Genomic DNA, 114,067 nt, shown 5'->3' with positions numbered 1-114,067 from the left:
GGGTCATGGATCTGTCGGCGGCGGTGGCCAGTGCCGCGTTGAAGCGGATCGAGCAGCACCTGGGCGCGCGCTTGTTGGCCCGCTCCACCCGCAGCCTGCGCCTCACGGCCGAGGGTGAGGGCTTTCTCGAGTATGCCCGGGCCGCGCTGAGCAGTCTCGACGAAGGGCGGCGCTTGTTGACCAGCGGCCAGGATCAGGTCAGCGGGGTGTTGCAGTTGTCCGCCCCGTCGGACCTGGGGCGCAACCTTTTACTGCCCTGGCTGGACGCGTTCCAGCGCGAGCATCCGGGGCTGACGGTGCGGCTGCTGCTGGGCGATCGCATTGCCGACCTGTTCAAGCAGCCGGTGGACATTGCGTTGCGTTATGGCGAGCCGGAAGATTCGAGCCTGGTGGCCTTGCCTGTCGCGCCGGATAACCGCCGGGTGTTGTGTGCGTCGCCGGATTACCTGGCACACCACGGTGAGCCCCGGCAGTTGGAACAACTGGCCCAGCACAATTGCCTGTTGTACATGCTCGGTACCCGGGTGCATGACCGTTGGTGTTTTCATGATGGTAAACGGGAGGTGAGCCTCACTGTCAGCGGCGACCGCTTCAGCGATGACGCTGATGTAGTGCGGCGCTGGGCGGTGGCAGGTGCCGGAGTCGCTTATAAGTCGTGGCTGGATGTTTCCACCGATGTGCTGGCCGGGCGTTTGAAAATCCTCTTGCCACACCTGCAATGCGAACGTGCACCGCTCAATCTGCTGTGTGCTCATCGGGCGCAATTGAGCAAACCCATCAATCTGTTGCGCGAGATGCTCAAGCTCCGTTGTGGTCAATTGACGGCACAATTTCCACTCTCGATGGGGCTCGACCATTAGTCGCGCGCAAATAGAGAATTTTCCCTCACGAATAATCGCCTGCAAAGGTTTCTGGAGGACAGGAAAGCTTGTTCGCCCCGCTTATACTAGCGACCGCCTGAATCGGCGCGGCATCGAGCGCGGCGGCAAACCGTCTTGAAACCCTCCGGCCTGATGCATCGTCGGCGCGGGTGTGGCGTCGCGCGATTTGCGGCGCTCGAGCGGCCCCATTGCTGGTCAATATGCGCCAGAGCAGTAGACGAATGATTCAACAGGGAGTGAATACATGGAACATGCACCTTGCATCAGCCAGATCGCCACGCTGCTGGCCGACCCCAAGCGCAGCGCAATGATGTGGGCCTTGATGGACGGCACGGCCCGGCAAGCTGAAGAGTTGGCGTTGCTGGCCGGGCTGTCGCCGTCCTCGGCCAGTGCTCATCTGGGACGGCTGTCCGCCGGTGGCCTGTTGAAAGTCGAAGCCCGGGGGCGCAAACGGTTTTTCCGCCTGGCCGCGCCCGAGATCGGCGCTGCCGTCGAAGCGCTGGCCAGCGCGACCCTGGCCAGTACACCGCGACAGATTCCGGAAGTCTTCAAGCGCGGGGTCATGCCGAGCAAGGCGCCGTCGGCCCCAGCCTCATTATTGCGGGCCAGGCTTTGCGACGATCACCTGGGAGGCACCCTGGCGGCCGATCTGTACCAGCGCCTGCTGGACGCCGGATGGATCGAACAGTGCGACCAGCGGGTGATTGTCACCCACAAAGGCGCCAGTCAATTGGCCGGACACGGTCTGTTCATCCAGGCGCTGGCCTATCGCAACGGCCGCACCGCTTGCGCCTGCCCCGACTGGAGCGAGCGGCGTCCGCACCTGGGAGGGGCGCTGGGGGCGGCGTTGTTGCAACTGTTCATGCAGTCCGGCTGGCTGAGCCTGCCCAACGATTCGCGGGCCTTGCAGGTGACGGTGCTCGGCCAGCAGGAAATCCATCGGTTTGCCAGGCAGGATACTTTGGAGATGGCGTTCTAGGGCGTCGCTCAGAACTGTCAACAGGTCGTATTCAGCAATAACCACGAGCACGGTTCGCGCACACTCGGTCCGGGGATTATCGGATTGGGGGAAGCAGCATGGATACTCACGGTTACAGCGCGGCGGAACGCCTGGAGCGGTTGCCCATCAGCGGCTATCACCGGGTTATTTTCATTATTATTGCCTTGGCGTTTTTCTTCGACTCCATGGACCTGGCGATGATGACGTTCCTGCTGGGCTCGATCAAAACCGAGTTCGGCCTGAGCAGCGCCCAGGCGGGTCTGCTTGCCAGTTCCAGCTTCTTTGGGATGGTGCTGGGGGCGTCGCTGTCGGGCATGCTGGCCGACCGCTTCGGGCGCAAACCGGTGTTCCAGTGGAGCATCGTGTTGTGGGGCGTCGCCAGTTACTTGTGTTCTACGGCCCAGGACATCGAGGCACTGACACTGTTTCGCATTCTGCTGGGCGTCGGCATGGGCATGGAGTTTCCAATTGCCCAGTCGATGCTCTCGGAGCTGATCCCGGCTCGGCGTCGAGGCCGCTACGTTGCCTTGATGGACGGCTTCTGGCCGCTGGGTTTCGTGGCGGCGGGTGTGCTCTCGTATTTTTTGCTGCCGGTGATCGGCTGGCGCGACATCTTTTTGGTGCTGGCGGTGCCGGCGGTGTTTGTCCTGGTGATTCGCTTCTTCATTCCCGAGTCGCCGCGTTGGCTGGAGCAGGCCGGGCGAGGCGACGAGGCGGATGCGGTGCTCAATCGAATCGAGGACAAGGTCCGAGCTTCACTGGGGTGTCGGGATCTGCCGGAGCCGATTCGCCTGCCGAGGCTGGCGAATACGCCGGGCAGTTTCTTTTCGGCCCTGGCGCAGATCTGGTCACCGCTGTATCGCCAGCGCACGATGATGATCTGGAGCGTCTGGTTCTTTGCCTTGCTCGGTTTCTATGGCCTGACGTCCTGGCTCAGCGCGTTGTTGCAGCAGTCGGGGTTTGCCGTGACCCAGTCGGTGTATTACACCGTGCTGATTTCTTTAGGCGGGATTCCCGGTTTTCTGATGGCGGCCTGGTTGGTGGAGCGTTGGGGACGTAAACCGGTGTGCGTCATCACGTTGCTGGGCGGCGGGGTGATGGCGTTTCTTTACGGTCAGAGCGCGGTGTTTGGCGGCAACGTCAGCCTGTTGATCGGCACTGGGCTGCTGATGCAGTTTTTTCTGTTCGGCATGTGGGCCGTGCTCTACACCTACACCCCAGAGTTGTACCCCACCTCGGCACGGGCCACGGGTTCGGGGTTTGCCTCGGCTGTCGGTCGCGTCGGTTCGCTGCTCGGGCCGCTGGTGACCGGGTTGGTGTTCCCCATCACCGGACAGGGCGGCGTGTTCGCCTTGGGCGCGTTGTGCTTTGCGGTGGCGGCGGGCGTGGTCTGGGTGTTCGGAATGGAAACCCGGGGCAAGACGCTGGAGGCGTTGAGCGAGGCAGTGACTTGATATGAGCTGCCTCGCCACAGGTTGTTCATTGTCCCCTGTGGTGAGGGCAAGCTCATTCCATAAGGCTTAAGGTTTGATCAGCCGCGCATCCAGGCTGTTCTGCGCCAAGCGTTTGGCCTGGTCCTGGGTCATGCCCAGGTGGGTGTACAGCGCGTGGAAGTTTTCGGTGACGTAGCCGCCGAAATACGCCGGGTCATCGGAGTTCACCGTCACCTTCACACCGCGCTCGAGCATGTCGAGGATGTTGTGCTGCGACATGTCGTCGAACACGCACAGCTTGGTGTTGGACAACGGACATACCGTCAACGGAATCTGCTCGTCGATGATCCGCTGCATCAGCCGCTCATCTTCGATGGCCCGAACGCCATGGTCGATGCGCTGGATTTTCAGCAGGTCCAAGGCTTCCCAGATGTACTCGGGTGGGCCTTCTTCGCCGGCGTGGGCGACGGTCAGGAAGCCTTCGTTGCGAGCGCGGTCGAAGACCCGCTGGAACTTGCTCGGTGGATGACCCATTTCCGAACTGTCCAGGCCCACGGCCACGAAGGCATCGCGAAACGGCAGGGCCTGGTCGAGGGTTTTCTGCGCTTGTTCTTCGCTCAGGTGACGCAGGAAGCTCAGGATCAGGCCGCTGGTGATGCCCAGTTGCTGCTCACCGTCCTTGAGGGCGGCGGCGATGCCGTTGAGCACCACTTCGAATGGGACGCCACGGTCGGTGTGGGTCTGCGGGTCGAAGAACGGTTCGGTGTGGATCACGTTCTGCGCCTTGCAGCGCAAAAGGTAGGCCCAGGTCAGGTCGTAGAAATCCTGGGAGGTGCGCAGCACATCGGCGCCCTGGTAATACAGGTCGAGAAACTCCTGCAGATTGTTGAAGGCATACGCCTTGCGCAGGGTGTCGACGTCGCTCCATGGCAGGGCGATCTTGTTGCGCTCGGCGAGGGCGAACAGCAGCTCGGGCTCCAGCGAACCCTCCAGGTGCAGGTGCAATTCAGCCTTGGGCAGTGCGTTCAGCCAGTCGTACATGTTCTTTTCTCATCAGCGAATCGATGGCGGGCATTCTACAGGGGCTGGCCGCGATGTCTGGTAAAACCTGACCGGCTGATCCACTACACCGCGTCTTGCTCTCGCCGGTAAGCATAGGTGTCGGCGAAGCGCGACAGCAGAAATTGCGCGCAGGTGGTCGTTGAGTACTTCGGCGGATGGGCGTCATCCTGACAGCCGGGCAAACACTGGATCAGCGTGTCGGGGTGCGGCTCGGCAAAAAAAGGCATCGAATAGCGGTCTACGCCCAGCGGGCTGATCACCCGATGCGGTGTGGACAAGTAACGGTCGTTGCTCCAGCGCGCCATCATGTCGCCGAGGTTGACCACGAACGTGCCGTCGATGGGCGGCGCGTCGATCCATTGACCCTTGACGTTGCGCACTTGCAGGCCACCGGCGGCGTCCTGGTAGAGCAGGGTGATGCAACCGTAATCGGTATGGGCGCCGGCGCCTTGCTGCTCGGCGCAACTGGCGGTGTGACGCGGCGGATAGTGGATCAAGCGCAGTACACTCACCGGCTCGTTGAAGCGTGCGTCGAAAAAGTCCCGCGCGATGCCAAGGGCCAGCGTCATGGCCCGCAGCAGTGTTTGTGCAAGCGCCTGCATGTCGCGGTAATGCTGCTCCATCAAGGTTTGCCAGCCGCTCAGGTCCGGGTGCCGGTTGGGGCCACGCAGGGGTTTTGCCGCCAGCACTTCGGGGTGATCGGCCGGCAAGTGCAGGCCCATGTCGAAGGTTTCCTTCAGGTCGCTGGGTTTGGCCGGGTCCAGTTGTTCCGTGGCGACGGCACCGTAGCCGCGATGGTGGCGGGTTTGGGTGATGTCGATCTTGAGTTTCTCTTCGACGGGCAGGGCGAAGAATCGTTGGGCGCTGTCCAGTACCTGGGCAATGCGCGCCGGGCTGATGGGGTGACCCTTGATGTAGAAAAAGCCCCACTGGCGACAGGCTCGGTCGATCTGGTCGGCGACCGATTGCCAGGCGCCGGGGTCATCGCCGTAGAGAGGGCTGATGTCGATGATGGGCAGGCTGTTCATGCTGCTTTCCTGAATTTGAAAATGGAGACCTCTGTGGGAGCGTGCCTGCTCGCGATAGCGATCCATCAGTCGACATCAATGTTGAATGTCAGTCCGCTATCGCGAGCAGGGTTTTGTGTTGGTTCGCCAGTTACTTCGGAATCTCAGCCTTCATGCCTTCGACGTAATAATTCATCGACGCCAGTTCGGCATTGGTGGCGCTCACGCCGGCCGGTATTTTCTCGACGCCGGCCTGGTCCTTGATTGGCCCGGTGAACGGGTGGAAGGCGCCGCTCTCGATGTCGGCGATGATTTGCTCGGCTTCAGCCTTGACCGGCGCTGGCACCAGGTCACTGATCGGCAGCTTCACCGTGCCTTCTTTCAGGCCGCCCCAGTAGTCCTGGGATTTCCAGCTATGGTCGAGCACGCTCTGGGTCGCCTGGATGTAGTGCGGGCCCCAGTCATTGACGATGGAGGTCAGCACGGCTTTGGGGCCGAAGTGGGCCATGTCTGACGCGTAGCCGACCGCGTATACGCCGCGTCGCTCGGCAGCCTGGATCGGCGCCGGGCTGTCGGTGTGCTGGAACACCACATCCACGCCCTGGTCGATCAGCGCGTTGGCGGCGTCGGCTTCCTTGCCCGGGTCGAACCAGGAATTGACCCATACCACTTTGATTTCGGTGCCGGGGTTGTACTTGTTCAGGGCCAGTTGAATGGCGTTGATGTCGCGGATGACTTCTGGAATCGGGAAGGAGGCGACGTAGCCGATTTTTTTGGTCTTGGTCATTTTGGCCGCGAGAAAGCCGCCAACGTAGCGGCCTTCGTAGGTGCGGGCCAGGTAAGTGCCCAGGTTCTTGTCCTGCTTGTAGCCGGTGGCGTGTTCGAAGATCACCTTGGGGAATTGCTTGGCGACTTTCAGCGTCGGGTTCATGTAGCCGAAGGACGTGGTGAAGATCAGGTCGTACTTGTCCTTGGCCATGTTGCGGATCACCCGCTCGGCGTCGGCGCCTTCGGGAACGTTTTCCACATAGTTGCTGGTGATCTGGTCGCCGAATTTAGCCGCCAGTTCTTTGCGCCCTTGTTCATGCTGATAGGTCCAGCCGTGGTCGCCGATGGGGCCGATGTAGACGAAGCCGACCTTCAGCGGGTCGGCGGCACTGGCATTCAGGCCGGCGCTCAGACCGACGGCCGCGACGACGGCGCAAAGCAATTTCTTCAAGGGGCGTTTGTGCATGAACTCGAACTCCATTTTGTTGTGAGGTGGGCTGTACAACCTCAATGCAAAATGCTGACCAACAGGACAACAAAACCTCGATGCCTTGATGCAGCCATCGCGGGCAAGCCTTGCTCCCACAAGTGCGATGCAATACCGGTGGAAGCAAGGCTTGCCCGCGATGAGGCCCCTGGGATCGATAAAGGTGCGTCCAGCCAACCACTCGCCATCCACTGGTGCGTCACTTCGGACGAAACGTTCGCGGCCCCCCACAGTCTGTAGCTCATGAACCTGCCCACGGTTATAGGCCTGCAATGCTCAATTTGATCAAGCAAGAAAAGCTACTGTTGCTGGCGCTGATTGCCGCATTTGTCGCCTATCCGTTGGAACACTGGCTATTGGGCAGCGGGCAGAGGGTGGCGTTGATCGGCGGGTTGGTCCTGATCGGTTTCATCGTTGCGGCCTCCATGCGCGTGGCTCATCACGCCGAGTTGCTGGCGGAAAAGGTCGGTGATCCTTACGGCACCATGATTCTGACCCTGTCGGCGGTGCTGGTAGAGGTGGTGATCCTGGCGATCATGATGAGTAACGAAGCGTCGCCGACCCTGGTGCGGGATACGATCTATAGCGCAGTGATGCTCGACATCAACGGCATTCTCGGGCTCGCGGCCCTGATGGGGGGAATCAAGCATGGCGAGCAGGTGTACAACGACGATTCGGCGCGTACCTATAGCGTGATGATCCTCACCGCCATGGGCGTGTCGATGGTGGTGCCGGAGTTCATTCCCCAAGCGAGTTGGAAAACGTATTCGGCGTTCACCATCGGCGCGATGATCGTGCTGTACACCCTGTTCCTGCGCATGCAGGTAGGGCCCCACAGTTACTTTTTCAGTTACAGCTACCCGGAAAAACGTCGCAAGAAAGAGCCGGCGCAAAACGAGCCAAAACCCATCAGCCTGACGTTTTCCATCGGTGCACTGGTGTTCGGCGTGGTGGTGATCGGTGCGTTGGCCGAAGTCATGTCCAAGGCCATCGACCTGGGGCTGGAGGGTTCCGGCGCGCCGCCGGTGGTCACGGCGATTCTGGTGGCAGCCATCTCCGCCGCACCGGAAATCCTCACCGCCCTGCGCGCCGCCCTGGCGAACCGCATGCAGTCGGTGGTGAACATCGCGCTGGGGGCTTCGCTGTCCACCGTGATCCTGACGGTGCCGGTGATGGAAGCCATGGCGCTCTACACCGGCCAGCCTTTCCAGATGGCAATGACGCCGGTGCAGACCGTGATGATCTTCATCACCCTGATCGTCAGCGCCATCAACCTCAACGATGGTGAAACCAATGCCATCGAGGGCATGACCCATTTTGTGCTGTTTGCGACGTTTATCATGTTGTCGTTGCTGGGCCTCTAGAAGAGCATCGCGGGCAAGCCTTGCTCCCACAGTGAATGGTGGGTGTTTATGAAGGCAGCCTTGCCGCGAGACCTGTGGGAGCAAGGCTTGCCCGCGATGGCGTCCGGTCAGGCTCCGGCGATCAACTCGCGCGCCGCCTGGCTGTGATCGGCAATCAACCCCTTCAAGTCCAACCCCTCGACTTGCCCGTCGATCACCCGCCATTGACCACCGATCATCACCCGATCCGCCCGGTCTGCGCCGCACAGCAGCAGGGCCGAGACCGGGTCGTGACTGCCGGAGAAGCGCAGTTCGTCGAGTTTGAACAGCGCCAGGTCAGCCTGCTTGCCCACCGCCAGTTCGCCGATATCGCTGCGTCCCAGCAATTGCGCCGAGCCCCGGGTCGCCCAGCCCAGTACCCGCTGCGGCGTGATCGCTTGCGCGCCATAGCGCAGCCGCTGGATGTACAACGCCTGGCGGGTTTCAAGGATCATGTTCGAGGCATCGTTGGACGCCGAACCGTCCACCCCCAGGCCCAGCGGTGCACCGGCGGCGGTCAGGTCCAGGGTCGGGCAAATGCCTGAGGCCAGGCGCATGTTGGAACTGGGACAATGGCAGACGCCGGTGCCGGCGGCGCCGAGACGGGTGATTTCGTCAGGGTTGAAATGAATGCCGTGGGCCAGCCAGGTACGCGGGCCGAGCCAGCCGACGCTGTCCAGGTAATCCACGGTGCGCAGGCCGAAGCGTTGCAGGCAAAAGTCTTCTTCATCGAGGGTTTCGGCCAGGTGCGTGTGCAGGCGTACGTCGAGACTTTCCGCCAATTCGGCGCTGGCGCTCATGATCTCGGGCGTTACCGAAAACGGTGAGCAGGGTGCCAGGGCAATCTGGATCTGCGCACCGTCGCCGCGCTCATGGTAGTGGGCGATCAAGCGCTGGCTATCATCGAGAATCACCTGACCCTGCTGCACGGTCTGCTGCGGAGGTAAGCCACCATCGGCCTCGCCCAGGCTCATGGAGCCGCGCGTCAACATCGCGCGCATGCCCAGTTCACGGACACTTTGCACCTGCACGTCGATGGCATTTTCCAGGCCTTCGGGAAACAGGTAATGATGATCGGCCGCTGTGGTACAGCCCGAAAGCAGCAGCTCGGCCAGTGCCACTTTGCTCGCCAGGGCGAGTTTTTCCGGAGTCAGCCGCGCCCACACCGGGTAGAGGGTTTTCAGCCACGGGAATAACGGCTGGTTCACCACCGGCGCCCAGGCGCGAGTCAGTGTCTGGTAGAAGTGATGATGGGTGTTGATCAGCCCCGGCAGGATCACATGCTCGCGCGCGTCGAAGACAGTGTCACAAGGCTGTGCGGGTTGCTGGCCGGCGCTCAGCAGTTCGACGATCACACCGTCCTGCAGGACGAGACCGCCACGGGCATCGAGGCCATTGGCTGTGAAGATGGCGAGGGGATTTTTTAGCCAGGTACGGATCGCAGGCATGGTGGCCGGCTCCTCTGAAAGTGGGTTCAGGTTAGCCAGCTCAGTGATGCCCTGTCTGCTGATCCAGGGTCGCCGTGGGGGGCGAGGTTCGGAGTTTACTCAGGTTGCCTGGCACATTTCCAGCACCCGCCAAGAACCAAATGTGGGAGCGAGCCTGCTCGCGATAGCAGTGTGTCAGTCGACATCATGGTGAATGTTAGACCGCAATCGCGAGCAGGGGGTAGGCTGGGTTACCAGGGAATCGTCTCGCCCTTGTAGTTGACGAAGTGATGCCCACCCTTACCGGCAAAGGCATTGACCTGGTCGATCAATCCACGGGTACTGGTCTGGACATCAATCTGCGCCCCTTCACCGCCCATGTCCGTCTTTACCCAGCCCGGGTGCAGCGACAGCACCGTCAATGTCTGTTCGCCCAATTGGGTAACAAAACTGTTGGTCATGGAATTGAGCGCAGCTTTGCTCGCCTTGTACAGTGCCAGCTCCGGCGCATCGGGCATGGTCACGCTGCCCAGCACCGAACTCATGAACGCCAGCACACCGCTGCCGTCGCGGATCTGGCCGACGAAACGCTGGGCCAGGTTGATCGGCGCCACTGCGTTAGTGAAGAACAGCTTGCCGACTTCGGCCAGTGTCGCGCCGCCGGGGTTCTGGTTGTCCGGGCCTTTGACGCCGGCATTGACGAACAGCAGGTCGAAGGTTTCACCCTTGAGCTGCTGGCTCAGGGCAATCACGGCTTGCTGGTCGTCCATGTCGAGTTTTTCGATTCGCACCGGGCCCAGCGCTTTCAAAACCTCTGCGTTCTGTGGGTTGCGCACGGTAGCGGTCACGTTCCAGCCATCGCTCAGCAACGTCTTCACTAGACCGAGGCCCAAGCCCCGGGAGGCGCCGATGATCAATGCTTTTTTTGCCGAATTCATGAAGGCATCCTTGAAAGAAAAAGGTCACGGATTTAATGGACAACGTTGCCCGAGCCGTTGTTTCAGCTCGTGACGCAACGCGTCGAGTTCGCTCATGCGGGTTTCGATCAGGTTCAGTTTGTCTTGCAGCAATTGCGTCACGGCGCGGTCCGGGTCCGGTGCGTGCCACAGGGCGGCGACACTGTTGCCGATCTCGCCGAGGGTAAAGCCCAGACGCTGGGCCGTCTTGATATAGAGCACCAGTTGCACCATGTCGGCGGGGTAATCGCGATAGCCATTGGCACTGCGCCCCGCCGCGATCAAACCTCGCTGCTCGTAAAAACGCAGCGCGTCACGACTGACGGCGCAGGCCTGTGCCAGTTCACCAATGCGCATGGCGGGTCTCCGGGGGGCTTGACCTTGGAGCATACCCCAGGCTTTAGCCTCTTTGCTCCCCGATTATTTGGAGCAATGCCGATGTGGAGTTCAATGCAATACCGCCGACTGGTGCGTGGCAGTGCCTGGTACGACCTGATCGTGACAGCGGCGTTTGCCACGCCGTGGAGTTTTGCGACGGTGTACGGCTTGTTGGTCAGCATCACCCAAATGTTCGACCTGCCTGGCGAGCTGCCAGTGTTTGCGCCGATGCACCTGTTGATGGCGAATCTGCTGGGTTCGATTGTTTGCGTGTGGGCGGTGCTGCGGATTCGTGATCCGCAGCCGGTGTATGGGCGTTATGACGCGGCGGGGCGGTTTCTGTTTGCCGCCTGGCAGCTTTATGCACTGCTCCATGGCGCCAGTGCGGTGTTGTGGGTTTTCCTGTTCTTTGAATTGGCGTGGGGCTTGGTTCAGGTGTTGCCTGTTCAGGCCTCATCGCGGGCAAACCTTGCTCCCACAGATCACTGAAGGTCTGTGGGAGCTACCTCAATGCCCAGCCTGCCAAGGCTGCCCCAGCGACACCGGCGCATAAAGCCGCGTGCGCACCGCATCCCGGGACAACAAGACCAGCACCACAATGGTCGCGACATACGGCAGCATCGCCAGCAAACTCGATGGAATGGCCAGCCCCAAGCCTTGAGCCACCAGGTGCAAGATGCTGGCGAGGCCAAACAGGTAGGCGCCCAGGAGCAGGCGCCAAACCCGCCAACTGGCGAACACCACCAGCGCCAGAGCGATCCAGCCGCGCCCGGCGCTCATGTTCTCGGCCCACATCGGCGTGTAGGCCAACGACAGATAAGCGCCGGCCAACCCAGCCATGGCGCCGCCGAACAGCACTGCCAGGGTTCGCACCCGCAGCACTGGCAGGCCCATGGCGCTGGCGGCATCTGGATTCTCCCCGACCGCCTGGATGATCAGCCCGGCGCGACTTTTCACAATCACCCACGTCACCAGGGCAAACAGCGCGAAAGACAGGTACACCAGTAGATCCTGGGCAAACAGCATCCGTCCGATCAGCGGGATGTCACTCAAGTAAGGAATGGCCAGCGGCTCGAACCCCGCCAGCGGTTTGCCGACCCAGGCGGCCCCGACAAAACTCGACAGGCCCACGCCGAAAATCGTCAGCGCCAATCCAGTAGCCACCTGGTTGGCATTGAACACCAGCGCCACCAATGCAAACAGCGCCGACAACAGCATCCCGGCGGCCATCGCCAGCAGCACGCCCAGCCACAGGTTGCCGCTGTTGAACGCAACGATAAAACCGATCACCGCGCCGAACAGCATCATGCCTTCCTGACCCAGGTTCAGGACGCCGCTTTTTTCGCAGACCAATTCACCCAGGGCCACCAGCAGCAACGGCGTGCCGCAGCGGACCATGGCGTAGAAAATATTGCTCAACAGGTCGATATCCATCACAGCGCTCCTGCCTGTACGGCGGTGGTCCGGGTGCGCCGGGTCCAGCGCAGGTTCAGGCGTGGCCGGTACAGAATCAGTACGTCGCAGGCCAACAGGAAAAACAGCATCATCCCCTGGAAGAGTTGGGTGATCGCCTGGGGAAGGTTCAGCGACATTTGCGCGCTCTCGCCGCCGATGTACAGCAAGGCCATCAACAGGCTGGAAAACAGAATGCCGATGGGATTGAGACGACCCAGGAACGCCACGGTAATTGCCGCGTAGCCGTAGCCCGGCGATACCTGCGGCACCAGTTGGCCGATCGGCCCGGTCACTTCGCAGACGCCGGCCAACCCGGCCAGCGCACCGCTGATCAACAGCGCCAGCCATACCAGCGGCTTCTGGCGAAAACCGGCGAAACCGGCGGCGCGTGCGTCCAGGCCCAGCACTTTGATTTGAAACCCGATAAAACTTTTCTGCAGCAATACCCACACCGCCACCAGCGCCAGCAGGGCGAAATACAGCCCGGCATGGAGGCGGCCATCCTCCAGCAGCAACGGCAGGCGACTGGCGTCGCTGAACATCGCTGACTCTGGGAAGTTGAACCCGGCCGGGTCTTTCAGCGGCCCGTGGACGCAAAACAGCAACAGGTTCAGCGCGATGTAATTGAGCATGATGCTGGTCAGGATTTCGTTGGCATTAAAGTGCGTACGCAGCCACGCCGTGAGCCCGGCCCAGGCCGCACCGGCCAGGGTGCCGGTCAACAGAATCAGCACCAGTGCCCAGCGGCTTTGCATGTCGATGATGTTGACTGCCAAGGCACTGCCGGCCAGGGCGCCCAACAGCAGTTGACCTTCGGCGCCGATGTTCCAGATTCGTGCCTGATAGGCCACCGCCAGACCGAGGGCACACAGCAGGATCGGCAAGGTTTTGACCAGCCATTCGGATACGCCGTACAAATCGCTGATCGGGGCGATCAACAGGGTGTACAGCGTTTGCAGCGGGTCATGACCCAGGGCGACAAACAGCAGTGAGCCACAGCCCAGGGTCAACACGGCGGCCAGCAGCGGCGAGCACCAGAGCATCAGGCGCGATTGCTGGCCGCGAGGTTCGAGAGAAAGCAGCATGCAAAGCTCCGTTAAACCGGCACGGGGGCAGGGGATTGTGGGGTGTCGAACTGGCCGGCCATCCAGCCGCCGACGTCGCTGAGCCGGGTCTCGACGGTGGGCCTCAAGGCCGACAGACGCCCGCTGCACAAGGCACCGAGGCGGTCGCTGATCTGAAACAATTCGTCGAGGTCTTCGGAGATCACCAGGATGGCTGCGCCGGCATCGCGCAGGGCAATCAGGGCTCGATGAATGGTCGCCGCCGCGCCGACGTCTACGCCCCAGGTGGGGTGCGCCGCCACCAGCAGCTTTGGCTGCTGAAGGATTTCCCGGCCGAGAATGAATTTCTGCAAGTTGCCCCCCGAGAGGCTGCGTGCCGGGGTTTTGGTGTCGGGTGTCTTCACGCCAAAGCGCCGGATGATTTCTTCGGCCAGGTGCTCGACCTTGCTTCGCCGAATCAGCCCATGGCTGACCAGTCCCTGTTGGAAGGCACTGAGCAAGGCGTTATCCGCCAGGCTCAACTGCGGCACGGCGCCGTGGCCCAAGCGTTCGGCGGGAACAAACGCGAGCCCAAGGCGACGACGGGCGTCGGGGCGCAGATGAGCCACCGGTTGCCCGCCGAAACGAATCGTCTCGCCCTCATGGCGAGGCAGCTGTGTTTCGCCACTGAGCAACGCCAGCCATTCGTCCTGGCCATTGCCCGCCACCCCGGCGATACCGACGATTTCGCCGCTGCATACCTGCAGGTTTATCTCCCGCAATGAACAGCCAAACGGGTCCGGGTTGTGCCATGACAGCGCGCGAATTTGAAGGAACGCCTCGCTTGCGCTGACCTTGGGGTAGTCCGCGATCAGCCCCGCAGCTTCGCCAACCATCAACTGCGCCAGTTCGCGGTCCGAGCATTGTGCCGGGGTGCAGTGCCCCGACACCCGTCCGCCGCGCAGCACCGTAGCGCTGTGGCACAACGACCGCACTTCGCCCAGTTTGTGGCTGATAAACAAAATGCTGCAGCCCTCGCTCGCCAGGCGGCGAAGGGTCGTGAACAGTTCTTCGGCTTCTTGAGGGGTGAGCACCGAGGTGGGTTCATCGAGAATCAGCAGCCGAATGTCCTGCATCAGGCAGCGAATGATTTCTACCCGCTGGCGCTCGCCAATCGACAGACTGTGAACCAGTCGCTGCGGTTCCAGCGCCATGCCGTAGCGCCGGGAAACTTCGCGGATTCTGGGTTCCAGCTGTGCCGGCGTACCGGCTGACGCACCCATGGCCAGGGCAATGTTCTGCGCGACCGTGAGGGTTTCGAACAACGAGAAATGCTGGAACACCATACCGATCCCCAGGCCGCGAGCCTGGGCCGGGTTACGCAGGGTGACCCGCTCGCCCTGCCAGATCACTTCGCCCGAGTCGGCCTGGGTGACGCCGTAGATAATTTTCATCAGGGTGCTTTTGCCCGCACCGTTTTCGCCGAGCAGGGCGTGGATCTCACCGGGCTGGATGCTCAGGTCGATCGCATCGTTCGCCAGACAACCGGGGTAGCGTTTGCTGATCTTGCGCAATTGCAGGCGCGGGATGGAGTCGGGGTTGGACATGACAGGCTCGGGTCAATGGACATGAATGCCTGTGCAAAGCAATTTCCTGGCCAGTAGGTCAAGAAATTGCCCTGAACCCCAACCTGGAGGCTCTTGGCGGGTCATGCAGCCCATACCTCTGGCCATTGATCGGCACCGCAATGGGGCAAACGGTTTTATTCGGACACCTATTTTGCCCTGAAATAGGTGGTTAAAAAATGACCAAAAAGCTGCGAGCCATACCGTTCATGGGGCAGAGTGAGCCATGAACGGGTTATCCACAGGTTGTTCCACAGTTATTGTGCGCAAGCCGGAAGGTCGGGCATAAGCACCGCGCGACTTTCTTCTAAAGGTGATAAACCGGCGCAAGCGATTGTTTTTCTGATGGATTTGTATGAATACCGGCGCTTTGGACAAAAAATGAACAACGGCCGGAAACCCGCATGACAGAAGGGTTACAGAGGAATGTGCTCAGGTTATCCACAGCCGGGTGCACAGTGGATGTGGGCAAGTTGCACGTTTGCGCAGCGCCCTGAAAGGTCGCAAGCCTTCGATCTCATCGTGCTAACAGAATCCGTCCACGGCTCAGGTCGGCCAGTTGCTTGTGCAGCGTTTGGATCTGCGCCTCACCCACGGCCAACTGCAACTCCACACCATTTGCCGTAAAGCTTTCTTCACTCACCAGCGCGCCGCATTCGGCGACTCGCAATTTCACCAGGGCCAGTTCCGCGAACCCACAGGTACAGCGCAGCGCCACGCGGCTGATCAATTCAACCTTCCCGGCGTTCTGCAGGCATTTGTTTGCGCCGCCGCCATAAGCGCGGGCCAGCCCGCCCGTGCCCAACTGAATTCCTCCATACCAACGGATCACCAGCACCGCGACCTGATCGCACGCCTGGGCTTCGATGGCTGTCAGGATCGGCCGTCCGGCGGTGCCGCCCGGCTCGCCGTCGTCGTTGCTGCGATATTGATCGCCCAGCTTCCAGGCCCAGCAATTGTGCGAGGCGTTCAGGTCGCTGTGCTGTTGGATAAACGCCTGGGCGTCGGCGGGGCAGGTAATGGGGGCGGCGAAGGTGATGAAGCGGCTTTTGCGAATTTCTTCGCGGTATTCGCAAAAGCCGGCAAGGGTAAAAGGCATAGGATCTTAGAGGACGGGTGTCAGGCCGCAGCCCTTGAGAATGATGCGGATCAGGTTGTCGCCAGCATCGACCATGTCTTGCTTGGTCAACTTGCTGCGACCGGTCACGCGGCAGATCTGGGTGGCGAAGTCGGCGTAATGCTGGGTGCTGCCCCACAACAGGAAGATGAGGTTCACCGGGTCGACCGGGTCCATCTTGCCGGCATCGATCCAGGCCTGGAACACGGCCGCGCGGCCCTTGAACCAGGCGCGATAATCCTGGTTGAAATACTCGGTCAGGCACTCGCCACCGCTGATCACTTCCATGGCAAAGATTCGCGACGCCTGTGGCTGGCGGCGGGAGAACTCCATCTTGGCGCGGATGTAGCGGGTCAAGGCCTCGGCCGGGTCATCCTCGGCTGTGAGGGTATTAAAAGTGCTGTCCCACAATTCGATGATGTTGCTCAGTACCGCCACGTACAACCCGAGCTTGTTGGTGAAGTAATAGTGCAAGTTCGCCTTGGGCAGCCCGGCATTCAGCGCGATGGTGTTCATGCTGGTGCCTTTGAATCCGTGACGGGCGAATTCATCCTCGGCAGCCCTGAGGATGGTCTCTTCGTTCTTTTGACGAATGCGGCTGGCGGGCTTGCCACCGTGGGCAGGGACTTCAAAGGTCATGGACGTTTCCGGGCTGGGTCTGTGGGCAAGCAATGCGTTGATAACGCACCGGCGGCGATCCGACAAGTGCCACTGCTATAAAAGCCCACAACGGGCAAAGGCTTCAGCGGGTTGCCGCCAGGCTCTCAAGAAAACTTTCCAACACCAGATGAGGGCGGCGCCCCTTGCGCGTGACCGAGGCCAGGCTCAGATCATAGAAGCGTGCCGTGGGTTTCAGCGCACGCAACCGGCCCTGCTGGACCCAGAGACTGGCGTAGTGATCCGGCAAGTAACCGATGTAGCGCCCCGTGAGGATCAGGAACGCCATGCCTTCGCGGTCCGATGCACTGGCAGTGCAGTTGAGGGCCTGATAATGGGCCTGAATCTCGACCGGCAGGCGAAAGGTCGGAGCGATGGCGTCCTGGCTGTTGAGGCGGGCGTCTTCGAGTTTCTGGTCATCCACATAAAACAGCGGATGCCCGACCGCGCAATACAGCAGCGAGCGTTCGCTATAGAGCGGCTGATATTCCAGCCCGGAAAGGGCGCTGGCCTGGGGGACCACGCCGACATGCAGGCGACCGTCGAGTACGCCTTGCTCGACTTCGTTGGGGGCAATCATGCGAATCTGGATCTGTACATCAGGCCCGCGTTCCTTCAACTGAGCCAACGCGTGGGTGATGCGCATGTGGGGCAACGTGACGAGATTGTCGGTCAGGCCGATGGTCAGTTCCCCACGCAAATGCTGATGCAGGCCATTGACCTCGGTGCGAAAGCTTTCCAGCGCACTTAATAGCTGCAATGCCGATTGATAGACCTCGCGACCTTCCTCGGTCAGGGAAAACCCCGCGCGCCCGCGTTGGCACAGGCGCAGTCCCAGGCGTTGTTCAAGGTCACTCATCTGTTGGCTGATAGCCGAGCGGCCGATGCCCAGCACCGTCTCCGCCGCAGAGAACCCACCGCACTCCACCACACTGCGGAAAATGCGCAACAGGCGAATATCAAAGTCGCTGACTTGGGCCAGAGGATCGGGGCGGCGAATGCTCATAGTTTAGTGATCCACTGACTGAAGGTTAGAAAAGTTGGATTTCACCGACTTTATCGCCGTGGCAATTTAGCTGCAAGAACGCCTTTCGATCCCCTGTCGCTTATGTCCTGCGAGGTTTTGTCGATGAACATGCCCGAACACGCTGCCGGTTCCCTGGCCAGCCAGCTCAAGCTTGATGCCCACTGGATGCCTTACACCGCCAATCGCAATTTCCAGCGCGATCCACGCCTGATCGTCGCCGCCGAAGGCAGTTGGCTGGTCGATGACAAGGGGCGCAAGGTGTATGACTCGCTGTCGGGCCTATGGACCTGCGGCGCCGGGCACACTCGCAAGGAAATCCAGGAAGCGGTCGCGAAACAACTGGGTACCCTCGATTACTCGCCGGGGTTCCAGTACGGCCATCCTCTGTCGTTTCAACTGGCGGAAAAAATAACCAGCCTGACTCCGGGCAACCTCAATCATGTGTTCTTCACCGACTCCGGTTCCGAGTGCGCCGATACCGCAGTAAAAATGGTCCGCGCCTACTGGCGTCTCAAGGGCCAGGCGACCAAGACCAAGATGATCGGCCGTGCCCGTGGTTATCACGGTGTGAACATCGCCGGCACCAGCCTCGGCGGCGTGAACGGCAACCGCAAGTTGTTCGGTCAGGCGATGATGGACGTCGATCACTTGCCTCACACCTTGCTCGCCAGCAACGCCTATTCCCGTGGCATGCCGAAGGAGGGTGGCATTGCCTTGGCCGATGAGCTGTTGAAGCTGATCGAGCTGCACGATGCCTCCAACATCGCCGCGGTATTCGTTGAACCGATGGCCGGGTCCGCCGGCGTGCTGGTGCCGCCTGAGGGGTACCTCAAGCGCCTGCGGGACATCTGCGACCAGCACAGCATCCTGCTGGTGTTCGACGAAGTGATCACCGGTTTCGGCCGCACCGGTTCGATGTTCGGTGCCGATAGCTTTGGCGTGACCCCGGACCTGATGTGCATTGCCAAGCAAGTCACCAATGGTGCGATCCCCATGGGCGCGGTGATTGCCAGCTCCGAGATCTACCAGACCTTCATGAACCAGCCGACCCCCGAGTACGCGGTGGAATTTCCCCATGGCTACACCTACTCGGCGCACCCGGTGGCCTGCGCGGCTGGCCTGGCGGCATTGGACTTGCTGCAAAAGGAAAACCTGGTGCAGAGCGTGGCCGAGGTTGCCCCGCATTTCGAGAACGCATTGCATGGTTTGAAGGGGTCGAAGAACGTCATCGACATCCGTAACTATGGCCTGGCCGGGGCGATCCAGATCGCGCCGCGCGATGGCGATGCAATCGTGCGTCCGTTCGAGGCCGGCATGGCGTTGTGGAAAGCCGGGTTCTACGTGCGGTTCGGCGGTGACACCCTGCAGTTCGGGCCAACGTTCAACAGCAAGCCACAGGACCTGGATCGTCTGTTCGACGCGGTCGGTGAAGCGCTGAACAAACTCGACTGACGCGTCCTTCTATATAGCTATCAATAACGGGCGTCCGGCCACGGCCGCCTGTGGATAAATTCTGGAGTCCCCATGAGCCTCATCCCGCATTTGATCAATGGCGAACTGCTGAGCGACAACGCTCGTACGGCCGACGTGTTCAACCCGTCCACTGGCCAGGCGATCCATAAGGTGCCACTGGCCGATCGCGCGACTATCCAACAGGCCATCGACGCCGCCCGTGCTGCTTTCCCGGCCTGGCGCAACACGCCGGCGGCCAAGCGCGCGCAGGTGATGTTTCGTTTCAAGCAGTTGCTGGAGCAGAACGAGTCGCGTATCGCCCAGTTGATCAGCGAAGAACACGGCAAGACTCTGGAAGATGCGGCTGGTGAACTCAAGCGCGGTATTGAGAACGTCGAGTTCGCCTGCGCGGCGCCGGAGATTCTGAAGGGCGAATACAGCCGCAACGTAGGACCGAACATCGATGCCTGGTCAGACTTTCAGCCCCTGGGTGTAGTCGCGGGTATCACGCCCTTCAACTTCCCGGCGATGGTACCGCTGTGGATGTATCCGTTGGCGATCGTGTGCGGTAACTGCTTCATCCTTAAACCGTCCGAGCGCGACCCGAGTTCGACACTGCTGATCGCCCAGTTGCTGCTGGAGGCGGGTTTGCCTAAGGGTGTGTTGAGCGTGGTGCATGGCGACAAGGCCGCCGTGGATGCACTGATCGAAGCGCCGGAAGTGAAAGCGCTGAGTTTTGTCGGTTCGACGCCGATTGCCGAATACATCTATGCCGAGGGCACCCGACGCGGTAAACGTGTCCAGGCGCTGGGCGGGGCAAAGAACCATGCGGTGCTGATGCCGGACGCGGACCTGGACAACGCCGTCAGCGCACTGATGGGCGCGGCGTACGGTTCGTGCGGCGAGCGTTGCATGGCGATTTCGGTGGCGGTGTGTGTCGGCGATCAAGTGGCTGATGCGTTGGTGGCCAAGCTGGTACCGCAGATCAAGGCGCTGAAAATCGGCGCGGGCACCGCTTGTGGGCTGGACATGGGGCCGCTGGTGACCGGACAGCATCGCGACAAGGTCAGCGGCTATATAGAAGACGGTGTCTCGGCGGGTGCGTCGCTGGTCGTCGATGGCCGCGGCTTGAGTGTGGCGGGGCATGAAGAAGGCTTCTTCCTGGGGGGCTGCCTGTTTGATCGCGTGACGCCCGAGATGCGTATTTATAAGGAAGAGATTTTCGGGCCGGTACTGTGCATCGTCCGGGTCAACAGCCTGGAAGAGGCAATGCAACTGATCAACGATCACGAGTATGGCAACGGCACCTGTATCTTTACCCGTGATGGCGAGGCGGCGCGGTTGTTCTGCGATGAGATCGAAGTTGGCATGGTGGGCGTCAACGTACCGTTGCCAGTGCCCGTGGCCTATCACAGTTTTGGCGGCTGGAAGCGTTCACTGTTTGGCGACCTGCATGCCTACGGCCCGGACGGTGTGCGTTTCTATACCCGTCGTAAAGCCATTACCCAGCGCTGGCCGCAGCGCGCCAGCCATGAGGCTTCGCAATTCGCTTTCCCCAGCTTGTAATCGGTAAGTGAAGAGGCCGGTGTCTTTGGGCTCCGGCCTCTGTGTTTGCGGGGCTTTTTGGCTGATGTGACAGAAATGTGAAAATAGCTGTTGACGGCAGATTCTGGAAGTCTATAATTCGCCCCACTTCCGGCGCAGTCGAAACGGAAAACTATTTGAATTTCAATGAGTTACACGGTTTTCGACAGCGGCCCGCTTCAGTTCATCGAAGCCTGGAAGGGGTTGAAAAAGAGGTGTTGACAGCAGCGAGTAACGCTGTAGAATTCGCCTCCCGCTGATGAGAGATCAGAAGCGCAAGTGGTTGAAGTTGCAGAGGAAACTTTGAAAACTTCTTAAAATAACCGCTTGACAGCAACACCAGGCGCTGTAGAATGCGCGCCTCGGTTGAGACGAAAGACTCAACCCACCGCTCTTTAACAACTGAATCAAGCAATTCGTGTGGGTGCTTGTGGAGTCAGACTGCTAGTCAACAGATTATCAGCATCACAAGTTACTCCGCGAGAAATCAAAGATGTAACCAACGATTGCTGAGCCAAGTTTAGGGTTTTCTCAAAACCCAAAGATGTTTGAACTGAAGAGTTTGATCATGGCTCAGATTGAACGCTGGCGGCAGGCCTAACACATGCAAGTCGAGCGGTAGAGAGGTGCTTGCACCTCTTGAGAGCGGCGGACGGGTGAGTAATGCCTAGGAATCTGCCTGGTAGTGGGGGATAACGCTCGGAAACGGACGCTAATACCGCATACGTCCTACGGGAGAAAGCAGGGGACCTTCGGGCCTTGCGCTATCAGATGAGCCTAGGTCGGATTAGCTAGTTGGTGAGGTAATGGCTCACCAAGGCGACGATCCGTAACTGGTCTGAGAGGATGATCAGTCACACTGGAACTGAGACACGGTCCAGACTCCTACGGGAGGCAGCAGTGGGGAATATTGGACAATGGGCGAAAGCCTGATCCAGCCATGCCGCGTGTGTGAAGAAGGTCTTCGGATTGTAAAGCACTTTAAGTTGGGAGGAAGGGCATTAACCTAATACGTTGGTGTTTTGACGTTACCGACAGAATAAGCACCGGCTAACTCTGTGCCAGCAGCCGCGGTAATACAGAGGGTGCAAGCGTTAATCGGAATTACTGGGCGTAAAGCGCGCGTAGGTGGTTCGTTAAGTTGGATGTGAAATCCCCGGGCTCAACCTGGGAACTGCATTCAAAACTGTCGAGCTAGAGTATGGTAGAGGGTGGTGGAATTTCCTGTGTAGCGGTGAAATGCGTAGATATAGGAAGGAACACCAGTGGCGAAGGCGACCACCTGGACTGATACTGACACTGAGGTGCGAAAGCGTGGGGAGCAAACAGGATTAGATACCCTGGTAGTCCACGCCGTAAACGATGTCAACTAGCCGTTGGGAGCCTTGAGCTCTTAGTGGCGCAGCTAACGCATTAAGTTGACCGCCTGGGGAGTACGGCCGCAAGGTTAAAACTCAAATGAATTGACGGGGGCCCGCACAAGCGGTGGAGCATGTGGTTTAATTCGAAGCAACGCGAAGAACCTTACCAGGCCTTGACATCCAATGAACTTTCTAGAGATAGATTGGTGCCTTCGGGAACATTGAGACAGGTGCTGCATGGCTGTCGTCAGCTCGTGTCGTGAGATGTTGGGTTAAGTCCCGTAACGAGCGCAACCCTTGTCCTTAGTTACCAGCACGTAATGGTGGGCACTCTAAGGAGACTGCCGGTGACAAACCGGAGGAAGGTGGGGATGACGTCAAGTCATCATGGCCCTTACGGCCTGGGCTACACACGTGCTACAATGGTCGGTACAGAGGGTTGCCAAGCCGCGAGGTGGAGCTAATCCCACAAAACCGATCGTAGTCCGGATCGCAGTCTGCAACTCGACTGCGTGAAGTCGGAATCGCTAGTAATCGCGAATCAGAATGTCGCGGTGAATACGTTCCCGGGCCTTGTACACACCGCCCGTCACACCATGGGAGTGGGTTGCACCAGAAGTAGCTAGTCTAACCTTCGGGAGGACGGTTACCACGGTGTGATTCATGACTGGGGTGAAGTCGTAACAAGGTAGCCGTAGGGGAACCTGCGGCTGGATCACCTCCTTAATCGACGACCGCAGCTGCTCCATGAGCTCCCACACGAATTGCTTGATTCATTGAAGAAGACGATAGAAGCAGCCCTAAATTGGGTCTGTAGCTCAGTTGGTTAGAGCGCACCCCTGATAAGGGTGAGGTCGGCAGTTCGAATCTGCCCAGACCCACCAATTTTGTGTGGGAAACGCCTGTAGAAATACGGGGCCATAGCTCAGCTGGGAGAGCGCCTGCCTTGCACGCAGGAGGTCAGCGGTTCGATCCCGCTTGGCTCCACCACTACTGCTTCGATTGTATAAAGCTTAGAAATGAGCATTCCATCAAGGTGATGGTGAATGTTGATTTCTAGTCTTTGACTAGTTCGTTCTTTAAAAATTTGGGTATGTGATAGAAAGATAGACTGAACATCACTTTCACTGGTGATGGCTCAGGCTAAGGTAAAATTTGTGAGTTTAATCGCGAATTTTCGGCGAATGTCGTCTTCACAGTATAACCAGATTGCTTGGGGTTATATGGTCAAGTGAAGAAGCGCATACGGTGGATGCCTTGGCAGTCAGAGGCGATGAAAGACGTGGTAGCCTGCGAAAAGCTTCGGGGAGTCGGCAAACAGACTTTGATCCGGAGATGTCTGAATGGGGGAACCCAGCCATCATAAGATGGTTATCTTGTACTGAATACATAGGTGCAAGAGGCGAACCAGGGGAACTGAAACATCTAAGTACCCTGAGGAAAAGAAATCAACCGAGATTCCCTTAGTAGTGGCGAGCGAACGGGGACTAGCCCTTAAGCTTCTTTGATTTTAGCGGAACGCTCTGGAAAGGGCGGCCATAGTGGGTGATAGCCCTGTACGCGAAAGGATCTTAGAAGTGAAATCGAGTAGGACGGAGCACGAGAAACTTTGTCTGAATATGGGGGGACCATCCTCCAAGGCTAAATACTACTGACTGACCGATAGTGAACTAGTACCGTGAGGGAAAGGCGAAAAGAACCCCGGAGAGGGGAGTGAAATAGATCCTGAAACCGTATGCGTACAAGCAGTGGGAGCCCACTTTGTTGGGTGACTGCGTACCTTTTGTATAATGGGTCAGCGACTTATTTTCAGTGGCGAGCTTAACCGAATAGGGGAGGCGTAGCGAAAGCGAGTCTTAATAGGGCGTCTAGTCGCTGGGAATAGACCCGAAACCGGGCGATCTATCCATGGGCAGGTTGAAGGTTGGGTAACACTAACTGGAGGACCGAACCGACTACCGTTGAAAAGTTAGCGGATGACCTGTGGATCGGAGTGAAAGGCTAATCAAGCTCGGAGATAGCTGGTTCTCCTCGAAAGCTATTTAGGTAGCGCCTCATGTATCACTGTAGGGGGTAGAGCACTGTTTCGGCTAGGGGGTCATCCCGACTTACCAAACCGATGCAAACTCCGAATACCTACAAGTGCCGAGCATGGGAGACACACGGCGGGTGCTAACGTCCGTCGTGAAAAGGGAAACAACCCAGACCGTCAGCTAAGGTCCCAAAGTTATGGTTAAGTGGGAAACGATGTGGGAAGGCTTAGACAGCTAGGAGGTTGGCTTAGAAGCAGCCACCCTTTAAAGAAAGCGTAATAGCTCACTAGTCGAGTCGGCCTGCGCGGAAGATGTAACGGGGCTCAAACCATACACCGAAGCTACGGGTATCACGCAAGTGATGCGGTAGAGGAGCGTTCTGTAAGCCTGTGAAGGTGAGTTGAGAAGCTTGCTGGAGGTATCAGAAGTGCGAATGCTGACATGAGTAACGACAATGGGTGTGAAAAACACCCACGCCGAAAGACCAAGGTTTCCTGCGCAACGTTAATCGACGCAGGGTTAGTCGGTCCCTAAGGCGAGGCTGAAAAGCGTAGTCGATGGAAAACAGGTTAATATTCCTGTACTTCTGGTTATTGCGATGGAGGGACGGAGAAGGCTAGGCCAGCTTGGCGTTGGTTGTCCAAGTTTAAGGTGGTAGGCTGGAATCTTAGGTAAATCCGGGATTCTAAGGCCGAGAGCTGATGACGAGTTACCCTTTGGGTGACGAAGTGGTTGATGCCATGCTTCCAAGAAAAGCTTCTAAGCTTCAGGTAACCAGGAACCGTACCCCAAACCGACACAGGTGGTTGGGTAGAGAATACCAAGGCGCTTGAGAGAACTCGGGTGAAGGAACTAGGCAAAATGGCACCGTAACTTCGGGAGAAGGTGCGCCGGTGAGGGTGAAGCATTTACTGCGTAAGCCCACGCCGGTCGAAGATACCAGGCCGCTGCGACTGTTTATTAAAAACACAGCACTCTGCAAACACGAAAGTGGACGTATAGGGTGTGACGCCTGCCCGGTGCCGGAAGGTTAATTGATGGGGTTAGCTAACGCGAAGCTCTTGATCGAAGCCCCGGTAAACGGCGGCCGTAACTATAACGGTCCTAAGGTAGCGAAATTCCTTGTCGGGTAAGTTCCGACCTGCACGAATGGCGTAACGATGGCGGCGCTGTCTCCACCCGAGACTCAGTGAAATTGAAATCGCTGTGAAGATGCAGTGTATCCGCGGCTAGACGGAAAGACCCCGTGAACCTTTACTATAGCTTTGCACTGGACTTTGAATTTGCTTGTGTAGGATAGGTGGGAGGCTTTGAAGCGTGGACGCCAGTTCGCGTGGAGCCAACCTTGAAATACCACCCTGGCAACTTTGAGGTTCTAACTCAGGTCCGTTATCCGGATCGAGGACAGTGTATGGTGGGTAGTTTGACTGGGGCGGTCTCCTCCTAAAGAGTAACGGAGGAGTACGAAGGTGCGCTCAGACCGGTCGGAAATCGGTCGTAGAGTATAAAGGCAAAAGCGCGCTTGACTGCGAGACAGACACGTCGAGCAGGTACGAAAGTAGGTCTTAGTGATCCGGTGGTTCTGTATGGAAGGGCCATCGCTCAACGGATAAAAGGTACTCCGGGGATAACAGGCTGATACCGCCCAAGAGTTCATATCGACGGCGGTGTTTGGCACCTCGATGTCGGCTCATCACATCCTGGGGCTGAAGCCGGTCCCAAGGGTATGGCTGTTCGCCATTTAAAGTGGTACGCGAGCTGGGTTTAGAACGTCGTGAGACAGTTCGGTCCCTATCTGCCGTGGACGTTTGAGATTTGAGAGGGGCTGCTCCTAGTACGAGAGGACCGGAGTGGACGAACCTCTGGTGTTCCGGTTGTCACGCCAGTGGCATTGCCGGGTAGCTATGTTCGGAATAGATAACCGCTGAAAGCATCTAAGCGGGAAACTAGCCTCAAGATGAGATCTCACTGGGACCTTGAGTCCCCTGAAGGGCCGTCGAAGACTACGACGTTGATAGGCAGGGTGTGTAAGCGCTGTGAGGCGTTGAGCTAACCTGTACTAATTGCCCGTGAGGCTTGACCATATAACACCCAAGCAATTTGCATCGGCTCTTTAACACAGAGCAGCAGATTGCGGTGTGTGAAGACGACATGAACCGAAAGTTCGAGGCAAACACACAAACTATCGCATACCCATTCGCTGGAACGTGTTTAGACACGCGCCGGCTACCGAATTTCTTGACGACCATAGAGCATTGGAACCACCTGATCCCATCCCGAACTCAGCAGTGAAACGATGCATCGCCGATGGTAGTGTGGGGTTTCCCCATGTGAGAGTAGGTCATCGTCAAGATTAAATTCCGAAACCCCTATCTGCTGATGCAGGTAGGGGTTTTGTTTTGCCCGCAGGAAAGTTCTTACGACATGCGTGGACAGCTCCCGGCTGTCACAGCCCCCCGACAGTGCTAAGGTTCGGCCCTAGCTTTTGCATTTTCAAGGATGCCTTTCATGCCGGACGCGACGTCCCTTAGCCCTGCTTTCATGGTGGTTCACGGGAATCGCCTTGATGAGCTGCGCAGTCTGGTCATCAGTTTGATGCGGCGCTACCCGCTGGCCCCTCTTGAAAACGAAATCGCGCTGGTACAAAGCAACGGTATTGCCCAGTGGCTTAAACTGGCGCTGGCTGAAGATCCGGAAGACGACGACACAGGCGGCTGCGGTATCGCGGCTGCCATTGACGTGCAGTTGCCGGGCAGCTTCATGTGGCAACTCTATCGCACGGTTCTGGGGCGTGATGAAATCCCGGCCAAGTCCCTGCTTGATAAGGCTCCGCTAACCTGGCGGCTGATGCGTCTCCTGCCGCAACTGATCGAGCAGCCTCATTTCGAGCCTCTGCGGCGTTTCCTTACCCACGACACCGACTTGCGCAAGCGCTACCAATTGTCCGAGCGTCTTGCTGATCTGTTCGACCAATACCAGGTGTACCGGGCCGACTGGCTTGAAGATTGGGCGGAAGGTCGACACCAGACAAGAAATGTCCGAGGCGAAATCAAGGCACTCGCGCCGGCCAATTGTTGGCAGGCCGAGCTATGGCGGGCCCTGCTACTGGATGTGGGGGAGAAAGGCATGGCGCAAAGCCGTGCGGGCGTTCATCAGCGCTACATCGAGCGTATCAACAGCCTGGACATCGCTCCGAAAGGTCTGCCCGCGCGGGTGATAGTGTTCGGCATTTCTTCGCTACCGGCCCAAGCCCTTGAGGCTCTTGCCGGTCTGTCACGGTTCAGTCAGGTTCTGCTGTGCGTCCACAATCCATGCCGCCACCACTGGGCGGACATCGTGGCCGACAAGGACCTGCTGCGTCACCAATACAAGCGTCAGGCACGCAAGGCCGGCATGCCCGTCGTTCTCGATCCGCAAACCTTGCATCAGCACGCTCATCCGTTATTGGCCGCGTGGGGCAAGCAGGGGCGCGACTATATCAATCTGCTCGACAGCTACGATGACCCCAATACCTATCGCTCGGTATTTCGTGATGGACGGATCGACCTGTTCAGTGACGCAGCCCCCACGACCCTCCTCAGCCAGTTGCAGGACGACATCCTCGAATTGCGCCCCCTGAATGAAACCCGGGAACACTGGCCTGCCGTCGATACGGAGCGAGACGGGTCGATCCGTTTCCATGTTGCCCACAGCGCTCAACGCGAAGTTGAAATTCTCCATGATCAGTTGCTGGCCCACTTCAGTGCAGATCCGACTCTTCGTCCCCGGGATATCATCGTCATGGTCCCGGACATCGACAGTTATGCACCGCATATTCGTGCGGTGTTCGGGCAGCTTGATAGAACTGATCCCCGTTTCATTCCATTTACCCTGACCGACCAGGGCCAGCGTGGACGTGACCCGCTGTTGATCGCGGTCGAACATTTGCTCAAGCTGCCTGACAGTCGGTTCCCGGTCAGCGAAATCCTCGATTTACTGGATGTCCCGGCGTTGCGCGAGCGCTTCGGCATCGATGAGGCAGACTTGCCTACCTTGCACCGCTGGATCGAGGGGGCCGGCATTCGCTGGGGCATGAACGCCGAACATCGTGCCGGGCTGGGGTTGCCTGCGGAGCTTGAGCAGAACAGCTGGCGTTTCGGTCTGCGTCGCATGCTGCTGGGGTATGCCGTCGGCACGTCGGACGCCTATGAAGGCATCGAGCCCTATGACGAAATTGGCGGCCTTGATGCGGCGTTGATCGGTCCTCTGGTTGCTTTGCTTGATGCGCTGGAAGTCGCCCATCAGGAACTCACCCAGCCCGCATCACCGCAGCAATGGGGTTCGCGTCTGCACGATCTGATGCAATTGTTTTTCCAGGCGAGCAACGAGCATGACGACTATCTGCTGGCCCAACTCGAAGACCTGCGTGAAACCTGGTTGGAAACCTGTGAGTCGGTCGGTCTGCACGATGAGTTGCCGCTGACGGTTGTGCGAGAGGCCTGGCTGGCCGGGCTGGATCAAGGCCGGCTGTCCCAACGCTTCCTGGCGGGAGCGGTCAACTTCTGTACCTTGATGCCGATGCGCGCGATTCCCTTCAAACTGGTGTGTCTGCTGGGGATGAATGACGGTGATTACCCGCGGGCCCAGCCGCCATTGGATTTCGATCTCATGGGCAGTGACTATCGCCCTGGCGATCGCTCCCGGCGAGAGGATGATCGTTATCTGCTATTGGAAGCGCTGCTGTCGGCCCGAGAAAAGCTTTACATCAGTTGGGTCGGACGCAGCATCCGCGACAACAGTGACCGACCTGCATCGGTGTTGATCGGCCAATTGCGCGATCATCTCGCCAGTGGGTGGCGGCTGCCCGATGGCGGTGGAGGCCTTCTCGAGGCACTGACCCAGGAGCATCCTCTGCAACCGTTCAGCGCTCGTTATTTTCATCAAGGTGATGAGTTGTTCAGTTACGCCAGCGAATGGCGGATGCTTCACGGCGCCCACGATCAAGGCGCCAAAACCCAAGTGCTCGACCCCTACGTCCAGGAAGAACCCTTGGGCCTCGCTCAGTTGCAGGACTTCCTGCGCAATCCCGTCCGCCATTTTTTCAGCCAGCGCCTGAAAGTGTTCTTCGAGGCTATCGAAGCCCCCCTGGCCGATGATGAACCTTTCGTTCTCGATGCCCTTCAGCGCTACAGCCTGAGCGACAGCTTGCTTGAGGCTGCTCTTGTTCGCCTGGAGCAGCCGGAACTTGCACTGACAGCCCACGCCAAAAGACTCCAGAACAGTGGCCTGTTACCGATGGCCGGTTTCGGTGAATGCATGCAACGTGAGTTGATCGAGCCCTTGCCTGATCTGCTCCAGCGTTACCAACAGCTTCTGGCGTTGTGGCCCACACCGGTGACCAGCGCTCTACCTGTCAGCCTGCAATTGCATGGCGTGAGCGTCGAAGGATGGCTCAGTGGCCTGCATCAGCGTTCCGATGGCGCGGTCCTCGCCATCACCGCCATACCCAACAGCATCGGCTCCACCAAGACCCGTAAATGGCATCGCCTGATACGTCCCTGGGTCAACCATCTCGTGGCCTGCGCTAACGGCCTATCGATGACGACGGCGCTGGTGGCCAGTGATGACAGCTTGCTGCTGGCCCCTTTTGATGAATCTGTAGCCCGAAGACTGCTCGGCGATCTGCTGCAGGCCTGGCAAACCGGCATGCGTCAGCCGCTGCCGGTTGCGGTGAAGACGGCCTTCGCCTGGCTCGGCCAGAGTGACCCGGTCAAGGCCGAAGTAGCGGCGCGAAAAGCCTACGAAGGCGACGGGCAGACCTCTGAAGGCGAGCGACGGGAAAGTCCGGCCTTGGCCCGACAGTTTGCTGACTTCGATGCGCTGACGGCTGACGAAACATTCCCCGACTGGTGCGATGCGCTTTACCGGCCATTGCTCGAAGCTCCATGGCATTCCTCGGCCAGTGAGGAGGTACCTTCATGAGTCGGCAGACACCATTGGCCCTGGCGTTCCCGCTACGGGGCAGTCAATTGATCGAGGCCAGCGCCGGTACCGGCAAGACCTTTACCATTTCGGCCTTGTACCTGCGTCTGGTGCTGGGGCATGGCGGCGTGACGACCGGGTTCGGTCGCGAGCTGCTTCCTCCGCAAATCCTGGTGGTGACCTTTACGGACGCTGCCACCAAAGAGCTTCGCGAGCGAATCCGCACGCGTCTGGCCGAAGCGGCACGTTTCTTTCGTGACGAGATTCCCGCCCCGGATTCGTTGATCGCCGAGTTGCGTGATGAGTTCGACGCAGAGCAATGGCCTGGCTGCGCCAACCGGCTGGACATCGCCGCGCAATGGATGGACGAAGCGGCCGTCTCGACCATCCATAGCTGGTGTCAGCGCATGCTGCGTGAGCACGCTTTCGACAGCGGTAGCCTGTTTACCCAAACCCTGGAAACCGACCACAGCGAATTGCTCGGCGAGGTACTGCGCGACTATTGGCGGCTGTTCTGCTACTCGATGCAAGGCGAGGCTCTGAACTGGGTGCGGACCCACTGGGGCGGCCCCGCTGCGCTATTGCCTCGCGTGAGAGGGTTGTTTTCCAGCGAGCGTGACAACGGTGAAGGGCTTGAGCCTGCCGAACTCATCACCGCTTCCCTGCAGGAACGCAGTACCGCCTTGCTCGATCTCAAGGCACCGTGGCGACAATGGGCCGTGGAGCTGCTGCAGATCTGCCAGCAAGGCGTCGCCAGCAAGAGTGTCGATGGGCGCAAGATGCAGGCGCGTTACTTCGAACCGTGGTTTCAGAAAATCACCGCCTGGGTGGATGACGAAAGCCTGGAGTTGTTGGACATCGGCACCGGGTTCACGCGGCTGACTCCCGAGGGCATGGCCGAAGCCTGGAAGGGCGAGGTGCCCAGCCATCCCGGGCTGGACGCCATGTCCGGTCTCAAGGCTAGTCTGGATGCCTTGCCCACCCCGGACGCAGCGGTGCTGCAACATGCCGCGCAATGGGTCGGGGCACGCTTCGAGGCCGAGAAGCGTCGCCGCGCGGAGATGGGTTTCGACGACATGCTGCTGCGTCTGGATGCGGCTCTGCAGGCCGACGGGGGCGAGCGTCTGGCGAGCCTGATCCGCGAGCAGTTTCCGGTCGCGCTGATCGATGAGTTCCAGGACACCGACCCGGTTCAATACCGGATCTTCGAAAGCATCTACCGCATCGAAGACAATAACCCTGAGACCGGACTGTTCCTGATCGGCGATCCGAAGCAGGCGATTTACGCTTTTCGCGGTGCCGACATTTATACCTACCTGCGTGCTCGCGAAGCCACCGTGGGCAGGCTGCATACGCTGGGGACAAACTTCCGTTCCAGCCACGCCATGGTTGGCGCAGTGAACCATATCTTCCAGAACGCCGAATCCCGCCCAAAGGGCCGTGGGGCTTTTCTGTTTCGTGAACCATCGGGCGAGAACCCGGTGCCGTTTCTGCCCGTCGAGTCCCAGGGCCGCAAGGAGTCCTTGAAGGTCGCGGGGCAGGCCGTTGCTGCATTGAACATCTGGCACCTGCCATCGGATCAACCGCTCTCCGGTGCGGTGTATCGCAAACACATGGCAGCTGCCTGCGCCAGTGAGATCACGGTGTTGCTCAATGGCGGCCAGTCGGGGCGCGACGGTTTTATAGGCGATGGAGAAACGCTCCGTGGGCTGCTGCCGGCGGACATCGCAATCCTGGTGCGCGACGGTAAAGAAGCGCAGGCCGTGCGGGACGAGTTGTCCACACGGGGAGTGCGCAGTGTCTATCTGTCCGATAAGGATTCGGTCTTTGCCTCGCAGGAGGCGCGGGACTTGTTGACCTGGCTCAGGGCCTGCGCCGAGCCGGATGTCGAGCGGCCGCTGCGAGCAGCGCTGGCCTGTATTACTGTGAATCTGCCGCTTACGGAGTTGGAGCGTCTCAATCAGGATGAGCTGGCTTGGGAAGCCCGGGTCATGCAGTTCCGTGGCTATCGTACGATCTGGCGCACCCAGGGGGTGCTGCCCATGTTGCGGCGCCTGCTACATGATTTCGAATTGCCCCAGGCCTTGATGGCGCGCAGCGATGGTGAGCGGGTGCTGACCAACTTGTTGCATCTTTGCGAACTGTTGCAGCAGGCCGCCGCAGAGCTGGATGGCGAGCAAGCCTTGATTCGGCATTTGTCCGAGCACCTGGCCTTGTCCGGACAGGCAGGCGAAGAGCAGATCCTGCGCCTGGAAAGCGATGAACAACTGGTCAAAGTGGTCACGATTCACAAATCCAAAGGGCTTGAGTATCCGCTGGTCTTCCTGCCGTTCATCTGTTCGACGAAACCGGTGGACGGCAGTCGATTGCCTTTGCATTACCACGATGAGGGCGCCAAGGCGCAGATCAGTCTCAAGCCCACCGCCGAGTTGATTGCCAAGGCCGATGACGAGCGTCTGGCCGAGGACTTGCGACTTCTCTACGTGGCCCTTACTCGTGCACAACATGCCTGTTGGCTAGGTGTCGCTGACCTCAAGCGGGGCAGCAACAACAGCTCAATCCTGCATTTGTCCGCGCTGGGTTATCTGTTGGGCGGTGGCGCGCCGTTGGCCGAATCGGTGGCGTTGAAACGCTGGCTGGAGGATCTACAACAAGGCCGCGACGCAGTGAGTTGCCAGGAGATGCCCCAGGCCACCGACGAACACTATCGGCCTGCACGCAATGAAGCGGTGTTGCTCGAACCCCTGGTCCCCACTCGTAAAGCCAGCGAAAACTGGTGGATTGCCTCTTACAGCGCATTACGCATTGGGGAAAGCCTGAGCGAAGGCAGCGATGCCGCGCCGGAGAATCCACAGGCGCAGAAATTGTTCGACGATGAGCGGCTTGATCCGGATGCCCCAAGGGAAGTCGTCGCCGTTGGCGGCGATATCCACCGTTTTCCCCGTGGCCCCAACCCCGGCACTTTCCTTCATGGCCTTCTGGAGTGGGCCGCGGGCGAAGGCTTTACAGCTGCGCCATCAGCCATTGAGGATGCCGTCGCCCGGCGCTGCAGTCGCCGTGGCTGGAAAGGCTGGATCACGACGCTGAGCGACTGGCTGCAGCATCTGATCAAAACACCTTTGTCTATCGGTAGCGGTCAGGCGCCGGTGGTGTTCGAGCGCCTGGACCAGTTCCAGGTCGAGATGGAATTCTGGTTCGCCAGTCATAAGGTCGATGTGCTCAAGCTTGATCAACTGGTTTGCCGGTTTACCCATGGCGGTGTGGCCCGCGTCGCAGCCGAGCCGGTGTTGCTCAACGGCATGTTCAAGGGCTTCATCGATTTGACGTTCGAGCACGACGGCCGGTACTACGTGGCCGATTACAAGTCCAACTGGCTGGGTGTCGATGACACGGCCTATACCGCACAGGCCATGGAACAATCGATCCTGGAAAATCGCTACGATCTGCAATACGTGTTGTACCTGTTGGCCTTGCATCGTCAGCTCAAGGCACGCCTGCCCGATTATGACTACGACCGGCATGTCGGCGGCGCGTTGTATCTGTTCCTTCGCGGCACCCGCGCAGCCAGTCAGGGCGTGTATTTCACCAAGCCTCCACGGGCGTTGATCGAACAACTGGACCGTCTGTTCCAGGGGGCCCCCGAGCCCAAGGCCGAACCGGCATGGGAACAGGGAGAGTTGCTATGAGTCGTTCTTTTGCCGATCTGCTACCCCAGTCGTTCGATGACGAGAGCCTGGTTGACCTGGCTCCTTTGAGCCGTGCAGATGACTTGCTGTTGTTGCTTACGCGCTGGGTCGAGCGCGGCTGGTTGCGCGCGTTGGACAAGGCATTCGTCGCGTTCCTCCATGAGCTGGCGCCTGACGATGATCCATTGGTACTGCTCGCCGCGGCGCTTACCAGCCATCAGTTGGGCCATGGGCACGTCTGCCTGGACCTGTTCGAAACGCTCAAGGAGCCGGACTTCGCCTTGTCGCTGCCTCCCGAGGGCGACTTGCAAGCGGGCGTCATGCTGTTGCCGTCGCAAATGCTGCGAACACTGGACGGTGCCCATTGGTGCAAGGTCCTGGCCTCCAGTCCTCTGGTGGCCTTGGCTGTCGATGGCAGCGAAGAGGCCCGGCAGCGCCCGTTGGTGCTGTCTGGCAAACGTCTTTATCTGCGCCGTTACTGGGCTTATGAGCGGCGGATCGATGAAGCGTTGCGTCAACGGCTTGCCGAACATGAAGCAGCGCCCGACGACCTGCGCGAGCGTTTGAACGGTCTGTTCGGGCCGGCCAGTGCCACAGGGCCGATCGATTGGCAGAAACTGGCCTGTGCGCTGGCGACCCGAGGGGCCTTCAGCATCGTTACCGGCGGCCCGGGCACCGGTAAGACCACCACTGTTGTGCGCCTGCTGGCCTTGCTTCAGGCGCCCGCCGTCGAGGCCGGCAAGCCGCTGCGCATTCGCCTGGCCGCGCCCACTGGCAAGGCTGCGGCGCGCCTGACCGAGTCCATCAGCCAGCAAGTGCGAACCCTGGATGTGGTCGACGCTGTGCGCGAGCGCATTCCCTGCGATGTGACCACGGTCCATCGTCTGTTGGGCAGTCGGCCCGGTACCCGACATTTTCGTCACCATGGGGGCAATCGGTTGCCACTGGATGTGCTGGTGGTCGATGAAGCGTCCATGATCGATTTGGAGATGATGGCCAATCTGCTGGATGCGCTGCCGACTCATGCGCGGCTGGTGTTGCTGGGGGACAAGGACCAGTTGGCCTCTGTAGAGGCCGGAGCTGTGCTGGGGGATTTGTGTCGAGATGCCGAGGAAGGCTGGTACAGCCCCCAGACCCGCGCCTGGCTTGAGTCGGTCAGCGGCGAAAACCTGGCGGCCAGTGATCTGCAGCACGACCTCGACGGTACTCATCCTCTGGCACAACAAGTGGTGATGCTCAGGCATTCCAGGCGCTTTGGCGAGGGCAGTGGTATCGGTCAGTTGGCCCGCTGGGTCAACCAGCAACAGCCTGAAAAAGCCCGTCAGTTACTGGTGGAAGGCCAACATGCCGACCTGTTTTCCCTGGCGTTAAAAAGTGAGTACGATGGCGCGCTGGAGCGGTTGTTGCTCGAAGGGCTGGCGCAAGGGCCGCAGGGATATCGGCATTACCTGAACCTGCTGCAACAGCGACGCCCGGCCATGTCTCGTGCCCTGGAGGACAGCTGCTGGGCCGATTGGGCTCGGGAGGTCCTGTCGGCATTCGACGAGTTCCAATTACTCTGCGCGGTGCGCAAAGGTCCGTGGGGCGTTGAAGGGCTGAACCAGCGAATCACCGCCGCGCTGCTCAAGGCCCGCCTGATCGACAGTGATCACCAGTGGTACGAAGGGCGTCCGGTTCTGATGACCCGCAACGACTATGGGTTAGGGTTGATGAACGGCGATATCGGTATTGCCCTCAAGTTGCCTGAGCGTGACGGGCCGGAGGCCGGCAAGCAGGTCCTGCGGGTCGCCTTTCCCCGCAATGACGGCCAGGGTGGTGTACGTTTCGTTCTGCCCAGCCGCCTGAATGATGTGGAAACCGTGTATGCCATGACGGTGCACAAATCCCAGGGCTCGGAATTCACCCATACGGCCTTGATTCTCCCGGATGCGCTTAACCCGGTATTGACCAAGGAACTGGTGTACACCGCCATTACCCGGGCCAAGCAGTGGTTCAGCCTGATTGAGCCGAGGGCGGGGGTATTCGAGGAGGCGGTTCGACGCAAGGTCAAGCGCCTGAGTGGGCTGATGCTGGAGCTGGAGCAAGGATGATGGAATGATCAGCTTTTCATGATTTATTGCTCCGGGCGATTCTGCCTGTTTCTGTCAGAAAAGTCGTAGGACGCTGCCTCGCTGGCTTTTTGGCACTGTGCTATCGTTCCGACACTTATCGTATCGACAAGAGATTCATCATGGGTGTGGCTGTTCGGGGGGCAGTGCGCAGCAAGAACCGGAGGCATTACCTACTCGCTGGCTTTCTGTGTTTAATGTCGTCTGTGGTTGTTGCCCAGCATCAGGCCTCCGCGAGCCTGGCCGAGCAGCGGACCGAAGCGGTGACGCAAGTTGTATTGGGCATTCTCAGTTACGCTCGCTGGCCTGTGGAGCCAGAGCAACTGCAATTGTGCATCGTCGGGCCGACCCAATACACCGACGACCTGGTCAAAGGCGCCACCCAGGCTACCGGTCGGCCGGTAACCGTGCAGCGAGTGCTGGCCGATCACCCCGGCATCGCCACTGAGTGCAACGCCGTCTACCTAGGGAGGCTGACCAACGATGAGCGCACCCGTTTGTTTGCCTCCTTGATCGGCAAGCCCGTGTTGAGCATCAGCGAGGGCGGCGACCAGTGCACCGTGGGTACCCTGTTCTGTCTGCGGGTCGGCGATGAGCAGGTGTCGTTCGAGGTCAACCTCGACTCGGTGGCGCGCAGTGGCGTGCGCATCCACCCGAGCGTTCTGCAGCTTTCCCGACGTAGGCCGGCAGCACCATGAGCCTGTCCACATCACGGGGCCGTCCGACCCTGGGCGCGGTCATCGGTCGCGGTCACGTGATCGTCGCGTTGGTGGCGGTGGCCATGGCCAGTGTTTCCCTGACGCTGCTCGGCGTGTTTGCGTTAAGGGTCTACGCCGACCACAACCTGCACCTGATCGCCCGTTCGATCAACTACACCGTGGAAGCGGCCGTGGTGTTCGATGACTCGGCTGCGGCCACCGAAGCGCTGGCCTTGATTGCCTCCACCGAGGAAGTCGCCGATGCCCAGGTGTTCAATGAACACGGCCGCCTGTTGGCGCGCTGGCAGCGGCCGGAAACCGGTTTATTGTCAGAACTGGAAATGCACATTGCCAAGGCGTTCCTGGAAAAGCCCATCAGCTTGCCAATCGTTCATCAGGGGCAGAATATCGGCAGTATTCTGTTGGCGGGGCATGGTGGCAGCCTGTTTCGCTTTTTGCTCAGCGGTTTGGCGGGGATTATTTTGTGCACGGCGGCGAGTGCCTGGATGGCGTTGTCCCTGGCGCGGCGCCAATTGCGGTCGATCACCGGGCCGTTGCGCAGCCTGGCAGAGGTGGCCCACGCGGCCCGCAGCGAGCGGGCCTTGGACCGGCGCGTACCGCCGGCTGCCATCGCCGAACTGGACAACTTGGGCAATGACTTCAACGCACTGCTCGACGAGCTGGAATCCTGGCAGACCCACCTGCAAAGCGAGAACGAAACCCTGGCCCACCAAGCCAGTCACGACAGCCTGACCGGGTTGCCGAATCGGGCATTCTTCGAAGGCCGACTGATCCGGGCTTTGCGCAATGCCAGCAAACTCGACGAGCAAGTGGCCGTGTTGTATCTGGACAGCGACCGGTTCAAGGGCATCAATGACAATTTCGGCCACGCGGCCGGTGACGCGGTGCTGACGGCGGTGGCGAACCGGGTTCGGGCGCAGTTGCGTGAGGGTGACCTGGTAGCGCGCCTGGGCGGTGACGAATTCGCCGTGCTGCTTACACCACTGCACAGGGCCGAGGATGCCGAACGGATCGCTGGGAAAATCATCGCCAGTATGGAAATGCCGATCCAATTACCCGGCACTGCTTCAGTATTGACCTCTCTTAGTATAGGTATCGCCATTTATCCTGATCATGGCGCCACTCCGGGCGCCTTACTCAATGCTGCCGATGCGGCGATGTACCAGGCCAAACGCCTCGCCCAAGGTGGGCAGCACACGGCAGGGTCGGAGCACTCCATCGCTGATCTTCAAACCAGGAGCTAACTCGTGCGTTTATATCCTCAATTTTCCGTGCAGCGGTTCGCTGCGTTTTTGTTCATCTGCGTCCTGGCGCTGACCGGTTGCCAGACTGCGCCGCACAAAGGGCTCACCCCGGCGCAAATAACCGTGCTCAAGCAACAAGGGTTCCAATTGACTGACGAAGGCTGGGCCTTCGGTTTGTCGGGTAAGGTGCTGTTTGGCAGTGATGTGGAAAACCTCAACCCGGCCAGCACTGAGATCGTCGAGCGAATCGGCAGGGCACTGCTGGGCGTAGGAATCGAGCGGGTGCGCATCGATGGTCATACCGATGCATCGGGCTCTCAAGCCTATAACGAACAACTGTCGATACGTCGGGCCAACAGCGTAGGCAAAGTGCTGACAAGTGTCGGCATGCGCGAAGAAAATGTTCAATTGCGCGGTCTGGGCAGCAGCAAACCGGTCGCATCCAACGACACGCCCAACGGGCGTACCGAAAACCGCCGCGTCGCCATCGTGGTCATCGCCGACTAATCGGCGAACACCATCTCCCGGCTGTCGCCCATCAGCAGTGGCTGATTCTGTTCAGTCACCTCGCGGATGTAATCCCACAGCAGCGTAATGCGCTTGAGCTTCCTCAGGTCCTCGCGACAGTACATCCAGAACTGCCGGGTGACGTTGATCTCCTCCGGCAGCACCGGTAGCAGGCGCGGATCCTGGGCGGCGAGGAAGCACGGCAGAATCGCCAGTGACCGCCCTTGTTGCGCCGCCACGAACTGCGCGATCACGCTGGTACTGCGCAGATGAGCATTGGTACCGGGCAGTACGTTGGCCAGGTAGAGCAACTCGGAACTGAACGCCAGGTCATCCACATAGCTGATGAACGAATGCTTGCTCAAATCAGCCGGACGCTGGATGGGTGGGTGATTGTCCAGGTATTGCTGGGTGGCATAGAGCTGCAGCCGGTAGTCGCACAGTTTGCAGCACACATACGGGCCATGTTCGGGGCGTTCGAGGGCGATAACGATGTCGGCTTCTCGCTTGGAGAGGCTGATGAAGTGCGGCAGCGGGAGGATGTCCACCGAAATGGCCGGGTAGGTATCGACGAAGTGGCTCAACTGCGGGGTGATGAAGAAGCTGCCGAAGCCTTCGGTGCAGCCCATGCGTACATGGCCGGACAGCGCGACCCCTGAGCCTGAAACCTGTTCGCAGGCCATGTGCAGGGTACTTTCGATCGACTCAGCGTAACCCAGCAGGCGCTGGCCTTCTGCCGTCAGGACAAAACCGTTGGTCCGGGACTTTTCGAACAGCAGCGTGCCCAATGAGGCTTCCAGCGAGCTGATGCGTCGCGACACCGTGGTGTAGTCGACGGCCAGGCGCTTGGCTGCCGTGCTGGCTTTGCGGGTGCGGGCCACTTCAAGGAAAAACTTGAGGTCGTCCCAATTCAGCGATCCCAGGGAGGTGATGTTTTTTTGCATGATGGACCGGTTTTTATGTGCGTTCTTATTAGAAGTTTGCACATCTATACTCCAAAAACAGTCTCATCACCAAGGTGTCTGTGCACCTTGGTCTCTGCTGAAGCAGCGCTCTCTATAAGAACAATCCCGGAGGCCAGCATGAACGTTTCCCTTAAGCCCAGCGACACTGCCCTGCAAACCGTCAGACTGTTGATCGACGGCGAGTGGGTTGAATCCCAGTCCAGCGAATGGCACGACATCGTCAACCCGGCCACCCAGCAGGTGCTGGCGAAAGTGCCGTTTGCCACCGCCTCGGAAGTCGATGCCGCCATCGCCGCTGCCCACCGTGCCTTCCAGACTTGGAAGTTGACGCCCATTGGCGCGCGGATGCGCATCATGCTCAAGCTCCAGGCGTTGATCCGCGAGCATTCCAAGCGCATCGCCGCCGTGCTCAGCGCCGAGCAGGGCAAAACCATCGCTGACGCCGAGGGTGATATTTTCCGTGGTTTGGAAGTGGTCGAGCACGCCTGTTCCATCGGTACCCTGCAAATGGGCGAGTTTGCCGAGAACGTCGCCGGTGGCGTGGACACCTACACGCTGCGCCAGCCGATTGGTGTGTGTGCGGGCATTACCCCGTTCAATTTCCCGGCGATGATTCCGCTGTGGATGTTCCCGATGGCCATCGCCTGCGGCAACACCTTCGTGCTCAAACCGTCCGAACAGGACCCGCTGTCGACCATGCTGCTGGTGGAGCTGGCCATCGAGGCTGGTGTGCCACCCGGCGTGCTCAATGTGGTGCATGGCGGCAAGGACGTGGTGGATGCGCTCTGTACCCACAAGGACATCAAGGCGGTTTCCTTCGTCGGCTCGACGGCGGTCGGCACCCATGTGTATGACTTGGCTGGCCGCCATGGCAAGCGCGTGCAGTCGATGATGGGTGCCAAGAACCACGCGGTGGTGTTGCCGGATGCCAATCGCGAACAAACCCTCAATGCCCTGGTCGGTGCCGGTTTCGGCGCGGCGGGTCAGCGTTGCATGGCCACATCCGTGGTGGTGATGGTGGGTGCCGCCAGGCAATGGCTGCCCGATCTCAAGGCGCTGGCGCAGAAGCTCAAGGTCAACGCCGGCAGCGAGCCGGGCACGGATGTCGGCCCGGTGATTTCCAAGCGGGCCAAGGCGCGGATCCTTGAGTTGATCGAGAGCGGCGTACAGCAAGGCGCGAAGCTCGAGCTTGATGGCCGTGACATCCGCGTGCCTGGCTTCGAGCAGGGCAACTTCGTCGGCCCGACCCTGTTTTCTGGCGTGACCACTGACATGCGTATTTACACCGAAGAAATCTTCGGCCCGGTGCTGGTGGTGTTGGAGGTCGACACCCTGGATGAGGCGATTGCCCTGGTCAATGCCAACCCGTTTGGCAATGGCACCGGTCTGTTCACCCAGAGCGGCGCGGCGGCGCGCAAATTCCAGAGTGAAATCGACGTTGGCCAGGTGGGGATCAACATCCCGATTCCGGTACCGGTGCCGTTTTTCAGCTTCACCGGCTCCCGTGGTTCGAAACTCGGCGACCTCGGCCCGTACGGTAAACAAGTGGTGCAGTTCTACACTCAGACCAAGACCGTCACCGCGCGCTGGTTCGATGATGACAGCGTCAATGACGGTGTGAACACCACCATCAACCTGCGTTAAGGAGCCGGACATGAAGATCGCATTTATCGGCCTTGGCAACATGGGCGCCCCCATGGCGCGCAACCTGCTCAAGGCCGGCCATTCACTGAACCTGTTCGACCTCAACCAGGCAGTGTTGGCCGAACTGGCGGCGCTGGGCGGCTCGGTCAGCGCCTCGCCTCGCGATGCGGCCCAGGGCGCGGCGTTGGTGATTACCATGCTGCCGGCCGCCGCTCACGTGCGCAGTGTCTGGTTGGGTGAAGACGGTGTGCTGGCCGGCATTGCCGCCGGCACGCCAGCGGTGGATTGCAGCACCATCGATCCGCAGACCGCCCGCGACGTTGCCGCCGCTGCCGCCAAGCAGGGCGTGGCGATGGCCGACGCGCCTGTCTCGGGCGGCACCGGCGGTGCGGCGGCCGGTACGTTGACCTTTATGGTCGGCGCCACCGCTGAATTGTTCGCCACCCTGCAGCCGGTGTTGGCGCAAATGGGCCGTAACATCGTGCATTGCGGTGAAGTGGGCACCGGGCAGATCGCCAAGATTTGCAACAACCTGCTGCTGGGTATTTCCATGGTGGGCGTCAGCGAAGCCATGGCCCTGGGGGATGCCCTGGGGATCGATACTCAGGTGCTGGCAGGAATCATCAACAGCTCAACGGGCCGGTGCTGGAGTTCGGACACCTACAACCCGTGGCCCGGTGTGATTGAAACGGCACCGGCGTCCCGAGGTTACACCGGTGGTTTTGGCGCCGACCTGATGCTCAAGGATCTGGGTCTGGCCACCGAAGCCGCGCGGCAGGCCCATCAGCCCGTGGTGCTGGGCGCGGTGGCGCAACAGTTGTATCAGGCAATGAGCCAGCGGGGCGAGGGTGGCAAGGATTTTTCGGCGATTGTTAACAGCTATCGCAAACCGCAATAAGGCCTGCTCTGGGTTGTGCTGAGAAACTTTTGTGGCGAGGGAGCAAGCGCCCTCGCCACAGGTGGTCTCTCGGTTTTTTGTTTCAGGCAAAGACGAAATACTTGCGCACGGTCTCGACCACTTCCCAGGTGCCTTTCATGCCTGGCTCAACGACAAAGATGTCGCCGGCGCGCAGATGAATTGGCGCCATGCCATCCGGGGTGATGACGCAGTAGCCTTCCTGGAAATGGCAGTATTCCCACTTCACATAGTCCACACGCCATTTGCCCGGTGTGCAGATCCAGGTGCCCATGATCTTGCTGCCGTCTTCGCTGGTGTAGGCGTTGAGGTTGACGGTGTGCGGGTCACCCTCGAGTTTTTCCCATTTGCAGGCGTCGAGTACGGGCAGCGGATGGGTGTCGCGCAGGACGGTGATAGGTGCGGTCATGTGAGCTCCGAAAGGGGCAGAAGAGAACAGGCACCCTAACGTGCGGCATGACAGGGTAGATGTCTGTGCTCGACACCGGGTTATCCAGAAGCGCGCATCAGTCGGCAACATGACGAGCCAGGGCCCTGGCGTAGGCAGGCAAACCTTCGAAGTTCCGGGCGCACAGCAGCAACGCCCGGTGTGCCCAGGCCTCTTGCAACGGGACGTATTGATACGAGGACTCGGGAGGGCGACGTGCGATGGCTGCCTTAGGCACGATGGCGATGCCTGCGCCATGGGCCACCATGCGAATCACCCCATCGAAACCGTCGGCGCGAATGCGGATTTGCATGCGCATCCCGGTATGCAGCGCCTGTTCTTCGAGGTAGATCGCCAAGGCACTGGAAGCGTTCAGGCCGACATAATCATGGTTGAGGGTCTCGCTGAAACTCAGCGCTCGGCCGTCAGCCAAGGGATGTCCGGCCGGTAGGATCAATACCAGTGGATCGTCGCGAAAAGGCCAGGTCTGAAGGCCGGCGGTATCTACCGCGTCGGAAACGATACCCAGGTCCGCCGCGCCCTGGCGCAGCGCATGGGTGATTCGGGAGCTGGGCAATTCCTGCAGATCGATATCGAGGTTGGGATGGTCCTTGAGGACACCGGCCAGCAGCTCAGGCAGGTATTCGGTCATGGCGCTGGTGTTGCACAACAGCCGCACCTGGCCTTTGACGCCCCGGGCGTACTCGGCCAGATCCTGCTGCAGGTGTTCGGCGTGTTGCAGCAACACCCGGGCATGTTGCGCCAGGGCCTTGCCGGCCGCCGTGGGGGCGACGCCGCGCCGGCCGCGTTCGAGCAACCCAATTCCCAGGGACGACTCCATGGCGCGGACTCGCGCACTGGCCGCCGCCAGGGACAAATGACTACGGGCTGCACCGGCGGTGATGTTGCCGGTGTCGAGGATGTTCAGGTAGAGGCGCAGGTCGGTGAGGTCGAAGTGCATGGGTTGGGATCCTGTGCCGGATTCTGTGGTGGCTGATGCATTGCTATCGCGAGCAGGTTCTGAAGGAACTCGGTCCAATGTGGGAGCGAGCCTGCTCGCGATGGCGTCGGTAGCATCAGCAAGTTTTTCAGCCTCTTGAAGAACAAGAGGCTGTCTCAGTATATGGCAGATTTAAAGCCCGCCAGCCAGGGTTCACGATAGCCCCATGAATACACTCATCGCTTTCTATCAAAACCTCGGCCTGGCGCTTTCTTTGCTGGTGATCGGCGTCTTCCTGCTGGCCGGGACCATCAAGGGTGTGATCGGCCTTGGCCTGCCGACCATCTCCATGGGATTGCTCGGGCTGGCTATGGCTCCGACGCAGGCTGCGGCGTTGCTCATCATTCCGGCGACCCTGACGAATATCTGGCAACTGGCCTTCGGCGGCCATCTGCAAAGCTTGATCCGGCGCTTGTGGCCGCTGCTGTTGGCGATTTTCATCGGCACCGGCCTCGGTACGCTGTGGATCGGCATGGCGGGTGGGGTGTGGGTGGTGAGGGCCTTGGGCGCGGCCTTGTTGCTGTATGCCCTGAGCGGGCTGTTGCTGCCAACGTTGCGGGTCGCTGCCAACGTTGAGCCGTGGCTCGCCCCGCTTTGCGGGCTGCTCACCGGTATCATCACCTGCGCCACCGGCGTGTTTGTGATTCCGGCGGTGCCGTACCTGCAAGCATTGGGCTTGAGCAAGGATGAGCTGGTGCAGGCGCTGGGCCTGTCATTCACCGTTTCGACATTGGCCCTGGCCGTCGGCCTGCTGTGGCGCGGCGCCCTGGGCGGCGGCGAACTGAGCGCTTCATTGCTGGCGCTGGTGCCCGCGCTGCTGGGGATGTGGCTGGGGCAATGGCTGCGTCACCGGATCAGCGCCGTGCTGTTCAAACGGGTGTTTTTCATTGGCCTTGGCGTGCTGGGTGGCCATCTGCTGATCAGCGGCTAGCCGAGGACGTGCTGAGCATATCGACTCGGCGGATCTCGAAGTCGCGCTCCAGGTAGTCCATGCGTTGCGCAAAGAACTGCTTCATATGCGGCAGATTCGAATGCACGTCCAGGTGGGCCTGGGATGCCCAGATTTCATAAAAGATAAACAGCGTCGGGTCTTGCTGGTCCCGCAGCATGTGATATTCGATGCAACCGGGTTCGGCGCGGCTCGGTTCGACGTAGGCACGAAACAGTGCTTCGAAGGCTTCGGCTTTTTCCGGGCGGGTCTTGGCGTGCAGGATGAAACCGTGCAGTTCGCTCATCGGGTGGCTCCTGAAATAAAAGTCTGCCGAATGCTACTGCAATAATAGGGTGTCGATTCGTGCGTATAGGTCAAATCAGTTTTGCCGTTGCGGTGCTTATTCCGCGCGAGGCTCATCGGTACTCTGCCGCCATCATTTCAACCTTTCCATTCGGCGGCCATTAACGGCCCATGCCGTGGAACCCGATGAGGCCCCCCATGAAAAAAATCCTGTTGCTCAATGGTGGTAAACAATTCGCCCACTCCGACGGCCGCTATAACGCGACCCTCCACGACACGGCGGTCAGCGTGCTGGACCGCGGCGGTTTCGACGTAAAAACCACCTTTATCGACGGCGGTTACGACATCAAGGAAGAAGTCGCCAAGTTCCTCTGGGCCGATGTGATCATTTATCAGATGCCAGGCTGGTGGATGGGCGCGCCGTGGACTGTGAAGAAATACATCGACGAAGTGTTCACCGAAGGTCACGGCAGTCTCTACGCCAGTGACGGCCGCACCCGCTCCGATGCTTCGCAGAAGTACGGCAGCGGTGGCTTGGTGCAGGGCAAGCAATACCTGTTGTCGCTGACCTGGAATGCCCACAGCAAGCCTTCGACGATCCGACTGACTTCTTCGAAGCCAAGGGCGTGGACGCTGTGTACTTCCCGTTCCATAAGGCCAACCAATTCCTGGGCATGACCGCCTTGCCGACCTTTTTGTGCGTGGATGTGATGAAGCGCCCGAACATCGAGGCCGATGTGGCGCGGTATGAGCAGTATTTGATTGAGGTGTTCGGCCTTTCTCGGTAATCCGGCTAATATCGGGACCTACCCGAAAGCGATGATGCTCCCTCGCCACATTGAGTGTGCATTTGATGAGAGGACACCTGTGAAAGCCAGATCCGACGAATTGCAGATATTCGTCTGCGTGATTGAGTGCGGGTCGATTTCCGCCGCCGCCGAGCAGGTCGGGCAGACGCCGTCGGCCGTCAGCCGCACGCTGTCGCGCCTGGAGGCCAAGCTCGATACCACGCTGATCAATCGCACCACGCGGCGCATGGACCTGACCGAGGAGGGCAAGTACTTTTTCGAGCAGGCCAAGGGCATCCTCGACCGAATGGATGAACTGGAAGAGCGCTTGTCGTCCCGCCAGAAAAATCCCTCCGGGCGGTTGCGAATCAACGCCGCGTCGCCGTTCATGCTGCACGCCATCGTGCCCCACATCGAAGAATTTCGCAGGCTCTACCCGGACATCCAGCTCGAACTCAACAGCAACGACCTGATCATCGATTTGCTGGAGCAAAGCACGGACATCGCCATTCGCATCGGTACGCTCACCGACTCGACGCTGCACGCCCGGTCCCTGGGTTGCAGCCCGCTGCACATCCTGGCCAGCCCCGCCTATTTGAAGCAGCGCGGCGCGCCCACCAGCGTCGCCGAGTTGGCAGACCATGCGCTGCTGGGTTTTGCCCAGAACGAAGGCCTCAATCAATGGCCGCTGCGCCATCTTCACGGCGACCGCTGGCCGATCCAACCGGCCATCAGCGCTTCCAGCGGCGAGACGGTGCGTCACTTGGCGCTGCAAGGGCAGGGCATTGCCTGCCTGTCGGATTTCATGACGCGCGAAGACATCCGCGCCGGTCGCCTGAAGGTTCTGCTGGCGGATGCCAACAGCGGATATCGCCAGCCGATCAACGCGGTGTACTACCGCAACTCCCAGCTGGCATTGCGGATCCAGTGCTTCCTGGACTTCATCCAAGGCAAACTCGCCGAATACGCCTCGCGGGAATTCAAAGGCTGATTCGTGACTTCAAGGCAAGAGTGATTTGGGCAATGTGGACTGTTTCGCCAGGAAGCGGTCCTCGATACTCGTTCCATCACTGATGTAGCCAAGGAGTTCCCCCATGAACGTATTCGTCACCGGCGCTGCCGGTTTTATCGGCGGCTCCATTGCCACCGGCCTGGTACGGGCCGGGCATCAAGTCACCGGTCTGGTGCGCAACGCCGAGCAGGCACGCGAACTCACCGCGCTGGGTATCAAACCAGTCATCGGTACCCTGGAAGACAGCGCGCTGCTGGCCGAGCAGGCCCGCGCCGCCGACGCCGTGGTCAATGCCGCCAGCAGTGACCACCGCGGTGCAGTCGAAGCCTTGATCGAAGGGCTCAAAGGCTCGAACAAAGTGCTGTTGCACACCAGTGGTTCGAGCATCGTTGGCGACGCGTCGGGCGGCCGCTCGAGTGATGACATCTACTACGAAAACAACCTGCCGCAACCCACCGCCGACAAGGCTGCCCGTGTCGCGATTGACGACCTGGTCCTGGCCGCGGCGAAGGACGGCGTGAACTCGGCGGTGATCTGCAACACCTTGATCTATGGTCACAGCCTGGGCGTCAAACGCGACAGTGTGCAACTGCCGCGCCTGCTCAAGCAGGCTCGTAAAAGCGCGGTGGTGCGGCATGTCGGGCCGGGCCAGAACATCTGGTCCAACGTGCACATTGAGGACGTGGTCGAGCTGTACAAACTGGCCCTGACCCACAATCTGCCCGGCACGTTCTACTTCGTCGAAAGCAGCGAAGCCTCGTTCATCGACATGACCACCGCCATCGCCCGGGCGTTGAACCTTGGCGAGCCGCAGGACTGGCCACTGGCCGATGCCGAAGCCGAGTGGGGTTACGAAATGGCCAACTACGGCCTGGGTTCCAACAGCCGCGTGCGGGGCAAAAATGCCCGTGAACTGCTCGGTTGGGCGCCGAAGCGTACGTCGGTGGTGGAGTGGATTCTTAGCGAAATGGTTTGAGTTATATCAGGACTGGCTAAAGTCAGTCAGTTGGGCATAGGACCTGTGGGAGCGGTCACAATAATTCAGTCGTGATGAGCGCCCGCCCGCTTGAGCATCTGCTTGCAACGCTCGGACAGGTGAAATACTCGAAGGTGTTTGCCGGCTTTGCTGTAGCGCTCGCGCAGGGTCTTCAGGGCCGCAATGGCCGAATAGTCGACGAAGCTCAAGTGACGGCAGTCCAGGGTTACCAGGGCTGGGTCGTTGGCCGGGTCGAACTGGTTGAGGAATGGCGTGGTCGAGGCGAAGAACAGTGTGCCGTGCAGGCGATAAAGCTTGCTGCCGTCAGCCTCCAGATGCGTATCGGCGTACAGCTCCCGGGCCTGTTGCCAGGCGAAGTTGAGGGCGGCAATGACGACCCCGCACAGCACGGCGACGGCCAGGTCGGTGAACACCGTAATGATGGTCACTGCGATGATCACCAGCACATCATTGGCCGGCACCTTGTTGATCACCCGCAGCGAGGCCCAGGCAAACGTCTGCTGCGCCACCACGAACATCACGCCCACCAGCGCGGCCAGCGGGATGCGCTCGATCAGCGGCGACAGAAATAACACGAACAACAACACCATCACCCCGGCCACCACGCCGGATAAGCGCCCGCGCCCGCCGGAGCTGAGGTTGATCACCGTTTGGCCGATCATCGCGCAACCGCCCATGCCGCCGAACAGCCCGGAGGCTATGTTGGCCGCTCCCAGTGCCACGCATTCACGGTCCGGGTAACCGCGGCTTTCGGTGATCTCATCGGTCAGGTTCAACGTCAGCAGGGTTTCCAGCAGGCCGACCATCGCCATCACCACTGCATAGGGCGCCACGATTTGCAGGGTTTCCAGATTCCAGGGAATGTCCGGCAAGGCAAAGGCAGGCAGGCCGCCGGCGATGTGCGCCATGTCGCCTAGCGTTCGGGTTGGCAGGCCGAGCAGGTAGACCGCCAGGCCGACGCCAAGGATCGCCACCAGGGCCGGCGGCACGCTGCGGGTCAGGCGCGGTAGCAGGTAAACGATGGCCATGGTCAGCGCCACCAGGCCTGCCATCAGATACAGCGGGGCGCCGCTCAGCCAGGTGTCACCGCTCTTGAAATGCTCCAGTTGGGCCAGCGCAATGATAATCGCCAGGCCGTTGACGAAGCCGAGCATCACCGGGTGCGGCACCATGCGCACCAGCTTGCCCAGCCGCAACAGCCCGAACGCCATCATGATCAACCCGCCCAGCAGCACGGTGGCCAGCAGGTACTGCACGCCGTGCTGCACCACCAGCGCGACAATCACCACGGCCATCGACCCCGCTGCTCCCGACACCATGCCCGGACGGCCGCCGAACAGGGCGGTCAGCGTGCAGAGGATGAACGCGCCATACAGCCCCATCAGCGGGTTGAGGTGGGCCACCAGGGCGAAGGCGATGCATTCGGGCAACAAGGCAAAAGAAGTGGTGAGGCCGGCGAGGGCGTCGGCGCGAAGACGTGCTGGTTTCATGGGTTACCTGACTGGGCGCCGGTTGAGAGTCGGCTGCCGGGGAGTGGTGCAAAAAACAGGGGCAATGGTACGGAATTGAGGGCTGGGCGGCCAGTCATTGAGTTGTCAGGGGACTGCTTCGCAGCCCAGCGGGAGCAAGCTCCCTCGCCACGCGGGATCACTTTCGGGATGAAAATTCGGTCGCGGATTTTCATCACGGCTGTGTCGCGATGTCCGTCAGCGACATTTCTTGTCTGTGTACGAAAATTACTTTCAGTACGTTTGAAGAATTTTCCTCGAAATGATTTATGAGTTTCACGACACATCGACGTGACCCCATTCGAGGAGTAACGCATGGCACCTGAATTCGGTTATTGGCTATTGGTCTACGCGGCCATCGCTATCATCGCGCTGATCGTCCTGATTGCCCGTTACCGGCTTAATCCGTTCATTGTGATTACGCTGGTGTCCATCGGCCTGGCGCTGCTGGCCGGGATGCCGCCCTCGGGTGTGGTGGGCGCGTACGAAGCCGGTGTGGGCAAGACGCTGGGACACATCGCGCTGGTGGTGGCATTGGGCACGATGCTCGGCAAGATGATGGCCGAGTCCGGCGGGGCAGAGCGGATGGCGCAGACGCTGATCGAACGTTTCGGCGAGCGCAACGCCCATTGGGCGATGGTGTGCATTGCCTTTCTGGTCGGGCTGCCATTGTTTTTCGAGGTCGGTTTTGTGCTGCTGGTACCCATCGCTTTCACCATCGCCCGCCGTGTGGGCGTGTCGATCCTGATGGTGGGCCTGCCGATGGTCGCCGGGCTCTCGGTGGTCCATGCCCTGGTGCCGCCGCATCCGGCGGCGATGCTGGCCGTGCAGGCGTTTCAGGCATCGGTGGGGCAGACCTTGCTGTACGCGATCCTGATCGGCATCCCCACCGCGATCATCGCAGGTCCCCTGTACGCCAAATTCATCGTGCCACGCATCCAGCTACCGGCCGAGAACCCGCTGGAGCGGCAATTCCTTGACCGCGAGCCCCGCGCCAAGCTGCCGGGTTTCGGCGTGACCCTGGGGACGATCCTGCTGCCGGTGGTGCTGATGCTGATCGGTGGTTGGGCCAACCTGATCTCCACGCCGGGCAGCGGTTTCAACCAGTTCCTGCTGTTCATCGGCAACTCGGTGATCGCCTTGCTGCTGGCGACCATTCTGAGCTTCTGGACCCTCGGCCTGGCCCAGGGCTTCAACCGTGAGTCGATTCTCAAGTTCACCAATGAATGCCTGGCACCGACGGCCAGCATCACGTTACTGGTGGGCGCCGGCGGCGGTTTGAACCGGATTCTGGTGGACGCCGGGGTCACTCAACAAATCGTGGGCCTGGCCCAGGAGTTCCAGCTGTCGCCGCTGGTAATGGGCTGGCTGTTCGCCGCACTGATGCGCGTCGCCACCGGCTCGGCCACGGTGGCGATGACCACCGCCTCGGGCATCGTAGCGCCCGTGGCGATCGGCTTGGGCTATCCCCATCCCGAACTGCTGGTGCTGGCGACCGGTGCCGGGTCGGTTATCTTTTCCCACGTTAACGACGGCGGCTTCTGGCTGATCAAGGAATACTTCAATATGACCGTCACGCAAACTTTCAAGACCTGGACGGTGCTCGAAACGTTGATCTCGCTGGTCGCGTTCGGCCTGACGCTCGGGCTTGCGCGCGTGCTTTAGTCGCAGCCCTACAACACAGGTGCCGTCATGGACATTCTCTACCAGATCCGCTCCCGTCAGGACTCCTTCAGCGCCGGCGAAGGAAGAATCGCCCGTCTGATGCTCGACGACGTAGGATTTGCCGCCTCCGCCAGCCTGGATGAACTGGCCCAGCGGGCCGAAGTCAGCAGCGCCACACTGTCGCGTTTCGCCCGTACCGTCGGTTGCCGCGACCTGCGGGATTTGCGCCTGCAACTGGCCCAGGCCAGCGGTGTCGGCAGCCGTTTTCTCGACCCGGCCGGGGCGCCCGAACAATCGGCGTTTTATGGGCAGATTGTCGGCGATATCGAGTCGACCCTGCGCCAGCATCTGGCGGCGTTCGAAGAATCGCGGTTCGCCGATGCCGTGCGGATGCTTGGCAAGGCGCGGATGATCCATGCATTCGGGCTCGGTGGCTGGTCGGCGCTGTGCGGCGAAGAGTTGCAGGTGCGGCTGGTGCGTTTCGGCTACTCGATTGCCGCGTGCCGCGACCCGGTGATGATGCGCATCACCGCCACTTCGCTGAGCGACGAACATCTGGTCATCGCTTGCTCACTCACCGGCATCACCCCGGAACTGCTGGGCGCAGTCGAGCTGGCTCGCAGTTATGGCGCGGCAATCCTGGCCATCACCCGCGCCGACTCGCCGCTGGCCCGATTGGCCGACGTAGTGCTGCCGCTGCAAGGCGCCGAAACCTCGTTCATCTACAAACCCACGGCGGCGCGCTACGGCATGTTGCTGGCTATCGATGTGCTCGCCACCGAGCTCGCGCTGGCCCACCCCGAAGACAATCAAGAGCGCCTGCGGCGAGTCAAGCTCGCCTTGGACGATTACCGCGGCGGCGACGATCACTTGCCGCTGGGAGACTGACATGCTGTACGACACGCTTATGCGCAACGCGCTGGTCATCGATGGCAGCGACACCCCCGGTTACAGCGCCGACGTGGCAATTCGCGCCGGTCGCATCGAACGCATCGGAGACCTGGGCGATGCCCGGGCGCTTGAAGAGATCGACGCCGGCGGTCGCGTGCTGGCGCCGGGATTCATCGATGTGCACACCCACGACGACACGGTGGTCATCCGCCAGCCGCAGATGCTGCCCAAGCTCAGCCAGGGTGTGACCACGGTCATTGTCGGCAATTGCGGTATCAGTGCCGCGCCAGTCAGCCTGCGGGGCGATCCGCCGGACCCGATGAACCTGCTCGGCACGGCTCAGGCGTTCGCCTACCCAAGCTTTGGCGATTATCGTGCGGCGGTGGAGGCGGCCACGCCAGCGGTCAACGTGGCCGCGCTGGTGGGCCACACGGCACTGCGCAGCAACCACATGGACGATTTGTTGCGCACGGCCAGTGTGGGAGAAATCGCCGCCATGCGTCAGCAACTGCGCGAAAGCCTGGAGGCCGGCGCGCTTGGGTTGTCCACCGGCCTGGCTTATGCCAACGCGTTTTCGGCGTCCACCGACGAAGTCATGCAACTGACCGAAGAGTTGAGCGCATTCGGCGCGGTCTACACCACCCATCTGCGCAGCGAATTCGAACCGGTGCTCGAGGCCATGGAGGAGGCGTTCCAGATTGGCCGTCACGCAAAAAGCCCGGTGATCATTTCCCACCTCAAATGTGCGGGCGCCGGTAATTGGGGGCGTAGTCCACAAGTGCTCGCAGCGCTGGAAAACGCCGCAAAAAACCACCCTGTTGGCTGCGACTGCTATCCCTATGCGGCGAGCTCCTCGACGCTGGATCTCAAGCAAGTGACCGATGCCCATCGCATCACCATCACCTGGTCGACACCCCATCCGCCAATGGGCGGTCGAGACCTGGCAGACATCGCCGCCGAATGGAACGTGTCGCTGCTGGAGGCGGCGCGTCGCTTGCAGCCGGCCGGTGCGGTGTACTACGGCATGGACGAAGGCGACGTACGACGGATCCTCGCCCACCCGTTGTCCATGGTTGGCTCCGACGGTTTGCCGGAAGACCCGTTTCCGCATCCGCGTTTGTGGGGCGCTTTCCCACGGGTACTGGGGCATTTCAGTCGCGACCTCGGGCTTTTTCCGTTGCACACCGCCGTGCATAAAATGACTGGCCTGTCGGCGGCGCGCTTTGGGCTGAAGGAACGTGGTGAAATTCGTGAAGGACATTGGGCAGACCTGGTGCTGTTCAATCCCCGGACCATTCGCGACGTCGCCGATTTCATCGAGCCGCAACGGGCCGCCGAAGGCATTGATGGGGTGTGGGTCAACGGCGTGCTGAGCTATCGCGATGGTCAGGTAAACGGGCGCAGGGAGGGGCGGTTCCTTGCGCGGGAAGGGGATCTGCGCCTTGGATTCAGTCCGTCACATGGCGTGTGAGAGGCGTGAAAAAGCGTGGAATTATTTTGATCTGCGCCTCATTGGTGGCATCGCGATATTAAAGAAGCCGGAGCTAAAGCCGAAGCACTGGGGGTCAACCCGTCTAAACTGGGTCTTTTCAGTCAGGGAGCAACCCATGAGCTTCGGTAAAACCACCCCGATCCTGCGGATTTTTGATGAAGCCAAGGCGTTGTCGTTCTATGTCGACTTCCTGGGTTTTACCGTTGACTGGCAACATCGCTTCGGCGACGACTTCCCGCTGTACCTGCAAGTCTCTCTCGGCGAATGCGTGCTGCATCTGTCCGAGCACCATGGCGACTGCACGCCGGGCTCGGCGCTGCGGGTTGAGACCGATGAACTGGAAGCGTTCCAACGGCAGTTGCTGGCCAAGCAATACCGCTACGCTCGCCCCCAGATCCAGGCAATGCCCTGGGGGAGCCAGGACATGACGGTGGTTGATCCGTTTGGGAATCGGTTGGTGTTTACCAATGGGATTAATGTCTGAACCGTTTGGCAACTCCCAGAATCCTGAGGACGCAAGGTGTGTTAGCCGCAATCAATGATTTCATTGATTGCAGGAGGCATCATGGCCAGCATCACCATTCGAAACCTTGACGACCAGATCAAAGAGCAACTGCGGATAGCCGCTGCTCATAATGGGCATTCGATGGAAGAAGAGGCTCGCTTGATCTTGGGGAAAGCATTGGCCTCTGTTAATCAAACAGGAAGCCTTGGCAGCCGGATCCGCAATAGGTTCAGCGCAAGCGGTGGGGTTGAGCTCGATCTGCTTTTGCGGCAAGAGAAGGCGACGGCGGTGGCGAACTGCGAAGCAAGGGGACGGTCGGTGTCGATGGCTGACGCGCAGATAGCCGCTAGTTGCCGAGCCCACGGCGCTTCGATTTCGACTCGAAATGTTCGGGATTTTGAGTTTTCCGGGGTCGAGGTGATCAATCCCTGGCAGGCCGAGTGGCGGGTTTGATCTGATCGCTCACGCGTAATATTCAGGTCATGCCCTGGGGCCCAGGGCATAGCCGTCAATGCTCGATTCATATACCCGATATGAACCGATCAAGGTTTGCGTCAGGGCTGTTGGTTGAGGTTCGAGGGCTGTAGGTGCCTTGCGCCAGCAGTTGCTCAACTTGTTCTGTCGTCAGACCGGTGCGTTGCTTGAAGAACTCGAGATCATGCAGGCGATCGACGTTTTTAGTGCCATAGGCTTTTTTCAGGACGCTGAGATCAGAATCTGACCCGAGCAATAGTTTCTGTTGTTCTGGACTGAGCCCGGACAGCAGCTTTTGAGCCTCGATATGGGATTGCGAAACGCGTCCGTAAGTTGATTGATCTTGTGAAAACGGCAGTGCCAGGCGCACCCGATAATTCAACTCGCCCAGCGCGGGTTTGTTTGCGCCCAGCCCAAGCAAGCACTGGTGATGATGCAGATCGTAGGGTAGTGAGAAGGGATAGTGTTTGCTGGCCAATGCCTGGTGGACGGTCGGATCGGTGGTTGGGTGAGCCTCGATATGGCTGCGCAAGGTATTGTTGACGATACTGAGCATCGGCTGCACCGCGAAGGCACTTTGTTGATCGCGCATCAGATCCCTGAGGTCCGGTCGGCGTTTCTCCAAGGTGATTTTGTCGGTTGACGGGGACACGTTTTCCAGCTGCCCGGCAAACAGAAACAGCGCCCGCAAATAGGCCACGGGCGAGTCGATTGCGGCGATGTCACCTTCTTTGCAGAACTGATCCCAATTCTCCTTGAACACCGCTTGATAGCTGATGGGCGCCGCGTCCGAACCCAGGCTGCGCCGCACGCGTTGCGTGGCATCGTTGGGGGATATCTGATGTTCCTGATACAGGCGACCGACCTGCTGGGCATAGTTCGCGGCGTTGTCGTAGGCCTGCCCGGCGTCCACGTCGCAATGCTTGCCAAGTTCAAGGGCGAACTGCGCCTTGCTCATGCGCATGATGTCGAAGACCGACCTCATTCCCATACGCTGCATGGCGGTGATGAAATCGGCTTTGGGATTGTCCGCGCTGATTGGGGGGGCAATCAGCCTGTGCAACAGTGAGTCGTTGCTTACGTCCATATAGTGTCCATCTCCTGTTCGAACCGGGTGTTCTTGCTCAGGGGAAACCGTACAGGAGCGTGCAGCGAAAGGCGGTAGGACAACGGGGAGGGATTTGTATGAAAGGGCGATGTGTTGCTTGTTTCTGCTTGGCAGGATTTTGATGTAGGGCGTATGCGAGGAGCGGGGGACCTGTATGAGCCCCCACAACGTGTGGATTGTTTGATTTTCGTGGCGAGGGAGCTTGCTCCCGTTGGGCTGCGCAGCAGCCTTTTCTTGTGAGCGCTTCGCACTCAAGTGCGAGCAAGCTCCCTCGCCACGGATTCATTCCCTTAAGCGAATAACGTTACCGGGTTGGCGGTTCAAACCCGGAAGTGACTGACCATCATCTGCAACTGATTGCCCAACCGCGCCAGTTCAACGCTGGACGCAGCGGTTTCTTCGCTGGCGGCGGCGGTCTGTTCAGACACGTCGCGCACGTTGATGATGCTGCGGCTGATTTCCTCTGCCACGGCGCTTTGCTGTTCGGCTGCGGCGGCGATTTGCTGGTTCATCGACTGGATGTTCGACACCGTACGGGTGATGTTTCCCAGTGATACTCCGGCCTTGCGAGTCAGGGCCACGCTGCTGTCGGTGAGGGTGCGGCTGTTGTTCATCACGGCGGCCACTTGCTGGGTGCCGTTTTGCAGGCCGGCCACCAAGCCTTCGATTTCTTCGGTGGATTTCTGCGTGCGCTGGGCCAGGCCACGAACTTCGTCGGCAACGACCGCGAAACCACGACCGGCTTCACCGGCGCGTGCCGCTTCGATAGCTGCGTTGAGTGCCAGCAGGTTGGTTTGCTCGGCCACGGCCTTGATCACGTCCATGACGCTGCCGATCTTGTCGCTTTCCTGTTGCAGCACCGTCATGGCGTCGGTGGATCGAGCCACTTCACTGGCCAGGCGCTCGATCTGGGCGATGGCTTCGCTGACCACCTGGTCGCCGGCACGGGCTTCGCCGTCTGCGGCGGCAGCTGCCTGAGAGGCCTCTTCGGCGTTGCGTGCAACTTCCTGGACCGTGGCGGTCATCTCGTGCATCGCGGTCGCCACCTGATCGGTCTCGACTTTCTGGCTGTTGACCCCGGCGCTGGTCTGCTCGGTCACCGCAGACAGTTCTTCGGCGGCGCTGGCGATCTGGGCCACGCCATTGCGGATACCGCTGATCAGCTCGCGCAGGGTCACGCCCATGCGAGCGATGCCCTGTTGCAGCACGCCCAGTTCATCGCGACGGGTGACGATGACGTTCTGCGACAGGTCGCCACTGGCGATGCGTTCGACTACGGCCAGGGTTTCGCGCAGCGGGCCGGTGATCTGGCGAGTGATAACCACTGCGGCAATGATGCCCACCAGCAACGCCAATAAGGTGCTGACCAGTTGCAGCGTGCGGGCCTGGGCGCTTTCAGCGTCACGGCGATTGAGTTGGATCTGATACAGCTGTTCGCTCAAGGAAACGATGGTCGCGCCCTGATCAGTCATTTCCTTGCGTGCCTGTACGACATCGGCTGTGGCCAGCTTGAAGGCCTGCAAGGCGCTGCGGTATTGGGCCAGGGCGTTTTCCAACTGACGTAGCTCACCTTGCCGGGTGCTGGCGAAATGCATATCCAGCGGTTTGAGCGAAGCGATGGCGGCGTCCAGTTGGGTGACGGCTTTCTGTTCGGTATCGGCGTTGCTGTTGGCGGTGTAGCCGCGCACTTCATAGCGGGCCAGCATGAACGCCTGCTTGGCCTGGGTGATGGCCTGGAACTGTTCGAAGCGCTGGTCGCTCAGGGCCATTTGCTGCACGTCGGTATTGATCGTCTCGAGCAGTCTGTAGGCGATCTCGGCGTTCGCTCCCATGGCATCGCGGGCAGTGTTGCCGGTGCGGTAGGCACTGCGCATTTTGTTCAGGGAAACCTGATAAGCGCCGATGACCGCGCTCTGCTCCTTGAGCAGCTTGACGTTTTCCGGGCTCTTGAAGCTGCTGAGCAGCGCGTTCTGTTGCGCCACGAAGCCATCGAGGGTGGTCTGCACATTTTGCGCTGCGGTCTCGTCGCCGTTGGTCAGCATGTATTGCAGGCGGGTGACCCGGAGTTTGGTCAGGCCGGCGTTGAGCTGGGTGATGTCGCTCATCCAGTTGCTGCGGTCGATCAGCCCGCCCAGGCTGGTCCAACCGGTCAGAGCCAGGACGCAGGTCAGTACCAGTACCAGGCCAAAGCCCAGTCCCAGTTTCATGTTGACGCTAATGTTGCCAAACCAGCTATTCATCAAATTCCTCCAGGAACGTTGTGCTGCTTGATCGTCAGTTGGCTGGAAGATTGTTTTTTTAAGAGCCAGCAAGAAGTTGTAGCAGGGCTATATCGGCCGCCAGGCATGGATCTGAAGATTTTTTTCCAGGCAAAGGTTTTGCAGAATATTCAGGCGCTCGCTCAAGCTTTTTTTCACATCTGTTTCACCGCTTGCCTACGTCGGTCTCTCTACTGTCGCGCCATCGAATGACAGGGTGAATGCCGTCGGGGCGGCTTGATGTGGAATTCAGACTGAGCCTTTTCGGCATGACGCGCTCGATCGATACACGCCGATTTGCCCGTTATCGAAACGCGGTGGTCGTCCTGGTTTCGGCGCTGCTGGTGATCCCGCTGGTCTTCTGGTTACTGAGCCCGGCGGCGGTGCCTGACCTGGCCCATGGCAACATCGCCGGCGCCCGGGCCTTGGCCGATGGCTGGGCCAGGGGCGAGATGATCGTGCTGGTGCGCCACGTTGAACGGTGCGACCACGCCAAGGCCGCCTGCCTGAATGACCGCGAGGGCATCACTGACCGGGCCCGTGCCGTTGCGGTGGGCCTCGGTGCCCGGTTCGAGCAGTTGGGCCTGGACAACGTCGACCTCTACAACAGCCCACTGACCCGCGCCGCCCAGACGGCGGGTTACATGTTTAACAAAGTAAGCGCTGGCGACGATTGGTTGATCAATTGCCGGCATGATCTTCTGCGCAATGCCCTGGCTCACAAGGTCGCCGGGCGCAATCTGATTCTGGTTACCCACAGCGAATGCATGCAAGCACTGGAAACCGCGCTCCAGCACCCGACTTCGGCGTTTGGCTATGGTGCTTCGCTATTCGTCTCCACCGGCCAGCCCCAAGTGCCACGGTTGCTCGGTTTTATCGAAGCGTCTGACTGGCATTCGGTGACGTTTCAGTAACTTTTCCCACGATTAGGACCGCCCATGCTGACGTCTGCTCGTGCCCGCTTCTACGGGCTCAATCTCGGAGTTCCCCTGTTCTGCGCCGCCGTGGTGTTCTTGCTGTTTGACATGACCCGCATCGACATCGCCATCAGCGATTTATTTTACGACCCGTTGCACCAGGTATTCCCGTTGGAACATGTGCGGTTGTTCGAGAAAATCACGCACAAGTGGGCCAGGGTCATTCCGAACTGGACCGGCGAGGCGGCCATCATCGGTGCGCTGCTGTCGTTTGTCTGGCCGATACTCAAGCCTGAGAAGCGTGCTGGATTACTTCGCGTGCTGGAAAAAACCAGGCTGGCGGCGCCGCTACGTTTTGCCCACAAGCACCGTCGTGATTTCCTTTATGTGGTCTTCGCATTTTCCCTCAGCACGGGCGTCATCCATTACCTCAAGGGGCACACCAGCGTGTACTGCCCGGTGGAAACCACCCAATACGCCGGCAAGATCGAGCACAAGGAATGGTTCCAGAATTTCAACCTGTTGAAAGTCGCCGGTGACGGCCGCTGCTGGCCCGGCGGCCATGCTTCCGGCGGTTTCACAATGCTGGCGCTGTATTTCGTCGCTCGCCGCTACCGCTGGCGTTATTCGAAAGCCTTGATGTACGGAGCGCTGGCCTTGGGGTTTGTCTATGGCACGACGCGGGTCCTGCAGGGTTGGCACTACATGTCTCACACATTCTGGGCGGGAATTTTTGTCTGGTTGACTTGTTGGCTGATGGCGTTGGTGTTCTATGGACGAGTGGCCTTGGAGCAACCTCTGTTGAAGAGACATCAAACAACGGTGGCGCCAGCGTTGGGTAACGCTCCATCGCCAGGGTAAATCCCAGGCAAAAAAAAGCCCGCGGGAGGGCGGGCTAAAACCTTAGTTTCTTGAATGAGCGAGGGGACTTTACCCCGTTGCGCGAGGCGATGGGGTGAAGAAAAGTTCATGAGAAACAGCTTCATGCGACCGTAACCGTTTTGACGGGCACATCGGGGCGCGTCGAAGCTAGACGCCGAAAATGAACTTGAGTATCAGCGCACCCACAATCGTTGTAATCAGCGGGGCAAGGTAAAGCTCATGCCATTGCTTCCAGATGCTGCTGGTAGGGATCTCCAGGGATTGCTCGATCTGCTCTCGGGTGCGCAAACTTGTTCCCGCAATGGATTCCTTGATGAGCTGGTCTTCGATCTCCAGCCTGATCCTGCGAATTCTGGCCTTCAGCGTTGCGCCGGACGAGAAAAGAGCAGCCCCTACGAAAATCCCCAGATAGACGCCAATAAACCCCAGGTTGCTGGGCGAGGCCAGCCAGTACGGGTCGGGAATCGGGGCCAGGTCCCAGAGCCAATGGAGGCCGCTGGTGTGTTCGTAACAGAAATAGACGAGCCGCTTGAGCTGATAAGTGATCGCATTGCCCAAGGAACTGCCGTCGTCCATTTTTGAAGCGAACATCAGCAGTGTAGAAATTACCGTACTGATAAGGCTGAGGATCCCGATCCCCGCCCCCAGCAGCATCTTCAACGAGGCTTTCTTCTGAGCTTCCCTTATGTTCATACCTGTTTCTTCCCTAAATTGTCGGCGTTGCGCCTGCGATGGCAGCAGGTTGTTCCGTTGCCAAAAAAGCCATGCACTCTACCAAACATTCGGCTGCATTTTTATCCGTAGGCAACCCAAGGCTCAGCGTTCCAGAATCAACTCCACCCGACGGTTGCTGGCGCGTCCTTGGGCCGTTGTGTTGTCGCCCAGGGGGCGAGTGTCTGCATAGCCAACGGCGGCAAGACGTTCGCTCTTGATGCCGTTGCTCTGAAGGTAGCGCACGACGCTGCCGGCGCGGGCGCCGGAGAGTTCCCAATTGGAAGGGAAGCGAGAGCTGCGGATGTCTTGTGTGTCGGTGTGGCCGGCGACGATGACTTTGTGTGGGACGCTTTCGAGCACGGGTATCAGGTGTTGCAGGACGCTCAGGCCGCCGAGGCTCAGATCAGACTGGCCGGAGGGGAAGATGATTTCACTGCTGATCCGGAAGCTGACGGTGCTTTCGTTGGTGACAACTTCAATATCACTGCCCAGCTTGTCCAGCGGCAGTTCTTTGAGCAGGTCATCAACGCTGGGTTTATCGGGGGTGGGGGGAGCGGTATTTTGCGCAGCGGCGGGTTCGGGCGCTGGGGCCTCGGTCGTTGCGGCGACGGGTACGGCTGGGGGCAGGGATGCTATGTCAGTCGAGGTGATGGGCTCAGGCGTCGGTTCTGGTTCGGCCGGTGGTTTGGTTTGCGGCACGAGCAGCAACGTTCCCGGCGGATCCAATTGGGTCAGTTTTTTTGCACTGAAAATCTGGCTCAGGCTGAAGTCGGCTTTGCGGGCAGGGTCATGGCCCTTGCCGGCCATGGCCAGCATGGCCATGGTGACCACCAGCAACAGCGTCATCATGTCCAGATAGGTCATCATCCAGGCATCGCTCCCGGTCTCATCCACGGGCGGGATGCTGGCAACCGCCGCCGCTGCGTTTTTACGTTTCAGGCCACGATGATTCTGCCGAGCCTGCATCAGTTCCATTTCAAGGGCTCGATGACGAGCCAGCCAGTGCTGATCGTCGGCCAGCGGGGGCTCTGAGACAGCGCCGTTGGACACCCTCATGTTCGCGGGTCCCACTTGAGAGGCAACAATTTGCGGCTTAGGCGAGGGGGTTCGTCACGCAATTCGTTCTGATGCTGGGCGACGAAGGATTTCAGTGTTTCACGCATCAAGCCCGGGCTGCGCTTATTGGACATCATGGAAATGCCTTGCAGGATCATGTTCATCAGCACCACCCGCTGTTCAGTGCGCCGCTCCAGTTTGACCGCGACGGGTTTGAACACCAGGTTGGCCAGTAGCACACCGTAAAGGGTGGTCATGAGGCCGACGGCCATTTGCCTGCCGATGGTGATCATGTCGCCATCGCCGAGCACGAACATGAGGTTCACCAATCCCACCAGGGTGCCCAGCATGCCGAAGGCCGGGGCGTAGTTGGCCATGACGCGAAACAGCTGCGCCTCGGCCTGTTCTTTGGCGCGCAGCCTTGAAATGCGCCATTGCAGCAGTTCGAGGATGTCGTCTTCCGGTGTTTTGTCGATCACCAACTGTACGCCGGAACGCAAGAAGGGATTTTTTACCTGATCCAGTGCCCCCTCAACGGCTCGCAAGTCACCGTCGACCCACAGACGCGACAGGCTGACCAGTTCATTGATGTCTTCCTGGGTGTATTCGCGCTCGTTGCGGATCACCGTTTTGATGAGGCTGAAGATGCGCAGCACTTCGCTCAGCGGATAGCTGATGAAGGTCGCGGCAAAGGTGCCGACCACCACAATGCCCAGGCTCGGTATATCAATGAACAGGCCCGGTTGTTGCGCACAGAAAACCAGTAGGACGGCCAACAGCAAGAGGCTGGCGAGCATACCAATCAGGGTCGAGGGGTTCATGCGGCACTCCTGAGAACAGCATTCGGCACCTTCGACAGGGCGTTGGTGCGATTAAGGCAGGGAAGCTTTATAGCGTGGCGCGCGCTGTTTCAAATCCGTTAATACAGCCACTTTCCCTGGCGAAATCTGCGCTACGCAACGGGCTGTCGGGTCTGCGGACGCAGGAAAGCGAGTCTGAAATTTTTTTCAGGGCTGCCTAAAGGTGGGTAATCGGATCGCCGATGTTCGCAATGTCTGTACGGCAACGGCGCTGAAAGCAACGGGCGCCGGGTTGTGAATTTGTCATAAGCACCTCCCCCACGAGAAGGAACTGCAAAATGTCAGTTATTAATACCAACATCACCTCGCTGATCGCTCAACAAAACCTGAATACCTCGGAAAACAGTCTGAGTACTTCGATCGAACGCCTGTCGTCCGGTCTGAAAATCAACAGCGCCTCCGATGACGCCGCCGGTCAGGCGATCGCCAACCGTATGACCTCGCAGATCACCGGTCTGGAGCAAGCGAGCAGCAACGCCAGCGACGGGATCTCCCTGGCACAAACCACTGAAGGCGCCCTGGACCAGGTGAACGACAACTTGCAGCGTATTCGTGAGCTGGCCGTTCAAGCTTCCAACGGTACCAACTCCCAGTCCGACGCACAGTCGATCCAGGACGAGATCACCCAGCGTCTGGACGAGATCAACCGTATCTCCGAGCAAACCGCGTTCAACGGCGTCGATGTGCTGGCGTCCGACCAGACCATCACCATCCAGGTGGGTGCGAACGATGGCGAGACCATTGATATCAAACTGAGCGAAATCAACGCCCAAACCCTGGGGTTGGGTGACTTCAACGTTAACGGCTATGACACCACGCTGACCGCTGCAACCCTGTCGGACAGCGCGGGTACCGCGATCACGTCGACCAACACCAGTTATGTCGACAAGTCCGGCACCGCCATCGCCGGTGGTACCTTGTCCACAGACGCCGACGGCGACTACTTCCTGACGGTGGGCGGTAAAACCTATGCGGCCGACGTCACGCTGAAGACCAGTGGCACCACCACCACGGCCAGCATCACCATCGACACGGAAAATGAGGTTATCAAAAAGTCGACAGATACCCTGACCACGCTCGACAGTGCGCTCAATACCGTTGACTCCATGCGTTCGGACCTCGGTGCGGTGCAGAACCGATTCGACTCGGCGATCACCAACATCTCGACCACCACCACCAACCTGACATCCGCCCGTTCGGGTATTCAGGACGTGGACTACGCCACTGAAGTGTCGGCGATGACCAGTGCCCAGATCCTTCAGCAAGCAGGTACTTCGGTATTGGCTCAAGCCAACTCCATGCCTGAGCAAATGCTGACTCTGCTGCAGTAAACCCCTCACATTCGTAGCCTGCGGTACACAGGGGCCAGCGCAAGCTGAGCCCCTTTTTCCGTTGTCTGGCCACGACGCAATACCGCGTAATCGTGGGGCTGCCGTGGGCTTATCCGGGCTTTGCTCGCGCAGGTGCCGCGATAGCATTGAGGGCAGACTCTTCCTTCACAAGGCTGTCTTTTCATGCCCAAACCCCTGCGTGCCCGATCGCACAAAAAACACACCTCAGCGACGTCAAGTCGCGCCGCTGATACGCGAGACCTGACCCAGGCGCGACGGCTTAGCCAGCAGCGCCCGCGTGACCCGCAAGTGTGGAAAGACCTGGGCAATCTGGAGCTCAAAGCCGAGCCTGAACGTGCGCTGGCCAGTTTCGAGCGAGCGCTGAGTCTGCTGCCCGACGATCCACAGACGTTGGAACTGGTGGCCAAGGCGGCGCAAAAACTCGGTCAGGCTGATCGTGCCCAGGAACTTACCCTTAAAGCCCTGGAGATCAACCCCGATTTCTCAGCGGGCCATCATCGTCTGTCCACGCTCCATTTTGAAAAGGGCCAGTTCACCAAAGCCTTGCAGCACATCGAGCAAGCGCTGGATATCTCACCGGATGACTGTCGCATGCTGTCCAGGAAAGGCTTGATCCTCAACCGGCTGGAGCGCTACAGCGAGGCTATCGCCGTGTTCGGCAAACTGATCGAGCGAGAGCCGGGGGATTACAGCCACTGGAACAACGCGGCCAATTTGTACAAGGACATCGGCCAGTTGGCCAAGGCCGATGAGTACTATCAAAAGGCAGTGGCACTGGCCCGGCGCAAGGATGTGTTGCCGTATTCCAATCGCTTGACGTCGCTGCACTACGACCCTGAGCGCAGCCGCGAGTATATCTTCGAGGTCTGCAAGCAATGGCAGTCGCGCTTCGGCCCAAAATCCGTTCCTCCGCGGCCGCAGGTACAGGACCTCGCGCCGAACCGATGCTTGCGCATCGGCCTGGTGTCCGATGGTTTACGCCAGCATCCGGTGGGCAACATGATCGTGGGTGTGCTGGAGAAACTGCCGCGTCATCATTTTCAATTGTTCGCCTACACCACCAGCCAGGTCAGTGATCATCTGACCCGGCGCATTCGCGCCACGGTTCATCAGTGGCTCGCGATCAAGCATATGGATGAGCACGCGCTGGCCCAGCGTATTCGTGACGACGGGATCGATATCCTGATCGACCTGTGTGGTCACAATGCCGGTAACCGCATGGGCGCCATGGCTTTGCAGCCGGCGCCGCTGTTGGTCAAGTGGGTGGGCGGGCTGATCAACACCACAGGGCTGGACGCGATTGACTATCTGCTCAGCGACAGCATCGAGTCGCCTGAGGGCGAGGATGGGTTCTACACCGAAAAGCTCATCCGTCTGCCCGACGATTACATCTGCTATGACCCGCCACCCTACACGCCGGACATCAAGCCGTTGCCGGCGCTGGAGAACGGCTTCATCACGTACGGGTGCTTCAATAATCCGACCAAGATCAATGATGTCTTGCTGGCCCAGTGGGCCGAGTTGATGCAGGCTACGCCGGATTCGCGGTTGCTGCTCAAGGGCGGGGCGTTCGGCAACAGTGAGCTGCGCGAGCATGTGCATGCCTTCATGGCCGCTCAAGGGGTAGCCCGGGAACGTGTGCTTGTCGAAGGGCCGGTCGGCCATAAGTACCTGCTTGAGACTTACAACCGCATTGATATTGCACTGGATCCCTGGCCTTACTCCGGCGGCCTGACCACTTGCGAGGCGTTGTTGATGGGCGTGCCGGTGGTCACTTTGCCCGGGCCGACCTTTGCCGGGCGTCACTCGGCCACACACCTGGTCAATGCCGGTTTACCCGAGTTGGTGGTCAACAGTTGGGAGGAGTACCGTCAGCGGGCTATCGGCCTGGCCGGGGATTTGAAAAGCCTCTCCCGTATTCGCGGCCACCTGCGCGATGTGCTGATGCGTTCGCCGGTCTGTGACAGCCGTCGTTTTGCGAGCCATTTCAGCGCAGCCATGCGGGCGATCTGGCAGCGCTATTGCGAGGGCAAGCCCGCTGCGGCGTTGACGCTGGACAAGGACGGGCACGCCTGGTTTCAGAATGAGCCGGGTGCCATGGACATCCAGCACCCCGTCGCGCCGCTCGAAGAGAAGGGCTTCAGCTTCAAGTTTCAGGGCAAGATCGTCACGCTGGATCACGGTGCAACGCTGGTGGCTTCGGCGCAGTTCGTCGAGTTGCAAAAACTGGGTGCCTTTTCGACGATTGTGTTCGATCCGGCCAGCCGAGTAGACAACGCAAAACAATTGGCGCAACTGGGCGAATTGCATCATTACCCGCATGCAGCGTTGGGCGATGGTCGGGCGGTGACCCTTTATGCCTGCCTTGATCCTGTCATGACGGCTACGTTGGAACCGCTGTCCGCGCCAAGCCCTGACATCAGTCCCAGGGTACTGGCCAAACTTGCGCTGCCTACCTTGAAGCTCGACAGCATCAACGGTTTGCAGTCCGTTGATTGGCTGTTGCTGGACAATTTGAACGACAGCCTGGCTGTGATTGAACACGGACAACGCAGGCTGGCCGATACACTGATGGTACAGGCCCGGATCAATTTCACGCCGACCCACCGCCAGCAACCCGATATGGGGCTTATCAGCAAAAGCCTTGCGCGACTGGGCTTCAGTTTCTATCGATTGAACAGACTTCAGCACACCAGTCATCTGCCCCAGGATGAGAGCAGCGTGCAGCTTCGTGCATCTCATCTTGTCTGTGCCGACGCCTTGTTCCTGCCCGACGCCGCGCGAATGGCGTCACTGTCGGACAACCAGCGTCTGAAACTGGCGTTCATACTGCATACGGTGTACGGCGTCCATGACGTCGCCACGCAACTGATTGCGGCACTCGACAGTGATTTGGCCGAGCAGTATCGCAAGCATTGCCAGGGCTCATCGCCGGCCCACCCGGCCCACCCATCAGGCCCGGTCCAGGCATTTGCTACAGGTCACGATGAACCTCAGCCAAGCGCCGCTCAGGCGCAGATGCAGGAACCCCAGGTGACGTTTCCTGAGGACGTTGCGGTCTATCTCAAAAAAATCTATTCAGAGGCCTCCGTGATTCTGGAGTACGGCAGTGGTGGCTCAACCCTCATTGCCGCCAGGATGCCGGACAAGTCGGTGATTTCGGTAGAAAACGACGCACGTTGGGCCAAGGACATGCAGGCCTGGATCGCCAACGCTGAGCTGCCATCGCGTCCGGTGATTTATCCAGTCGATGTCGGTGAGACTGGGAAGTGGGCGCGGCCGAAGAATGCCCGGGCCTGGAAACGATTCCACACCTATCCGCTGAAGGTCTGGGACGAGTCGTTTTTTCAGGAACCTGATGTGATCCTGATCGATGGACGCTTCCGGATTGCCTGCTTCGTGACCGCCTACCTGCGGGCGAGCAAGCCGATGATCGTGCTGTTCGACGACTACCTCGATCGTCCTCACTATCATGTGGTCGAGCGATTGGTAGCACCGACCGAGTTCGTTGGCCGAATGGCAAGGTTCGACTTGCGTCCCCTCACTGAAGTACCCAGGTCAGAACTGACCTGGTTAGTGGGTAGCTATAACGAGGTGGCTTACGCCGAGTGAGGGGTGTGGTGACGGTGAACGTTCCCGTGCTGGCATGGGAACGTTGCTCAGCCCAATAGGCTGACTTTCATGACCGCTACTCCGCCATGCTCGCGCGCAACCGGGCAATGGCCTGGCTGTGCAACTGACAGACGCGCGACTCGCTCACGCCCAGCACCAGGCCAATCTCCCGCAGGTTGAGTTTTTCGTGGTGGCACAGCGCGAGCAGCAGTCTTTCCCGCTCGGGAAGGGCATCAATGGCGCGCATGAGTTGGGCGCGATTGCGATCATTGACCAGTTCGGCGAAGGGGGTCAGGTGTCGGGAGCTGGTCTCATCGATATGCTCTTCGTTCACATCGTCGATGGGCAGCATCTGGCTGCCGTTGGTATCGCTGAGCACTTGGTGATATTGCGCGAGCGTCAGACCCATCGCAGCAGCGACTTCGCGCTCTTTGGCGGGCCGTCCCAGGCTTTGCTCGACGCGGTGCATGGCGTCTTCCACCGCGCGTGCGTTGCGGCGCACGCTGCGGGGGACCCAGTCGCGGGTGCGCAGTTCGTCGATCATCGCGCCGCGGATACGTTGCGATGCGTAGGTGCCGAACGTAGCCCCCACGTTCAGATCATAGCGAGTCATGGCATCAAGCAAGCCGATGCTGCCGGCTTGAATCAAATCATCCAGTTCGATATTGGCTGGCAGCCGCGTTTTGAGACCTAGTGCTTGCCGTCGGACCAAGGGTAGGTACTGCTGGAGCAATTCCTGCTGGCTCATCTTGCCTTGTGCGGTATACATCGTGCGCGCCTGCGAAAGACAAAAAATGGCAATGAGGCATCCGCACAGTTGGAAGCCGCGTGACGCCTGGAGTCGTGGTATCAGGATTATTACCGCTCCCCCGAGCCCCTTAAGCGTGGAACAGCCACGCGCTACACGACATATTCCCCGCTTAGCCATGGCGAGAAATGGCCAACGGCTCAGTCGTTCACTTCATTGATGAGCAACAGTCGAATCCCGAGATAGCGTTGTGCGGCGTCTTGCAAGTTGCCGAGCAGACCCTGTCGGGAAAAGCCGGGGTGCAGCGCCAGCACATGGTTGGGGCCACCGTGTTCGCTGAGTTGGCGCAAGCTCTGGAACGCTCGACGAAAGGCACCAAGGTCGCTGTCGATCCATATCCCCCAGCGTGGTTGCTGAAGGGTCAGTGCACGCAAATCCAGACGACTGTTTTCCACAGGCTGCACGCGCCAGCGGTTGGGATGGCCGATCCATTGGTGGCCTTGGTGGTGCCAACGCACCAGGGTTTGATGAACCTGGTTTGTCGCCTGCGCGGTGCCGAACAGAATCAATGTGCGATCCGGCGCTGACGGTTTGACGTCATGGACAGCGGTAGTGAAAGGGGCCTTGTTCTGCTCGGCCCAGCGCCGTAGGCCCGCGGCCTGGTCCAGGGTGTGCGCCGCTGACCGGGTGGCCGGGGCACTCATGTGCGGACGCTGGTCTGGGTGTTATTCATGCGCGCGAAGGCATCGTTGACGGTCAGCAAGTGCAGCAAACTTTCAAGGATCCCCGAAGCGTTGCCAGCGCGTTTTCCGGGCAATAGCCCCATCAGTTGTATGCGGGCCTGAAAGGCCCAGTCCTCGCTGGCGTTGGTCAGTCGTACGGCGGTGGCGGCCAGTCCGGCCGCCAGGTACAAGCGCATTTCGGCATGCAGGTGCGGCTCAATGTCGAGCAATAGCGACCAGCCACGCCCTGTGAGCTTCGGCAGTTCGTCATGGGTCAACTGCAAGATCAGGTCGGCCACCTGATCCTTCAACGCCCCAGGTGTATTGCCTCCCACCAGCCACCAGCGTTGTCCCAGGCACTGGCCGCTATGGCTGTCATGCAGGGTACCGAACCAGGCGTGCAAGGGTTCTTGAGTCGAACCCTTGAGCGTGACCGGTAGATGGCTCAGGTTCAGACGCACGCTCCGGCTGCGGTACTTCAGTTCACGCATGCCGAAGTCTTCGCTGTGTGTGGTCAGTGTGCCGAGGTGCCTAAGCTCACCGTGATACATGACCCGCTGGCTGCCTTTGACTGCGCTTAGCCATCTCTGGTCGTTACGGTGCAATGCATCAAGGATTTCCCTGCTCGGGAAGGTGGACCACAGATGACGATGCGCCGGCCAGCGAGGCTGACACCAGCTCAAGCGAGGCAGTGCGCCAATCGGCATTCGGTGTGTCAGCCACGGTCGGGCTTGCAACTGCCCCGCGTTGTCCACCGCCAACAAGGGCATGTTCCAGGTGGCGCCGGCCACCGGGCGCGGCGCCCCCCAAAACAGCAGGCCGTCGGGATGGGCAGGTGCCCAGCGCTCCTGCTCACTCAGGAACGCAGCCCAGCGCTGGTGCAGCGTCGCTTGGGGCAAGCCCATCAGGGGCCAGACATCAAGCAATTGCGCAAAACCTGCGATCCGATTGCTCAGGCTGTCGCGCAATGACGAGATAGCCCGGCTCTGGCCCAATAAACCGCGCACCAGCGCATCCAGTTGTCGGGCCGTCGAGGCACTCGGTTTTGCAGCAAACAGGGACGGGCGCGAGATATCCAGTGTTTGTTGCAGGAAGGCCGAAGCGGCGGGGAGCTGTAAGTCTTCAGGTACTTGCTGGCCGACGGACAGGTAGTTCAGGCGCAGACCGTGGCGAATCACGGTGTCCAGCGCCGGCCCCAGCCGTGCGGCCTCATCGCATTTGCTGATGATGCAATCGTCCAGGCGGCAACCGGCAGCCTGCGCGGCGTCACGGTAGGTTTGCACTACTTCTTCGAGGGTGTCGCCATGGCTGGCCGCGTTGATCACCAGCATCAGGCGCAACGCCAGGCCGCTTGAACCCAGTTGGTTGATTTGCGTCAGCAGGCGCTGGTCGCGCTGACTCATGCCCACGGTGTCGATGATCACCAGTCGCTTGTCGGCCAGTTCGGCGAGCAGCGGATTGAGCTCCGCCGCAGGCCCCGGCGTGTGCAGTTCGACCCCCAGCAGTTGGGCATAGATACGCAGTTGTTCGTGGGCGCCGATACGAAAATTGTCGGTGGTGACCAGGGCGACCTGACTGGCGCCATGACGCATCACATAACGCGCCGCGAGCTTGGCGGTCGTGGTGGTTTTCCCTACCCCGGTTGGCCCCACCAGGGCAATGATGCGCGTGTTGTCGAACAGTTCAGCTTCATCGCCAAGCTGGTTCAATCGGCTGTTGAGTTTTTGCGCAAGCCAGGCTTGCAGCCTTGCCGGTGTGGCGTCCGCCCCCTGTAGCTGGGGCGGCGTCGTGCCGAGTAACTCCTCGCTCAGCGGCCCACTGAAGCCTGCCTCGAGCAGCCATTTGATTAATCGAGGCCGACAGCCCTGGTCGGTGCCCTCTGCCTGGCGATTGATGAGCTGGCGCATGTCCTGGATTTCATTCAGCAGACGCTCACTGAACGCGGCGAAATCCAGGGCGGTTTCTGCTGTGGAGTGTGCTGCAACGGGTCTATCAACAGGCCGTGACGACAGTGTGCTGATCTGGTTGGCGTACGCGGCAGCGGCGTGGTGCGCACTGACCGGCAGCGGACCGTCGTCTGTTTCTGCCGGTTCGCCAAGGCGCGACGGCGCAACGGTCTGTACGTGGGGTTCTTCGGCCAGCGCCATGATTTCGACGCCGTCGTCGGTCATGCGGCTCGACAGGATCAGGGCCTCTTCACCCAAGGCGAGACGAACCTGATTCATGGCCTCGCGGCTGTTGGCACCGATAAATCGTTGAGCGCTCACTTGGGTGTTGCTCCTATCACGTTAATCATGCGAAGCGTTCGGTCATCCGGTACTTCGCTCAGGGAGATCACCGTCAATTGACGCAGGCGGCGCCGCAAGAAACGCGATAACACGGGGCGCAGCTTGTTCGGTACGACCAACACGGGCGGTTCGGTGCTGACCTCCTGGCGCTTGAGGGCCAGTGAGGTCTGTTGCATCAGGTTGTCCGCCAGGCTCGGCTCCAGCGAGCCGCCATTGCCGACCGCCTGCATCAGCACCTGTTCGAGGTTGAAGTCCAGCCCGATGACTTTCAGTTCGGGCTTGTTGGCAAATAGTTGGTTGACGATCGAGCGGCCCAGGGCGATGCGCACAACGGCGGTCAGTTCTTGAACATCCGGTGGTTGTTGCGCGCCGCCATGTTCGGCCAGGGCATCGAGGATGGTGCGCATGTCTCGGATCGAGACGTTTTCTTCCAGCAGGTTCTGCAGCACGCGTTGCAATACCGTCAGCGACACGAGCTTGGGCACGACTTCGTCGATCAGCCCTTTGCTGTCGGGACCGAGTTTGTCCAGAAGCTTCTGGACCTCGCCGCGTCCCAGCATGTCTTTGGCGTGTTGATGCAAGAGATGGTTGAGGTGGGTGGCCGTCACGGTGCTGGCGTCGACCACGGTGTAGCCATAAATCTGCCCGTGTTCACGCAGGTTCGGCTCGATCCAGATGGCTGGTAAACCAAACGCCGGATCCACCGCCGCTGTGCCTTCAAGTTCGTTGGTGACCTTGCCGGGGTTGATGGCCAGCCACTTGCCGGGAAAGATTTCACCGCGTCCGATCTCAACCCCTTTAAGGCTGATGATGTAGGTGTTGGGCGACAACTCAAGCTTGTCGCGCACATGAACCACGGGGGGCAGGAAGCCGACGTCCTGGGCGAATTTTTTGCGCAGGCTTTTGATTCGGGTCACCAACTCGCCTTGCTGGCGCACATCCACCAATGGAATCAGCCGGTGGCCCACGCGCAAACTCAGGGTGTCGACCAGTTGCACATCGTCCCAGGTGGCCTCGGTACTTTGTGATGCCGATTTGGGCAGCAGGGTCTGGATTGAGTTTTCCACGGGGGCGTTCTCCTGCTTGGAAAACCACCAGCCCAGCCCACCGAGCAATCCGGTGAGGATCAGGAACACCAGGTTGGGCATGCCCGGAACCAGCCCGAGCAAGCCCATCACGCCCGCCGTCATCATCAGTACTTTTGGCCGGCTGAACAGCTGGCCCATCATCTGCTGGCCGACGTCTTGTTCGGTATTGACCCGCGAGACCGTGACACCGGCGGCAATGGAAATCACCAGGCCGGGAATCTGCGCCACCAGGCCGTCGCCAATGGTCAGCATGGTGTAAGTGTGGGCGGCGTCGGCGAACGCCATGTCGTGTTGCAGGATACCGATGGCCAGGCCCCCGATGATACAGACCGCCATGATCACCAGCCCGGCCACTGCGTCGCCACGCACGAACTTGCTGGCACCGTCCATGGAACCGAAGAAGTCCGCTTCCTGGGCGACTTCCTTGCGCCGTTGGCGGGCTTGTGGTTCGCCGATCAGGCCGGCGTTCAGGTCGGCATCGATGGCCATCTGTTTACCGGGCATCGAATCCAGGGTAAAGCGTGCGCCGACTTCCGCGATCCGTCCGGCGCCCTTGGTGATCACCATGAAGTTGATGGTGACCAGAATCAGGAACAGTGCCAGACCCACGGCAAAGTTACCGCCCACCAGAAACTCGCCGAAGGCCTCAATGACCTTCCCGGCCGCGTCGGTGCCGGTATGGCCCTCCATCAAGATCACTCGGGTCGAGGCAACGTTGAGTGACAGGCGCAATAAGGTGGTGAATAGCAGTACGGAGGGAAACGCAGAGAAATCCAGCGGTTTCTCCGTGAGCATGCTCACCATCAACACCATGATCGCCAGCGCGATGTTGAAGGTGAACAGCAGATCCAGGATAAACGTCGGCAGCGGCAGGATCATCATCGACAGGATGAGGATGATCAGCACCGGCCCAGTCATGATCTTCAGGTCGGTTCTGGCCAGCCAGGAGTCAGGTCCGAGTAAATCGGTCATGCCTTTCATTCGTTCTGTTCATCCTCAGGTTTGGCATTACGCGGGCCACGCTGGTCCATACCGGGTGGTACGGACAGGTTCACCGGGGTCGGGGGAACGTCACCGCCATGTTCATTGACGCGTTTGAGCCGTATGGCCCAGGCCACGACTTCAGCGACCACGGTGTAAAGCTCAATGGGAATTTCACGATCCAGGTCGACGTGAAAGTAAAGTGCACGGGCCAGCGGCGCGGCTTCGAGCACGGGCAGGTTATGTTCCTGTGCGATTTCTCGAATACGCAGAGCCACGTCATCGGCACCTTTGGCGACGACTCTGGGGGCGCCGTTCTGATCCTTTTGATAGGACAGGGCTACGGCGAAATGGCTGGGGTTGGTGACGATGACGTCGGCCTTGGGCACCTTGCTCATCATGCGTCGCCGAGCGCGGGTCTGTTGCAACTGGCGGATCCGGGCCTTGATGTGCGGGTCGCCGTCGGCGTTCTTGTGTTCCTGACGCTGTTCTTCCTTGGACATGCGCAGGTTCTTGGCGTAGGTCCACAACTGATAAGGTGCATCAATGCCGACGACGATAATCAAGGCTGCCACACACATCACACAGGCCTTGGCGGCTAGCCCCATGACCGCCGTCAGTGCTTGCTGCGCGGGCATCTGCGGTAGGGCCAGCAACTGACCGATGTGTGCTTTGAGGAAGAAGTAGAGCACGGTGCCGATGAGTGTGGCCTTGGCGATGGCTTTTGCCAGCTCAACCAGCACCTGCATGGAAAAAAGCCGCGCCAGTCCGCTCATCGGGTTGACCCTCGAAAACTGCGGTCGTACCGCTGCCAGGGTAATCACCAGTCCTCCCAGTAACGCCGGCGCCGCGAGGGCTGTGAGGGTCATCAGGGCGAAGAATGGCACCAAGGCGAACAGGGCGATCTGGCTCAGTGACCAGATCACACTGAGCATGCGCGCCGTGTCGAACAGTTGTGCACGATCGAACAGCAGCGCCTGCTCCATGACCTGTCCCAGGTTGTCATACAGCTTGCCGCCCATGATCCACAGCCCACCGATGCCGGCCAGCAACATGATGAATGTGTTCATTTCGCGAGAACGTGCGACCTGACCCTGTTCACGGGCCTTCTCTATTCGTCGCGGCGTCGCCGCTTCGGTCTTGTCCTCTCTGCTGGTCTCGGCCATGGCTCTCCAGGCGCCTGCGGCGACCCGCGCGACATGTCAAAGGTCGGTATTGTGCGCAGCAGCAAAGACGCCTGATCGTGCAAACACCACTCACAAACGAGCGCTAATGTCGCGTTTGTTCCGCAGGCGTGCTTGTGGCGGGCTCCGAGGGTTTTGGCTCCGGTGTCTCCAACGGACCATATTCGTCCTGGGACAGAATTTTCTGCGCGGCGCGGCTGTCCAGAACGATGATTTCGATCCGTCGGTTGGAGGCGTCATAGGGACCGGCGCCGTGGAAGCGGATGCGATCGGACATGCCAGAGACACGCAGTAACTTGTCCGAATCCAGGCCGCCGGCGACCAGCTCCTGGCGAGAGGCTTTGGCGCGGTCGGCGGACAAGTCCCAGTTGTTGTAGCCTGTCTCACCGCCCGGATACGGGTGGCTGTCGGTATGCCCGCTGATTTGAATGCGGTTGGGCAGTTCATTGAGCACGGGGGCAAAGGTCTTCAGAAGGTTGCGCAGATAGGGCGCGACGTTGGCGCTTCCCAGTTCGAACATGGGGCGTTTGTCCGTGTCGAGCAACTGCACGCGCAAACCTTCCGGACTCAGCTCGATAGAAATCTGTTGCTTGAGTTCCCTGAGTTGCGGGTCGCGCTCCACTGCACTTTCCAGTCGATGTTTGAGGGATTCCAGATGGCGTCGCTCCTCGCCGGACAAGCGTTCGGGACGCTGGTCCATGCGTGCCCGCTCGCCCTGGGAGAAACGTGGGTCGGGGCCTCCGCCGGGAATTGCGCTGGTGCTCGCGGAGTTGCGATCGCCCTTGCTCATGGCGACCAGCAACGGCGTACTGAAGTATTCGGCAATCGCGTCCTTATCGCTTTTGCTGGCGTTGGACAGTACCCACAACACCAGAAACAACGCCATCAGCGCGGTCATGAAGTCGGCAAAGGCAATTTTCCAGGCCCCGCCATGGTGCCCGCGAGCGGCCTTTTTCTTGCGCCGGATGATGATCGGTTGATCACTCATACTTTTTCGATTCCAAGCGGGGCGCTGGCACCGCCTCCACGCACGTAGCTTTCCAGCTCCAGCGCGCTGGGTCTTTCGCTGGTGTGCAGGGCCTTGCGACCGAACTCCACTGCCAGTTGCGGCGGCATCCCTTGCAGGCTCGCCAACAGTGTGACGCGAATGCACTGCAGCATCTTGACGGACTCGGCGGCCTGTCGATCGATACGACTGGCCAGTGGCGCAACCACGCCGTAGGCCAGGTAAATACCGAGGAAGGTGCCGACCAGTGCGTGAGCGATCATCTGCCCCATCAATTCCGGGCCAACGTCGACCGAGCTCAAGGCTTTGACCACCCCCATGACCGCCGCGACGATACCGAAGGCCGGTAATGCATCGCTGACTTTGTACAAGGCGTCGGAGGGCAAATGAGTTTCGTGCTCGAACTCTTCAATCTCGTGCAGCATCAGTTCGTCGAGCTCGTGGGTCTGCATCGCGCTGCTGATTAACAGGCGCAGGTAATCGGTGATGAAATTGATGATCATCGGATCGGTGACCAGCCGTGGATACTGGGAAAAAACCACGCTCTGGCCGGGGTCGTCGATATCCCGTTCCAGGGCAAGCATGCCTTCACGTCGAGCTTTGCTCAGCAAGGCATACATCAGTGCCATCAGCTCCATGTACAACGCCTTGTCGTACTTGACGCTGCGCTTGAATCGCGAGACTGCGCTGAGCGTGGCTCTGATCGCCTTGCCGTTATTGGCGGCGATGAACGCCCCGATACCGGCCCCTCCAATCATCAGCAGCTCGGTGGGTTGATACAGTGGGCCCAGGCTGCCACCGGACAGGACGAAGCCACCGAACACCGACAAAAGTACAACGGTAAGTCCTAATGCGATGAGCACGTGGTCGTTCCTTTAATTTCAAGAAATAGATGACCTGCGGAATATCGGCAGGGATATCCGGAACTTGAAATTATTTTATTTTGGTGTGAGGTGGGGTGGTTGGCCGTGCATAAGTACCGCACAGGCGAAATCCTGCAGTGTGTAGAGGCGGTCGGCGATAAAGGGGTAAACCCGATCTGTCAGGGTTTACCCACTCCATTCACTCGCGATGGGGGGCTCTTCAGGTGTTGATTTTTTGTTTTACGCCTTGCGTACGGGGGGCAGGCTATCGTGCAGCTGGGCATCAATGACTCGGCGCTTCAAGGTTTTGCCTGCGCGTGATGGCGGTTGGCAAATGCCGCAGACGTAGTGTTGCACTGGCGCGTGAGAGTGGGCGACGAACTCGCCCGAACAGCACGAACAGCGGATCAGCTCAAGCATGTCGCTTTCAAAAAAACGTACAAGGGTCCAGGCGCGAGTCAGGCCGAGCACCAGTTCCCCTTCTTGATCGCCGACCTGTTCCAGATAGAGGCGATAGGCTTTGACGAACGCATCGATCCGGTATCCGCCAATTTCGATCATGCTGCGATACATGCCGTAGAACAGGGATGAGTGAATATTCGGCAGCCACGTCACGAACCAGTCGGTTGAGAAGGGCAGCATGCCCTTCGGCGGGGAGGCTCCTCGAACTTCTTTGTACAGTCGGATAAGGCGTCCTCGGCTGAGCGAGGTCTCGGTTTCCAGCACCTGCAGTCGTGCGCCCAGCTCAATCAGTTCGATTGCCAGTTGCACTTGCTGCATTTCGGTGACCAGGCTTTTTTCTGACATGGATCAGCCTTCCCCGAACTGTATATCCCCTGAGCGATCTGCGGCGGCCATCAGCAGAGCTGAATGAATTTCCACCATGCCCAGTTCGCGGGAGTTGCCCAAGACTTTGGATAATCGATCGGTCTCTTCGAAGACGGGGCGGCAAATCAATTGATTGACCCGGGCCAGCTGGGTCATTTGCTTGCTGCTCAGTTTAGTTAGCAGATCCGCCATTTTTTCGCTGAGTTTCAGGCGAAAGATGGCCACGTCTCGATCTTTGCGCAACAGATTTTGGGCCAGTAACAAATATGAAAGATTCATATCCTGGATGTCTTCAAGCTCTGTGTTGGCATTTGGCAATTTCTACCCCTCCCCATGGATGCTACTAGTGTGGGCACACTTCGACGGTGTGCCCTCCGGCAGACAAGTGTCAAAAAAACGACAAGTATTAAGAAGTTTTGCTTTGCCCTTTCTAGGACTAAGTTATTTATGGTTTTTTTGGCGATTCACACGCTCGACCTTGCTCAGAAGTCGTGAATACTATTTTTAATTTTTTCTAAAGTGTTAACTGGAACGTACGATAACAGACCGGGGCAGACTATTTGTTGTCTATTTTCACGTTTTCTTCGTACTTAATGGATGGTTCCATACAAATGTGTCTCGATTTAATCCTGCTTGTACGGTGTTTTTATTTTTTGTGATACAAATAGTGGCTCATTGGTATTACGCTATTGGACGATGCCCGGTATGCGTTGTTCAAGTCGCTCTTTCGACGATTGATTTGCATGAGTTGACCCAAATCATTCTGGCGCGCATGCAAGAACGAGTTTACTTGTCCATCTAATTCTATTATCTGGCTCACGAGTTCAAGTTTTCGTTGCTGGCCGGCATCGTCAAGTTCGGCTTGACCCTCAGCGCGGCGTAAATAGGCCGCATCGATCAGGCCTTGGGACTTTAAGGTGAAGATGCCATCCCAGTCGGCCCGCTCTGCGCATTCGAGGATGCGTCGGGATTGTTCAAGTAGTTGCTCGTAAGCGGCGATCAATTGTGCTTGTATCATGTCTACCGCTCTTCCTCGATGTGCGAACCAATGGCTAGCCAGGCGGCGGCGACATTGTTCAGCAAGTCGGCGGCCGTGGTGAGAGCTGTTTCATCATTGTTGAGATTTGCTCGAAGCAGTACGCGAACGACGTAGTCGTAAAGTTGGTCAAGTTGCACAGCAATGTCGCCTCCTTGCTCCAGATCCAGTGAGGCGCGCAGCCCCTGGCTGACAATGTTGATTGCTTTGGTAATGGCGTTACCTTTTTCAGCGATGTTACCGGCCTGCAGGTGTAGGCGTGCAAGACGAATAGACGTCTGGTAGCTGTCGAACAGCATCACGATTCTTTGGTGAGGGGAGGCCGCCAAAATGCCGCTTTCCACGCCCACCTTGGCGTAAGCATTCGCGTCTCGAATGGAACTCATCTAATTTGCTCCGCAGTAGTGTCATCAGTCATCGCTATTAAGTGAGTCAAACTGGGTCGTCAGGTATTCAGACGTCGAGTTCAGCTCCGATATCAAGGTGTCGAGCTGGGTGAACTCTTCTGTCCAGCGAGCCATTTCGGAGTCGATGAGCGCCTGTTTCTCTTCATAGCGCTCTTCCAGTTGTACGAGTTTGGATTCCAGGCTGTCGGTTTTGGCGACGATCAAACCCTTGTCTTCGTCCAGATAGTTGTCCAGGTCCGTCGACATCTGGGTAATAAAGCCCGCGGTGTCGTCGGTGCCGATAAAAAATTGCGAAACAGCGTCCGCGTCGTCTTCGAGTGCGCTCGTCAGCGCGTCTTCGTCGATCAGCAAGGTGCCATCGACTTCCAGGGAAATACCCAGCTGCGACAGGTAACTATAAGTCCCGCTGCCGATAGCGCTGTAGAGATCGCTGCTCAACTCACTGCTGATTCGCCGGGTGGTTGAGTCTCCCAGCAGCTCACCTGCCGTATCCGTGGTTGAGTCATACGAGGTCAACTCATCCACTGTCGTGACGTAATCGTTGTAGGCATCGACGAACGCGGTAATGGCTTCGAGGATCGCGTCGGTGTCTTGAGCAATCGTCAGGGTTTGAGAGCTGCCGGTGGTGGACAGGCTCAGGGTGACCCCTTGCAAGGCATCTTCGACGGTGTTGCTTTGGCTGCTGATGGCGATGCCGTTGATCGTGAGTTCGGCGTCCAGGGCTTCGACCGTCTCGGTCATGTTGCCTGTGGTGCCGTCGTAGCCGAACAGGCTTGATGCCTCATCGGTGCTGTCCGTAGCGCTGTAGGTCACGGTCATTTCGGACTCGGTCCCCGTGTTGTCTGATGTCAGCACCAGGCGATAGGGGGTGTTGCTGCCGTCACTGACGATTGAGGCGGTGACGCCGGCATCGGCCGCGTTGATTGCATCGCGGATGCCCTCCAGGGTGTTGTTACTGCTGTCGAGGGTGATCGAGACCGCATCTTGCGTACCGACTTGCAGTGTCAGCGTGCCGGTGCCCAGTGCGGTGGTCTTGCTTGCAACGCCATCGGCGGTGAGGCTTTGTGCCTGGGCCAGTTGTGTCACTTGCAGCGTATAGGTGCCGGCCTCGGCTTCACTGGTGGTTGCCGCCGTCACTCCGCTGCCCGACAGGGTCGTGGTCACAGACTCATAAAGGCTCTCGTCGGCCAGGGCTTCGACCGCTGTTTGCAGGGTGGTCAGGGCACTGGTCAACGTGCCATATGCCGATATTTCGGCATCCACCGACTCCTCTTGTGCGGTGATCGGATCCAGCAGGCTGGCTACTTTTGACTCTTCCAGGCTTTCCAGGATGCTGTCCAGATCCAGTCCGGAACCGACGCCCAGGGAAGTGACGGATGCGGTGGAGCTGCTGGTGGAGGTGGTCGTTGCCATAAGGGTGTCCGTCCTGATTTGTGCCCGGCTTTGCTCGTTTGGGCAAGATGTTGTGTTCACCCTCAAGGAGGGCGCTCGAACGCAACATCGGCAATCGGCAATACCGACTTTAGGGTTCGCTCACCTTTTCAGCCATTTCATCAATAAAGGTGTCGAGCGTCGTGCTCCGCCCCTCTGCGCAACAGTATGTTCAGACCTGCATGCTCATCACGTCCTTGTAAGCCGTGAGCAAGCGGTTGCGCACTTGCACGCCCATCTGGAACGCAATGCTGGCCTTCTGCGAGTCGGCCATCACATCACTGAGCGAAACCGCGGCGCTGCCCGCCTGAAAGGCATTGGACTGGCTGCTGGCGGTTTGTTGGAGTTGATTGATGCGTTGCAGCGAAGCCTGCAGTTCTCCTGCGAACCCACTGGCCGACCCGCTGCTGACGCTACGGGTGCTCACGCCTTCGGCCTGCTCGGCAAGGCTTGTCAGTTGTTGCAAGGCATTGGTAAGGGCGGACGAATTCATGGCGCAAGACCTGTGTGCAGCGATTAGGCCAGCAGATTAGCAAGCCTGCACACGTGCACATTCGCCCAATTGACTACAAAACTGACGGCTTTTCCGGCCTTTAGCTTTTGGCATTTTCGCCAGAATGAAGTTCTGCCAGCCGTCCCGATTTCCTGCGGCGCCCATGGGTGTTGCTGAAGCAGGAGGCTGTTCGACTACTACTGCTACCGGACTCCGCAATGTCTTTCGTACAGGCCCTATCCTCGCTATCGAGGTGTTCGTGAGTACCGCAGTCCTGGCCAAAGGCGCGCAAAAAAACATTCCGGTCAGTGTTCCGGCCAGACCGTTGGAAGCGTTGTCGACCCTGTTTCGCAGCCAGCCGCTGTTGCCCTTGTTGTTGGCAGGTGCGGCGGTCATCGCGATTGTGGTGGCCTTGCTGCTGTGGGCACGAGAACCGGAGTATCGCGTGCTTTTTTCCAGCCTCAGCGAGGCGGACGGCGGGCAAATCATTGGCGAGCTGGACAAGCGCGGCATTCCTTATCGTCTCGGCGAAGGTGGCAACACCATCATGGTTCCCAGCGACAAGATGAACGCATTGCGCCTGCAATTGGCCGAGCAAGGCTTGCCCAAGGGCGGCAGCATCGGTTTCGAGTTGCTGGACAAGCAGGCGTTCGGCGTCAGTCAGTTTGCCGAGCATTTGAACTATCAGCGAGGCCTTGAAGGCGAGCTGTCACGCACCATTGAGTCCCTGGGGCCGGTGGCCAAGGCGCGTGTTCATCTGGTCATGGCCAAGCAGTCGGTGTTTGTTCGCGACCGCGAAGCGGCGCGCGCGTCTGTCGTGTTGACGCTGCAGCCTGGTCGGGAATTGGGCCAGAGTCAGGCCAACGCGATTGTGCATCTGGTGACCTCCAGCGTGCCGGAGCTCAACGTTGATGCCGTTACCGTGGTTGACCAGAACGGTCGCCTGTTGTCGCAGACCCACAGCGATAACTCCGGCCTTGATGGATCGCAGCTTAGCTATGTGCGTGAAGTCGAGCGCTCCTACCAGCGCCGCATCGAAGACATCCTGACGCCTTTGCTGGGCAATCAGAACGTTCACGCGCAGGTGGTCGCCCAGATCGATTTCTCCAGTCGTGAAAGCACCGCCGAGCGTTACGCGCCCAATCAGGACCCCAACGAGGCCGCGGTGCGCAGTAAACAGACCTCCGAGCATGTGCTGGAGGAGGATGGCGCGGGACGGGGCGTTCCTGGAGCGCTGACCAACACGCCGCCCAATACCCCTGCGCCGACGCGTGCCACAGCGCCAACACCCGCCGCCAACGCCACGCCGCAGACAACCGCCAACACGGCGAACGCAGCCGACGCCCAGAGCGGCAAGTCGCTGCAAAGCGAGCGCATGATCAACTACGAAGTCGACCGTAACGTCGAGCACGTCAAGTCGGGGCTGGGCAACATCCAGCGTCTGACGACGGCAGTCGTGGTCAACTATCGCACTGTGCTTAAGGACGGCACGCCGACGCCAGAGCCGTTGAGCAAGGAAGAGCTGGAGAACATCAACAACTTGGTGCGCCAGGCCATGGGCTTCACCGAAAGTCGTGGCGATGCACTGCAAGTGATCAACAGCCCGTTTGTGGAGACCGACACCGTCGTGGCCGAGCAGGCCTGGTGGAAAACCCCAGAGGCCTACAACCTGCTGATGAGTGCGATGCGCTATGTGCTGGTCGCCTTTGCCGCGCTAACGCTGTGGTGGCTGGTGCTCAGACCGATGCAACGGCGCAATGCCGATCTGAACCGACGCCCCTTGGCGGATCTGTCTGAGCCGGGCACCGCCCTCGTGCCGACGGCCAAGGGCACCGCTGTCATGGTCGCCAACCAGGAGAATTCGCCGCAAACCCTGCCACGCAAATCGGCCGTGTATGAGCAGAACATGCAGAGCTTGCAGCAGATTGCTGCCGAAGACCCGAGACTGGTCGCCATGATCGTGCGCGGATGGATGAAAAAAGAATGACTAACAAGATGAGCGGGTCTCGCCGCAGTGCGATTTTGCTGTTGTCGCTCGATGCCGACAGCGCGGCCGAAGTGTTCAAGTTCCTGCCGAGCACGGATGTCGAAGCCATCAGTATGGAGATGGCACGCCTGAGCCAGGTGTCCCATGATGAAATGCGTCAGGTGCTGGAAGAGTTCATGGACGAGACCGATCAATACGCTGCCGTCAATATCCAGACCAGCGATCATATCCGTGCGGTATTGACCAAGGCTCTGGGCAGCGAGCGCGCGGCCAGCCTGATCGACGATATCCTGGAGAGTACCAACACCGGGTCCGGCATCGACAAGCTGAACCTGATGGAAGCCTCGATGGTTGCCGAGATGATTCGTGACGAGCACCCGCAGATCATCGCGACCATCCTGGTGCATCTGGAGCGTCCTCAGGCCTCCGACATCCTTCAACTGCTGCCCGACCGCCTGCGCAACGACATCATTCTGCGCATTGCGACCTTCAGCGGCGTGCAGCCGGTAGCGTTGCAGGAGTTGACGGAAGTGCTGGGCGTCATGCTCGACGGGCAAAGCCTCAAGCGCAGCAAAATGGGCGGCGTAAGAACGGCGGCGGAAATCCTCAACCTGATGAGCTCTGCGCACGAAGAGTTGGCCATCGAAACCGTGCGTCAGCACAACGAAGACCTGGCGCAGAAGATCCTCGACGAGATGTTCCTGTTCGAGAACCTTATCGAGGTGGACGATCGCGGCATCCAGTTGCTGCTTCAGCAGGTCGAAAACAACTCGTTGGCGGTTGCCCTCAAGGGTGCACCACCGGCCTTGCTCGAGCGCTTCCTCAACAACATGTCACAACGTGCCGCGCAATTGTTCCGTGAAGACATGGAAGCGCGCGGACCGATCCGCATGTCGCAGATTGAGTCTGAACAAAAAAACATTTTGCAGGTGGTTCGACGTTTGTCCGACAGCGGCGAAATTGTGACGGCCCGCGGTAATGACGCTTATGTCTGAGTTCTCTGGCGTACCGGACAGTGACCGCTGGCAAACCTGGCAGATGGATCCGCTGGGCAGCAATGAATTACCGGCCCATGATCCGCAGATTGGTCATCGGGAGCTGCTGCGCAAGCAAGCCTTTGCACACAAGCTGGAAATGCAGGTGCTGCGCGAAAAAACCGTCAGCGAGGCGCAGCAGGTCGGTCATGCCCAAGGGCTGGAACAGGGTTATGCGCAAGGCCTGATCGAAGGTCGCCAGGCCGCGGCGGTGGAGTTGCAACAGCAGGTTCTACAGACTTTGCAGCCGTTGTTGGAGCTGTGCCAGAACTTCGATCAGGCGCTCAAGCAGATGGATACGCACATTGCTCGTCAGTTGACCCGGATTGCGCTTGATGCCGCCCAGCAACTGGCAGGAGAGGCCCTGACCGCTCAGCCGGAACAGGTGATCGCCATTGTGCAGAAAATGCTCAACGGCGACCCCGAGCTGACCGGTAAGCCTCGCCTGTGGTTGAACCCGGATGATTTGCAGTTGGTTCATAGCAGCCTTGGCGAACAGATTGATGCGGCAGGTTGGGCCTTGCACGCCGACACGGCGATATTGCCGGGCGGTTGTCGAGTGGTCAGCGCCAGCGGTGAGTTGGACGCCACGCGCCAGTCACGCCTGGGGATGTTGAGTCGCAGCACCGAGCGGGTGCTGGATGACGCCGTGGCGATCCTCGGCGAGCAGCCATGATCCCGGGCAATCTGCATCTTGAGCGCTGGAGCGGCGTGCTGGATGCTTTTCAGGGAGAGCAACTGCGGGTTGCGGACTACCTGCGCAGCGGGCGGATTACCCGCGCCACCGGTATGGTGCTTGAGGCCGTGGGCTTGCGCCTGCCGTTGGGGGGTGCCTGTCGCATCGAATTGGCCGCGCAAAGTCGCGTCCGTGCACACCCCGTTTATGCCGAAGCCGAAGTGGTCGGTTTTGCCGGTGAAATCCTCTACCTGATGCCATTGGCAGAGATCCACGGGTTGCAAGCTGGCGCGAGGGTGTTTGCCGATGACTGTCTGGATGGCACGGCGGGTGCTCGCTATTTTCCGCTGGGTATGTCGCTGCTCGGTCGGGTGCTGGACAGCAGTGGGCAGCCCCTGGATGGTCGCGGGCCGCTGCTCGGTGCCCATCACGCCAGCCTGCACACTCAGCCGCTCAACCCCCTCAAGCGCGCACCGATCGACCGTCAGATCGATGTCGGCATCCGCGCCATCAATGCCTTGCTGTGTGTCGGTCGTGGCCAGCGCCTGGGCTTGTTTGCCGGGTCCGGCGTCGGCAAGTCGGTGTTGCTCGGCATGATGGCCCGCTACACCCAGGCCGATGTCATCGTGGTTGGGCTGATCGGCGAGCGGGGCAGGGAGGTGCAGGATTTCATCGATAACATCCTGGGCGAAGACGGTTTACGCCGTTCGGTGGTCGTCGCCGCCCCGGCCGACACGTCGCCGCTGCAACGTTTGCAAGGGGCGGTGTACGCGACGCGCCTGGCCGAGGATTTTCGCGATCAGGGCAAGGATGTCCTGTTGATCATGGACTCGTTGACCCGCTACGCCATGGCCCAGCGTGAAATTGCATTGGCCGTGGGTGAACCCCCGGCGACCAAGGGGTACCCGCCGTCAGTGTTTGCCAAACTGCCGAAGCTCGTTGAGCGCACCGGTAATGGTCCACCCGGTGGTGGATCGATCACGGCGTTTTATACGGTGCTCAGCGAGGGCGACGATCAGCAGGACCCGATTGCCGATGCGGCGCGGGCGATTCTGGATGGGCACATCGTGCTGTCCCGTCACCTGGCCGAAAGCGGGCATTACCCGGCCATCGATATCGAAGCGTCAATCAGTCGGGCGATGACCGCCATCGTCAGTGAGTCGCAACAGCGCAAGGCGCAACAACTCAAGCAGACGTTGTCACGTTACCAGCGCAACCGTGACTTGATCAGCGTCGGCGCCTATGCACCGGGGCACGATGCCCAACTCGACCGCGCCGTTGGCTTGTACCCGCATATCGAGCGATTTCTGCAGCAGCGCATCAATGATCGCGCCAGCGTGGAAGAGACCCAGTCGGGGCTCAACCTTTTGTTTCCTGGCAAATGACCCTTTTCTTGTCCCTGGCGAGTAATCACCGATGGCTAATCAATCCCTTGACCTGCTTATCGAACTGACCAGTAAAGCGCGGGACGTCGCGGCGCGAGCATTGGCGCAGAGCCGTAACGCCGAACAACAGGTGATCAACCAACTGCGCACATTGGATGAGTACCAACAGGAATACCGGCAGAACCTGCAACGGGAACTGCTCAAGGAAGGTATGAGTCCTTCGGCGCTCACCAATTACCGTGGCTTTCTCCTTTCGCTGGAGGATGCCGTCGATCGTGCGCAAAAAAGCCTGGAGCGCCATCGCAAGCAGGTGGCCCAGCACCAAATGACTTGGCTGGCGCAATGGCAGAAGGTCAGCGCCATTGAAGCACTCTTGAGTCGTCGGGCTCAGCAGCAACGGCTGCTGGACGGGCGAGTCGAGCAGCGGCAAAGCGATGAAATGGCCAGCCAGTTGCGCCGGCGCTTCGACAGTTTTTCGACCTCCATCGATAGACGTTTCTAGGGAACACCATGGACATCATTGCTTCGTTCGCCTCATCGTCCGCTGCATCGACTCAGGCCAGCGTCACAAACCTGCCTCAGGGCACGACTGTCGAGTCGTTCTCGTCGGTGTTGAGTCAAGTGAGTGAGGCCGCGCCGGGCAATGACTCAGCCGCCCCGACCGCTTCGACCGATGACAGCAACGCTCAGGTGGACACGTTGGCGTCAGCGCCGGGTACAGCGACCTCGGCCTCCACACCCTCGGCGGTCAGCCGTGCTGTGGATGCAGCGCCCAGTGAGCCGGTTGCTGGCGATGAGGCTGATCGCTTGACGACGGTGCCGGGCCCAGGGATGGCGGATGCCGTTCTCGAGCCAGTCGAGCAACCTGAGCAGGAGCTATCGACACCTTCCACGGCTCAACTGAGTCAGCAGGCGGCTGCTCTGTCTACTGACCAGGATGCGACACTCACGCAGGACAATTCAGGCTTGGATCTCTACGCCACGGCAGACGCTCTTGTCGAAGACGCCGAGCCGGATGCCTTGGACGGCACGAGTGATCGCGACAATTCGCTGGAAGATATTCGTCAGCGCATGGATCTGATTGAAAGTGCCGGCCAGCTTGATCCGACGTTGTTGGTCGTTGCCCCGGCGGTGCCTCTGCAAGTACCTGCCGCCGCCAGCCAGGGTGCTGTGTCGGTGGATTCCGAGGCGTTGGTCAGCGCCAACACAAACCTGCAGGCCTCGAGCCTGAAGCCTGTAGAGCCCGAGTCTGACACCTACCAGGACACGCCAGCGGCGTTGGATGGGCAAAGCACGGTGTCGGCACTGGACGGACAGGCTGCCAATGCCGTGCAAGAACTGCACAAGCAAAGTGACAATACATCGACCCATAGCCAGGCCGATGGCGCAGTCAGCAGCGATGTTCCAAACGGTTTCAACCTCGCATCGTTGACCGTGAGCAACGTCGGCCTGAGCAGCTCCGCCAACGTCGTCAGCAATGGCCTGGTTCTCTCGGCCGCTATGGGTACTGCCGATTGGCAGAACGGCTTGGGGCAACAGATGATCGACATGATCACTCGCGGCGATCAACAGGTTGACTTGAGGCTCAACCCCTCTGAACTCGGCCCGCTGTCGATCAGCCTCAATCTCAGTGATGGCAACACTGAGGCGCAGTTCCAGTCGGCGCATGCGTCGGTGCGTACGGCGGTGGAGCAGGCATTGCCACAGTTGCGAGAAGCCCTCGCTTCCCAGGGTATTTCATTGGGCCAGGCCTCGGTCAGCGATCAGTCCTCGCGCCAGGCGTCGGGCGATCAGGCTCAGCGCGATTCGTCGGGCGGCGCCGCGATGAGCCGCACGGATTCAGCGCCGGACGTGGATGAGGCACCGGTGCAGAGCGTTGCCGTGCGCAGTTCGGGCGTCGATCTGTACGTCTGAATAGCAAATCAAAACAGCAAGATACCGCCGTTAGCCTGGTCTTATTGCCTCATGGGAAGACCAGGGAGATGGTCATACTTAAGCCCTGCCTAACGGTTCTCCTTCTTTCCATGGTTCCAGCAAATGACCTCCATCCGCAAAACACCTTGGCTCTGGATTATGTTGTTGGCGTTGGTCGCTGCCGCCGCCAGCTCCGGCGCCATGTACGTTTTCATGAGCCAGGCCAAGGCCCCTGTCGACAAGGCGGTGAAGGTTGAAGCCGTCGAGACGAAACCCCAGGCACCGCGGCTGGTCACCCTTGCGCCGATGACGGTCAATCTTCAAAACGAGCGCAATGAGCAAAGCCTGTTGTATGTGGGCTTCGCCCTGGAAGTGGGAAATGACGCAACACAGACACTTGTGCAGCAGTACATGCCGCAGATTCGCAGCCAGCTTTTGACTCTGTTGAGCGGGCAGGACAGCACGCAGCTGGCCACCCCTCAGGGCAAAGAACTCCTCGCTGCCAAAATTCTTGAAATGCTCAAACAGTCCCTGACGGCACAGCAGCCTGAGCTCTCGGTGCTCAACGTTCTGTACACCGACTTTATCGTGCAGTAACCCCATGGCCATAGACGATTTGCTCTCACAGGACGAAATCGACATGTTGCTTCGCGGGGGCGGCGACAGCGATGCCCCGGATGAGGTCGATAAGCCCAAGGACTCGGGTGTGCGTCCGTACGACCCGGCGACTCAGCATCGGGTGATCCATGAGCGCTTGCACGCGCTGGATATCATCAACGAGCGCTTTGCACGTTACTTTCGCATGAGCCTGTTCAACCTGATCAGGCGCAGCATCGATATCACGGTCACCAGCGTGCGCTACCAAAGTTACAGCGATTTTTCCCTACACATGCCGATGCCCACCAACATCAACCTGTTGGCGATGAAGCCGCTGCGAGGCACCGCGTTGGTGGTGTTTCCGCCCAGTGTGGTGTTCATGGTGGTGGACAACCTGTTCGGTGGCGATGGCCGTTTCGTGACCAAGTCCGAAGGCCGGGAGTTCACCCACACCGAGCAGCGCATCATCCGGCGCCTGCTCGGCTTGTCGGTGGACGCCTACAAAGACGCATGGAAGTCCGTCTACCCCCTGGAAATCGAGTATTTGCGTTCGGAGATGCAGGCCAAGTTCGCCAACATCACCAGTTCGCCCAATGAAATCGTGGTGAATGCAACGTTCCATCTGGAAGTCGGCAACCTGTCCAGCGATTTCAACATCGTTATTCCCTACCTGATGATCGAGCCGATGCGTAAGTTGCTCACCGGCCCCCTGACCGATGTCAATCCTGAAGAGGAGCGGGATTGGAACAAGCGCATGGCTGGCGAAATCACCCACTCCGAGATCGAGTTGATCGCCGACTTTGTCGAGATGGATGTCCGGGTAGGGCAGGTCATGGCGCTGAAAGTCGGCGATGTCCTGCCCATCGAACTGCCCGACATCGTTAGCGCGCGCGTCGATGGAGTGCCCGTCATGAAATGTGAATACGGCAGCCAGAACGGCTTGCGTGCGTTGCTCGTGAAGGAATTGGTCGATCACTCCCTGGGCCCTGCCTCCTCCTCTTCAACCAGCCGGTTCATCAAGGGCCATGTGTCCACTGCCAAGGAGTCTGACCATGACTGATTCAAGCCAAATCGAGCCGCAAGAGGCCGATGACTGGGCCGGTGCCATGGCCGAGCAGGGAGCCGAGCCTGAGGCGGATGACCCTTGGGCCATGGCCCTTGCCGAACAGGGTGAGGCGCAGGAGACGGTCGAAAACGTTGCACCGGGCGTTGGCGCCAGCGTCTTCAAACCGCTGGCAGCACCACAGCCCATGGTCGCGCCGCGTGAGCTGGAAATGATCATGGATATCCCCGTCAAGCTGAGCGTAGAGCTTGGTCGCACGCGGATTACCATCAAGCAGTTGCTGGAGCTGGCCCAGGGCTCGGTACTGGCGCTCGACGGCCTGGCGGGTGAACCCATGGACATCTTGATCAACAGCTACCTGATTGCCCAGGGTGAGGTGGTGGTCGTGGATGAGAAGTACGGTATTCGGATCACCGAAATCATTACGCCGTCCGAACGCGTACAAAAGCTCAACCGATGAGCCAGGTCAGCCAGACGCCGCCCGTGGCCCTTGGCGTCCCTTCGGACAGCCTGATGAACCTGGCGTTGCTCGGCAAGACGGCCTTGGCGCTGGGGCTGGTGGTCGCCTGTGTATTGCTGTGCGGTTGGCTCGTGCGTCGTATCGGCGCGCGTGCGTTGACACCCGGCAAGGTGATGCGGGTTGTCAGCAGTACAAGCGTGGGGCAGCGCGAGAAAGTGGTGATCGTCGAGGTTCAGGGCAAGTGGCTGGTGCTGGGCGTGACCGCGCAACAGGTCAGTGCGCTGTCGCAGATGGACGCGCCGCCAGCCGATCCCGAGAGCCCCCCCGCGATGATCGGCGACAGTTTTGCCGAACGTTTGGCCGCTGCGCTGCGGCGCAGTCCCCCGCGCAGCGACAATCAACCGGAAACCCCATCATGAGTGCGTCGGGTTCTTTTGCCCGTGGCTTGAAACACGCGATGTTGTCGGCGGTGTCGTTGTTGGTGTGGGTCGCCGATGCGCAGGCCGAGCCGGCGATTCAAGAGTTGGCCGCCTTCACCGGACAGGCGGGCGGCCAGCAGTGGTCGCTGAGTCTGCAAACCCTGTTGCTGCTCAGCGCCATGGCGTTCCTGCCAGCGGTGCTGCTGATGATGACCGGGTTTACCCGCATCATCATTGTCCTGGGCTTGCTGCGCACCGCCATTGGCACGACGTCGGCGCCGCCGAATCAGGTGTTGTTGGGGTTGTCGCTGTTCCTGACGTTTTTCGTCATGTCCCCGACGCTCGATCAGGCTTACGAAAAAGCCTGGCTGCCGTTCTCCAAGGACGAGATCAAGGTCGAGCAGTTTCTCGACCTGGCGAGCCAGCCGTTTCGCAAGTTTATGCTGGCTCAGACGCGCCAGGGCGACCTTGCATTGTTTGCGCGCTTGGCCCAGGTCGAAGACTTGCAAGGCCCCGAAGACGTACCGATGCGGGTATTGCTTCCGGCCTTTGTCACCAGCGAGCTGAAGACCGCTTTCCAGGCCGGCTTCACTATTTTCATTCCGTTTTTGATCATCGACCTGGTGGTGGCGAGCGTGCTGATGGCGCTGGGCATGATGATGGTGCCGCCGTCGACGATTTCGCTGCCGTTCAAGCTGATGCTGTTTGTGCTGGTCGATGGCTGGCAGTTGTTGCTCGGCTCATTGGCGCAAAGTTTCTACACCTGATGATGTGACTTCGAGGACGCAGACAATGACGCCGGAAATGGTCATGGACCTGGCTTACAAAGGCATGCGCATGAGCATGATCGTAGCGGGGCCCGTATTGTTGGTGACGCTGTTTATCGGTTTGCTGGTGAGCCTGTTTCAGGCCGCGACGCAGATCAATGAATCCACGCTGTCGTTTATCCCCAAAATTATCGGGGTGTGCGTGGTGCTGGTCGTGGCGGGGCCGCTGATCATGGAGATGCTGGTTGACTACACCCGCGCGTTGTTCACCAGCTTGCCCGCGCTGATCGGCTGACGCTTGTGATCGAGGTCAGTTCGGCGCAGCTGCAACTCTGGGTGAGCAGCTTCTTCTGGCCGTTTTGCCGAGTGCTGGCGTTTCTGATGAGCGACCCGATCCTGGGTCATAAAAACGTCTCGAGTCAGGTGAAGGTGGGCCTGGCGATACTCTTTGCTTTCCTGCTCGCACCCAATCTGCCGCCCATGCCGGATGTCGCCCTGTTTTCATGGGCTGGCCTGGGGGTAATTGTGGAACAGGTGTTGATCGGGATGTCCTTGGGCATGGTCATGCGCATCACCCTGGCGGTGGTCGAGATGGCCGGTGACATTTGCGGTATGCAGATGGGCCTGGCCTTTGCCACGTTCTTTTCCGCCGACACCAGTACCAACAGCATGGTGCTGTCGCGCTTTCTGAGCATGGTCACGATCCTGATGTTTTTGGCGCTCGATGGTCATTTGATGGTACTTGAGCTGCTGGCGGTAACCTTCAAGACTTTGCCGATCGGCAACCTGCACTTCGACCCCAATGCCTGGAACCTGATCGCCCGCTATGGCAGCACGATCTTTCTCACCGGACTTTTGTTGGCGCTGCCGATGGTGGGCACGCTGCTAATCATCAACCTGGCCATGGGCATCCTGAACCGCGTCTCGCCGCAACTGACGGTATTCTCCGTGGGTTTCCCGGCGACATTGTGCGTGGGGTTGGTGTTGCTGATGGTGGTGATGGGCGATCTGGGGCAGTTTCTTGCCAGGCTGATGACCAACACGCTGCAATTCATGCAGTACCTGATCGATCACATGGCGCTCCCCTAAAACCGTTCAGGCGCCCCCAGGTTTCCGGGCGCCTGGAACGTGGTTTCAGATGTACTCGAACAACGACATTTTCTGAATGCTGACGAAGGTTTGCTGGGCCGCCTGCAGCGCCACTTGCAGCGAGGTGTACTCGGTGACGGACTCGGTGTAGTCAGCATCCACCAGACCGGACAGGCGCTCGGTGTAACTGAGCGCCAGGTCATCGCCGATGGTGTCGAGCACTTCCAACTGATTCAACCGTGAGCCCACCGATGTCAGTACGGTCAGCACGTTGTCCTGAGCATTGCTCAGTTCGCGGCTGGCCGTGGACAGGGTGTTGCTCAGGTTGGCTTGGTCCGCCTCGGTATCCACCGGTGTTTGCAGCGCCGAGATCAGGTTCTTCAACGTCGCGAACAGGTCCGGGTCGGCATCGGCGGCGGCGCTGACGGTGAGGGTATCGCCGTCGGCCGGTGTCCCGCTGAGGGTCAGGGAGAGACCGTTGACTTCGAGGGTGTCGCCCGAGGTATACGTGACCGGATCTGCGCCATCGATGCTGTATTGGGCCGTGCCGTCGGCGGCCGTGCTGAAGGTCACAGTGAAACCGGTACCGTAGGCGGCATCTTCGGTGTCGGTGATGTCCGGGCCGTCGAAGGTCACGCTGCCGGAGTTGTCGCCTGTTTCGGCAATGAAGCCTGCGGAGCTGCTGACCGAGAGGAAAATCGCCGCGCCATTATCGCCGCTGGCCATGGTCTGCGTGGAACTGACCTGTTGGGTGACGACGTTGTCGTCGCCCTGATAGACCAGCTCGCCATCGGCATTTTCGGCGAAGGCTGGGCTCTGGCTCTGATAGCCGGAAAACAGGTAATTGCCGTTGCTGTCCGTGGCGTTGGCCAAGGTCACCAGCGTGTCGTAGACGCCTTGTAGCGAGGTGGCGAGCGATTCGCGGTCGGCATCGCTCAAGGTGCCGTTGTTGGCTTGAACGACCAGGGACATGGCACTGCTGATGGCATCGTTGACGCTATCGAGCGTGCTTTCTTCCTGGGACAACGAGGTGGTGATAGCGCTGCGCGAGTCGGCGTATTGCTCGTTGGCCGAGATCGCCTGACGGACGTTGACGGCTTGGGCGGCCGCCAGTGAGTCATCGGAAGGGGTCTCCACACGCGTGCCACTGGAGACTTCCTGAGCCGCGTCCTGATAGGCGCTTTCCTGGGTGAGCATGGCGTTCAAGCTCTGATTGTAAATCGTCGCACTGCTGAGGCGCATGGCGTGAGGCTCCTTTCAGACGTTTATCAGCTGATGTCGAGAATGGTGTCGAGAAGGCTGGTGCCCACTTCGACGACCTTCGCACAGGCCTGGTAATACTGTTGATAGACAATCAGGTTGGCCGCCTCTTCATCGACATTGACCCCCGATTCCGATTGCTGCAGCGTGGTCAACTGCTCGGTCAGGCTTGATTGGGTTTCAAGTTGGCCTGCGACTTTGCTGGCGGTGCTGCCCACGTTGCTGACCAATGTCGAGTAGGCCTGGCTGAGGGTGGACGAGCCTCCCACGATGCTGTCGGTTTGCAGGTCGAGCATCGCCAGGGCGTTGGTGTTATCGCTGCTGCCGGTCGAGGTGCCCGCCGCGATCAGGCTCCCATCGCTGATCAGGGTGCTGAAGCTGCTGGCGGCGTTGCGTGTCGGCAGCACCAGGAAACTGTCGCCGTCATTGGCGGTGCCGTTGATGGCCACGCTCATCCCGGCAAAGCTCAGGGTGTCGGCGCTGCTGTCGTAGGTGGCCTCGACGCTGGCACCCGTATCGTTACGGGTCACGGTGTAGCCGTCGGTGTCGGAGTAGTTGACGGTGTAGTCGCTGGCACTCAATGCGCTGACGTCATCGGTGAAGGTCGCGCTCAGTGTCGCGTCACCGGTATTGTTGGTATTGCCGTAGATGCTGGGGTCGTCGACCGAGAAAAAGTCTGTGCCGGTGTCGCCGTTGAGGTCGATGCCGGCTTCCTGCAGGGAGTTGAACGCTTGCGTTAACGAGACCGCCAGGATCCCCAACTGGTTTTGCGTTTCGGTCAGCGTGGTATCGCGAAAATCCATCAGCCCGGCCAGTGAGCCACCTTCGAACGTGGAGTCATCAAGCGCGGTGGTGTTGCCGGCCGCATCCACATAGGCGACCACTGTCTGAGTCGGGTCGCTGGCCGAGACGCTGGTTTGCAGTTCGAAACTGTCATTGCCGGCCACCAGCGCGAGGCCGTTGCTCAGGGACACATTGTAGCTGCCGTTGTCCTGAGTGGTGACATCGACATCCACCAATTCGTTGAGCTGACTGACCAACAGATCCCGTTGATCGAGCAGGTCGTTGGAGGTCGTGCCCAGCGCATCGGACAGGCTGATCTTTTTATTGAGGTCGGCAATCTGCTCGGTGAGATCATTGACCTGGGTCACTTGATCGTCGATCTGGCTGTTCACATCGTCTGCCATCTCGTCCAGGTAGCTGCCCAATTGGGTGAACTGAGAGGTCAGTGTTTCTGCCGCGCCGATGACTTCTTCCCGCGCGGCTGTATCGCTGGCGTCGGAGGTCAGGGTCTGGATGGCCGAGAAGAAGCTTTGCAACAGGGTATCGAGGCTGGCATCGCCATCGGCCAACAGGCTGTCGATCTGATCGACTTCGGTCTGGTAGGTCGACAGCGCGCTTTCGGTGCTGATCGAACTGTTGAGCTGGGTGGTGACAAACTGGTTGTACTGGCGCTCGACACTGGAGACCTGCACACCGCTGCCCGACGTGGCTTCGGAGAAGGTCGTCACTTGCCGGTTATAGCCTTCCGTGTAGGCGTTGGTGGTGTTGTTACTGCTGGTATTGAGGGCGATCTGTGCGGCGGACAGGCCGCTGACACCAATGGAAATAATGCTCATCGAGAAGCTCCTAAGCTACATATTGCGCACTATCGGCCCCGCGAAAGTGCAACTTGACCTGTGAGCCTGATTCTTTTCAAAAAACGTTGGCGACAGATCCACAAGCGGTGAAATGACTGATGCCCGGGCTGCGTTATCGGTCAGTTTCCAGGCGTGCCACGGGTGAGGCGGGCCGCAGGGGGCCGATGGTCGCCATCACTGAAATCAGTTTTTCTGCATACTTCGGGTCGGTGGCGTAACCACCCTGTTGCAGCGCGATGGCGGCCTGTGGCGCATCCGTGGCATTGCGTACGGCGGCGTAACCGGGGCGGGTGCGAATCAATCGGGCGTAGTCGTTGAAGGCCGCCTCGTAGGTGGGGTAAACGCGGAAACTCTCCACCTGTTTTTGTGCCGCGCCTTCGGCGTACTCAGTGGTCATGACCTGTGTGGTCGCGCCGTGCCACTGGCTGCCAGCCTTGATCCCGAACAGGTTGTGACTGTCAGCGCCATTGGCGGTGGTGATCTGGCGGCGGCCCCAATCGGTTTCCAGTGCGGCCTGGGCAAGGATCAGTTCGGCCGGCACGCCACTGCTGCGCGCGACTTTTTGCACCGGTTCGCTCAAGCGCGATACGAACGCCTGCACATGCTCTGGGCGTTCGTTGTCCGTGCCACTGACTTCACGGCGCTTCCAGGCTTCGAACGCCTGGGTCTGGTAAGCCGTGTTCGCAAAAGGCGATGCCGATCCCGTGGTACGCGACGGCGGCAGGTCGAGAAACAGGGCCGCCGCGGCATCTATGTCGGTGTTGGCGTCGCCGTTTTTTTTGGAATGGCCGCTCAGTTGCCGGGCCAACTGCTCGGCCAGGCCGATGCCTTTCCCCGACAGGCTCTGAGCCCACTGCTGGTCGAGCATCTCGGTGTATAGCTCGGTTTGCGAGTCGCTGGACATTTGCGATTTAGGAATCGCCGCCCGCATGCTCTTGAGCATCATCTGCAGGAACAAGGCCTCAAACTGCTTGCTGGCTTCTTTCAGGCTCGCTCCCGGGTCCTGCTGCGCCTGCCGCTTGAGTTGCTCCAGGCCCTGGACATCGAGGGCAAAGCCCTCCGTGCTGCCAGCCATGTTCATCAGATGATCTCCAGTTCTGCCCGCAGGGAGCCGGCGGCCTTGAGGGCTTGCAGGATGACCATCAGGTCTTGCGGCGTGGCCCCCAGCGCGTTCAAACCCTTGACCACGTCCATCAAGTTCGCCGTGCCTTCAAGCAGATGCAGCGAGCCACCCTGCGACTCGATGGAAATGTCGCTTTTGGAGGTTATGGCCGTCTGGCCGCCACTGAAGGCGCCGGGTTGGCTGACGGTGTTGGTGGTGTCGATGATGACTGAGAGGTTACCGTGAGCAACCGCCGCGCGGTACAGCTTCACCGTGCTGTTGAGCACCACCGAACCGGTGCGCGAATCAAGAATGACCTTGGGGCGTGCCTGGATCGGCAGCACCTCGATGCTTTCGATGCGGGCCATGAAATTGACCCGCTCGTTAGGTGATATCGGTCCCTGGATCTGGATCATCCCGCCATCCATGGCCGACGCCACGGTACGGCCTAATTCGGCGTTGATGGCGTAGACCACGCGCTGGGCCGTGGCGGAGTCAGGCTCATGCATGTTGAGGCTGAGCAAGCCATTGCCGCTGCTCAGGTGCAGAGGAACCGCACGCTCGACGATAGCGCCCCGACTGATGCGCCCCCCGGCCAATTGATTGACCTGCACGCTGCTGCCGTTGGCCGAGGCCCCCGCGCCGCCGACCAGCAGGTTGCCCTGCGCCACGGCATAGACCTCGCCATCGGCGCCCTTCATCGGCGTCATCAGCAAGGTACCGCCGCGCAGGCTACGCGCGTTACCGATTGAAGAAACGACCACGTCAATCTGCAGCCCCGGGCGCGAAAGCGCCGGCAGGTTGGCGGTGACGATCACTGCCGCGATATTGCGCATCTGCATGTTGGCGTCCGCGGGCAGGGTGACGCCCAGCTGCGACAGCATGTTGGTCAGGCCTTGTTCGGTGAACGGGCTCTGGGTGGTCTGGTCGCCGCTGCCGTCCAGGCCAACCACCAGGCCATAGCCCACCAGACTATTGGGGCGTATCCCGGCGAAGTCGGCGATGTCGCGAATCTGCTCGGCCTGTGCCGCGCCGCCCAACAGCAACGTGCAGGCAAGCAACAAGCTGCGCAGCGTTCGGGATCCGGATCTGGCGGGGCGCAAAAATGATGGAATGAATACAGCGTCAGCCATGGTTCGCGTACTCAAAAAGGAGAGATGTTGAGGAGGATGCGATGGAGCCAGCCCATGCGCTGTGCTTCGTTGATGTAGCCATCACCGACATACTCGATCCGGGCCTGGGAAACCTGGGTCGACGACACCGTGTTGTCTCCGGTAATGGTCCGAGGATTGACCACGCCGGAGAAACGGATGAATTCGGTGCCCTGGTTGATTGCAATCTGCTTGTCGCCACGTACCCGCAAGTTGCCATTGGGCATCACCTGCATGACCGTCACCGAAATCGTGCCGGTGAAGGAGTTGTTGGCCTGGGAACCGCCGCTACCGCTGAAGTCGTGGGACGTCGAGGCGTCCAGCCCGAAGTCGCCTACCTGGGACGCCCGGCTGGAGGTGGCCGCCAGGCTCAAACCCATGGAGCCGGCACGGTTGGCATTGGAGGAGGAGGTCTTGCTGGCGCTGACTTGTTCTTCCAGTTCAATGGTCAGCGTGTCGCCGACCATCCGCGGACGCCGGTCCTCGAACAAGGGCTGCGATCCACGGCTGCTCTGGTAGATCGAACCGTTGGCCTGGCGATCCGGTAGGGCCGGCACCTGCATTTGCTCGTCAGGCACGACGGGCTCGCGGGGCAGTTGTTCGCAGCCTGTGGTCGCCAGCATTGCGGCCAGTACCATCGACAAAGGCCATTGCGATGAGGGCTTATGCGCCATTTTCTGGGTCTCGAACATGGCGGTCAGAGTTGAGTCAGACGCTGAAGCATCTCGTCCGAGCTCTCGACGGCCTTACTGTTGATTTCGTAAGCGCGCTGGGTCTGGATCATGCCTACCATTTCCTCCACGACGTTGACGTTGGAGGTCTCGACGTAACCCTGGGACAGCGTTCCACCGCCGTTGAGGCCTGGTGTGGTTTCGGTCGGAGAACCCGAGGCGTCAGTCTCCAGATAGAGGTTCTGGCCGATACTCTGTAAGCCTGCCGGGTTGATGAACAATGCCAGGTTCAACTGCCCGACCTGGGTCGAATTCGAGCTGCTGGGTTGGGTCACCGAAACGATGCCATCGGTACTGATCGAGATGGCCGTGGCGTTGGCCGGGATGGTGACCCCTGCCGAGAGTTTGTAGCCGTTGGACGTGACCATCTCGCCGTTCGAGTCGAGCTGGAAACTGCCGTCGCGGGTGTAGGCGGTGGTTCCGTCCGGCATGTCCACCTGGAAAAAACCCAGGCCATTGATTGCCAGGTCCTTGGAGTTACTGGTCTCTTCCAGATTGCCTTGGGTGTGCAGGCGCTCGGTGGCGACTTCACGCACCCCGGTACCGACCTGTAAGCCCGAGGGCAGCCGGGTGTCGGTGCTACTTTGTGCGCCGGGCTGGCGTACGTTCTGATACACCAGGTCTTCAAACACCGCTCGCGAGCGTTTAAAACCATTGGTGCTGACGTTGGCCAGGTTGTTGGCGATCACGTCCATTTGCCCCTGCTGGGCTTCCAGGCCGGTTTTGGCCGTCCACAGTGATCTGATCATCGATCGGTTCCTTATTCATTCAACCGTGAGGTCAGCTCTGCAGGGAAAGCAGGCTATTGGCGGTCTTGGCGTTTTCGTCGGCGGTACTGATGGCTTTCATCTGCATTTCGTAGCGGCGCGAGTTGTCGATCATGGCGACCATGGCGCTGGTAGGGCTGACGTTGCTGCCCTCCAGTGCGCCGGGTGTCACACGCATGGTTTCGTCGGCAGGCAGTGGTTGCACGGTGCCGCTGGCATCCGCCTGGGGCCGGAATAGCCCGTCGGTACCGGCCTGCAAGGTGCCGGGCAAGGCCGACACCACCTTCAGCCGACCCACCGGGCTCAAGCCCCGGGGCTCCATGCCGAGTTCACGGACGCTGATGGTGCCGTCGCTGCCCAACGTGATTTCGCTGCCCAGCGGCACGGTGATCGGCCCACCGTCACCGATGACCGGGCGGCCTCCCACGGTCATTGCGCCGGTGCCATCGACCTGTAAATCACCTCGCCGTGTATAGGCCTCTTTGCCGTCGGCGGTTTGCACCGCCAGCATGCCGTTCTCACCGAGCGCCACATCCAGCGCCCTGTCGGTATGGGTGATCGGCCCTTCGGTCCAGTCGACCCCCAACCCGTTCGCGAGGACTGAAACCCGTGTAGGCAAGCCCTCGCCCGCGACAGGCGAGGACTGCATCTCGACCAACTGCGAGCGAAAGCCCGGCGTGACAATGTTGGCCAGGTTGTTGGCCACGACAGCCTGTTGTTCGAGTGCCTGATTGGCCCCGCTCATGGCTGTGAAGAGCATGCGATCCATGCGTCAGGACCCGATGTTTACGGCTTGCTGAAGCACTTCGCTTTGCGCCGTGACCGACTTGGCATTGGCCTGGAAGTTGCGCTGGGCAATGATCAGGTTCACCAGTTCGGCGGTCAGGTCGACGTTGGAGTCTTCGGTCGCACCGCTGAGGATCGAGCCCAGGGAACCGCTGCTGGCAACGCCCAGCGAGGCCTGGCCGGAATCGTTGGTGGCCAGCCAGGTGTTGTCGCCGTTGGCCTGCAGGCCATTTTCATTGCTGAAAGTAGCCAGTTGAATCTGGTCGACGTTTTGCGTCCGGTCGTTGGAGTAGGTGGCAACGACCGTACCGGTCTCATCGATGGTAAAACTCACCAGGCTGCCGGAGGTGTAGCCATTCTGAGAAATGTCAGCCTCGGAGTCGTTACCGAACTGCGTCGTGCCCGTCAGGTCCAGCTCGAAGCTCATGGCCGCGGCACCGTTGGCCGGGTCATAGGTGTAGGTGCCGGTCTCTCCGCTGGTGATCAGGCCGCTGGAGCTGAACTCCACGGTTTGTGTTTCAGTCAGCAGGTTGCCATCGACTGCGGTGTGGACATCCCAGGTGTTCTCGGCGGTTTTGCTGAAATAGAGGGTGCTGGTGTGGCTGATGCCCAGAGAGTCGTAGAGGGTCGTGGTCGTTGAGTACGAGTAGGTCGAGGCGTCCGTCTGGTCGAAGGCAGTGGTGATGATCTCTTCACTGGCGTCCAGGTTCAGCTCGGCATCCACTTCAGTACTGGCGCTGGCTTGCATGCCCGTCGTCGGGATCTGAATGACGCCGTTGACGCCCAGCAATTGATCGCCCGCGGCGTTTTCCAGATAACCATCGGCGGTCAGGGTCAATTGGCCGTTGCGCGAGTACACGGTTTGCGTGCCGTCGGTAAATGTGAAGAAACCCTCACCGTTGATGGCCAGGTCCAGCTCGTTATCGGTGGTGGTCAGGCTGCCGGATTCAAAGTTCTGTACCACGCCTGAAACCGAGGTCCCCAGCCCTACATCCGCTCCGGAATAAACGTCGGCGAATTGTGTCTCCGAGCTTTTGAAGCCTACGGTCTGGGAGTTGGAAATGTTGTTGCTGACGACGTTGAGGTCGGTGGAAGCAGCCGTCAGACCACTAAGCGCTTGGGAAAAAGCCATGGTGTTTCTCCTGAGATGCGAACGATGACTGAGCAGTCTTGGCGACTGCGAGCAATGGCTGGTTGTGAGTGAGGCAGAGCGATCAAAGCACCAGGCTGATGTCGCTCAACGCGACGTTTTCATTGACGCCACCCAGATCGAGCGCCACTTCGTTGCTGCTATCGGTGGTCACGCCGGTCACCAGGGCGTATTTCAGCGCTGTGCTTGTAACGGCGACGTCCTCGGCGGTGGCCGTGATGGAGAAGGTGTAAGCACCGTCGGCCGCGGTCGTGCCGTCGTCCTCTAAACCGTCCCAGGACAAGGCTTGGGTGCCAGCGCTCATGTCACCTTCGTCCAGGGTCCGAACCACCGTACCGTTACTGTCTTTGATGGTGACGGTGACGCTGTCTGCATCACTGGCCAGGGTCACGCCGAAGGTGGTGGCGACGCCGCTGCCGACCTGGATGGTGTTGCCGTCGATCAACACGCCGTTGCCCACCAGCGCCGAGGCTTGCAGGGACTCGCTGGCGCTGAGCTGGCTGGAGATGCCCTCCAGCGTGGAGGTCACTTCCTCGATGCTGCTGATCGTGCTGATCTGGGCCAACTGCGTGACCATTTCGCTGTTGTCCATCGGATCGGTCGGATCCTGGTTCTGCAATTCGGTCGTCAGCAGCGTCAGAAATTGATCTTGCAGCTCATCCGAAGCCGAAGCCGTGCTTTCTGAGGTGGTCGTGCTGCTGTTCATGCTCGAAAGGACCGAACTGGAAATCGTGCTAGCCATTGTTTACGCCTCGCCTAGGGTCAAAGTTTTCAGCATCATTTCCTTGCTGGTGGACATGACTTCGACGTTGGCCTGATAGGAGCGCGAAGCGGAGATCATGTTGACCATTTCGCCCACGGGCTCAACGTTGGGCATGGTCACGTAGCCGTCCTCGTTGGCCAGCGGGTCGCCCGGACGGTATTCCTGCCGTAGGGGGGAGCCGTCTTCGACCACTTGGCTGACCCGTACGCCACCAATACGGCTGCCGGTCTGGTATTGCGACTCGAACACCACCTGGCGGGCGCGATAGGCTTCGTTATCGGGGCCGCTGGTGGTGTCGGCGTTGGCCAGGTTGCTGGCCGTTACGTTCATGCGCTGGGACTGGGCGCTGAGCGCGGAACCGGCGATATCGAAAATGCTGAACATCGACATGGAGTTCTCCCTGCGTTATTCGGATTGCATGGCGGTCTTGAGCGACTGCAATCGACTGCTCAGAAACGTCAGGCTTGCCTGATACCTGACGGCGTTATCGGTGAACTGCGCGCGCTCGCGATCCATGTCCACGGTGTTGCCGTCAAGGCTCGGTTGGTCAGGCACGCGATAGAGCAGCGTGCGGCTCGAGAAGCTGTCGGAGGCAGCGTGCAGGTGGCGATCCGAGGTGGTAGCCAGCGTCATGCCCCGCTCGTTGGCGCGGCCCTTCTGCAGGGAGCTGGCCAGCTCGGTTGAGAAGTCAAAGTCACGCGCCCGGAAGTTGGGGGTGTCGGCGTTGGCAATGTTGTTGGCCAATACCTGCTGGCGCTCAGCCCGCAAACTCATTGCGTCCTGCTGGAAGCGCAGCTCGTTGTCGAGCTTGTCGATCATGTCTGCGGACCTGTGCTTCAAATAATTGAACAGCTCGCAGATTAGTCCCAAGGTCGTCGATGCAAAGGCCGAAACAGGCCGCTATTTGGCAACCAATTCAGGCCTTGCCTTGGCGCCGGAGCGCCTAAAATTCTCCACTTGCTACCTCAGAGGGTTGGCTCGATGACAGGGTTTTTACGGCCTCACGCGTTGCTTGGTCATGCCTGTGTCCACGGATGGGTTCTGCTTGGCTTGCTCCATAGCGCCAGTGCCATGGCCCAACCGGATGTGCTGCAAGACAAGGTGCGTCACTTGATTGCGCAACGATTGCCGCCGCGCAGCCAACAGATGCAGATCGACATTGGTCAGCCGGCCACACGGATATCGGCATGCGAAAGCCCTCTGCCGTATCTGGTGCATCCTGAGCAAAACGTGTTTGGCCGTGTGGCGGTCGGTGTGCGTTGTGAAGGAGAGGAGGGCGTAGTCGGCTATCTTCAAGTCAGTGTGGGCGCCGTCGGCGAATACGTGGTCAGCCGTCAAAGGATTGCGGCGGGAGACGTCGTTAAAGCCGATATGCTGGAGATCAAACGCGGCCCGCTGGAGCGCTTGCCCAAAGGTAGCGTGCTGAGGCCGGAGCAAGTCGTTGGCCGTCAGGCCAGTCGCAGCTTCAGTCGGGGCGCTGCCTTGGCGCTGAACAATTTCCGCGAACGCTGGTTGGTGGAGCGCAATCAACGTGTCGTACTGCGGGCTCAAGGCGCGGGCTTTACGATCAGGCGCGATGGCAAGGCGCTGGACAATGGCAGCCTGGGTAGCAGCGTCAGGGTGCTGAGCAGTGATGGCAAGATGCTCAATGCGCAAGTCGTCGGCCAGAACGAGTTGTTACTGCGTTACTGAAAATTTTTCTCCGAATCCCGATCACCGGTCAAAGTTTGCCGTCGCGATTGCCGATAGTGACCCAACAACAGCCAACGAAGCCTCTAACGTGAAAATCATAAGCGCTAACCTGACCAATACCTTACCGCCGACTGACAGCAACGTGGCCGGCACCAGTTCACAACGAACCGAGCTGCAGACGCTGGATGCGACGCTCGATGACGACGTGCAGCTCTCAAGCATCAGCACCCTTGCGGATGTGGAAACTGCGTCGGATGTTGATATGGAAAAAGTCGCAGCCCTGCGTCAGGCCATCGATAGCGGTACCTTGCAGATCAGCTCGGAATCGATCTACGAAGGCTTGGTGTCAAGTGTCAGGGAAACGCTTGGCAGCGAGAAGCAATGAGCGACAAGAAAGGCCGATACCGATGAGTTTCAGATACCTATGAGTCTGGCTAAACATTTGGAGTTACAGCAGCAGGTCATCGTGCAGCTGGTCGAGCTGTTGGAGCAGGAACGCCGCGCCTTGGCTCAGGCCAGGGTTGATGGTGAAAAGCTGCGAGAGCTGACGGCGGGCAAACAGGTGGCGCTGCAGAAGCTGGAGCAGTTGGAAGCTAGTCGTTACGGGGCGCAGCTCAAACTTGGCTACGGTCCTGGTCGAAAAGGCGCGCTCAAGGCAGCCCACGATGCCGATTGTCTGGCGGCCTGGCGGCAAATGCAGGCATTGGCGTTTCGCGCCCGGGAGATCAATACCTCGAACGGCGAAGCGCTCAGCCTGCGCATGGCGTACAACCAGCGCATTGTCAGCTTTCTCAACACCGTCATCGGCAGCAAACTGTATGGTCCGGACGGTCGGGCTCAGCGCGACGACATCTAAAGAGCGCTCGCCGGAGCCCCCAACCTGAACAATCAGGTCGAGGGTCCTGTTTCAAAGCCTCTTGGGTCACCCGAGATCAAACCGATCCAGGTTCATCACCTTGACCCAGGCTGCGATGAAGTCTTTGACGAACTGCTCCTGCGCGTCGGCGCTGGCATAGACTTCGGCCAAGGCCCGTAGTTGTGCGTTGGAGCCAAACACCAGATCGACACGCGTGCTGGTCCATTTGACTTGGCCGGTCTTGCGGTCACGGGCTTCGAACGCTTCCTGGGTGTCGGAGAGCGGTTTCCATTCCACGCCCATGTCGAGCAGGTTGACGAAGAAGTCGTTGGTCAGCACCTCCGGCCGTTGGGTGAAGACGCCGTGCGGGGTGTGGCCGACGTTGGTATTGAGCACGCGCAGGCCGCCGATCAGTGCGGTCATCTCTGGTGCGCTGAGGGTCAGCAGTTGCGCCTTGTCGATCAGCAGCGCCTCGGTGGGTACGCTGTATCTGCCCTTGAGGTAGTTACGGAAACCATCGGCGATGGGCTCGAGAAAACCGAACGACTCGACGTCCGTCTGCTCCTGGCTTGCGTCCATACGTCCTGGCGTGAAAGGCACCGTCACGCTGAGCCCGGCATTTTTCGCCGCTTGTTCAACGCCGGCACTGCCGGCCAGCACGATCAGGTCCGCCAGTGAGATTTTTTTACCGGCGGATTGGGCACCGTTGAACTCGCTCCGGACGCTTTCAAGGGTCGCCAGCACCTGAGCCAGTTGCTCTGGCTGGTTGGCTGGCCAATCCTTCTGCGGGGCCAGGCGCAGGCGGCCGCCGTTGGCCCCGCCGCGTTTGTCGGAGCCACGGAAGGTGGAGGCCGCCGCCCATGCAGTAGACACAAGCTGTGAAACCGACAGGCCCGAAGCCAGCAGCTTGTCCTTGAGGGCAGCGACGTCACTGTCGTTGACCAGCGCATGGTCGACCGCAGGGATCGGGTCTTGCCACAGCAGCTCTTCGTTGGGCAGTTCCGGGCCCAGGTAGCGCGCGAGCGGGCCCATGTCGCGGTGGATCAGCTTGAACCAGGCGCGGGCAAACGCGTCGGACAACTGGTCCGGGTTCTCCAGGAAGCGCCGCGAGATTTTTTCGTAGATCGGGTCGAAGCGCAGCGCCAGGTCGGTGGTCAGCATCGTTGGATTACGCCGCTTGGACGGGTCATGGGCATCGGGAATGATGCCTGCGCCTGCGCCGTTTTTCGGCGTCCACTGGTGCGCACCTGCCGGGCTCTTGGTCAGTTCCCACTCGAAACCGAACAGGTTCTCCAGATAATTATTGCTCCAGCGGGTGGGCGTGGTGGTCCAGGTCACTTCCAGGCCACTGGTGATGGTATCGGCGCCTTTGCCGGTGCCGAATGTATTCCTCCAGCCCAGGCCCTGCTGTTCCAGGCCAGAGGCTTCGGGCTCGGCGCCGACATTGTCCGCGGGGCCGGCGCCGTGGGTCTTGCCGAAGGCGTGGCCGCCGGCGATCAGGGCCACGGTTTCTTCATCGTTCATCGCCATGCGGGCGAAGGTTTCACGGATATCCACCCCGGCAGCGACTGGATCCGGTTGGCCCTCGGGGCCTTCCGGGTTGACGTAGATCAGGCCCATCTGCACGGCGGCCAGCGGGTTCTCCAGGTTGCGTCCCAGGTCGGTACGGCTTTCTTCATTGCCAGGCTCGGCCACCAGCTGTCCTTCGCCGGGCTCTTGCATGGCGGCTTTATCCGGTTTGCCGTAGCGGGTATCGCCGCCCAACCATTTGTTTTCGGAGCCCCAATAGACATCTTCATCCGGCTCCCAGACGTCCGGGCGACCAGCGGAAAAACCGAAGGTCTTGAAGCCCATGGACTCCAGCGCGACGTTCCCGGTGAGGACGATCAGGTCGGCCCAGGAAATGTTACGGCCATACTTCTGTTTGATCGGCCATAGCAGCCGACGCGCCTTGTCGAGGCTGACGTTGTCCGGCCAGCTGTTGAGCGGCGCAAAACGCTGCTGCCCGGAACCTGCGCCACCGCGTCCGTCACCGGTGCGGTAGGTACCGGCACTGTGCCAGGCCATGCGGACAAAGAGCGGCCCATAGTGACCGAAGTCTGCTGGCCACCAGTCTTGCGAGTCGGTCATCAGCGCATGCAGGTCTTGTTTCAGTGCCTGGAAATCCAGGCTTTTGAACGCTTGGGTGTAGTTGAAGCCCTCGCCCATAGGGTCGGACAGCGGGGAGTGCTGGTGCAGGATTTTCAGATTCAACTGGTTCGGCCACCAGTCGCGGTTCGTCGTGCCACCGCCAGCGGCGTGATTGAACGGGCATTTCGATTCGTTTGCCATGAGGAGCTACCTTTGGTCGTGTTCATCCAGCTATCCAGCCCGGCCGGGCTTTAATAGCGACAGGTGAAATCAATGACACAGGTTGCAGGGCTCACAGTTTGTTCAACTCATCGTTGTGGCCTCACGGCAATGCTAAAGAGTGGCAATCGAGAATCGATTTGCCAGCATCGTGGCCCACGGCAAGCCCAGTACGGTTCTGAACTTTTTAGTCTCTTTTATCAGGTCTCAACCGGCGAACTTACGCCAGTGCAGAATCAAGGCTAGTCCCTTTGTGACAGATCGCTAATAGGCGCGGTATTAACGGTTGATAGGCAGATTCTTTTATCGGGCGTGCAGGCTGAGGCAGATGATATGAACGGCGCCTGCAAGGGATAGCGCTTTTTCCGAGTCCGGCATTTTTGTCGTGCCAAAGCGCGCGCAGGCCAGGAGAGAACCACCATGAACACACGCCCGCGCTGTACGGCTTTCCATGAAGCCGGTCACGCCCTGGCCTTTTGGTGGAACGGTCAGCCCATCAAACGTGTCACCGTGCGTACCAGGGCCGAAGCCTGCACGGGCCCGATGTTCGATCTGTGTGGTAACCCGCAATACGCAGAGGGTTTGGTGGAAGCGGATTACCTCGTCCCGCGCCCGGCCTTCGACGCCCCGGGGATTGCTGAATATCTGCCCTCGATGGTCGACGCCATTGAACGTGACCTGCTCCATTGCTTCGCGGGCCCGGTGGCCGAAGCGGTCTACCGACACGGCAGATCCGACAGGCTGATCGGCAGGAGCGGTCGCGCTGACCTGGACCGGGGGCACGAATTGATCAGCCTGCTGCCCCAACGCAAGCTGCTCGACGCGCAATCGCAGGCCATCGCCCGCTGCAACTGTCTGGTGCATCGTTACTGGTTTGCTGTCGGTGCTGTGGCGGGGTTTCTGCAGATGCGCGGTACGGTTGAGGGGCAGGCGGTCACCGCGCTGCTGTGCGAGATCACCGGGGAGTCACCCACGTTGCGGGGCAATGGGCTGAAAAGCCTTGATCTGTGATCCCAAATCAGGAAAGTTATTTCGCCGACAAGACAGCTAGGCCCATGTGATTTTTCATCGCGCTATCTCGTTGCCCACGCCTGGCTGCGACATCTGTCACTTTTTGAGTTGGCTGACCGCCAAGCCTCATTCAAAGCCTGTTCATAACCCGCAAACGGTGTGCTGATTGGGGCTTTCTGGTCAGTGACGTGAAGGTATCTTGTGGCATCTACACTGGCACTGACCATTGATTGGAAGCTGAATGAGCGAGATCCGCGTTCTGAAAACGAGTGACTGCCGTCTGGAACAATTGCTGGCAAAGTTCGTCGAACTGTCGGAAATTATGAGGCCGGCGGTCCACCCGCCTGCGCGACCTTGCCGACAATCAAAAGCGCATCCCGCTCGTTGCGGGTGTGAGGTGAAACCATGACCAATAAAACAATCACCCTGTCGCGGGATCTGGTCGAGCAAGCGGCATATCTCATCGAAAAACATCACAGCTCTCCAGGCGGATCTTGTGCAGAGGAACTGCGCGTAGCGCTCGCTGAGCCAATCCTTGAGCGGGTCGAGCCAGTGGCACCGTATTTCTACTTTGTCGAATGTGACGACCCCGACTATTGCGGGTTGTACAACCACGAAAGCGAGGCCCGGGCCTGGGCCAACGATCACGCTGGCCAAGTAGTCAAGCTTTGGAATGTACCGCCAACATGCAAGCCAGCCGCCCAAGCCGAGCCGTCAGCGTACCTGTGCAATGGTGGCTCCAAGGTATTGCTGCCTAAGGACAGGTTGATAGCCGTCTGGAGCAATGGGCGCCCGCTCTATCTCCACCCACCTGAGTCGCCCGCACCTGCGCAAGTCGCATTTGGACCGTCGGCCGGGCTCATGATCCTCACCGCTACCGCGCTCAGCGCCTGCCTCTGGGGCCTGATCTATGCCGTCTATGTGGGCGTGAGCTCATGAAAGCCGTATAAGCTTTTGGCAGGGATAGGTGGTTGATGCTCCGAGCCACTTTTGAACCCCGCGATTGCGCGATTGCAGTGAGTCGAGGCGGCTTGCTGTTCATGCGGTTTTGGCAAGGTGTTCGAATTGGCAATGGTTTCGCGCATCCTTGAGGTTGGCTTCAAATTCCGCCAGCCCTGCGTAGACCTTCTGCAACCCTTCAATCTGACTCATCAGTTCCTGCTTTTTAGCCGCGATGGCCTTGTTCGCCAAATCCCAGGGCAACGGCTGACCCCGATGATCCTGCAGGATCGCCCGCATTTCCTTGAGTTTGAAGCCCAAGTGCTGAGCGCACTTGATGAACGTCAGCAACTCAATGCTCTGCTGGCTATAGACACGGTATTTTCCTTCGCGCTGGGGCGGCGGTAACAAGCCGATGGCTTCATAGTGGCGGATACTTTTGATCGTCGTACCCGACAACTGGGCGGCTTTGCCGATATACATGAAAAATCCTTTTTAGGGCCGCCTGTTGCAAGCGATGCGGCGCAACGTGCGAGTCAGTGGCTGGCGATATCCTGGGCCTGCTTGAGCCAGGTATCCCGCTGATTGGGCTTGGAGCCGAGGAGAGGTCCAAACGTCAGGGTCTTCAACGGCTTGATACCACAGAACTCCAGCGTGGTCTTGCGCATCTGGTGCAGGCCCGGCATGCGATAGACCCATTTGTAGTACCACGGTGGAGTGTCCATCGTGACCAGCAGATGAGCGGTTCGTCCTTTCAGGAGCTTGTCGGGAAAGGCTTTACCTTCGCGGTATTTGAAGGCGAAACCGGGCAGAAAGACCCGGTCGAAGAAGCCTTTCATCAAGGCCGGAATACCGCCCCACCAGATCGGGTAGACAAAGGCCAGGTGCTCGGCCCAGAGGATATCTGCCTGGGCCTTGAGCAGATCCGGCTCCAAGTGTTGAATCCGTTTATAGCCATCGTGCAGCACCGGGTCAAAGTTCAGCGCGTCCAGTCGTAACAGACGCACGTCATGCCCAGCACTTTTAGCCGCCTCGACATAAGTTTCGGTCAAGGCGCCACAGAAACTTTCGACTGAAGGGTGACCCAGAATCACCAGTACTCGTTTGCTCATCATTTACTACATCCTGTAGGTAGAGCTTTGAGGGTAGGGTGTGCCCTTAACGGGAGAGTCAATGGGTTTACGGAGAGTCAGGTTCTGCCACGGTACCTGCCTTCAATCCTTTGGCGGCTACACAAGCAAGTCATGGCCCGGTCGATGCATTGGTCAACAATGCAGGCTACGGTCATGAGGGCATCTTCGAAGAGCCGCCACTGGAGGAGATGCGCCGGTTCGGCGCGGTCGCGATGACCAAGGCCTTCGTGCCTTAATTTACGCAAACGTCGTGCCTACTGCGCGAGCAAGTTTGCGCTCGAAGGTATCTGCGAACGCTGAGCCAAGAACGGCTACCGTGCACTCTGTGACGTCAGATGCGGCTGCGAATGATCCAAAAATTTCAGACGTATCGACATTCAGGAGGAAAGCACTTCGGAGCGTTGTTGCCCTGGCTTCTTGTGTCTGAGCGGTTGCTGCCGAGCTAGCAGTGCCTGGACTTCAACTGCTGCATCCAAGACTCTCTGTGCCCAGTTCTTATCATCCGGACGTACTACGACGACGCGAAAACCGTGATCATAGCCTTCAATCTGCACGCCCTCGGAATCATCGACATGCAAGTCGATATCGAATGCTGGCGGAAATTTCGAGGGGGAGTTTGAAAGTCCATGTACCGTCAGGGCACGGTTATGCCGAACACTGTTGACCACACCGTCAACGCGAATACCGTACAGTAATAGCCAGCGCCTGATGTAAGACGGTGTCCGACCGGACGACGTGTAGACCCAGATGCTGCATCCCTGGCGGCGTAATTCCCGGGTCAGGGAGCGCGTTCCGATACGCAATGGCTCGCCCAGCCAACGATGAACACAGGCCGGTAGCCGGCTTTGCTCGACGGCGCAGTGGTGGAACTGGCAGGCCAGCGTGTCATCGATATCAAACGAAATACGTATGCGCTGGCGCCTGAGCAGGTGCATCGGGATGCCGCACTGGATGGCTTTCCCTAGCCGGCTGACGGAGGTTCGGCATTTAACGAACGTTGGGCGCCAGCTCATCAATGGCCCCCTTGATAGACGGGCACGGGCTTGTCTTTGAGAAAAAACTTCATTGGATCAGGCGTCTGTTCTTCCAAGAAGGCTGCATATTTTTTCTTGATCTTGGGCAATTCGTACAATGCCTTGACACCATGTTTGGCGGAGCCGCGTATGACCGATGACGGATTGAAGTAGCCCTCGGCGTTTTCCAGCGTCAGCACGAACGGCGGCAAACCTGCGCGCATGAGCAAATAGCTGACGATGAGCGACCCGCTGCGGTTATTGCCTTCAATGAACAATTGCGGCTTGCTGAGGATTCGTACATAGACACCGGCCGCACGCTTCCAGACTGATTCGCTGCGATACGCGCAGTACCAATTGAACAAGTCCTTTATCCCACCCTCAACGTTGTTGAAGAAGTGTTCCTCGGTCGCAGCCAGGTGCTGAGCGTATTCCAGTCGGCGCGCCGGCTCTCGGCCGCAGAGAACGGTGGCATTGATCTCCAGCATCAGGTTCAGTTGCTGAAGGTCAAACAGGTCGACGCCACGTGCGACATAGTCGTCAATCAGCGCATAGCCTTCAAGCACATTGTGCAGCACTTCGTCAGTCAAGGGATCACGCGGCTCGGTAAAGTGCTGGCTGAGCTCGGCAAAGCGGCTCTGCACCTCACGTAGTGCGCGTTCAATCGCTGGTAAATCAAGACGATGCGTTGCAGACATTGGCATTCCTGAAAAACGGTAGATAAGAAGGTAAAACGACCGCATGCCGCCAAAGCCCTTTGGCGGCATGCGGTCTTGAGCGGACGTCTGTTGCTTAGCTGAACTTGCCGCTGATGTAATCCCCGGTCATTTGTTCGCGCGGGTTGTCGAAAATCTGGGTGGTTGGGCCCATCTCAACCAGATAGCCGGTGCGCGTGCCCTGGGAAATATCCACCGAGAAAAAGGCCGTCGTATCAGCAACACGGATGGCCTGCTGCATATTATGGGTCACCAAGGCGATGGTGTAATCCTTCTTCAACTCGACCATCAATTCCTCGACCCGGCGGGTGGCGATCGGGTCGAGTGCCGAACAAGGCTCATCCAGCAGCAGCACTTCCGGTTCGGTCGCGATGGCGCGGGCGATACATAGCCGTTGTTGCTGGCCACCGGAAAGGGACAGGCCGCTGACCTTGAGCTTGTCCTTGACTTCATCCCACAGCGCGGCGCCTTGCAGGGCGTGCTTTACGCGGTCGCCCAGATCGCCCTTGTAGCGATTGAGGCGCAGGCCGAATGCGACGTTGTCGAAGATGCTCATCGAGAACGGGTTCGGCTGTTGAAACACCATACCGATATAGCGGCGCACGACCACTGGATCAACGCCCTTGCCATAGACGTCCTGCCCGAGGAAATGCACATGGCCCTCAAAGCGAAACCCTTTGACGAGGTCGTTCATCCGGTTGAGGCTGCGCAGCACGGTGCTCTTGCCGCAGCCGGAAGGCCCGATGAAGCCGGTGATCTTGTTTTTTTCGATCGGCACATGGCTATCACGGACCGCCATGAAGTTGCCGTAGAAAATCTTGTCCAGTTTGCAGTCCATGACCACAGGTGCTTGGGTGACAAACGGAGCGGCTCTTTGCGCAATTGATACGTTCAAAATTCAGATGCTCCCGTTCTCAATACTTGGGCTTGCCGAAAATACGGCTGACAATATTCACGACCAGCACGATCATCACCAATACCAGCGAGGCCGCCCATGCGAGCTCGAGCTGGTTGTCGAAGGGCATGCCGGAGAAGTTGTAGATCAACACGGCAAGCGACGCCGTCGGGTTCATGACATCCAGGCTGCCTTCGTGGTAGATCCAGTAGTTGCTGAACAACGCGGTAAACAACAACGGCGCGGTTTCGCCCGCGGCGCGTGCCACGGCCAGCATGACGCCCGTCAGGATTGCCGGCATGCCGGTAGGCAATACGATTTTCCAGATCACCTGCGAGCGGGTGCAGCCCATGCCGTAGGCGGCGTCCTTCATGATCTTGGGCACCATCCTCATCGACTCTTCAGCCGTCAGCACGACGATGGGCAGCATCAGTACCGCCAGTGCCACGCCACCCGCCGGTGCCGAGTAGGTACCGGTAGTCATCACCACCAGGGCGTAGGCAAAAACCCCGGCCAGAATGGAAGGCAGACCCGTGAGCATCTTGGCGGCAAAGCGCGAGGCGTTTGCCAATTTGCTGTCCGGCCCAAGTTCAGCCAGGAAGATGGCCGCCATGATGCCGACCGGAACCGCGATTGCCGCCGCGATACCGACCATGACAAAGGTGCCTGCCATCGCGTTGCCGAAGCCGCCGCCCGTCTCGAACCCCGTAGGCGGCAGTTCGGTGAATACCTCCAGGCTCAGGCGTGCCCCTCCGCGCGTGATCAGCATGTAGAGCACGGAAATCAGCGGCACGCTGGCCAGTAGAGCGCCACCCCAGACCAGCGTGGTCAACACCAGGCTGCGCAGGGCACGGCCTTCAAACTTGCGCTGCAGGCTGGGCATCGCGCCTGCTGGAGACGTCAAGTCCGTTGCAGCAGTGAGATCGGTCATCACTTATTACCCCGTTGGGCATACATCATGATCATGGAGCCGAAGATGTTCACGATCAGCGTGATAAACATCAGCACCAGTGCGGCATACATCAACACCTCGATCTCGTTCGGCCCGGCTTCGGGGAAATTCAGCGCCAACAGGGCCGCCAGCGTGTTGGCTGGTGCAAACAGCGAAAGGGAGATGTTATTCGCGTTGCCGACCAGCATGGCCAGGGCCATGGTTTCACCCAGCGCACGGCCAAGGCCCAGGACCAAGGAACCGAAGATACCGGTGGCCGCGGATGGCACCATCACCTTGAGAATCGCTTCCCAATGGGTGGTCCCCATGCCGTAGGCGGCCTGCTTGGTTTTCATCGGAACGCCGGTGAGCGCATCCTGCGACACGGCGGCAATGGTCGGCAGAATCATGATAGCCAGCACCAAGGCTGCCGGGAGCAGCCCCGGCCCGCTCAAGGACGTGCCGAAAAACGGAATCCAGCCGAGTTCAGTGTTCAACCATGCCGTCAGCGGCCGAATCGCCGGGATCACCACGTAGATCCCCCACAAGCCATAAACGACGCTGGGGATGGCCGCGAGTAATTCGACGATGGTGCGAAACACCGCTGCCAGCTTCGCGGGCAGGAAATCCTGGGTCAGAAAAATCGCCATGCTGACGCCGAAAAAGCCTGCGATCAACAACGCGATCAGGGCGCTGTAAAGCGTACCCCAGATGGCAGGCAAAATGCCGTACTTGCCCTGGTTGACATCCCAGACGCTGCCTAACAGCACGTCAAAACCGTGCTTTTCCATGCCTGGAAGCGCCTTGCGCCCCACCTCGAATACGAGGGCAAATACCAACGCCAGAACCAGAATCACCCCTATTCGCGCAAGCGCCCGGAAGGTGCGATCAACCAGGAAATCCTTCGCAGAGGGTGGTTGGCAGGCAGAATCCGGGTTAACCGGTACGACAAAAGGTTTGTTCATTGGCTAATTCCGGAACAGGGGGAAAACTCTCCCGGCATGGCTGACAGCACACACCGAGAGAGGCCTCGCGAGCGTTACTGGATGTTGGCAGAAGCTTTGCGGACCTGATCGACGACCGATTGCGGCAGAGGGATATAACCCATCGAGTCGGCGATTTTCTGACCCTCGGTCAGGCTGTACTCGACCATTTCACGCATGGCTTTGGCCTTGGCCGGGTTCTCGTTTTGCTTACGGAAGATCATCCAGGTGTAGGAAGTGATCGGGTAGGACTTTGCACCGTCTGGATCAGGCAGCCAGGCCACCAGGCTCTCCGGCATTTTCACCGCCGCCAGAGCCTCGGCACCGCTCTCTGCGTTCGGCACAACGTAATGACCGGCCTTGTTCTGCAACTGGGCAAAGTCAACCTTGGCCAGCTTGGCAAAGCCGTATTCGATGTAACCGATCGCTCCCGGGGTCTGGCGTACGGTGGCGGTCACACCATCGTTCTTGGGCGATTTGATGAATTTGTCGCTGGCCGGCCAGTTGACGGTGTTGCCTTCACCTAACACCTTGTTGAACTCTGGATTGATTGCAGCTATGTGCTTGGTGAACACCGCGGTAGTACCGCTGGAGTCTGCACGCACGACAACCGTGATCGGCATATCGGGCAGTTTCAGCTCGGGGTTGGCGGCGACGAGCTGCGGATCGTTCCAGCGAGTGATCTTGCCCAGGAAGATATTGGAGTAAACGTCGCGTGGCAGTTTGAGCCCTTTAGGACTGCCCGGCAGGTTATAAGCCAACACGATTTCACCCGCAGTCATCGGCAGCAACTGTGCGCCCTCGGCGACCTTGGCAATGTCTTCGTCTTTCATGGCCGAATCACTGGCGGCGAAATCAACGGTTTTGTTCAGGAAGTCCTGTACCCCCGCACCGCTGCCCTTCGACTGGTAATCCACAGTGACGCCAGCGGTTTTTTTGCTGAAGTCCTTGAACCAGGTAAGGTAAATGGGGGCCGGGAAACTGGCGCCAGAACCTGTCAGGCGAACGCTTTCCGCAGCGAAAGACGCTGAGGTGGCACAAAGAGAAACCGTAATGGCGAGAGCAGCAGACTTCATCAAACTTTTCATCGAAGGAA

The 114,067-nt window shown here is 59.6% G+C and carries 100 protein-coding genes, 2 tRNA genes, 3 rRNA genes and 3 pseudogenes (1 of these 108 cut by a window edge); 52 read left to right on the top strand and 56 right to left on the bottom strand.

Annotated features, from left to right (window positions below):
* The 3 genes from vimR to ACA047_RS26075 form a co-directional block, all read left to right on the top strand.
* On the top strand, window positions 1–860 hold the 3' portion of the coding sequence (vimR, locus tag ACA047_RS26085; protein WP_497354316.1) for a transcription regulator VimR. 70 nt of this gene lie to the left of the window's left edge; only the last 860 of its 930 coding nucleotides appear in the window; its start codon lies beyond the left edge, outside the window; it ends in the stop codon at window positions 858–860.
* Window positions 861–1,125: 265 nt separating this feature from the next.
* Entirely contained in the window at window positions 1,126–1,860 is a 735-nt protein-coding gene (locus ACA047_RS26080) for an ArsR/SmtB family transcription factor (RefSeq protein WP_497354314.1), read from the top strand.
* Between the two features lie 98 nt (window positions 1,861–1,958).
* A complete protein-coding gene (locus tag ACA047_RS26075; protein ID WP_497354312.1) occupies window positions 1,959–3,335 on the top strand; it encodes an MFS transporter in 1,377 nt (458 codons plus the stop codon).
* Between the two features lie 66 nt (window positions 3,336–3,401).
* Here ACA047_RS26075 and ACA047_RS26070 read toward each other — a convergent pair whose 3' ends face one another.
* The 3 genes from ACA047_RS26070 to ACA047_RS26060 form a co-directional block, all read right to left on the bottom strand.
* Window positions 3,402–4,355 carry an adenosine deaminase gene (locus tag ACA047_RS26070; protein ID WP_497354310.1) on the bottom strand — a complete coding sequence of 318 codons (954 nt, stop codon included), beginning with the start codon at window positions 4,353–4,355 and terminating at the stop codon, window positions 3,402–3,404.
* 83 nt (window positions 4,356–4,438) lie between these two features.
* On the bottom strand, window positions 4,439–5,404 hold the full coding sequence (locus tag ACA047_RS26065; RefSeq protein ID WP_497354308.1) for a 2-oxoglutarate and iron-dependent oxygenase domain-containing protein: 966 nt from the start codon (window positions 5,402–5,404) through the stop codon (window positions 4,439–4,441).
* 130 nt (window positions 5,405–5,534) lie between these two features.
* Window positions 5,535–6,617 (bottom strand): BMP family ABC transporter substrate-binding protein, encoded by a 1,083-nt coding sequence (locus ACA047_RS26060; protein ID WP_497354306.1) that lies wholly within the window; start codon window positions 6,615–6,617, stop codon window positions 5,535–5,537.
* A gap of 293 nt (window positions 6,618–6,910) precedes the next feature.
* Here ACA047_RS26060 and ACA047_RS26055 point away from each other — a divergent pair, with 293 nt between their 5' ends.
* Window positions 6,911–8,002, top strand: coding sequence for a calcium:cation antiporter (locus tag ACA047_RS26055; protein WP_497354304.1), 1,092 nt, complete (start codon window positions 6,911–6,913; stop codon window positions 8,000–8,002).
* A 107-nt stretch (window positions 8,003–8,109) separates the two neighbouring features.
* On the opposite strand, the gene ACA047_RS26050 is transcribed toward ACA047_RS26055, so the two are convergent.
* The 3 genes from ACA047_RS26050 to ACA047_RS26040 all read right to left on the bottom strand — a co-directional run bounded on the left by ACA047_RS26050 (window position 8,110) and on the right by ACA047_RS26040 (window position 10,760).
* Window positions 8,110–9,468, bottom strand: a complete 1,359-nt coding sequence (locus ACA047_RS26050) for an 8-oxoguanine deaminase (protein WP_497354302.1) — start codon at window positions 9,466–9,468, stop codon at window positions 8,110–8,112.
* 230 nt (window positions 9,469–9,698) lie between these two features.
* On the bottom strand, window positions 9,699–10,385 hold the full coding sequence (locus tag ACA047_RS26045; protein WP_497354300.1) for an SDR family oxidoreductase: 687 nt from the start codon (window positions 10,383–10,385) through the stop codon (window positions 9,699–9,701).
* A gap of 24 nt (window positions 10,386–10,409) precedes the next feature.
* Complete coding sequence (locus tag ACA047_RS26040) at window positions 10,410–10,760, bottom strand: MerR family transcriptional regulator (RefSeq protein WP_497354298.1); 351 nt, start codon at window positions 10,758–10,760, stop codon at window positions 10,410–10,412.
* A gap of 81 nt (window positions 10,761–10,841) precedes the next feature.
* On the opposite strand from ACA047_RS26040, the gene ACA047_RS26035 reads away from it, so the two are divergent.
* Window positions 10,842–11,270, top strand: coding sequence for a hypothetical protein (locus ACA047_RS26035; RefSeq protein WP_497354296.1), 429 nt, complete (start codon window positions 10,842–10,844; stop codon window positions 11,268–11,270).
* An 18-nt stretch (window positions 11,271–11,288) separates the two neighbouring features.
* On the opposite strand, the gene ACA047_RS26030 is transcribed toward ACA047_RS26035, so the two are convergent.
* The 6 genes from ACA047_RS26030 to ACA047_RS26005 form a co-directional block, all read right to left on the bottom strand.
* Complete coding sequence (locus tag ACA047_RS26030) at window positions 11,289–12,215, bottom strand: ABC transporter permease (protein ID WP_497354294.1); 927 nt, start codon at window positions 12,213–12,215, stop codon at window positions 11,289–11,291.
* Window positions 12,215–13,321 (bottom strand): ABC transporter permease, encoded by a 1,107-nt coding sequence (locus tag ACA047_RS26025; RefSeq protein ID WP_497354292.1) that lies wholly within the window; start codon window positions 13,319–13,321, stop codon window positions 12,215–12,217. Before ACA047_RS26025 ends, ACA047_RS26030 begins: the two co-directional genes overlap by 1 nt.
* A gap of 11 nt (window positions 13,322–13,332) precedes the next feature.
* Complete coding sequence (locus ACA047_RS26020; protein ID WP_497354290.1) at window positions 13,333–14,886, bottom strand: ABC transporter ATP-binding protein; 1,554 nt, start codon at window positions 14,884–14,886, stop codon at window positions 13,333–13,335.
* A gap of 535 nt (window positions 14,887–15,421) precedes the next feature.
* Entirely contained in the window at window positions 15,422–16,003 is a 582-nt protein-coding gene (locus ACA047_RS26015) for an IMPACT family protein (RefSeq protein ID WP_497354288.1), read from the bottom strand.
* Window positions 16,004–16,009: 6 nt separating this feature from the next.
* Complete coding sequence (locus ACA047_RS26010; RefSeq protein ID WP_497354286.1) at window positions 16,010–16,660, bottom strand: TetR/AcrR family transcriptional regulator; 651 nt, start codon at window positions 16,658–16,660, stop codon at window positions 16,010–16,012.
* A gap of 103 nt (window positions 16,661–16,763) precedes the next feature.
* Entirely contained in the window at window positions 16,764–17,684 is a 921-nt protein-coding gene (locus ACA047_RS26005; protein WP_497354284.1) for a LysR family transcriptional regulator, read from the bottom strand.
* Between the two features lie 123 nt (window positions 17,685–17,807).
* Between ACA047_RS26005 and aptA the strand changes: the two genes are divergently transcribed.
* From aptA to yfiB, 13 genes are all read left to right on the top strand, one after another.
* Window positions 17,808–19,157 (top strand): omega-aminotransferase AptA, encoded by a 1,350-nt coding sequence (gene aptA / locus ACA047_RS26000; protein ID WP_497354282.1) that lies wholly within the window; start codon window positions 17,808–17,810, stop codon window positions 19,155–19,157.
* Between the two features lie 72 nt (window positions 19,158–19,229).
* Window positions 19,230–20,723: a CoA-acylating methylmalonate-semialdehyde dehydrogenase gene (locus tag ACA047_RS25995; protein WP_497354280.1), complete on the top strand. Its 1,494-nt coding sequence runs from the start codon at window positions 19,230–19,232 to the stop codon at window positions 20,721–20,723.
* A gap of 568 nt (window positions 20,724–21,291) precedes the next feature.
* A 16S ribosomal RNA gene (locus tag ACA047_RS25990) occupies window positions 21,292–22,828 on the top strand.
* 81 nt (window positions 22,829–22,909) lie between these two features.
* Window positions 22,910–22,986: transfer RNA gene (locus ACA047_RS25985), tRNA-Ile, on the top strand.
* A gap of 30 nt (window positions 22,987–23,016) precedes the next feature.
* A tRNA-Ala gene (locus ACA047_RS25980) sits at window positions 23,017–23,092 on the top strand.
* 235 nt (window positions 23,093–23,327) lie between these two features.
* Window positions 23,328–26,219, top strand: a 23S ribosomal RNA gene (locus tag ACA047_RS25975).
* A gap of 153 nt (window positions 26,220–26,372) precedes the next feature.
* Window positions 26,373–26,488: ribosomal RNA gene (rrf, locus tag ACA047_RS25970) — 5S ribosomal RNA — on the top strand.
* Together the 16S, 23S and 5S rRNA genes with 2 tRNA genes alongside form the textbook arrangement of a ribosomal RNA operon.
* 155 nt (window positions 26,489–26,643) lie before the next feature.
* Window positions 26,644–30,096, top strand: a complete 3,453-nt coding sequence (gene recC, locus ACA047_RS25965) for an exodeoxyribonuclease V subunit gamma (protein WP_497354278.1) — start codon at window positions 26,644–26,646, stop codon at window positions 30,094–30,096.
* Window positions 30,093–33,782 carry an exodeoxyribonuclease V subunit beta gene (recB, locus tag ACA047_RS25960; RefSeq protein WP_497354276.1) on the top strand — a complete coding sequence of 1,230 codons (3,690 nt, stop codon included), beginning with the start codon at window positions 30,093–30,095 and terminating at the stop codon, window positions 33,780–33,782. The genes recC and recB overlap by 4 nt, the downstream gene beginning before the upstream one ends.
* Window positions 33,779–35,872: an exodeoxyribonuclease V subunit alpha gene (recD, locus tag ACA047_RS25955; RefSeq protein ID WP_497354274.1), complete on the top strand. Its 2,094-nt coding sequence runs from the start codon at window positions 33,779–33,781 to the stop codon at window positions 35,870–35,872. Before recB ends, recD begins: the two co-directional genes overlap by 4 nt.
* Window positions 35,873–36,012: 140 nt before the next feature.
* Window positions 36,013–36,588, top strand: coding sequence for a regulatory sequestration protein YfiR (gene yfiR, locus ACA047_RS25950; protein WP_497354272.1), 576 nt, complete (start codon window positions 36,013–36,015; stop codon window positions 36,586–36,588).
* Complete coding sequence (dgcN, locus tag ACA047_RS25945; RefSeq protein WP_497354270.1) at window positions 36,585–37,853, top strand: diguanylate cyclase DgcN/YfiN; 1,269 nt, start codon at window positions 36,585–36,587, stop codon at window positions 37,851–37,853. Before yfiR ends, dgcN begins: the two co-directional genes overlap by 4 nt.
* A 3-nt stretch (window positions 37,854–37,856) precedes the next feature.
* Complete coding sequence (yfiB, locus tag ACA047_RS25940; protein ID WP_497354268.1) at window positions 37,857–38,360, top strand: outer membrane lipoprotein YfiB; 504 nt, start codon at window positions 37,857–37,859, stop codon at window positions 38,358–38,360.
* Here yfiB and ACA047_RS25935 read toward each other — a convergent pair.
* Window positions 38,357–39,304, bottom strand: coding sequence for a LysR family transcriptional regulator (locus ACA047_RS25935; protein ID WP_497354266.1), 948 nt, complete (start codon window positions 39,302–39,304; stop codon window positions 38,357–38,359). The two genes, yfiB and ACA047_RS25935, sit on opposite strands and share 4 nt — an antisense overlap.
* A gap of 138 nt (window positions 39,305–39,442) precedes the next feature.
* On the opposite strand from ACA047_RS25935, the gene ACA047_RS25930 reads away from it, so the two are divergent.
* Together ACA047_RS25930 and mmsB are read left to right on the top strand one after the other, a co-directional pair.
* Window positions 39,443–40,969 carry a CoA-acylating methylmalonate-semialdehyde dehydrogenase gene (locus ACA047_RS25930; protein ID WP_497354264.1) on the top strand — a complete coding sequence of 509 codons (1,527 nt, stop codon included), beginning with the start codon at window positions 39,443–39,445 and terminating at the stop codon, window positions 40,967–40,969.
* Window positions 40,970–40,979: 10 nt separating this feature from the next.
* Window positions 40,980–41,867: a 3-hydroxyisobutyrate dehydrogenase gene (gene mmsB, locus ACA047_RS25925; RefSeq protein WP_497354262.1), complete on the top strand. Its 888-nt coding sequence runs from the start codon at window positions 40,980–40,982 to the stop codon at window positions 41,865–41,867.
* An 82-nt stretch (window positions 41,868–41,949) separates the two neighbouring features.
* On the opposite strand, the gene ACA047_RS25920 is transcribed toward mmsB, so the two are convergent.
* Window positions 41,950–42,294, bottom strand: coding sequence for a cupin domain-containing protein (locus tag ACA047_RS25920; protein WP_003177747.1), 345 nt, complete (start codon window positions 42,292–42,294; stop codon window positions 41,950–41,952).
* Between the two features lie 97 nt (window positions 42,295–42,391).
* A complete protein-coding gene (locus ACA047_RS25915) occupies window positions 42,392–43,273 on the bottom strand; it encodes a LysR substrate-binding domain-containing protein (RefSeq protein WP_497354259.1) in 882 nt (293 codons plus the stop codon).
* Window positions 43,274–43,478: 205 nt separating this feature from the next.
* Here ACA047_RS25915 and ACA047_RS25910 point away from each other — a divergent pair, with 205 nt between their 5' ends.
* Window positions 43,479–44,243, top strand: coding sequence for a sulfite exporter TauE/SafE family protein (locus ACA047_RS25910; RefSeq protein WP_497354257.1), 765 nt, complete (start codon window positions 43,479–43,481; stop codon window positions 44,241–44,243).
* Here the strand turns inward: ACA047_RS25910 and ACA047_RS25905 are convergent.
* Window positions 44,233–44,547, bottom strand: coding sequence for a putative quinol monooxygenase (locus ACA047_RS25905; RefSeq protein WP_497354255.1), 315 nt, complete (start codon window positions 44,545–44,547; stop codon window positions 44,233–44,235). The genes ACA047_RS25910 and ACA047_RS25905 overlap by 11 nt on opposite strands.
* Before the next feature lie 197 nt (window positions 44,548–44,744).
* Between ACA047_RS25905 and mdaB the strand changes: the two are divergent.
* The 3 genes and pseudogenes from mdaB (at window position 44,745) to ACA047_RS25890 (ending at window position 47,322) form a co-directional block, all read left to right on the top strand.
* Window positions 44,745–45,334, top strand: a pseudogene (gene mdaB / locus ACA047_RS25900) (NADPH:quinone oxidoreductase MdaB).
* Between the two features lie 79 nt (window positions 45,335–45,413).
* Window positions 45,414–46,325 carry a LysR substrate-binding domain-containing protein gene (locus ACA047_RS25895; protein WP_497354253.1) on the top strand — a complete coding sequence of 304 codons (912 nt, stop codon included), beginning with the start codon at window positions 45,414–45,416 and terminating at the stop codon, window positions 46,323–46,325.
* A gap of 103 nt (window positions 46,326–46,428) precedes the next feature.
* Entirely contained in the window at window positions 46,429–47,322 is an 894-nt protein-coding gene (locus ACA047_RS25890) for an NAD-dependent epimerase/dehydratase family protein (protein WP_497354251.1), read from the top strand.
* A 65-nt stretch (window positions 47,323–47,387) separates the two neighbouring features.
* Here the strand turns inward: ACA047_RS25890 and ACA047_RS25885 are convergent, their stop codons facing one another.
* A complete protein-coding gene (locus ACA047_RS25885; RefSeq protein ID WP_497354249.1) occupies window positions 47,388–48,833 on the bottom strand; it encodes a SulP family inorganic anion transporter in 1,446 nt (481 codons plus the stop codon).
* Window positions 48,834–49,166: 333 nt separating this feature from the next.
* Between ACA047_RS25885 and ACA047_RS25880 the strand changes: the two genes are divergently transcribed.
* The 5 genes from ACA047_RS25880 to ACA047_RS25860 all read left to right on the top strand — a co-directional run bounded on the left by ACA047_RS25880 (window position 49,167) and on the right by ACA047_RS25860 (window position 53,857).
* Window positions 49,167–50,516, top strand: coding sequence for a GntT/GntP/DsdX family permease (locus ACA047_RS25880; RefSeq protein WP_497354247.1), 1,350 nt, complete (start codon window positions 49,167–49,169; stop codon window positions 50,514–50,516).
* Between the two features lie 27 nt (window positions 50,517–50,543).
* Window positions 50,544–51,404, top strand: a complete 861-nt coding sequence (locus tag ACA047_RS25875; RefSeq protein ID WP_497354245.1) for a MurR/RpiR family transcriptional regulator — start codon at window positions 50,544–50,546, stop codon at window positions 51,402–51,404.
* Window position 51,405: 1 nt separating this feature from the next.
* Window positions 51,406–52,878, top strand: coding sequence for an N-acyl-D-amino-acid deacylase family protein (locus ACA047_RS25870; RefSeq protein WP_497354243.1), 1,473 nt, complete (start codon window positions 51,406–51,408; stop codon window positions 52,876–52,878).
* 136 nt (window positions 52,879–53,014) lie between these two features.
* Window positions 53,015–53,383: a glyoxalase superfamily protein gene (locus ACA047_RS25865; RefSeq protein WP_497354241.1), complete on the top strand. Its 369-nt coding sequence runs from the start codon at window positions 53,015–53,017 to the stop codon at window positions 53,381–53,383.
* A gap of 81 nt (window positions 53,384–53,464) precedes the next feature.
* Window positions 53,465–53,857 carry a FitA-like ribbon-helix-helix domain-containing protein gene (locus tag ACA047_RS25860; RefSeq protein WP_497354239.1) on the top strand — a complete coding sequence of 131 codons (393 nt, stop codon included), beginning with the start codon at window positions 53,465–53,467 and terminating at the stop codon, window positions 53,855–53,857.
* A gap of 67 nt (window positions 53,858–53,924) precedes the next feature.
* On the opposite strand, the gene ACA047_RS25855 is transcribed toward ACA047_RS25860, so the two are convergent.
* From ACA047_RS25855 to ACA047_RS25845, 3 genes and pseudogenes are all read right to left on the bottom strand, one after another.
* Window positions 53,925–55,241, bottom strand: a complete 1,317-nt coding sequence (locus ACA047_RS25855; protein ID WP_497354237.1) for a Tc toxin subunit A — start codon at window positions 55,239–55,241, stop codon at window positions 53,925–53,927.
* A gap of 65 nt (window positions 55,242–55,306) precedes the next feature.
* Window positions 55,307–56,170, bottom strand: coding sequence for a methyl-accepting chemotaxis protein (locus ACA047_RS25850; RefSeq protein ID WP_497360552.1), 864 nt, complete (start codon window positions 56,168–56,170; stop codon window positions 55,307–55,309).
* Window positions 56,165–57,091 (bottom strand): annotated as a pseudogene (locus tag ACA047_RS25845) (methyl-accepting chemotaxis protein); the annotation flags it as partial. The gene ACA047_RS25850 and the pseudogene ACA047_RS25845, both read right to left, overlap by 6 nt.
* 395 nt (window positions 57,092–57,486) lie before the next feature.
* Here ACA047_RS25845 and pmrG point away from each other — a divergent pair.
* Together pmrG and ACA047_RS25835 are read left to right on the top strand one after the other, a co-directional pair.
* The gene (gene pmrG, locus ACA047_RS25840; protein WP_497354235.1) at window positions 57,487–58,158 is read left to right on the top strand and encodes a lipopolysaccharide core heptose(II)-phosphate phosphatase PmrG; all 672 of its coding nucleotides are present in this window, start codon (window positions 57,487–57,489) and stop codon (window positions 58,156–58,158) included.
* Window positions 58,159–58,182: 24 nt separating this feature from the next.
* Entirely contained in the window at window positions 58,183–59,022 is an 840-nt protein-coding gene (locus ACA047_RS25835; protein ID WP_497354233.1) for a phosphatase PAP2 family protein, read from the top strand.
* A gap of 168 nt (window positions 59,023–59,190) precedes the next feature.
* Here the strand turns inward: ACA047_RS25835 and ACA047_RS25830 are convergent, their stop codons facing one another.
* The 3 genes from ACA047_RS25830 to ACA047_RS25820 form a co-directional block, all read right to left on the bottom strand.
* Window positions 59,191–59,697, bottom strand: a complete 507-nt coding sequence (locus ACA047_RS25830) for a YniB family protein (RefSeq protein ID WP_497360550.1) — start codon at window positions 59,695–59,697, stop codon at window positions 59,191–59,193.
* Window positions 59,698–59,859: 162 nt separating this feature from the next.
* Complete coding sequence (locus ACA047_RS25825) at window positions 59,860–60,813, bottom strand: OmpA family protein (RefSeq protein WP_497354231.1); 954 nt, start codon at window positions 60,811–60,813, stop codon at window positions 59,860–59,862.
* Complete coding sequence (locus ACA047_RS25820; protein ID WP_497354229.1) at window positions 60,810–61,634, bottom strand: motility protein A; 825 nt, start codon at window positions 61,632–61,634, stop codon at window positions 60,810–60,812. The genes ACA047_RS25825 and ACA047_RS25820 overlap by 4 nt, the downstream gene beginning before the upstream one ends.
* A gap of 317 nt (window positions 61,635–61,951) precedes the next feature.
* On the opposite strand from ACA047_RS25820, the gene ACA047_RS25815 reads away from it, so the two are divergent.
* Window positions 61,952–63,004, top strand: a complete 1,053-nt coding sequence (locus tag ACA047_RS25815) for a flagellin N-terminal helical domain-containing protein (protein ID WP_497354227.1) — start codon at window positions 61,952–61,954, stop codon at window positions 63,002–63,004.
* A 183-nt stretch (window positions 63,005–63,187) separates the two neighbouring features.
* Window positions 63,188–66,637, top strand: a complete 3,450-nt coding sequence (locus tag ACA047_RS25810; protein WP_497354225.1) for an O-linked N-acetylglucosamine transferase, SPINDLY family protein — start codon at window positions 63,188–63,190, stop codon at window positions 66,635–66,637.
* A gap of 76 nt (window positions 66,638–66,713) precedes the next feature.
* Here the strand turns inward: ACA047_RS25810 and ACA047_RS25805 are convergent, their stop codons facing one another.
* The 13 genes from ACA047_RS25805 to fliE form a co-directional block, all read right to left on the bottom strand.
* On the bottom strand, window positions 66,714–67,406 hold the full coding sequence (locus tag ACA047_RS25805; RefSeq protein ID WP_497354223.1) for an RNA polymerase sigma factor FliA: 693 nt from the start codon (window positions 67,404–67,406) through the stop codon (window positions 66,714–66,716).
* A gap of 179 nt (window positions 67,407–67,585) precedes the next feature.
* Complete coding sequence (locus tag ACA047_RS25800) at window positions 67,586–68,089, bottom strand: hypothetical protein (RefSeq protein WP_497354221.1); 504 nt, start codon at window positions 68,087–68,089, stop codon at window positions 67,586–67,588.
* Window positions 68,086–70,374: a flagellar biosynthesis GTPase FlhF gene (flhF, locus tag ACA047_RS25795; RefSeq protein ID WP_497354219.1), complete on the bottom strand. Its 2,289-nt coding sequence runs from the start codon at window positions 70,372–70,374 to the stop codon at window positions 68,086–68,088. Before flhF ends, ACA047_RS25800 begins: the two co-directional genes overlap by 4 nt.
* Window positions 70,371–72,464 carry a flagellar biosynthesis protein FlhA gene (gene flhA / locus ACA047_RS25790; RefSeq protein ID WP_497354217.1) on the bottom strand — a complete coding sequence of 698 codons (2,094 nt, stop codon included), beginning with the start codon at window positions 72,462–72,464 and terminating at the stop codon, window positions 70,371–70,373. Before flhA ends, flhF begins: the two co-directional genes overlap by 4 nt.
* Complete coding sequence (gene flhB, locus ACA047_RS25785) at window positions 72,461–73,630, bottom strand: flagellar biosynthesis protein FlhB (protein WP_497354215.1); 1,170 nt, start codon at window positions 73,628–73,630, stop codon at window positions 72,461–72,463. Before flhB ends, flhA begins: the two co-directional genes overlap by 4 nt.
* 103 nt (window positions 73,631–73,733) lie before the next feature.
* A complete protein-coding gene (gene motB, locus ACA047_RS25780) occupies window positions 73,734–74,636 on the bottom strand; it encodes a flagellar motor protein MotB (RefSeq protein WP_497354213.1) in 903 nt (300 codons plus the stop codon).
* Complete coding sequence (motA, locus tag ACA047_RS25775; protein ID WP_497354211.1) at window positions 74,633–75,517, bottom strand: flagellar motor stator protein MotA; 885 nt, start codon at window positions 75,515–75,517, stop codon at window positions 74,633–74,635. The genes motB and motA overlap by 4 nt, the downstream gene beginning before the upstream one ends.
* Before the next feature lie 240 nt (window positions 75,518–75,757).
* The gene (flhC, locus tag ACA047_RS25770) at window positions 75,758–76,324 is read right to left on the bottom strand and encodes a flagellar transcriptional regulator FlhC (RefSeq protein ID WP_497354209.1); all 567 of its coding nucleotides are present in this window, start codon (window positions 76,322–76,324) and stop codon (window positions 75,758–75,760) included.
* A 3-nt stretch (window positions 76,325–76,327) separates the two neighbouring features.
* Window positions 76,328–76,663, bottom strand: a complete 336-nt coding sequence (gene flhD, locus ACA047_RS25765; protein ID WP_041475705.1) for a flagellar transcriptional regulator FlhD — start codon at window positions 76,661–76,663, stop codon at window positions 76,328–76,330.
* A 328-nt stretch (window positions 76,664–76,991) separates the two neighbouring features.
* Window positions 76,992–77,363 carry a flagellar protein FliT gene (locus tag ACA047_RS25760; protein ID WP_497354207.1) on the bottom strand — a complete coding sequence of 124 codons (372 nt, stop codon included), beginning with the start codon at window positions 77,361–77,363 and terminating at the stop codon, window positions 76,992–76,994.
* 2 nt (window positions 77,364–77,365) lie between these two features.
* Entirely contained in the window at window positions 77,366–77,767 is a 402-nt protein-coding gene (gene fliS / locus ACA047_RS25755) for a flagellar export chaperone FliS (RefSeq protein ID WP_497354205.1), read from the bottom strand.
* Between the two features lie 24 nt (window positions 77,768–77,791).
* Complete coding sequence (gene fliD, locus ACA047_RS25750) at window positions 77,792–79,201, bottom strand: flagellar filament capping protein FliD (protein WP_497354203.1); 1,410 nt, start codon at window positions 79,199–79,201, stop codon at window positions 77,792–77,794.
* 190 nt (window positions 79,202–79,391) lie between these two features.
* Window positions 79,392–79,712: a flagellar hook-basal body complex protein FliE gene (gene fliE, locus ACA047_RS25745; protein ID WP_497354201.1), complete on the bottom strand. Its 321-nt coding sequence runs from the start codon at window positions 79,710–79,712 to the stop codon at window positions 79,392–79,394.
* Between the two features lie 259 nt (window positions 79,713–79,971).
* On the opposite strand from fliE, the gene fliF reads away from it, so the two are divergent.
* The 13 genes from fliF to fliR all read left to right on the top strand — a co-directional run bounded on the left by fliF (window position 79,972) and on the right by fliR (window position 91,103).
* Window positions 79,972–81,699, top strand: coding sequence for a flagellar basal-body MS-ring/collar protein FliF (gene fliF, locus ACA047_RS25740; protein WP_497354199.1), 1,728 nt, complete (start codon window positions 79,972–79,974; stop codon window positions 81,697–81,699).
* Window positions 81,696–82,694 (top strand): flagellar motor switch protein FliG, encoded by a 999-nt coding sequence (fliG, locus tag ACA047_RS25735; RefSeq protein WP_497354197.1) that lies wholly within the window; start codon window positions 81,696–81,698, stop codon window positions 82,692–82,694. Before fliF ends, fliG begins: the two co-directional genes overlap by 4 nt.
* The gene (locus tag ACA047_RS25730; protein WP_497354195.1) at window positions 82,687–83,409 is read left to right on the top strand and encodes a FliH/SctL family protein; all 723 of its coding nucleotides are present in this window, start codon (window positions 82,687–82,689) and stop codon (window positions 83,407–83,409) included. The genes fliG and ACA047_RS25730 overlap by 8 nt, the downstream gene beginning before the upstream one ends.
* Window positions 83,406–84,794, top strand: a complete 1,389-nt coding sequence (gene fliI / locus ACA047_RS25725) for a flagellar protein export ATPase FliI (protein WP_497354193.1) — start codon at window positions 83,406–83,408, stop codon at window positions 84,792–84,794. The genes ACA047_RS25730 and fliI overlap by 4 nt, the downstream gene beginning before the upstream one ends.
* 31 nt (window positions 84,795–84,825) lie before the next feature.
* The gene (gene fliJ, locus ACA047_RS25720; RefSeq protein ID WP_497354191.1) at window positions 84,826–85,296 is read left to right on the top strand and encodes a flagellar export protein FliJ; all 471 of its coding nucleotides are present in this window, start codon (window positions 84,826–84,828) and stop codon (window positions 85,294–85,296) included.
* A gap of 8 nt (window positions 85,297–85,304) precedes the next feature.
* On the top strand, window positions 85,305–86,708 hold the full coding sequence (locus ACA047_RS25715) for a flagellar hook-length control protein FliK (RefSeq protein WP_497354189.1): 1,404 nt from the start codon (window positions 85,305–85,307) through the stop codon (window positions 86,706–86,708).
* 123 nt (window positions 86,709–86,831) lie between these two features.
* A complete protein-coding gene (gene fliL / locus ACA047_RS25710) occupies window positions 86,832–87,305 on the top strand; it encodes a flagellar basal body-associated protein FliL (RefSeq protein ID WP_497354187.1) in 474 nt (157 codons plus the stop codon).
* Between the two features lie 4 nt (window positions 87,306–87,309).
* Window positions 87,310–88,365, top strand: coding sequence for a flagellar motor switch protein FliM (fliM, locus tag ACA047_RS25705; protein ID WP_497354185.1), 1,056 nt, complete (start codon window positions 87,310–87,312; stop codon window positions 88,363–88,365).
* The gene (gene fliN / locus ACA047_RS25700) at window positions 88,358–88,828 is read left to right on the top strand and encodes a flagellar motor switch protein FliN (protein WP_497354183.1); all 471 of its coding nucleotides are present in this window, start codon (window positions 88,358–88,360) and stop codon (window positions 88,826–88,828) included. Before fliM ends, fliN begins: the two co-directional genes overlap by 8 nt.
* Window positions 88,825–89,247: a flagellar biosynthetic protein FliO gene (gene fliO, locus ACA047_RS25695; RefSeq protein WP_497354181.1), complete on the top strand. Its 423-nt coding sequence runs from the start codon at window positions 88,825–88,827 to the stop codon at window positions 89,245–89,247. Before fliN ends, fliO begins: the two co-directional genes overlap by 4 nt.
* Entirely contained in the window at window positions 89,244–90,014 is a 771-nt protein-coding gene (gene fliP, locus ACA047_RS25690) for a flagellar type III secretion system pore protein FliP (protein WP_497354179.1), read from the top strand. The genes fliO and fliP overlap by 4 nt, the downstream gene beginning before the upstream one ends.
* A gap of 25 nt (window positions 90,015–90,039) precedes the next feature.
* Window positions 90,040–90,309, top strand: a complete 270-nt coding sequence (fliQ, locus tag ACA047_RS25685; RefSeq protein WP_497354177.1) for a flagellar biosynthesis protein FliQ — start codon at window positions 90,040–90,042, stop codon at window positions 90,307–90,309.
* Window positions 90,310–90,314: 5 nt separating this feature from the next.
* A complete protein-coding gene (fliR, locus tag ACA047_RS25680) occupies window positions 90,315–91,103 on the top strand; it encodes a flagellar biosynthetic protein FliR (RefSeq protein ID WP_497354175.1) in 789 nt (262 codons plus the stop codon).
* Between the two features lie 45 nt (window positions 91,104–91,148).
* Here the strand turns inward: fliR and flgL are convergent, their stop codons facing one another.
* The 11 genes from flgL to flgB form a co-directional block, all read right to left on the bottom strand.
* The gene (gene flgL / locus ACA047_RS25675) at window positions 91,149–92,345 is read right to left on the bottom strand and encodes a flagellar hook-associated protein FlgL (protein ID WP_497354173.1); all 1,197 of its coding nucleotides are present in this window, start codon (window positions 92,343–92,345) and stop codon (window positions 91,149–91,151) included.
* A 26-nt stretch (window positions 92,346–92,371) separates the two neighbouring features.
* Window positions 92,372–93,982: a flagellar hook-associated protein FlgK gene (gene flgK / locus ACA047_RS25670; RefSeq protein ID WP_497354171.1), complete on the bottom strand. Its 1,611-nt coding sequence runs from the start codon at window positions 93,980–93,982 to the stop codon at window positions 92,372–92,374.
* Window positions 93,983–94,115: 133 nt separating this feature from the next.
* Window positions 94,116–95,084, bottom strand: a complete 969-nt coding sequence (flgJ, locus tag ACA047_RS25665; protein ID WP_497354169.1) for a flagellar assembly peptidoglycan hydrolase FlgJ — start codon at window positions 95,082–95,084, stop codon at window positions 94,116–94,118.
* The gene (locus ACA047_RS25660; protein ID WP_497354167.1) at window positions 95,084–96,238 is read right to left on the bottom strand and encodes a flagellar basal body P-ring protein FlgI; all 1,155 of its coding nucleotides are present in this window, start codon (window positions 96,236–96,238) and stop codon (window positions 95,084–95,086) included. Before ACA047_RS25660 ends, flgJ begins: the two co-directional genes overlap by 1 nt.
* Before the next feature lie 11 nt (window positions 96,239–96,249).
* Window positions 96,250–96,879, bottom strand: coding sequence for a flagellar basal body L-ring protein FlgH (locus tag ACA047_RS25655; RefSeq protein WP_497354165.1), 630 nt, complete (start codon window positions 96,877–96,879; stop codon window positions 96,250–96,252).
* Between the two features lie 74 nt (window positions 96,880–96,953).
* Window positions 96,954–97,736: a flagellar basal-body rod protein FlgG gene (gene flgG / locus ACA047_RS25650; protein ID WP_497354163.1), complete on the bottom strand. Its 783-nt coding sequence runs from the start codon at window positions 97,734–97,736 to the stop codon at window positions 96,954–96,956.
* Window positions 97,737–97,767: 31 nt separating this feature from the next.
* A complete protein-coding gene (locus tag ACA047_RS25645) occupies window positions 97,768–98,523 on the bottom strand; it encodes a flagellar basal body rod protein FlgF (protein WP_497354161.1) in 756 nt (251 codons plus the stop codon).
* A 3-nt stretch (window positions 98,524–98,526) separates the two neighbouring features.
* Window positions 98,527–99,672 carry a flagellar hook protein FlgE gene (flgE, locus tag ACA047_RS25640; protein WP_497354159.1) on the bottom strand — a complete coding sequence of 382 codons (1,146 nt, stop codon included), beginning with the start codon at window positions 99,670–99,672 and terminating at the stop codon, window positions 98,527–98,529.
* Between the two features lie 82 nt (window positions 99,673–99,754).
* Window positions 99,755–100,432 (bottom strand): flagellar hook assembly protein FlgD, encoded by a 678-nt coding sequence (locus ACA047_RS25635; protein ID WP_497354157.1) that lies wholly within the window; start codon window positions 100,430–100,432, stop codon window positions 99,755–99,757.
* Between the two features lie 3 nt (window positions 100,433–100,435).
* Complete coding sequence (gene flgC / locus ACA047_RS25630) at window positions 100,436–100,843, bottom strand: flagellar basal body rod protein FlgC (protein ID WP_497354155.1); 408 nt, start codon at window positions 100,841–100,843, stop codon at window positions 100,436–100,438.
* 15 nt (window positions 100,844–100,858) lie between these two features.
* Window positions 100,859–101,272 (bottom strand): flagellar basal body rod protein FlgB, encoded by a 414-nt coding sequence (gene flgB, locus ACA047_RS25625; protein ID WP_497354153.1) that lies wholly within the window; start codon window positions 101,270–101,272, stop codon window positions 100,859–100,861.
* Window positions 101,273–101,524: 252 nt separating this feature from the next.
* Between flgB and flgA the strand changes: the two genes are divergently transcribed.
* From flgA to ACA047_RS25610, 3 genes are read left to right on the top strand one after another with little or no spacing between them, the layout of a single operon-like run.
* The gene (flgA, locus tag ACA047_RS25620) at window positions 101,525–102,145 is read left to right on the top strand and encodes a flagellar basal body P-ring formation chaperone FlgA (RefSeq protein WP_497354151.1); all 621 of its coding nucleotides are present in this window, start codon (window positions 101,525–101,527) and stop codon (window positions 102,143–102,145) included.
* Window positions 102,102–102,530 (top strand): flagellar biosynthesis anti-sigma factor FlgM, encoded by a 429-nt coding sequence (gene flgM, locus ACA047_RS25615; protein WP_497354149.1) that lies wholly within the window; start codon window positions 102,102–102,104, stop codon window positions 102,528–102,530. The genes flgA and flgM overlap by 44 nt, the downstream gene beginning before the upstream one ends.
* A 39-nt stretch (window positions 102,531–102,569) precedes the next feature.
* A complete protein-coding gene (locus ACA047_RS25610) occupies window positions 102,570–103,001 on the top strand; it encodes a flagella synthesis protein FlgN (RefSeq protein ID WP_497354147.1) in 432 nt (143 codons plus the stop codon).
* 66 nt (window positions 103,002–103,067) lie between these two features.
* Here the strand turns inward: ACA047_RS25610 and katG are convergent, their stop codons facing one another.
* Window positions 103,068–105,332: a catalase/peroxidase HPI gene (katG, locus tag ACA047_RS25605; RefSeq protein ID WP_497354145.1), complete on the bottom strand. Its 2,265-nt coding sequence runs from the start codon at window positions 105,330–105,332 to the stop codon at window positions 103,068–103,070.
* A gap of 438 nt (window positions 105,333–105,770) precedes the next feature.
* Between katG and ACA047_RS25600 the strand changes: the two genes are divergently transcribed.
* Both ACA047_RS25600 and ACA047_RS25595 read left to right on the top strand, forming a co-directional pair.
* Window positions 105,771–106,361: a hypothetical protein gene (locus ACA047_RS25600; protein WP_497354143.1), complete on the top strand. Its 591-nt coding sequence runs from the start codon at window positions 105,771–105,773 to the stop codon at window positions 106,359–106,361.
* 405 nt (window positions 106,362–106,766) lie between these two features.
* Window positions 106,767–107,300, top strand: a complete 534-nt coding sequence (locus tag ACA047_RS25595; protein WP_497354141.1) for a hypothetical protein — start codon at window positions 106,767–106,769, stop codon at window positions 107,298–107,300.
* 99 nt (window positions 107,301–107,399) lie between these two features.
* On the opposite strand, the gene ACA047_RS25590 is transcribed toward ACA047_RS25595, so the two are convergent.
* Together ACA047_RS25590 and ACA047_RS25585 are read right to left on the bottom strand one after the other, a co-directional pair.
* Entirely contained in the window at window positions 107,400–107,783 is a 384-nt protein-coding gene (locus ACA047_RS25590) for a MerR family transcriptional regulator (RefSeq protein ID WP_497354139.1), read from the bottom strand.
* Between the two features lie 53 nt (window positions 107,784–107,836).
* Complete coding sequence (locus ACA047_RS25585) at window positions 107,837–108,415, bottom strand: NAD(P)H-dependent oxidoreductase (RefSeq protein ID WP_497354137.1); 579 nt, start codon at window positions 108,413–108,415, stop codon at window positions 107,837–107,839.
* Between the two features lie 107 nt (window positions 108,416–108,522).
* On the opposite strand from ACA047_RS25585, the pseudogene ACA047_RS25580 reads away from it, so the two are divergent.
* Window positions 108,523–108,727, top strand: a pseudogene (locus ACA047_RS25580) (short-chain dehydrogenase/reductase); the annotation flags it as partial.
* Between the two features lie 83 nt (window positions 108,728–108,810).
* Here the strand turns inward: ACA047_RS25580 and ACA047_RS25575 are convergent.
* The 6 genes from ACA047_RS25575 to pstS form a co-directional block, all read right to left on the bottom strand.
* Window positions 108,811–109,446, bottom strand: a complete 636-nt coding sequence (locus ACA047_RS25575) for a hypothetical protein (protein WP_497354135.1) — start codon at window positions 109,444–109,446, stop codon at window positions 108,811–108,813.
* Window positions 109,446–110,144, bottom strand: coding sequence for a hypothetical protein (locus ACA047_RS25570; protein WP_497354134.1), 699 nt, complete (start codon window positions 110,142–110,144; stop codon window positions 109,446–109,448). Before ACA047_RS25570 ends, ACA047_RS25575 begins: the two co-directional genes overlap by 1 nt.
* A 94-nt stretch (window positions 110,145–110,238) precedes the next feature.
* Entirely contained in the window at window positions 110,239–111,000 is a 762-nt protein-coding gene (pstB, locus tag ACA047_RS25565) for a phosphate ABC transporter ATP-binding protein PstB (protein ID WP_010562760.1), read from the bottom strand.
* Window positions 111,001–111,076: 76 nt separating this feature from the next.
* The gene (gene pstA / locus ACA047_RS25560; protein WP_497354132.1) at window positions 111,077–111,988 is read right to left on the bottom strand and encodes a phosphate ABC transporter permease PstA; all 912 of its coding nucleotides are present in this window, start codon (window positions 111,986–111,988) and stop codon (window positions 111,077–111,079) included.
* Window positions 111,988–112,953: a phosphate ABC transporter permease subunit PstC gene (pstC, locus tag ACA047_RS25555; RefSeq protein ID WP_497354130.1), complete on the bottom strand. Its 966-nt coding sequence runs from the start codon at window positions 112,951–112,953 to the stop codon at window positions 111,988–111,990. The genes pstA and pstC overlap by 1 nt, the downstream gene beginning before the upstream one ends.
* Window positions 112,954–113,027: 74 nt before the next feature.
* Window positions 113,028–114,059 carry a phosphate ABC transporter substrate-binding protein PstS gene (gene pstS, locus ACA047_RS25550; RefSeq protein ID WP_497354128.1) on the bottom strand — a complete coding sequence of 344 codons (1,032 nt, stop codon included), beginning with the start codon at window positions 114,057–114,059 and terminating at the stop codon, window positions 113,028–113,030.
* Between the last annotated feature and the right edge of the window lie 8 nt (window positions 114,060–114,067).

Source organism: Pseudomonas sp. LBUM1664, from assembly GCF_059695895.1.
Note: the sequence above shows the minus strand (reverse complement) of the source record. Positions and strands in the feature narration are given on the sequence as shown.

Excerpts from the sequence above, each read along its gene's own strand:
- ACA047_RS26080 (WP_497354314.1), top strand. The coding sequence starts at position 1,126 with ATGGAACATGCACCTTGCATCAGCCAGATCGCCACGCTGCTGGCCGAC.
- ACA047_RS26030 (WP_497354294.1), bottom strand. The coding sequence starts at position 12,215 with ATGGATATCGACCTGTTGAGCAATATTTTCTACGCCATGGTCCGCTGC.
- ACA047_RS25885 (WP_497354249.1), bottom strand. The coding sequence starts at position 48,833 with ATGAAACCAGCACGTCTTCGCGCCGACGCCCTCGCCGGCCTCACCACT.
- ACA047_RS25570 (WP_497354134.1), bottom strand. The coding sequence starts at position 110,144 with ATGTCTGCAACGCATCGTCTTGATTTACCAGCGATTGAACGCGCACTA.
- ACA047_RS25715 (WP_497354189.1), top strand. The coding sequence starts at position 85,305 with ATGGACATCATTGCTTCGTTCGCCTCATCGTCCGCTGCATCGACTCAG.
- ACA047_RS25875 (WP_497354245.1), top strand. The coding sequence starts at position 50,544 with ATGGACATTCTCTACCAGATCCGCTCCCGTCAGGACTCCTTCAGCGCC.
- recB (WP_497354276.1), top strand. The coding sequence starts at position 30,093 with ATGAGTCGGCAGACACCATTGGCCCTGGCGTTCCCGCTACGGGGCAGT.
- fliS (WP_497354205.1), bottom strand. The coding sequence starts at position 77,767 with ATGAGTTCCATTCGAGACGCGAATGCTTACGCCAAGGTGGGCGTGGAA.
- ACA047_RS26050 (WP_497354302.1), bottom strand. The coding sequence starts at position 9,468 with ATGCCTGCGATCCGTACCTGGCTAAAAAATCCCCTCGCCATCTTCACA.
- flgL (WP_497354173.1), bottom strand. The coding sequence starts at position 92,345 with ATGCGCCTCAGCAGTGCGACGATTTACAATCAGAGCTTGAACGCCATG.
- ACA047_RS25825 (WP_497354231.1), bottom strand. The coding sequence starts at position 60,813 with ATGAGGGTGTCCAACGGCGCTGTCTCAGAGCCCCCGCTGGCCGACGAT.
- fliP (WP_497354179.1), top strand. The coding sequence starts at position 89,244 with ATGAGTGCGTCGGGTTCTTTTGCCCGTGGCTTGAAACACGCGATGTTG.
- flgM (WP_497354149.1), top strand. The coding sequence starts at position 102,102 with ATGCGCAAGTCGTCGGCCAGAACGAGTTGTTACTGCGTTACTGAAAAT.
- flgE (WP_497354159.1), bottom strand. The coding sequence starts at position 99,672 with ATGGCTTTTTCCCAAGCGCTTAGTGGTCTGACGGCTGCTTCCACCGAC.
- ACA047_RS25870 (WP_497354243.1), top strand. The coding sequence starts at position 51,406 with ATGCTGTACGACACGCTTATGCGCAACGCGCTGGTCATCGATGGCAGC.
- ACA047_RS25645 (WP_497354161.1), bottom strand. The coding sequence starts at position 98,523 with ATGGATCGCATGCTCTTCACAGCCATGAGCGGGGCCAATCAGGCACTC.
- ACA047_RS25610 (WP_497354147.1), top strand. The coding sequence starts at position 102,570 with ATGAGTCTGGCTAAACATTTGGAGTTACAGCAGCAGGTCATCGTGCAG.
- pstA (WP_497354132.1), bottom strand. The coding sequence starts at position 111,988 with ATGACCGATCTCACTGCTGCAACGGACTTGACGTCTCCAGCAGGCGCG.
- ACA047_RS25600 (WP_497354143.1), top strand. The coding sequence starts at position 105,771 with ATGAACACACGCCCGCGCTGTACGGCTTTCCATGAAGCCGGTCACGCC.
- ACA047_RS25835 (WP_497354233.1), top strand. The coding sequence starts at position 58,183 with ATGCTGACGTCTGCTCGTGCCCGCTTCTACGGGCTCAATCTCGGAGTT.
- fliL (WP_497354187.1), top strand. The coding sequence starts at position 86,832 with ATGACCTCCATCCGCAAAACACCTTGGCTCTGGATTATGTTGTTGGCG.
- flgC (WP_497354155.1), bottom strand. The coding sequence starts at position 100,843 with ATGTCGATGTTCAGCATTTTCGATATCGCCGGTTCCGCGCTCAGCGCC.
- ACA047_RS26055 (WP_497354304.1), top strand. The coding sequence starts at position 6,911 with ATGCTCAATTTGATCAAGCAAGAAAAGCTACTGTTGCTGGCGCTGATT.
- ACA047_RS25905 (WP_497354255.1), bottom strand. The coding sequence starts at position 44,547 with ATGAGCGAACTGCACGGTTTCATCCTGCACGCCAAGACCCGCCCGGAA.
- ACA047_RS25930 (WP_497354264.1), top strand. The coding sequence starts at position 39,443 with ATGAACGTTTCCCTTAAGCCCAGCGACACTGCCCTGCAAACCGTCAGA.
- ACA047_RS25830 (WP_497360550.1), bottom strand. The coding sequence starts at position 59,697 with ATGCTGCTGGGGGCGGGGATCGGGATCCTCAGCCTTATCAGTACGGTA.
- fliJ (WP_497354191.1), top strand. The coding sequence starts at position 84,826 with ATGGCTAATCAATCCCTTGACCTGCTTATCGAACTGACCAGTAAAGCG.
- ACA047_RS26070 (WP_497354310.1), bottom strand. The coding sequence starts at position 4,355 with ATGTACGACTGGCTGAACGCACTGCCCAAGGCTGAATTGCACCTGCAC.
- recC (WP_497354278.1), top strand. The coding sequence starts at position 26,644 with ATGCCGGACGCGACGTCCCTTAGCCCTGCTTTCATGGTGGTTCACGGG.
- fliE (WP_497354201.1), bottom strand. The coding sequence starts at position 79,712 with ATGAATTCGTCCGCCCTTACCAATGCCTTGCAACAACTGACAAGCCTT.
- ACA047_RS25815 (WP_497354227.1), top strand. The coding sequence starts at position 61,952 with ATGTCAGTTATTAATACCAACATCACCTCGCTGATCGCTCAACAAAAC.
- ACA047_RS25890 (WP_497354251.1), top strand. The coding sequence starts at position 46,429 with ATGAACGTATTCGTCACCGGCGCTGCCGGTTTTATCGGCGGCTCCATT.
- katG (WP_497354145.1), bottom strand. The coding sequence starts at position 105,332 with ATGGCAAACGAATCGAAATGCCCGTTCAATCACGCCGCTGGCGGTGGC.
- pstS (WP_497354128.1), bottom strand. The coding sequence starts at position 114,059 with ATGAAAAGTTTGATGAAGTCTGCTGCTCTCGCCATTACGGTTTCTCTT.
- ACA047_RS25860 (WP_497354239.1), top strand. The coding sequence starts at position 53,465 with ATGGCCAGCATCACCATTCGAAACCTTGACGACCAGATCAAAGAGCAA.
- dgcN (WP_497354270.1), top strand. The coding sequence starts at position 36,585 with ATGAGCCTGTCCACATCACGGGGCCGTCCGACCCTGGGCGCGGTCATC.
- mmsB (WP_497354262.1), top strand. The coding sequence starts at position 40,980 with ATGAAGATCGCATTTATCGGCCTTGGCAACATGGGCGCCCCCATGGCG.
- flhB (WP_497354215.1), bottom strand. The coding sequence starts at position 73,630 with ATGGCCGAGACCAGCAGAGAGGACAAGACCGAAGCGGCGACGCCGCGA.
- ACA047_RS25585 (WP_497354137.1), bottom strand. The coding sequence starts at position 108,415 with ATGATGAGCAAACGAGTACTGGTGATTCTGGGTCACCCTTCAGTCGAA.
- yfiR (WP_497354272.1), top strand. The coding sequence starts at position 36,013 with ATGGGTGTGGCTGTTCGGGGGGCAGTGCGCAGCAAGAACCGGAGGCAT.
- ACA047_RS25800 (WP_497354221.1), bottom strand. The coding sequence starts at position 68,089 with ATGAGTGCCCCGGCCACCCGGTCAGCGGCGCACACCCTGGACCAGGCC.
- pstC (WP_497354130.1), bottom strand. The coding sequence starts at position 112,953 with ATGAACAAACCTTTTGTCGTACCGGTTAACCCGGATTCTGCCTGCCAA.
- fliM (WP_497354185.1), top strand. The coding sequence starts at position 87,310 with ATGGCCATAGACGATTTGCTCTCACAGGACGAAATCGACATGTTGCTT.
- ACA047_RS25655 (WP_497354165.1), bottom strand. The coding sequence starts at position 96,879 with ATGCTGGCGACCACAGGCTGCGAACAACTGCCCCGCGAGCCCGTCGTG.
- pstB (WP_010562760.1), bottom strand. The coding sequence starts at position 111,000 with ATGGACTGCAAACTGGACAAGATTTTCTACGGCAACTTCATGGCGGTC.
- ACA047_RS26010 (WP_497354286.1), bottom strand. The coding sequence starts at position 16,660 with ATGACCTTTGAAGTCCCTGCCCACGGTGGCAAGCCCGCCAGCCGCATT.
- ACA047_RS25595 (WP_497354141.1), top strand. The coding sequence starts at position 106,767 with ATGACCAATAAAACAATCACCCTGTCGCGGGATCTGGTCGAGCAAGCG.
- ACA047_RS25660 (WP_497354167.1), bottom strand. The coding sequence starts at position 96,238 with ATGGCTGACGCTGTATTCATTCCATCATTTTTGCGCCCCGCCAGATCC.
- recD (WP_497354274.1), top strand. The coding sequence starts at position 33,779 with ATGAGTCGTTCTTTTGCCGATCTGCTACCCCAGTCGTTCGATGACGAG.
- aptA (WP_497354282.1), top strand. The coding sequence starts at position 17,808 with ATGAACATGCCCGAACACGCTGCCGGTTCCCTGGCCAGCCAGCTCAAG.
- flgK (WP_497354171.1), bottom strand. The coding sequence starts at position 93,982 with ATGAGCATTATTTCCATTGGTGTCAGCGGCCTGTCCGCCGCACAGATC.
- fliG (WP_497354197.1), top strand. The coding sequence starts at position 81,696 with ATGACTAACAAGATGAGCGGGTCTCGCCGCAGTGCGATTTTGCTGTTG.
- ACA047_RS26005 (WP_497354284.1), bottom strand. The coding sequence starts at position 17,684 with ATGAGCATTCGCCGCCCCGATCCTCTGGCCCAAGTCAGCGACTTTGAT.
- ACA047_RS26075 (WP_497354312.1), top strand. The coding sequence starts at position 1,959 with ATGGATACTCACGGTTACAGCGCGGCGGAACGCCTGGAGCGGTTGCCC.
- ACA047_RS25820 (WP_497354229.1), bottom strand. The coding sequence starts at position 61,634 with ATGAACCCCTCGACCCTGATTGGTATGCTCGCCAGCCTCTTGCTGTTG.
- fliO (WP_497354181.1), top strand. The coding sequence starts at position 88,825 with ATGAGCCAGGTCAGCCAGACGCCGCCCGTGGCCCTTGGCGTCCCTTCG.
- ACA047_RS25805 (WP_497354223.1), bottom strand. The coding sequence starts at position 67,406 with ATGTATACCGCACAAGGCAAGATGAGCCAGCAGGAATTGCTCCAGCAG.
- flhA (WP_497354217.1), bottom strand. The coding sequence starts at position 72,464 with ATGAAAGGCATGACCGATTTACTCGGACCTGACTCCTGGCTGGCCAGA.
- fliI (WP_497354193.1), top strand. The coding sequence starts at position 83,406 with ATGATCCCGGGCAATCTGCATCTTGAGCGCTGGAGCGGCGTGCTGGAT.
- ACA047_RS25880 (WP_497354247.1), top strand. The coding sequence starts at position 49,167 with ATGGCACCTGAATTCGGTTATTGGCTATTGGTCTACGCGGCCATCGCT.
- ACA047_RS25590 (WP_497354139.1), bottom strand. The coding sequence starts at position 107,783 with ATGTATATCGGCAAAGCCGCCCAGTTGTCGGGTACGACGATCAAAAGT.
- ACA047_RS26020 (WP_497354290.1), bottom strand. The coding sequence starts at position 14,886 with ATGTCCAACCCCGACTCCATCCCGCGCCTGCAATTGCGCAAGATCAGC.
- ACA047_RS25575 (WP_497354135.1), bottom strand. The coding sequence starts at position 109,446 with ATGAGCTGGCGCCCAACGTTCGTTAAATGCCGAACCTCCGTCAGCCGG.
- flgJ (WP_497354169.1), bottom strand. The coding sequence starts at position 95,084 with ATGAACATGGCTGGCAGCACGGAGGGCTTTGCCCTCGATGTCCAGGGC.
- flgB (WP_497354153.1), bottom strand. The coding sequence starts at position 101,272 with ATGATCGACAAGCTCGACAACGAGCTGCGCTTCCAGCAGGACGCAATG.
- ACA047_RS25995 (WP_497354280.1), top strand. The coding sequence starts at position 19,230 with ATGAGCCTCATCCCGCATTTGATCAATGGCGAACTGCTGAGCGACAAC.
- ACA047_RS26015 (WP_497354288.1), bottom strand. The coding sequence starts at position 16,003 with ATGCCTTTTACCCTTGCCGGCTTTTGCGAATACCGCGAAGAAATTCGC.
- flgA (WP_497354151.1), top strand. The coding sequence starts at position 101,525 with ATGGCCCAACCGGATGTGCTGCAAGACAAGGTGCGTCACTTGATTGCG.
- ACA047_RS25810 (WP_497354225.1), top strand. The coding sequence starts at position 63,188 with ATGCCCAAACCCCTGCGTGCCCGATCGCACAAAAAACACACCTCAGCG.
- ACA047_RS26060 (WP_497354306.1), bottom strand. The coding sequence starts at position 6,617 with ATGCACAAACGCCCCTTGAAGAAATTGCTTTGCGCCGTCGTCGCGGCC.
- ACA047_RS25850 (WP_497360552.1), bottom strand. The coding sequence starts at position 56,170 with ATGGGCGTGACCCTGCGCGAGCTGATCAGCGGTATCCGCAATGGCGTG.
- ACA047_RS25635 (WP_497354157.1), bottom strand. The coding sequence starts at position 100,432 with ATGGCTAGCACGATTTCCAGTTCGGTCCTTTCGAGCATGAACAGCAGC.
- ACA047_RS26045 (WP_497354300.1), bottom strand. The coding sequence starts at position 10,385 with ATGAATTCGGCAAAAAAAGCATTGATCATCGGCGCCTCCCGGGGCTTG.
- flhC (WP_497354209.1), bottom strand. The coding sequence starts at position 76,324 with ATGTCAGAAAAAAGCCTGGTCACCGAAATGCAGCAAGTGCAACTGGCA.
- flgG (WP_497354163.1), bottom strand. The coding sequence starts at position 97,736 with ATGATCAGATCACTGTGGACGGCCAAAACCGGCCTGGAAGCCCAGCAG.
- fliN (WP_497354183.1), top strand. The coding sequence starts at position 88,358 with ATGACTGATTCAAGCCAAATCGAGCCGCAAGAGGCCGATGACTGGGCC.
- fliD (WP_497354203.1), bottom strand. The coding sequence starts at position 79,201 with ATGGCAACGACCACCTCCACCAGCAGCTCCACCGCATCCGTCACTTCC.
- ACA047_RS25865 (WP_497354241.1), top strand. The coding sequence starts at position 53,015 with ATGAGCTTCGGTAAAACCACCCCGATCCTGCGGATTTTTGATGAAGCC.
- ACA047_RS25915 (WP_497354259.1), bottom strand. The coding sequence starts at position 43,273 with ATGCACTTCGACCTCACCGACCTGCGCCTCTACCTGAACATCCTCGAC.
- ACA047_RS25935 (WP_497354266.1), bottom strand. The coding sequence starts at position 39,304 with ATGCAAAAAAACATCACCTCCCTGGGATCGCTGAATTGGGACGACCTC.
- fliQ (WP_497354177.1), top strand. The coding sequence starts at position 90,040 with ATGACGCCGGAAATGGTCATGGACCTGGCTTACAAAGGCATGCGCATG.
- ACA047_RS26025 (WP_497354292.1), bottom strand. The coding sequence starts at position 13,321 with ATGCTGCTTTCTCTCGAACCTCGCGGCCAGCAATCGCGCCTGATGCTC.
- motB (WP_497354213.1), bottom strand. The coding sequence starts at position 74,636 with ATGAGTGATCAACCGATCATCATCCGGCGCAAGAAAAAGGCCGCTCGC.
- ACA047_RS26035 (WP_497354296.1), top strand. The coding sequence starts at position 10,842 with ATGTGGAGTTCAATGCAATACCGCCGACTGGTGCGTGGCAGTGCCTGG.
- ACA047_RS25920 (WP_003177747.1), bottom strand. The coding sequence starts at position 42,294 with ATGACCGCACCTATCACCGTCCTGCGCGACACCCATCCGCTGCCCGTA.
- ACA047_RS25910 (WP_497354257.1), top strand. The coding sequence starts at position 43,479 with ATGAATACACTCATCGCTTTCTATCAAAACCTCGGCCTGGCGCTTTCT.
- ACA047_RS25730 (WP_497354195.1), top strand. The coding sequence starts at position 82,687 with ATGTCTGAGTTCTCTGGCGTACCGGACAGTGACCGCTGGCAAACCTGG.
- ACA047_RS26040 (WP_497354298.1), bottom strand. The coding sequence starts at position 10,760 with ATGCGCATTGGTGAACTGGCACAGGCCTGCGCCGTCAGTCGTGACGCG.
- ACA047_RS26065 (WP_497354308.1), bottom strand. The coding sequence starts at position 5,404 with ATGAACAGCCTGCCCATCATCGACATCAGCCCTCTCTACGGCGATGAC.
- ACA047_RS25760 (WP_497354207.1), bottom strand. The coding sequence starts at position 77,363 with ATGATACAAGCACAATTGATCGCCGCTTACGAGCAACTACTTGAACAA.